This is a genomic window from Aeromonas sp. S5(2024) (genome assembly GCF_041403025.1).
GTDB lineage: Bacteria > Pseudomonadota > Gammaproteobacteria > Enterobacterales > Aeromonadaceae > Aeromonas > Aeromonas hydrophila.
In genome coordinates, this window is the sequence record NZ_JBGLRI010000005.1 from 107589 (window position 1) to 221173 (window position 113585).

The window sequence follows — 113585 nt, forward strand, 5'->3', positions numbered from 1 at the left end:
CAGACCAGATGGCCGCCAGTTATCCCAACCTGGTCAACCCCAAGCGCGGCGGATATGCCGGCGGCTCGGCGGAGTGGGAACGCCTGCAACTTGCCATCAGCCTGCACCGGGATGCCGCCATCGAGTCGGCCAGCTGGGGCATGTTCCAGATCATGGGCTACCACTGGCAGGCGCTGGGCTTTACCTCTGCCGGCGACTGGCAGACCGCCATGCAGCGCAGCGAAGTCGACCACCTCACCGCCCTGTGCCGCTTCATCCAGCAAGACCAAGCCATGTACAAGGCGCTGCAGGGCCGTAAATGGGCCGACTTCGCCCGCCGCTACAACGGGCCGGCCTACAAGGACAACGACTACGACACCAAGCTGGCAAAGGCATACGACCACTTTGCCAAGGTCTATCCGGTGAAGGAGGTGGCGGATGTGGCTTAACCTGCTGCGCTCCCCCCTCACCTGGTTGCTGCTGGCGCTGGCCATCGCCTTGGCCGGCTGGGGCTGGTCTGCCACCTCGGCAGCGGCCGCCAGGGGCAAGGTCGATACCCTGCAAAGCGACCTCAAGGCCGCCAACGACAAGGCCAAAGAGGCCGAGCAGCGGGAAAAGCTCAAAGACGGGGCAATCGACCACCTCACCGGTGAACTGACCGCCCAGGCCGCCGCCGCCGCCACGCTGCAGCGCCAGCTTGGCGATCTGACCATCACGGCCGCCACCCGGGCCGACACCATCAAGAGGCTCAAACGTGAAAATGCAGAACTCAAGGAGTGGGCTGATCGCCCTCTGCCTGATCCTGTTGTCAGGCTGCTCAAGCGCCCCACCATCACCGGCGCCGCAGATTATCAGGCTCACCTGTCAGGGGCTGACACCCTGCCAGCTGCCGCCGGCCAGCCCGGCCAATAACGGCGATCTGCTCGACCAGCTGACCCAGACCGAGGCCGCCTGGGCCACCTGCGCCGCCCAGGTCGACAGCCTCATCGCCTGCCAGCAACGGCACCTGAATGGGAGGGAAAATGGAAAAGCCAAAACAGATCCGTGAGGTACTGACCAGCTGCGTGCCGCACCTCAAGACCAACCCGGACAAGCTGCACATCTTCATCGCCCCGGGCAACGTCGAAAGCACCGGCGCCCGCTCGCTCTCGTTCGAGTGGCAATACCCGCTCACCATTGGTATCGAGGACTTTGCTGGCCACCCGGACCAGATCATGGTGCCGCTGCTGGCCTGGCTGCGCCAACACCAGCCCGAACTCATGACCAACGACGAGCAGCGAAAGGAAGGCATCACCTTCGAGGCGGAATACCTCGCCAACGACCTGATGGACCTCATCATCACCGTCAAGCTGACCGAGCGGGTCAAGGTGTGGCAAAACGAACAGGGGATTGGCTGGGAGCATCTGCCAGAACCGCCAGAAGACCCCTATGACGGCATTACCTGGGAACTCTTTATCAACGGGGCGCATCAGCCATGGCCGCCGACGACCTGAGCCGCCTGACCAATTGGGCCAATGGCCTGCTGGCAAGCATGGAGCCAGCCGCCCGCCGTCAGTTGGCCGGCGAGATGGCCCGCACCTTGCGCGCCAGCCAGGCCAAGCGGATCCGCGCCAACATCCAGCCAGATGGCAACCCCATGGCCCCGCGCAAGCCACAACCCAAGCTGAAGAAAAACCGGGGACGCCTTCGCCGCAAGATGTTCTTCAAGATCAGCAACACCACCTGGCTCAAAGCCCGCGCCAGTGAACAGCAGGCCGTGGTGGAGTTTGTCGGCACCGCCAATCGACTCGCCACCATTCACCAATATGGCCTCAAAGACCGCATCAAGGGCCGCGAGATCAGCTATCCAGCGCGGGAGCTGCTGGGCATCACTACCGAAGAGGTAGAAAGGTTGGAAGAACTACTGCTGGCCCAACTCACTAAAGGGCTATAACAGCCGCCATTGTGTAAGCGCGCTACACAATGGCCGTTCCTCGCCTTACCGGCCATTGCCCAAAACAATGGCCCCATGCAACTGACCCTGATCGAACTCCAACGCCAGCTCGACAACCTGATCCGCATCGGCACCGTCACCGCCGTGCGCTCAGGGGAATGTCGCGTCAAAACCGGCGACATCATCACCAACTGGCGGCCCTACATCACCGAACGGGCCGGGAATAACCGCACCCGTCATCGCCTCTCCATCGGCGAACAGGTCATGTTGTTGTCAGTCAGTGGCGATCTGCGCAATGCGTACATCGTGGGCTCCCTCAACGCCGCCGCCGCAGACGAGCCACTGGCTGACGATGACAATCCAGACCTCGACCGCACCGAATACAGCGACGGCGCAATCATCGAATACAACCCGCAAACCGGCGAGCTCAATGCCACCGGCATCATGGCGGCAAAAATCAAAGCCAGCGTCAGCGTGACGTTCGACGCCCCCAAGGTCATCTGCACCAACCTGCTACAGGCCAAGCGCGTGATCAGTGAAACCGCCAAGGTCGGCACCGTCGAAGTCGGTACCCACGGCCACAAAGAGGTGCAGCGCGGCAGCGACACATCAGGGGGCCCGGTATGAACTGGCTCGGCATGAATGCAGCCACCGGCCGCACCATCAGCGCCACCGACCACATCATCCAGTCGGTGCGCGACATCCTCATCACCCCGGTGGGCTCGCGGGTCATGCGCCGCGACTACGGCAGCGAGCTGTTTTACCTCATCGACCAGCCCCTGCACCAAGTCACCCGCCTGCGCCTGATGGCCGCCACCGTGCAGGCCCTCATCAACTGGGAACCGCGCATCACCATCACCCGGGTTGACGTGCTGATTGGCGCCACTGCCGGCGCCTTGACCATCGAGCTCACCTGGCAACGCAAAGATGGTGGAGCCCAGGAGTCTGCCAGCATCACCATCCAAACCGGAGCCGCCCAGTGAGCACCATCACCCTCTCCCAACTGCCGCAGCCCGATGTGATCGAACTGCTGGACTTCGAGACCATCCTGGCCGAGCGCAAAGCCTACTTCGTCAGCCTCTACCCGGCAGACCAACAGCCCAGCGTCGAAGCTACCCTGGCACTCGAATCAGAGCCCATCACCAAGCTGCTGCAAGAGAATGCCTATCGAGAGCTGATCTTGCGCCAACGCATCAACGATTCCGCCGTCGCCAACATGCTGGCGTGGGCCAAAGGGAGCGACCTCGACAACCTGGTGGCCAACTGGAATGTGCAGCGGCTCATCATCCAGCCGGGTGACCCCACCGCCACCCCGCCGGTGCCAGAAATCGAGGAAGATGACGAAGCCCTGATCCTGCGCGCCCTGATGGCGTGGGATGGCCTCAGCGTCGCCGGCCCGACCGGGGCCTATGAGTATTTCGCTCTCTCTGCTGATGGCAAGGTGGCAGACGCCAAAGGCTCCAGCCCATCGGGCGCCGTGGCCATCGTCACCATCCTCAGCACCGAAGGGGACGGCACCGCCGACGCGGCGCTGATTGCCAAGGTCGACAAAGCCCTGAGTCACGAAGACAAGCGCCCGGTGGCCGACCGGCTCACCGTGCAGAGCGCAGGCATCCTCCACTACAGCATCACCGCCAAGCTGCATATCAGCAGCCAGGGGGCAGAGGGCGACGTGATCCTGCAAGCCGCCCGCGACAAGCTGGCCGCCTTCATCAACCCGCGCCGGCGCATCGGCATCGAGGTGCCGCGCTCTGCCATTGATGCAGCCTTGCACGTGCAAGGGGTCAGCAAGGTCGACCTGATCGGCTGGGCTGACATCACCCCCAGCCCCACCCAGGCGGCCTACTGCACCGGCTTCACCGTGGAGCGGGCATCATGACCACCCTGCTGCCACCCAGCACCAGACGTACCGAACGCAACCTGGCCACCGCCGGGGAGCAGGCCATGCAGTTGCCGCTCCCGTTTCGTTCACTCTGGTCACCCTGGACCTGCCCAACCCGCCTGCTGCCCTATCTGGCCGCCAGCTGGAGCGTTGATCGCTGGGATGACAAATGGCCAGAGGCCACCAAACGCCAGGTCATCGCCAACAGCTACTTTGTGCACAGCCACAAAGGCACCATCGGCGCCATCCGCCGGGTGGTAGAGCCGCTGGGCTACCTGATCAGGGTACTGGAATGGTGGCAAGAAACCCCGAACGCAGACCCGGGCACCTTCAAGCTCGACATCGGCGTGCTCGACACCGGCATCACCGAAACCATGTACCAGGAGCTGGAACGGCTGATCGCCGACGCCAAGCCAATGACCCGCCATCTGACCGGCCTTGCCATCAGCATGGAAACCCGCGGCCAGGTTTACATGGGGGCTGCCTGTCACCTGGGGGAAGAGCTCACCGTGTACCCATATCAGCCGGGCCCCATCGTCGTGACAGGGATGGATGTGTTCGGTGCTGCGGTGCACACCATCGACATCACCAGCATCAGCACAGAGGCCGGCGAATACCACTTCAACAAATGGGCAGTTGCCGTTGAATCGGCATGTGCCCTCGGATTCTCGGAGGTAACCAATGGCGTCCACTAACCAGGGCGATGACGCCGTCGCACGGCTTGATGCAGCCGTCACAGCGTTTGAAGACATCCTGACCGGACCGGAAGGGCAAACCGTGCCGGTACCGGGTAAAAACCCGCAACCAACCCTGGCCGAGCGCGTCAAACAGAACCTAAAGCCCAGCACAGATGCGGCCGCCGGTTACGCAAGCCAAGCGATGGCTGGCGCCAAGGCAGCAGACGAATCAGCCAAACTGGCCTCGCAGATAACCGGACTTGGCACAGTAGAGGACGCGATCGCGCTGGCCGGCATGCCTTTGCCGGATGTCTGGTCTCCCTTGGTCGACAATCTGCGGCTCATCACCGGCAAGGGGCGGGATGTGCTGGTTGGTGCTGATGTCGTTGCCCGTTATTGGCAATTCGAGAGACTCAGTGCTGCGACAGAGCGCCAGAAGGATGGAAAGCTGCGCCTCGTTCCAGCCGGCGAACCACGTTACGAGGGTGGTTTTCTGGTCAAAGAGCGAGGCTCCACCAACATGAATTTCCCTCATGACGCCAGTTCCGGCTGCGTAGGAACAAGAGGGACCGTTGAGGTGACAGCAGGATCCGGCCTTCTTGGGGAGGCTCAAACCACCAAGTTCAGGGAGGATACCTCTGACGGGCCTCATTACATGTGGCTGAAAAACACCGCCGGATTCACTGTCGGCGATGTCGTCTCAATCACAGCTGAAGTTGTGCCACTGAAAGCAGGCATCGACAAGATACAGATTGGCGGCGACAACTTCGGTGCACCGACCAAGGTGACCTACGATGTTCCACCGTCACAACTTGGCAAGCCCATGGTCATCACCTACACAGGGACGGCAACCGCCACCACCCTGCGTGGATACATATGGGCAATGGTCAGCGGGCAAACCCAATGGCTTGGTGATGGCAGCGTCAACTTTGAAGTGTTGTCTGTTCAGGTAGAAAAGGGACCACCGACCTCTCTCATCCCAACCACAACTGCCGCCGCAACAAGAGCTGCTGAGCTTGTTTGGCTGCCTGGGCCAGCAAATAACCCGGGTTATGGAAGGAGCAGGACTTACGCGGTGGAGTTTGAAGTCATCAGCGCCAGCACAACAGGCTATATCCCACTTTTCTGTGATGGTGTTCATCCAACTCGTCATTTTCTTGGGGTATGGGTAGATGGCGCTCTCATCGCAACAAATGACTACACGCCAGCAAGATTACTCGCCCCACCACTACAGAAGCGAAATGTTATGGCTGCGTCATTTAACTACGACGGAGGCTATGCCGCATTAAGCCTGAATGGTGGACCAGTCGTGAAATCACCCACGCCTTGCACCATCAAACCGGGTCAATCAGAAGCTGCCTATGAACGCTTGGAGATAGGGTCTCTTGGTGGTTGGGGTCATGTATCAAGTATCCGATTGCGCAACTTCCGCCAATGGAATCGCCCTGCATCTGACACGCAGTTGAGGGGGATTAAGTAATGCACATGACAGACCTATACCTGCGAGCCACTGACGAATCCACCATGGCCAGCGCACTTCTGGAAGCGGGTTTTAGCCATGACGCCGAAACGGGTGTGTTCTACGAAGCATCGTCGGCCATCGATGTGATTGGGGACATTTACCGCCCAACCGGTGAAGTAACCCTGATTGATGGGGAGTCGGTACCGGTGTTTGAAAAGATTCCTGGTTACCACGTCAACGTACGCACCACATCTGACGCGGTGGCAGCACAACTCGCACATTTGAAAACTGACCCTGCCACCCCGCTCAGGGTCTGGGCATAAGGAGCCACCATGGCAAACTTTTTCGCAATCCTGACCAACGCCGGCGCGGCAAAATTGGCAAACGCTACTGCGCTGGGCATCCCGCTGAAATTGACATCGATGGCAATTGGTGACGGCAACGGGCAGCCGGTAACACCGGATCCGGCAGCAACCAAGCTCGTCAACGCCAAACGCACGGCGCCACTCAATGCCCTGTTTGCAGACCCGCTCAACGCCAGTCAGTTGGTAGCAGAACAGATTATTCCTGAAACCGTTGGCGGGTGGTGGATCCGTGAACTAGGCCTGTTCGATGACGCCGGCACCCTCATCGCCGTGGCCAACTGCCCTGACACCTACAAGCCGCTGCTGTCTGAAGGGTCTGGCCGTACTCAGGTTATTCGCATGATGCTGATTGTCAGCAGCACCAGTGCAGTGGAACTCAAAATTGACCCGGCCGTGGTGCTGGCAACTAGAAAATACGTCGATGATGCACTGGCCGCCCACAAGCAGAGCCGTGACCACCCGGATGCCAGCGAGACTGAAAAAGGTTTTACCCGCTATGCTGCCCAGGCCGAAGTCAATGAGACTGTCACCGCCAATCAGAAGGCTGATGCCGTTGTCACAGTGAAAACCCTATGGGGCTGGGTCAAGCAGGCCAGTGAAACCGTACTCGGCATGATGAAGGTGGCGACCCAGGCGCAAACCGATGCGGGTACCTCTGACGCAGTGACCATCACCCCGAAAAAACTCAGGTCAGGCATTTCTTTCATGCTCGGTTCGGTCGGGTATATCTGCCTGCCATCCTGGATGGGAGGGGTCATCATCCAGTGGGGAACTGGCATCGGTGCATCAACCTATGACTTCGGGATATCCTTCCCTATTGCATTCCCAACTGCGTGTTGGGCCGCGACTGTTTCATGTGATTACACACCCGAGACAGGAAGGGTTGGATACGTTGCCTGTAAAAAGGAAAGAACAAGGCTTGTTTGCCGTTCTAGTGACACACTGTCAACAAACTGGATTGCAATTGGAATTTAGAGAGGGGCAATATGATACTATTTTCAGCATCAACCATGGGGTTTTATGATACTGATATACACACAGTAGATGGCATCCCAAAAGACGCTAAAGAGATAAGCAGGGAGTTGCGGGATGAAATGGTTAAAGGACAAGGTCAGGCTAAGTTAATTGCCGACGAAAATGGGTACCCATCATTGCAGGAACAATAAAGTAGCAAAAAGCCAAGATACCAAGCAAGTGCATGGAATCTTGGCTTTTTCCATTAACAGTTATCAGAAACAAGTGTATAATCGCCCAGTTATTTTATTGGGGATTAATGAATGAATAGGGATGTAGGCGTAGATATATTGAGGATACTGGCCGCATTTATGGTCGTTGGTATACACACCATACCATTGTATACCGGCGAAGGTGGTATAGCAGATAATATAAACATGTGGCTGCAAGCAGCGGTTAGGTCTGGTCTGCCGGTGTTCTTTATTATATCTGGGGCATATTTACTAACATCAAACATAAGAGATGTTCCCAAGTGGTATATAACTAGATTTTCTTCAATCCTGATTCCATTTATTACGTACGCATATATACACTTTGCATTCACAATGAACATTAACATATTTGATGCATTAACATTAAAGTTGTTTGCAAAATCGTTGTTGACGAGTCAGACATCAATATCGGCTCATTTCTGGTTTGTATACGTAATGGTGGGCCTGTATTTATTGGCGCCTGCACTGAGTGCAATGATGCAAGGGATGACCGCAGAGGGAGCAAAGAGAGCGCTTGTTATAATTTTAGTTTTGCATGGAATTAGCTCTAACTATCCAGTGATTCAGCATGTAACTAACGTTCCGAATATTTTCCTGATACCGGATATGTATATTTGGATGTTGTATTTCATTTGTGGTGGGTTGCTATATAAATGCAAGGATATGTTTTCATTCAAAGAATCTTGGCTAATGGTTTTATTTGGCTTCTTGATGACTGCTTCATTGACTTGGATTACACCTAACAAATATGGAATTACATTCCAGCAGTATGATGTGAATGTAACCATGGTGGTTTTTACATCCGGTTTGTTTTTGCTTTTCTCAAAAAAATCAGACTTACTTTGCTGCATAAGTGAAAAAGCGATAAATTGTATTTCTTATGTGGGAAGAAAAACATATGGAATATATCTTATTCACATACTTGTTTTAGGGGTGATAATTAGGCATGCACCAAATGTAAACATAGTCTTAAACTCGTATAACGCGAATATAATTCTTACTGTTATGTGTTTTGGTATATCTCTGTTCATGGCTGCATTTATTGATATACCACTAGAATATATAGTAAAAAAAATAAGAAAACTAAGCAGCTAATCGCTTAGTAAGTCCAATCAGCACCCCGCCCAGCGCGGGGTGTTTCGTAACTGCCGCCAAACGCCACCTTGTCACCGCCTGACCATTGTGTAGCGCCGCCACACAATGGCAGCAGCTCGCCTGCCATCCCCAGCCCCTGCATCCTGACCATGCTCGCATTTCCTTGCAAAAGCTCCGTCCGGACAACAGGAGAACCTATGGCACTGGACCAATTTCACCACGGCGTACGCGTCGTGGAAGTCAACGAGGGCACCCGCACCATCCGCACCGTCGCCACGGCGGTGATCGGCATGGCCTGCCACGGCGAAGATGCGGATGCTACCTACTTCCCGCTCGGTAAACCGGTGCTGATCGCCAACCTGCCGGCAGCCATCGCCAAGGCAGGCACCCAAGGCAACCTAAAGCGCTCGCTGCAAACCATCTATGACACCGTCAACACCATTGCCATTGTCGTGCGCTACGCCAAAGGTAATGACGAGGCCGAGCTGACCAGCAACATCATCGGCACCATCAAGCCGGATGGCAGCTACACCGGACTCAAGGCACTGGAACGGGCTGCCCCGATGACCGGCGTCAAGCCGCGCATCCTCTGTGTGCCGGATCACTGCACCCTGCCGGTGGCCAGCGCGCTGGGTGGCGTGGCCAAAAAGCTGCGCGCCTTTGCCTACGTGCCGACCATCGCCGAGACCGTCGAGGCTGCACTGGCCTACCGCGAAAACTTCTCCAGCCGCGAACTGATGCCGATCCACGGCGACTGGACTGCGTGGGATGTGGTAGCCAATGCCAGCGTCAAACTGGATGCCTGCCTCAAGGCTGCCGCCATGCGGGCGCTCATCGACAAAGAGATCGGCTGGCACAAGACCCTGTCGAACGTCGGCGTGACCGGGGTCGACGGCATGACCAAGTCCCTGTTCTGGGATCTGCAAGACCCAGATACCGAGGTCGGCCTGCTCAACGCCAACGAGATCACCGCCCTCATCCGGGCCGATGGCTTCCGGTACTGGGGCAACCGCACCTGTTCCGATGATCCGCTGTTCGCCTTCGAGAACTACACCCGCACCGCCCAGATCCTGGCAGACACCATGGCCGAGGCCCACATGTGGGCCAACGACAAGCCGCTCACCCCAACCCTGGTGAAAGACATCGTCGAGGGCATCAAGGCCAAGGGCCGCGAACTGGTGGCGGGCGGTTACCTGCTCGGCTTTGACTGCTGGTACAACGAAGAGCTCAACGACAAAGACACCCTCAAGGCCGGCAAGCTGCGCATCGATTACAACTACACCCCGGTGCCGCCGCTCGAAGACCTCGGCTTTATCCAGCGCATCACCGACCACTACCTCATCGACTTCGGCGCCCGCGTCGCGGCCGCAGCATAAGGAGCCACCATGGCACTGCCACGCAAACTCAAGCACCTCAACATGTTTCTCGATGGCGGCAACTGGATCGGCGTCGCCGAAGACTTCACCCCGGCCAAGCTGAGCCAGAAGTTCGAAGCCTACCGGGGCGGCGGCATGATGGGCGCCGCCAATATCCACATGGGGCTGGAAGATGGCGCCCTCGACACGTCCTTCACCTTCGGCGGCCTTGAAGCCGATCTGGTCAAGCGCATGGGCACACCGAAGATTGACGGCGTCTCCCTCCGCTTTGCCGGCTCAGTTCAGCGCGACGACACCAGTGAAGTGGTCGCTGTCGAAATCGTCCAGCGCGGCCGCTTCAAAGAGCTCGACCGGGGCACCCTCAAGAGTGGCGACAACTCCCAGAGCAAAGTCAGCATGGTCAACACCTACTACAAAGAGACCATGAACGGCGTCGACCTGGTCGAAATCGACCTGATCAACATGATCTGGATTGTCGACGGCGTCGACCTGATGGCCGAACACCGCAAAGCCATCGGCCTCTAACCTACCCAACAACCCAACGGGCGGCCCACAGCCGCCCTCACCACATCAACAACAGGAACAAGCACCATGGAAAACAAACCCGTGACCCTCGACCAAGCCATCCAACGCGGCGACACCACTATTACCGACGTGCAACTGCGCAAGCCACAAGCAGGCGAGCTGCGCGGCCTCAACCTGGCCGACGTTCTGCAGATGGATGTCAACGCCCTCATCAAACTGCTGCCCCGCATCACCACTCCGAGCCTCACCGAAGCCGAGGTAGGAAACATGGACTCGGCTGACCTGCTGCAGCTGGGCAGCAAGGTGGCCGGTTTTTTGATGCCGAAGAAAATGGGTTACCTGGCTGCGTAGATGACCTGATGGCCGAGATCGCCATCATCGCCCACTGGCCGCCGTCCGAGATGGCGGCCATGGAAATCAGCGAGCTGATGGGCTGGCACCAACGCCTCGTTGAGATTCACAACCACATCAACGGGGCAACAGAACAATGAACCCTCTCAAACTTCAAATCCTGCTCGGGGCGGTCGACAAGCTCACCGCCCCCCTCAAAGCCGTCAGCGGCCAGAGCCGCCTGACAGCTCAAGACCTGCTCGCCACCAAAAAGCGCATCAAAGAGCTGGAAACCCAAAGCGGCCAGATTGAAGGTTACCGCACCCTTGGCCGCCAGATTGGCGCCACCCGCGCCCAGCTCACCCAGGCACAACGCGATGCCCAGCAGATGGCCCAACAGCTCGCTCAGGTAGAACAGCCCACCAAAGCCATGACCCGTGCCATGGAGCAAGCCAAGCAGAAGGTGCGCGATCTCTCCCAGCAAGAGCGTGAAATGGTCGCCCGCCACGGAAGCCTGAAACGCGCCATGAACGAAGTCGGCATCAATACGAGGCAGCTCGGCGAGCACCAGCGCCGCCTCAAGACTGATCTGGCCGCCGCCAACGGACAACTCGACCAGCAACGCGCCAAGCTGGGCCAGCTGGCTGACCAGCAAAAGCGCCTCAACCAGGTCAAGGCCAGCTACCGGCAGACCCAGGAGCTGCGCGGCCAGATTGCCGGCCACGGCGCCACCGCTATCGCAGCCGGTACCGCCATCGGCATGCCGGTTTACAGCGCCATCAAGGAATACTCCAGCTTTGAAGACGCCATGAAGGGGGTGGCAAAACAGGTCGATGGCGCCAGGGATGACTCTGGCAAGCTGACCCAGGTCTACTTCGACATGGCCAAACAGATTCAAGCCATTTCAGAAGAGATCCCCCAACTCAACGGCGCGATCGACATCGCAGCACTGGTTGAAGGCGCCGCCCGCATGGGGGTGCAAGGTCAAGAGAACCTGCTCAAGTTCGCCAGAACCTCCGCCAAGGCTGCCACCGCCTTTGAGTTGCCGGCCGGCCAGCTCGCCGAAGACATGGGCAAAATCGCCAACCTCTACAAAATCCCCATCGGCAACATCGAAGAGCTTGGCGACGCCATCAACTACCTCGACGACAACGCCCAATCCAAGGGCGCCGACATCATCGACGTGCTGCAACGCCTGGGCGGGGTAGCCGACAAACTCGACTTCCGCAAAGCCGCCGCGCTGGGTTCTACCTTCCTCAGCCTGGGGGCTGCGCCGGAAATAGCCGCCAGCGCCTCCAACGCCATGGTGCGCGAGCTTTCCATCGCGACCATGCAAAGCAAGCGCTTCCAGGCTGGGATGAAAGCGATCGGCATGCAGTCAACCGCAGTAGAAAAGGCCATGGCCACCGACGCCATGGGCACCATCACCAAGGTGCTGGAGAAGATTAAGAAGCTGAACGTCGAAGACCAGCTCAGGGTCACCACCCAGATATTCGGCAAGGAATACGGCAAAGACGCGGCCAAGCTCTCCAACAACCTGGACGAGCTCTATCGCCAGCTGAAACTGGTGAACGCCGAGAAGTCTAGGGGGTCGATGCAGCGAGAGTCAGACATCGACAAAGACTCGCTCTCATCGCAGTGGCTGATCCTGCAGGCCGGGATAAAGAACGTGAAGGCAGACCTCGGCGAGAAGCTGCGCGGCTCATTGATGGACATCATCAAGTACATCAAGCAGATCGTGGTGGGCGTTCGCCACTGGGTTGAAGAAAACCCGGAGCTGGCCAACACCTTGGTGCGTGTCGCAGCTGTGACCTCGGTCATCGCCATCGCCATGGGCGGGCTATCGCTGGCAGTCGCTACCCTGCTGGGGCCTCTGGCCATCATGAAACTCATCTTCGGGGTGCTGGGGGTCACCTTTGGCGGCATGCTGAGTGCGATAGGGGCACTCCTTGCCCCATTGGCTGCCCTTGCTGCGCTGGGGATTGCCATCATCAAGTTTTGGCAGCCCATCAGCGCATTTTTCAGCGGCCTCTGGCAGGGAATCATGACCGGGCTTGCCCCAGTCTTTGAAGCCTTCAAGCCGTTCGCCCCGTTAATTGATGGCATCGGCTCCGGGGTTAAAGCGCTATCTGGCTGGTTTGGTGACCTGCTAGAACCACTCAAGTTCTCCAAGGAAACGCTGGAAGGGTTCGGCAGCGCCGGCCAGTTCGTCGGCAGAATCCTGGGCGAGGCCTTCAATCTGGCTCTCACCCCGCTCAAGGCCTTCCTGAAAGGGATCGAATGGCTGCTCGAATCGCTTGGCATTCTGGAAGCCAAGAAGTTGCCGAGCTTCCAGATGACTGCGCCGACCGCATCCACACCGGGTTACCTGAATGGCAACTTCGGCTCACCAGCACTTTCCAGCGGGTACAGCTACGGCCCCCGCATTGTACCTACACCGGTGCCAAAACCCGTCGCGGCCAGAGGTGGAAACACCACTACCACCCACAAATGGACCATCGTGCAGCAACCGGGGGAAACACCTGATGATCTCGTTCGCAAGATTGACCAACGGATAGAACAACGCGAACGGCAAGCCGCCGCCCGTGGCCGCGCCACGCTGGGTGATCGCAACTAAGGAGCAACCACCATGATGATGACCCTAGGCTGGTTCGTGTTTATGCGCTCGACCGTTGCCCCACAATCACAGCAAGACGAATGGGCATGGCGCCACCCGGGCAATAACCGGGTCGGTGCCCGCCCGGCTTACCAATTCCTCGGCCCTGACGATGAAACCAGCACCCTGAGCGGGGTGCTCTACCCAGAGTTGACCGGCGGGCCGGTGTCGCTCGACATGCTGCGCCAGATGGGCGACAGCGGTGAAGCCTTCCCCCTGATCCAGGGCGATGGCGTGATGCGCGGCTCGTTCGTCATAGAGGGCATCAGCACCACCCGCACCGAGTTTTTAAGCGATGGCGCCGCCCGCAAGATAGAGTTCAGCATCAAGCTCAAGCGGGTCGACGACAACGACAGCACGCTGGGCAACACCCTGCTTGGGCGCACCGCAGGTAACCTGCTCGGCCGCTTGGGGGTGGGCAAACTCATGGGTAGCATTGGCGGCAAGCTGGGGGGGATCCTCTGATGGGGGCGCTAGACCAGTTCGGCAGCCGCCTGGCCGAGAATCTTGGCATCACCAGCTCGCTCGATGCCCTGCGCCAAGGCCATCCGGTGCCGGCCTACCAGGTGCTGGTCGATGGCAAAGACATTTCGGCCGCCATCCGCCCACGCCTGATGTTGATGACCATCACCGACAACCGGGGTTTCACTGCCGACACCATCGAGATCACCCTCGATGACAGCGACGGTCAGCTCGACATGCCGCGCCGGGGGGCCACCCTGCGCTGCCTCATAGGGTGGCAAGGCAGCGCCCTGGTCGACAAGGGCACCTTCAATATTGACGAAGTGGAGCACACCGGCGCCCCGGATATGCTCACCATTCGGGGCAAATCGGCTGACCTGCGCGGCAGCATGAACAAGCTGCGCGAGCGCAGCTGGCACCAATCCACCGTCGGCAGCATCGTCGAACAGGTGGCCGCCACCTACCAGCTCACCCCCTGCGTGGGTGACTCGCTCAAGGGGCAGCTGGTCGACCACATCGACCAAGCTAACGAAAGCGATCTGGCCTTCCTCACCCGCTTGGCCGGCCAGTGCGATGCCATCTCTACCGTCAAATCTGGCCGCCTGATGTTCATCAAGGCAGGCCAGGGCACCACCGCAAAGGGCCAGCCGCTGCCAGCCATCACCATCACCCGCCAAGATGGCGATCAGCACCGCTTCTCAGTGGCAGACCGCGACGCCTACACCGGCGTGACGGCCTACTGGCAAGACAACAAAGCCGCAGAGAAAAAGAAAGTCGAGGTGAAGCGCAAGAGAAAGACCAAACCGAAGCCAGAGCGGCCATTGCCGCCGGGCGTCGTGGTCAACAAGAAAGAGAATGAGCTGCTGGTCGGCAGCAGCGAGAACGTCAAGGAGTTGCGCCACGTCTACGCCAACCAGGCCAACGCCATGCGGGCGGCCAGGGCAGAGTGGGAGCGGATCCAGCGCGGGGTGGCAGAGTTCGACATCACCCTGGCCAGGGGCCGGCCCGAGCTTTACCCGGAACAACCCACCACCGTCAGGGGGTTCAAGCCACAGATAGACGAGGCCGACTGGCTGCTCACCCAGGTGGTGCACGACCTCACCAATCAGGGCTACACCAACCGCCTGCAGCTCGAGGTGAAACTCGACGAGCTACCGGAATAAAAATGGCGGCAGAAGATAAGCTGCCGCCATTTCATCGCCATGACATAAAATAAAACCAACAACCATTTGATTATTAACGATATTTAAAATCACATATAGTCGAGATGGTTGTAGTTAAGGTGTGACATCCGATGGGGTTCCCGCGCTGCGCGGACTCCGGTAGCAACTGAGTTCAGCCGCCAGAATGTCATACATGTCGCTGATCGAGTCAACCTTGTTCGCGTCGAACTGTGCCTGCAGATGGGCCTTGAGGCGGGCCGGATCCGGCATCCGCTCCCCGCAGTAACGCTTGTTGGACTGTTTGACCCGTTCGCCGGCCCGGCTGCTCAGCGCCCGCTCGGCGAAGGTCTCGCCAAACTGGGCCTTGGCCTGCTTGTCCCCCAGCATCAGGGCGCTGTCGACCACCCCGTTGAGGTAGGCCGAGCAGCCGGCCGAGGCCGCATCTTGCTGGCAATCCTGCAGACTGCCGGCCCAGGCCGTCTGGCTCAGCACCAGCAAGGCCAGCCATCCTAGTCTTTTCATAACCCCTCCGTGCTTTGGTCGGCCTCCCGGTTCGGGAGCGCCATGCGCAGGGCGAGATAACCGACGATCGCCGCCAGGGTCGATCCCACCAGGATCCCGAGGCGCGAATAGCTGCCGTAATCTAATCCGCCGTGCTCGAAGGCCAGCGAGGCGATGAACATCGACATGGTAAAGCCGATGCCACACAGGATGCTGACCGCGAAGATCTGTTTGAAATTGACCCCGTTGGGCAATTGGGCAATGCCGAGCTTCACCGCCAGCCAGCTGATGGTGAACACCCCGAGCGGCTTGCCGATGAACAGCCCCAGCATGATGCCGAGCGGCACCGGGCTCAGCAGGGCGGAGAGACCGATCCCCTCCAGCGACACCCCGGCATTGGCAAAGGCGAACAGCGGCAGGATCAGGTAGGCACTCCAAGGGTGCAGGGCATGCTCCAGCTGCTTGAGCGGCGAGGCATAGCGTTTGCCGTTGAGCGGGATCATGAAGCCCACGATGACCCCGGCCAGGGTCGCATGGACGCCTGACTTCAGCACCGCAACCCAGAGCACCAGCCCCACCAGCATGTAGAGGCTGATCCGATCCTCGCCGCGGCGGTTCATCCACAGCAGGGTCAGGGTCGCCAGGATGCCGATCGCCAGCGCCGTCAGCGACAGCTGCTGGGTGTAGAACAGCGCGATGATGATGATGACGCCCAGGTCATCCATGATGGCCAACGCCAGCAGGAAAACCTTGAGGCTGACCGGCACCCGCTTGCCCAGCAGCGCCATCACCCCGAGGGCGAAGGCAATGTCGGTGGCGGCGGGAATGGCCCAGCCGGCGCGCGCCACTTCATCCGAGTAGTTGAAGAAGGCATAGATGAGCGCGGGCGCCAGCATGCCGCCCACCGCGGCGATGGCCGGGAAGGTAGCCTGCACCCGGGAAGAGAGGGCCCCTTCCAGCATCTCGCGCTTCACCTCGAGGCCGACCAGCAGGAAGAAGACGGCCATGAAGCCATCGTTGATCCAGAGCAGCAGCGGCTTGTTGATGTCGAGGGCGGCGATGCGCACCTGCACCTGGGTATCGAGGAAGGCCTGATAGCTGCCGGCCAGGCCGCTGTTGGCCAGGATCATCGCCAGCATGGCCGCCATGATCAGAATTATTCCGGAGGCGGCCTCCAGCTTGAGGAACTTTTTGATTACGTCGCTCATGGTTAAATTATCCACAGTATTACTTTGTTTTGAGTCTATATCCCATAACAATTAATGGAAAATCGTTTCTTACTGCGAAATACAACGAGAAAACCGAAGGCAAAATCAAACATGCCTGCTATAAGCAGGTTTTCTCTCACACGGATTTCACTCGGAGCCCAGTCATCAGAGTGAATATTCCGTGGCTTTTATGCATAAAAAAGGCGCCTCATGGGCGCCTTTCACATCAGATGGCGACGGGCGCCTTGATGCCGGGATGGGGGTCGTAACCCTCTATCTCGAAATCCTCGAACCTGTACTCGAAGATGGAGTCCGGCTTGCGCTTGATCACCAGGGTCGGCAGCGGGCGCGGCTCGCGGGTGAGCTGCAGTGCGGTCTGCTCCATGTGGTTGGAGTAGAGGTGCACGTCACCACCGGTCCAGACGAAGTCGCCCACTTCCAGGTCACACTGCTGGGCCATCATGTGGGTCAGCAGGGCGTAGCTGGCGATGTTGAACGGCAGGCCGAGGAACACGTCACAGCTGCGCTGGTAGAGCTGGCAGGAGAGCTTGCCGTCGGCCACGTAGAACTGGAAAAAGGCGTGGCAGGGAGCCAGCGCCATCTTGTCCAGTTCACCCACGTTCCAGGCGGAGACGATGATGCGGCGCGAATCCGGATTGTGCTTGATGTCGTCCACCGCCTTCTGGATCTGATCGATGACAGACCCGTCAGCCGCCGGCCAGGAGCGCCACTGGGCGCCATACACCGGCCCCAGATCGCCGTTCTCGTCGGCCCACTCGTCCCAGATGCTGACCCCGTGTTCTTTCAGGTAGGCGGTGTTGGTATCGCCATTGAGGAACCACAGCAGCTCGTGAATGATGGAGCGCAGGTGGCACTTCTTGGTGGTGACCAGCGGAAAGCCTTCCGCCAGATTGAAGCGCATCTGATGGCCGAACAGGGAGATGGTGCCGGTACCGGTACGGTCGGATTTGACGGTCCCTTCATCGAGGATCTTCTGCATCAGGTCGAGATAGGCTCGCATTACTTTGCCTCCTTGACGCTGTTACCGAACAGCTGCGGCCGCTTGTAGGCAACCCAGATCATCAGGGCACCGATGATGATCATCGGGGTGGAGAGGATCTGGCCCATGCTGATCTCCTGGAAGTAGAGACCGAGCTGGCTGTCCGGCTGGCGCACGAACTCCACCAGGAAGCGGAACAGGCCGTAGAACAGCAGGAACATGCCGGAGATGGCGCCACGGGGCGGGTTCTTGCGCCAGAACAGGTTGAGGATGATGAACAGTACCACCCCTTCCAGCGCGAACTGATAGAGCTGGGACGGATGGCGCGGCTCCGGGCCCGCCTCCGGGAAGATGATGGCCCAGGGCACATCGGTGACCCGGCCCCACAGCTCGCCGTTGAGGAAGTTGCCGATGCGGCCGACGCCGAGGCCGAACGGAATGAGCGGTGCCACGAAGTCAGCCACGGTGAAGAAGTGGCGATTGGTCTTGTGGGCAAACCAGACCATGGCGGTGATGACCCCGATCAGGCCGCCGTGGAACGACATGCCACCGGTCCAGATCTTGAACAGGTAGAGGGGATCGGCCAGGAACATGTCGAAGTTGTAGAACAGCACGTAACCGACCCGGCCACCCAGGATCACCCCGAGGAAGCCGTAAAACAGCAGGTCGGAGACCTCGTTGCGGGTCCAGCCACTGTTCGGCGCATCCGCGCGGCGTCCCGCCAGCCACATGGCAAAGGCGAAACCAAACAGGTACATGAGACCATACCAGCGTACCGATAGTGGTCCCAAACTGAATGCTACGGGATCAATCTGCGAGAAAACCCAATATCCATCGTGCTGCATATGCGGCCCCAGTCATAAGAAAAGCCGCATTTTCCGATCATTCGTCAGCAGGGACAAGGCATGATTATCAATCAGTCTGTTTCGTTTTGTGACCGGCGCGCAGCAAACCGCCCAGGCCGTGCTCTTCCAGATAGCGGGCAAACAGGCCGCGCAGCACGTGCGGGTTGTCGTGCTTGAGGCCATCCGTCAGCAGCACCGTCAGTTCGCTCAGGGTCGACTGACGCAGCACGTACCTGATGCGGGCGATGTTGTGGGTGTTCATGCTGAAGCGGCGATAGCCCATGGCCAGCAGCAGCAGCACCCCGACCGGATCACCGGCCAGCTCGCCACACACCGACACCGGCTTCTGGTAACGATGGGAGGCATCGACCAGCAGTTGCAGGGCGCGGATCACCGCCGGATGGAAGGCATCGTAGATGTTGGCGACCCTGGCGTTGTTGCGATCTACCGCCAGCAGGTACTGGGTCAGATCGTTGCTGCCCACCGACCAGAAATCGATGAGCGGTGCCATTTCGGGCAGGATGTAGAGGGCGGAAGGCACCTCGATCATCACCCCCAGGCTCGGGTAGCGGATCACCGCCTCACGGCTGGCCGCCTCTTCCGACACTTCGCGCCAGGCCTGATCCAGCAGGCGGCGGGAAGCCTTGATTTCACTGACGCTGCTGATCATCGGCAGCATGATGGCCAGATTGTCCAGCCCTTCGCTGGCCCGCAGCATCGCCTTGAGCTGCACCAGAAACAGTTCGGGGTGATCCAGGGTGAGCCGGATCCCCCGCCAGCCAAGGAAGGGATTTTCCTCGACGATGGGGAAATAGGGCAGCTGCTTGTCACCGCCCACATCCAGGGTGCGCATGCAGACCGGCCGGTTGCGGTAGGTCTCCAGAATGCCGCGATAACGGGCGGTCTGCTCCCACTCGGAGGGGAAGCTGTCCTGCAGCATGAAGGGAATTTCAGTGCGATAGAGGCCGACCCCGTCTGCCAGCTGATTGAGGGATATTTCGGTGTCGGCACTGAGCCCGGCGTTGAGCAGCAGGGAGACAGGCACGCCGTCGGCCGTCTCGGAGGGCTGGTTGTCGACGCTGCGCACCAGGGTATCGAGCGCCCGCTCTTCGCTCAGCAGCTGGCGGTACTCGGTCAGGATCACCTGATTGGGCTCGATGAAGAGATCGCCGCTGTAACCATCGACCACCAGCATGCGACCGCCGATGTCGCCGAGCGGCAGATCCACCCCCATGATGGCCGCCACTCCCATGGCGCGAGCCAGAATGGCGGCGTGGGAGTTGGTGCCCCCCTTGAGCGACACCACCCCGGTCAGAAACTCGCGGGGAACTTCGGCCAGGATGGTGGCGGTCACCTCGTCTGCCACCAGCACCACCGGCTCGCCGATGGCGATATGCTCGGGCTCGTTTTGCACCAGCCGGCTGATGAGCCGCTGGGCAATGTCCTTCACATCGGTGGAGCGCTCCTGCAGGTAGGGGTCCTTCATCCCCTTGAACTGATCGATCAGCCGGTCACTGATGAGCTTGACCGCCGAGACGGCCGTCCAGTGCTCCTTGCTCACCTTGTTGCGAATGGGCTTGATGTAGCCCGGATCGTTCAGCAGATGCAGGTAGATGTCGAAGATGGCGACCGAGTCCTGGCTGTAGCTCTCGCGAAACCGCAGTGCCAGGCTCTCCAGATCATGGCGCACCTCCTCCACCGCCACATTCAGCCGCTCCAGCTGTCTGGCGTGATCCTCATCCTTGCGCGGGGTGATGGAGTTGAGCTCCTTGCGGGGCCGCCACACCCAGGCCTTGGCCATGGCGATGCCGCTGGCACCGGCAATGCCGCGCAGCGGCTTGCTCCAGTCGGTCTTCTGCAGCCAGCCCTTGGCCTGGGCCTGGGCAATCCGGGCCGCCAGCTGGGCCGCCAGGGTCACCATGAAGGACTCTTCCCCCTCATCGAAGAGGCGGCTCTCCTTCTGCTGCACCACCAGAATGCCCACCACCTGACGCTGATGCATGATGGGAGCGCCGAGGAAGGAGCGAAACGCCTCTTCGGCCACATCGGGCAGAAACTTGAAGCTGGGATGGGAGGGGGCATCGGCCAGGTTGATCAGCTCTTCCCGCTGACCCACCAGACCGACGATGCCCTGCTCGAACGGCAGGGTGGCCTTGCCCACCGCCGACTCGGCCAGACCATCGGTCGCGGCCAGCCGGTAGCGGCGCATCTCGGGTTCTGAGACATAAACGGAACAGCAGTCCACCATCATGGCCAGCCGGGTCTGGCTGACCAGTGCCTGCAAGGCCAGCTCGAGGGTATTGGCCTCGGCCATGCTTTCGACGATGCGTCTGAGTTCCGTTAACAACTAATCTGTGCTCCTTAACGGGGGCGATTGCGCCGCCCATCCTTCTTGTTGACCTGAATAGCCGGCACCGGCATCGCCAGCGGGGCAAACTCCTTCATTACCCGTCGATAGACTTCCCGTTTGAAGGAAACGACCTGACGGACCGGATACCAGAAGCTGACCCAACGCCAGTCATCAAACTCGGGATGACCATGACAGCCGAACTGGATCCTGGACTCCCTGCCCGGATCCAGCTGCAGCAAGAACCATTTTTGTTTTTGGCCAATACAGACCGGTGAACTGTCCCAACGAACGAGGCGTTTGGGCAAGCGGTACTTCAGCCAGTTGCGACTGGTGGCCATGATGGTCACATCTTCGGGCTTGAGGCCTATCTCCTCATACAGCTCACGATACATGGCCTGCTCCGGCGTCTCACCATCATCAACCCCTCCCTGCGGAAACTGCCAGGAGTGCTGCCCATAGCGCTTAGCCCACAATACTTGTCCGTCACGGTTACAGATCACGATTCCGACATTGGGACGAAACCCGTCGCCATCTATCACGTGATCACCTTATAAAGGCTGAATCTATAAGGGGATTGTTCCACATTCACCTCGTGGCAGCAAACAGGGACTGCGATCCCCCACTCATGAATAACTTTCAATTTCAAGCCGACTTATAAACAAATCCAAGGATCAACTGAGCCAAGTTGCCCACCCAGACTGTGCATAAGCCTGTGAGCAAGCAGGTATATACAGTAGTTTCATTTATCTGATCCAAACCAGGCGACAGCATACCCCATGTTGATAAAAACAGAATATGTATTTAAATACATGGTGTTAAACAATCAACGCTGGATCAAGATCCATGTCTTTCACGGCCGGCGATCCGGGATCTCGATTGTGAACAAGTTCGACTGTTCAAAGATCCACCACGGCTATTTTATCCACAGGAGTGGCACACTATCTGCTCTGGAATCGCCGTTGAAATCGGTGCTGTTTCACATTTTTTTGTAACAATGAGCCAACTATTAGCACTTGCCGGCAGTTATCCAAGATTTCTGTGGATAACTGTGTGCAATAGCGCGAGCAAACCCTTGGACAACTATTTTGAGCCTGGATCCTGCCGGTCAATGACCGACGACATAGAGACAAATTCGTTTAAAATCATTATGATAAGCACTTACTCACAAAACAGCCCCCCCTGTGCATACCCCTGCCAGGATCGGTTATAAAAACAGCGATCCTCAGCGAGGATCAGAGTTGCTAGAATAATCCCCCTTTGCAGGAGTGACCCATGCCCACCAACCCCCAGTCAGAGCAGGAATTGCTGGCCCGCGCCTATGCCATGGCGGGCTTCACGCTGGCCCAGCTGGCCGCCACGGCCGGCATCGCCGTGCCGGCGGATCTGCGTCGTGACAAGGGCTGGGTTGGTCAGCTGATCGAGTGGCAGCTAGGGGCCAGCGCCGGCAGCAAGCCTGAACAGGACTTCCCGGATCTCGGCATCGAACTCAAGACGATCCCCATCGATCCTCAGGGCAAACCACTGGAGACGACCTTCGTCTGCGTGGCACCGCTGATCGGTGTCAGCGGCCAGCAGTGGGAACAATCCAATGTGCGCAACAAGCTCTCTCGCGTGCTCTGGATCCCGGTGGAGGGCAGCCGCGAGATCCCCATCGGTGAGCGCCGGATCGGTATGCCGCTGTTGTGGAGTCCGAATGAAGAGGAGGAGCGGCTGCTGCGCCAGGACTGGGAAGAGCTGATGGACATGATAGTGCTGGGAGAGGTGGAGCAGATCAGCGCCCGCCACGGCCAGGTGTTGCAACTGCGTCCCAAGGCGGCCAACAACAAGGCTCTGACCCGGGCCATCGGCCGCAATGGCCAGCCGATCATGACCCTGCCGCGCGGCTTTTACCTCAAGATAGGCTTTACCCACGGGCTGCTGCAGCGCCACTTTGCCCTGCCCGCTTGATCTCGGTTATCAACATCCTTGTCATAAAGTGATATAAAAATAGCCAGCAGCTATTTCTTCGCAATCAGGACAAGGAGGCGTCATGCCGATCAACAAGCAATTTCTCAAGTCCCGCCCCGAGGTCAAGGTGACCTTTGCCGTGGAAAAAGAGGCAGCAGGAGAGGCCGAACAGGTGCTGTTGCTGGGGGAGTTCAGCCAGTGGCAACCCATCGAGCTCAAGCGGATGAAGAGCGGTGAGTTCAAGACCACCCTCAATCTGCCGACCGACGGTCCCGCTCATTTCGAGTATTGCTACCAGCTGGTGCAACCCAATGGGGAGACCCACTACGACAATGACTGGGCGGCGGATGACTACGTGCCCGGTCCCTTCGGACGGGACAACTCGGTGGTGCGGGTCAGCCAGCCAGGTTGAGCCGGCACACCCGAAAGCGGATACAAAAAAGGCTCGCCATTGGCGAGCCTTTTCACTACCTGTCGAGCTTTTCGCCGACATACCGACACCAATTCGAATCGAATTAGTTGAGCTTCTCTTTGATACGAGCAGCTTTGCCGGACAGGTTGCGCAGGTAGTACAGTTTGGCGCGGCGAACATCACCACGACGCTTCAGTTCTACACTGTGGATCAGCGGAGAGTGAGTCTGGAATACACGCTCAACACCTTCGCCGTTGGAGATCTTGCGAACGGTGAAAGCAGAGTGCAGACCGCGGTTACGCTTGGCAATAACGATGCCTTCGAAAGCCTGCAGACGCTCTTTACCACCTTCTTTAACACGAACTTGAACACGTACGGTGTCGCCCTGGGCAAAAGCCGGGATGTCGGTACGCAGTTGCTCTTGTTCAAGCTGCTGAATAATCTTGCTCATTGTCTTTCCTTACCTAGGATAAACTGAAAACTCTACTTAACGCTGTCACGCACTTCGCGGACATACTCGGCAAGAAGTGATTCTTGCTCGTCAGTCAGAGCTAGGTTGTTAATAAGTTCCGGCCTTCTCTGCCAGGTTCGTCCGAGCGATTGCTTGAGCCGCCAGCGCCGAATCACTTCGTGATTGCCGCTTGTCAGCGCCTCTGGCACCGCCAATCCATCCAACAACTCCGGCCGAGTGTAGTGGGGATGATCCAGCAGGCCATCCGTGAAGGAGTCCTGCTCGGCACTGGCCTGATCGCCCAAAACCCCAGGGACCAGACGCGAAACCGCATCGATCAGGGTCATGGCAGGCAACTCGCCACCACTTAACACGTAATCTCCGATAGACCACTCTTCGTCGACTTCGGTTTGTATCACGCGTTCATCGATACCTTCGTATCGACCGGCGACCAGAATCAGTTTCTGATTCGTCGCCAACTCGGTCACGCCCGCTTGAGTCAGCTTGCGTCCCTGAGGAGAGAGATAGATGACTTTCGCCCCGTCTCCCGCCGCTTGCTTGGCTGCATGAATCGCGTCACGCAGCGGCTGAACCATCATTAACATGCCGGGCCCACCACCATAAGGACGATCATCGACCGTACGGTGTTTGTCGTGGGTAAAGTCCCGGGGGTTCCAGCACTCAATCTGCAGCAGGCCACTCTTGACGGCCCGACCCGTTACCCCGTGCTCGGTAATGGCTCGGAACATTTCAGGGAAGAGGCTAATCACCCCAATCCACATAAGAAACCTCCGGCACCCGTGTTAGCGCGGGAAACTAGAAACCAGGATCCCAATCAACTTCGATTGTTCGAGCAGTCAGATCAATGTTCTTGATCACCTGCTCTTCCAGGAACGGAATCAACCGCTCCTTCGCACCAAAGGCATCTTTTACATTGGCCTCAACCACCAACACATCGTTGGAGCCGGTTTCCATCAATTCGGTCACCTTGCCCAGGTCGTATCCCTTGGTGGTCACTACCGAGCAACCAATCAGGTCACGCCAGTAGAACTCGCCCTCAGGCAACGCAGGCAACAGATCGGCGGCTACGCCAATCTCGACATTGGTCAATGCCAGGGCATCCTCGCGCACGTCGATACCATCGAGTTTGCAGATCAGACCCTTGTTGTGACGTTTCCAGGATGAAACCTGAATTTCACGCCACACCCCGTTCTGATTGATCAGCCAGGGGTTGTAATCGAAAATCGCTTCGGCAACATCGGTGAAGGAGTTCACTTTAAGCCAGCCCTTGATGCCGTAAACGGTACCCAGGGTGCCCAGAACTACAGGTTTTTCCACCTTAACTCCTTACCGTTTGGCTGATTAAGCAGCTTTGGCAGCGTCTTTGATCAGCTTGGCAACGCGGTCAGAAACAGCGGCACCAGTACCAACCCAATGCTCGATGCGAGCCAGGTCCAGGTTCAGCTTTTCAGCGTTACCAGAAGCAACCGGGTTGAAGAAACCAACACGCTCGATGAAACGACCGTCACGGGCGTTACGGCTGTCAGCAACTACTACCTGGTAGAACGGACGCTTTTTCGCGCCACCACGTTGTAAACGAATGGTTACCATATCGTCCTCATTAACATCTAATGAACAAGGCCCGCAAACACGCGGACCCTAGCTTAAAATAAGCCGCGTAATTCTACTTGGATTCGTAATAATTGCAACCAAGCCAGCCATTTTTTGCACAAGCGGCCCCATGAAAAGGGCCCACCCATGGTGAGCCCCTGACGTGTGCATGACGACCCGGTAATCAGAAGGGGCCGCGGCCACCACCGAATCCCGGCGGCAGCATGTTCTTCATCTGCCCCATCATCTTGCGCATGCCGCCCTTGCCGGACATCTTCTTCATCATCCGCTGCATCTCGGTGAACTGCTTGAGCAGCTTGTTCACGTCCTGCACCTGCATACCCGAGCCCGCGGCGATGCGACGCTTGCGGGAACCCTTGATGAGGTCGGGATGGGCACGCTCCTTGGGCGTCATGGAGCTGATGATGGCCTCCATCCGCACGGTGAGCTTGTCATCCATCTGATCCTTGATGTTGTCTGGCAGGCCGGACATGCCCGGCAGCTTGTCGAGCATGCCCATCATGCCGCCCATGTTGCGCATCTGGGCCAGCTGCTCGCGGAAATCTTCCAGATCGAAGCCCTTGCCGCTCTTGACCTTGCTGGCCAGCTTGGCCGCCTTCTCTTTATCGACGTTGCGCTCCACCTCTTCGATGAGAGAGAGCACGTCGCCCATGCCGAGGATGCGGGAGGCCAGACGATCCGGGTGGAACGGCTCCAGCGCATCGGTCTTCTCGCCCATACCGATGAACTTGACCGGTTTGCCGGTGATGTGGCGCACCGACAGAGCGGCACCACCGCGGGCATCGCCGTCCGCCTTGGTGAGGATCACGCCGGTGAGCGGCAGCGCCTCGTTGAAGGCCTTGGCGGTATTGGCGGCATCCTGACCGGTCATGGCATCCACCACGAACAGGGTCTCGACCGGCTTGATGGTGGCGTGGAGATGCTTGATCTCGTCCATCATGTCGCTGTCGACGTGCAGGCGACCGGCGGTATCGACGATCACCACGTCATAGAACTTCTTGCGTGCCTGATCGATGGCCGCATTGGCGATGTCGACCGGCTTCTGGCTGGCATCGCTCGGGAAGAAGTCCACACCGATGTCGCCCGCCAGGGTTTCCAGCTGTTTGATCGCCGCCGGACGATAGACGTCGGCACTGACTACCAGCACCTTTTTCTTGCTGCGCTCTTTGAGCAGCTTGGCCAGCTTGCCGACCGTGGTGGTTTTACCGGCACCCTGCAGACCCGCCATCAGGATGATGGCCGGTGGCTGGGCTGCCAGGTTGAGCTGCTCGTTGGCCTCCCCCATTACGGAGACCAGTTCGCCATGCACAATCTTGATGAAGGCCTGGCCCGGGCTCAGGGACTTGGCCACTTCCTGGCCAACCGCCCGCTCCTTGACGCGAGCCACGAAGTCACGCACCACCGGCAGGGCGACGTCCGCCTCGAGCAGCGCCATGCGAACTTCGCGCAGGGTCTCTTTGATGTTCTCTTCGGTCAGACGACCACGGCCGCTGACATTGCGCAGGGTGCGCGAGAGTCGTTCAGTCAAATTCTCAAACATGACGCATTCCGGTTCTTGGCGTAACAAATGGGGGCATTATACCTCAGCCGGCGCAATGAGGACGATTATTCGCCGCACACGACGGTGGCCTGCCCTCAAAAAGGGCTGGCGGCTGGTATTTCGGTCGGTGCCGGCGCACCTTCTGGTGCGCGCCGCTGCGGCAGACTGCTGCCTATATATGGGCGGATCGGCGGCAGCACAACTGGCGAGCACATCTTGTGCAAGGTATACTGCCCTTCCTATTCCCAATCGCTTGCTCGACAACGACCCGGTTATGATCGTGATCTCTGTTCTGGCCCTGGCGTTCTATCTGCTGGCCATCATCGCCTCTCTGCACCTGCTGCTCAGTGCCAAACCAGTGGGACAAGCCCCCCTGTTTGCCTGCATCGGACTGGCCCTGATCGCCCATGGCACCGCCGTGGCCGGCGAAGTGCTGGTGACTCACTCCGGTCAGAATCTGAGCATGCTCAACGTCGCCTCGCTGGTCAGTCTCATCATCAGCTGCTTCATGACCTGCGTCACCCGCCGCTTCAACGGCTGGATCCTGCTGCCGGTGGTCTACAGCTTCTCGGCCCTGCTGCTGGCCGCTAGCGCCCTCATTCCCGGTCGCTACATCACCCATCTGGAGGCCCATCCCCAGCTGCTGCTGCACATTGGTCTCGCGCTGATGGCCTACTCGGTATTGATGATCGCCTGCCTGTTCGCGCTGCAGCTCGCCTGTCTGGACCGGCAGCTGAAGTCGCGCAAGATCAGCCAGCTGCCCGCCATGCCGCCCCTGATGACGGTGGAGAAGCGGCTGTTCCAGCTCATCTCGGCGGGTCTGTTCCTGCTGACTCTCTCCATTGCCTCCGGCCTGTTCTTCCTCGAAGACATGTTCGCCCAGGGCAAATCCCACAAGGCCATCCTCTCGATCCTGGCCTGGTGCGTCTACGTGCTGCTGCTGTGGGGCCACCATACCCGTGGCTGGCGCGGTCGCAAGGTGATCACCCTGAGCCTGATCGGCAGCTTCATCCTGACTCTGGCCTATTTTGGCAGCCGCTTCGTCAAAGAAGTCTTGTTGAGCTGACCGCCACCCTTTTTATCACCCACTCCCACAGGAGCCCTTCTTGGACAGTATCTCAACGAGTACATTGCTGATTGTTCTCGTTATCTTGATCCTCTTGTCTGCTTTTTTCTCCAGTTCCGAAACCGGTATGATGTCCCTCAACCGCTACAAGTTGCGGCATCTCGCCCAGACCAAACACAAGGCCGCCCGCCGGGTAGAAAAGCTGCTCTCTCGCCCGGATCGCCTGCTGGGGCTGATCCTGATCGGCAACAACCTGGTCAACATCCTCGCCTCGGCCATCGCCACCATCGTCTGTATCCGCGTCTTCGGCGATCTGGGGGTGGCCATCGCCACCTTCGGCCTGACCCTAATCGTGCTGGTGTTTGGTGAAGTGACCCCCAAGACCCTGGCGGCCATGTTCCCGGAGAAGATTGCCTACCCGGCCTCCTGGGTGCTCAAGGGGCTGATGGTGCCACTCTCACCCCTGGTCTGGCTGATCAACGGCATCACCAGCGGCCTGCTCAAGCTGCTGCGGCTCAACCCCAGCAAGGATGACGCCCTCAATACCGAGGAGCTGCGCACCATCGTCAACGAGGCTGGCAGCCTCATCCCCCAGCGCCATCAGGAGATGCTGCTCAGCATTCTGGATCTGGACAAGATGACGGTGGAGCACATCATGGTGCCGCGCAGCGAGATCTACGCCATCGACATCAACGATGACTGGAAAACCATACTGCGCCAGCTGGCCCACTGCGCCCACACCAAGATCCTGCTCTATCGCGACAACATCGACGACGTGGTGGGCTTTCTGCACGCCCGCGACGCACTGAGGCTGATGGCCAGGGATCAGTTCAACAAGTCGAGCCTGCTGCGAGAAGTGGACGAGATCTACTTCATCCCGGAGGGAACGCCGCTCAACGTGCAGCTGGCCAAGTTCCAGCGCAACAAGGAGCGGATCGGCCTCATCGTTGACGAGTACGGCGACATTCAGGGGTTGATCACCCTGGACGACATTCTGGAAGAGATAGTGGGCGACTTCACCACCTCCATGACCCCCGCTCCCAGCGACGAGATCCACCCCCAGCCGGACGGCTCCTTCCTGGTGGAGGGCTCCGCCAGCATCCGCGAGCTGAACAAGGAGATGAGCTGGCAACTGCCCATCGACGGGCCCAGAACGCTCAATGGCGCCATCCTGGAATACCTGGAGGAGATCCCCCAGCCCAACATCAGCCTGCGGCTGGCCGGTTACCCCATCGAGATCCTGGAAGTGGAGAACAACATGGTGAAGATGGCGCGGATCATGCCTGATTTATACCGTAACGAGTCTGGCTTTGAAGATTGAAAAAAGGCTGCCACTGGCAGCCTTTTTGCTTGCTCACTCGCTCTCTTCATCCGGCTCCAGCACCAGAGTCGGAATCAATTCGCCAAATACCTTCTGCAGCTCGTCGCGATTGGCCAGCAGATCTTGCAGGGTATAGCTGTCCATCACCGCCAGAAAGGCGTTCATCGCCTCCTTCAGGGCATTCTTCAGCAGACAGACCGAGACGATGTGGCAGGCCGGCGAGCCGCAATCTATCCCGTCCAGATTCCCTTCCAGCGCCCGGATCACCTGACCGATGTTGACGGTCTCCGGCGCACAAGCCATGCGGATCCCGCCATTCTTGCCACGCTGGGACTGCAGATAGCCCAGTTTCACCAGCTGGTTCACCACCTTCACCATGTGATTGCGGGAGACGTCATACAAGGCGGAGACCTTGGCCACGCTCGACAATTCGCCCTCCGGCAGGGTCGCCAGATAGAGCAGGGCTCTCAATCCAAAATCGGTATAGCTAGTTAGTCTCATAGTGCCTGTGGCGCATCGCGCGGAAATTGATTATTGATTCAGATCAAATAAACATCTAGGATGCAGCTTATTAAGTGACATTTTAGATGTTCAATTAGCAAGGACCCCCTATGTTAGACCAAGCCACCATCGCCGTCATCAAAAGCACCATCCCTTTGCTCGAATCGGCGGGCCCCGCGCTCACCCAGCACTTCTACCAGCGCATGTTCAGCCATAACCCGGAACTGAAGGACATTTTCAACCTGGCGCACCAGCGCAGCGGCGGTCAGCCGCTGGCGCTGTTCAATGCGGTGGCGGCCTATGCCAAGAACATCGACAACCTGGGGGCACTGGCCGGGGCTGTGGAGCGTATCGCCCACAAGCACACGGGTTTCCTGATCCAGCCAGAACAATATCACATTGTAGGTAGTCATCTCTTGGCCACGCTCAAAGAATTGGGTGGAAGTGCGGTCACCGACGAGGTGCTGGATGCCTGGGGCAAGGCATATGGCGTGCTCGCCAGCATCTTCATCGGCCGCGAGAGCGAGATTTATCAGGAGAAGGCGAGCCAGGCAGGTGGCTGGCAGGGTTCCCGCCCCTTCCTGATCAAGGAGAAGCGGGTCGAGAGCGAACTCATCGCCTCCTTCCTGCTGGCGCCGGTGGATGGCAAGCCGGTACTGAACTTCAAGCCGGGCCAGTACCTCAGCATCAAGCTGGTCCACCCCGAGCTGGAATATCAGGAGATCCGCCAGTACTCCCTCTCCGATGCGCCCAATGGCCAGCACTACCGCATCAGCGTCAAGCGCGAGCCGCAGGGCCAGGTTTCCAACCTGCTGCACGATCATCTGCAAGCGGGTGACAAGATTGAGGTGATGCCCCCCACCGGCGATTTCTACCTGAAAGCCGATGGCCATACCCCGGTGGTGCTGCTCTCGGCCGGTGTGGGTGTCACGCCGATGATGAGCATGCTCAACCAGCTGCTGGCGAACGGCCATCAGGCCGACATCACCTGGCTGCACGCCTGTGAACAGGGTGCCGTGCATGCCTTCAGGGAGGATATTCAGCAAAAATCCCACCAGAACGCCAACCTGCTGAGCCGGGTCTGGTATCGGGAGCCCCAGGCCAGTGACGTCCAGGGCAAAGAGTACGACTTTGCCGGTACCATGGAGCTGAGTGCAGTGAAGGAGCGCATCACGCCGCAGGCCCACTACTACTTCTGTGGTCCCGTCGGTTTCATGCAGGCAGTCAAGCAGCAGCTGATCGCGGCGGGCATTCCGGCCGGCCAGCTTCATTACGAAGTTTTTGGTCCCCACCAAGATCTGTAAGGCGGGCTAATCACTATAACCAGCTGAGGGGCCAGCCTGTCACGGCACGGCGGCCGGCTCCTCCCGGCCCACGGATGCAGATCCGTGGGTCATTTTTTGGCTCAGTGCATCGCCTTGGCACGAGCGATGGCGTTGGCCGGCATCCGGTTGCCGAGCCGGCTCAGCAGGCTGGTCGCCTTCTGGTGCAGCGCCTTGTCGCCGATCACCGTACTGTGCAACCAGTGGTAGGCCTCTTCATAGTCGAGCGGGCTGCCCATCCCCTGCAGCAGCATCTCCACCCACTCTATCTGTGCCCGCTGGAAGCCCAGGCTGGCCGCCTCTCGCATCAGGGTCTCGGCCTTGAGCAGATCCTTTTGCACCAGCGTGCCTTTCCAGTAGTAACGGCCCAGTTGTTCCAGCGCCGGCGCCAACCCCTGATTGGCCGCCTCCCACATGAATTTGACCCCCAGCTCCGCGTTGGGCTTGATGCAGACCCCCCAGGCCAGCATATCCCCCCACAAAAACTGATAGGCAGGCACCTTCATCACCTCGGCCCGCACCTCGATATCCTGGGTAAGCTGGCACCTGTCCTGCTTTACCTGCTGCAGGTGACGCCCCTGCTCAATCCAGTTGAGCAGCTCGTCCTGACGATAGAGCGGCACCGCCTGCAACGTGCCGCTGTCCACATTCAGCCCGCTGCTGCTGCTCGGGGTGCTGGTCATGGGGCGGCTATTGGGCGAGCGCCCGCTATCCGTAGCGACAGGTGCGGGAATGGGGGCAGCTGCCGGCGCATCGGCCGTCGCCGGGCTGGCCGATGGCGCAGCCGTGGTATCCGCAGCCGCCGGTACAGCGGTCGCAGCAGATGGGACCGCCGCCTCCGGTTGCACCGGCGTGCTGGCCGGTGCGGAAGCGGCCGCGGCCCCGCTCGTCGCCGCGGCGGCAGAGGCGGAAGGCTCGGCCCCCTGCGCTTGGCTCGTCAGCAATGGGGGCGTCAGCAAACAGAGAAGGCCGACAAGGGTAATGGGTTTCATCATAAGGATCTCCTGCAGCACCCTGTTATCGGCAGCCGGTGGCATCCCCTTAGGCCGGCGCCGCCTGCATCCGTCACCATAACAACAAAGGGGAGCCGAAGCTCCCCTTGCTGTCCATCCGGACGCCTTACTTAACGAACTCGACACCCAGCTGGATATCGGCTTTCAGAGTGGCCAGCATGCCATCCATCGCCTCTTGTTCAAAGGCGCTCAGCTTGCCGTAGTCCAGCACGGTTTCGACACCGTTCTTGCCAAGCAGGATGGGCTGCGCGAAGAAGGTGGCGTGTTTGCCGTCGCCTTCCACGTAGGCGCACTCGATGACGTTGGCTTCACCCTGCAGGCCCTTGATGAGCGACAGGCCGAAACGGCAGGCAGCCTGGCCCATGGAAAGGGTAGCGGAACCGCCACCGGCCTTGGCTTCCACCACTTCGGTACCGGCGTTCTGGATACGCTTGGTCATGGCGGCCACTTCGTCGGCGGTGAAGCTGGCACCTTCGATCTGGGAGAGCAGCGGCAGAATGGTCACGCCACTGTGGCCACCGATCACGTTGACACGCACCTTGTCGACGTTCAGACCCTTGGCCTCGGCCACGAAGGTCTCGGCACGGATCACGTCCAGGGTGGTGACGCCGAACAGGCGACGCTTGTCATAGACACCCGCTTTCTTCAGCACTTCGGCGGCGATGGCGACCGTGGTGTTGACCGGGTTGGTGATGATGCCGATCAGCGCTTTCGGGCAGGAGGCGGCGCACTTTTCCACCAGATTCTTGACGATGCCGGCGTTGATGTTGAACAGGTCGGAACGATCCATGCCGGGCTTGCGAGCCACGCCGGCGGAGATCAGCACGACATCGGCGCCGACCAGAGCCGGGCTCGGATCTTCACCGCAGAAACCTTTTACTTTCACGTCAGTCGGGATATGGCTCAGATCGACCGCCACGCCCGGGGTCACCGGAGCGATGTCATACAGGCTCAATTCGGAACCAGCAGGCAGACGGTTTTTCAACAGCAGAGCGAGGGCTTGGCCGATGCCACCGGCGGCACCCAGAACGGCAACTTTCATGATCAACTCCATGTTTAAGCGTAGGTTTAAGGTTGTTTCTTGTTGTGCGCCCAACCTTAAAGGATCCCCCCCTAAAAAACAATCTGATAACAGTTGTAATCACAGGTTCTGTGAGCCAATAAACAGGCGGCGAATAAAAATGGGGGGAAATGCAAAAAATTGGAGGAGAAGCACAGATTTCCTGCACTTCCCCTCACCATTAATAGGTAGATTTACCGACTTCAGCCCTGGAAGGCCAACGCCCGGCGTTCACACCAACGAAAACCAATTGTTAACAATCCGTTCATGGTCAGGTAGAGGGCACCGGCCACGGTGAACACCGCCAGGGTGTCATAGGTCTGGGCATTGAGGCGCTGGGCCAGCCCCATCACATCCATGATGGTGATGGTACTGGCGAGCGAACTCCCCTTGAGCACCAGGATCACCTCGTTGGAGTAGGCGGGCACCAGTCGCCGGGCGGCGTGACGCACCTTCATCCACAAGGTCTGGCCGGCGGAGAAGCCGAGCGCGCGGCAGGCCTCTACCTCACCGGCCGGGATGGCATCGAGCGCCCCCTTGAACAGCCGGGTGGAGTAGGCGGCGGTATTGAAGCCGAGCGCCAGCACGGCGCAGAACCAGGGCTGCTTGAGCAGCGGCCAGAGCGGCCCTTCTTTGAGCCAGGCAAACTGGCCCGGCCCGTAGTAGATGAGGAAGATCTGGATCAGCAGCGGCGTGCCGGTGAAGATCAGCACCCACAGCTGCACCAGCTGGGTCGCCACCGGAATGCGACGCTCCAGCACCCAGGTCATGGCAGCCGCCATCAGCACGCCGAGCAGCAGGCTGAATGCCGTGAGTTGCAGGGTAATCGCCAGGCCACCCAGCAGGGTCATCAGGTAATCCTGCATGATCAGCCTCCGTAACGGCGGGTGTAACGGGACGCCTGCTTCAAGCCAAACTCACTCACCAGGCTGATGGCCAGGTAGATGAGGGCCGCCGCGGCATACCAGGTGAAGGGTTGATAGGTACTGGCCGAGGCCATCTGGGCCTGGCGCATCATCTCGTTCACCCCGATGAGGGAGACCAGTGCGGTGTCCTTGAGCAGCACCAGCCACTGGTTGCCGAGCCCCGGCAGGGCGTGCCGCCACGCCTGCGGCAGCACGATGCGAAAGAAGATGTGACGCTTGCCAAGGCCGAGCGCCAGCGCCGCCAGCCGCTGCCCGGCGGGCACCGCATTGAGGGCGGCCCGCAGGGTCTGGGTGGCGTAGCTGGCGAACAGCAGGGAGAGCGCCAGCACGCCGCAGGCGAACGGGCTGAACTCCACGTACTCGCCGGTGATGAGGAACAGCACCTGGGTCGAGCCGAAGTAGATGAACAGCACCACCAGCAGCTCGGGCAACCCGCGGATCAGCGTGGTCAGGGTGGCCACCGGCCACACCAGCGCGCGCTGCTTGCTCAGTTCGGCGGCGCTGAACGCCAGCGCCAGCACCATGCCCCCGACCAGGGATGCCAGGGCCAGCCCGAGGGTCATCCAGGCTGCATCCAACAACAGGCTCAACATGGCTTAGTGCGCGAAATATTTGTCGTAGATCTTCTGATAGGTGCCGTTGGCCTTGATGTCGGCCAGCCCCTTGTTCAGCTGAGTCAGCAGCTCCTGATTGCCCTTGGCCACCGCGATGCCAAAGCCGGTACCGAAGTACTTGGCGTCAGTCACCGGCGTGCCGATCACGGCATACTCCTTGTGCTGCTTGAGCCAGTCGGCGGCGACCGCGGTATCGGCAAACACACCGTCGGTGCGACCGTTCATCATGTCGAGGAAGGCGCTCTGATAGCTGGCGTAAGGCACGGTCAGCAGACCCTTGCTCACCCAGTTGTCCACCAGATAGGACTGGTGGGAAGTGCCGTTCTGCACGCCGACGGTCTTGTCCACCAGCTCTTCCGGCCCCTTGAAGGCGCCCTTCTTGGTCACGAACACCGCGGAGTTCTGGTAATAGATGTCGGAGAAATCGACCTGGGCGGCACGCTCCGGGGTCACGTCCATGGCGGCGATGGCGGCGTCATAGCGACGGAATTTCAGGCTGGGGATCAGGCTGTCGAAAGCCTGGTTGTGGAAGCTGCACTCCAGCTTGGCCTGTTCACAGATGGCGCGGGCCAGATCGATGTCAAAACCCTGGAACTCGTTCTTGTCGTCCAGGTATTCGAACGGCGCATAGGTGGCCTCGGTGGCGAACTTGATCTCCTTGGCCAGCACCGAGGTGCTCAGCAGGCCCATGGCGGCGACCAGCAACAGACTCTTTTTCATGACAGCTTCCTTATCGATTTGAATATCAATGCATCAAGAATTCGGCAAACCGGCTGGTTTGCGGGGCTTGGAAAATGGCGGCGGAACCGGCTTCGATGATCCGCCCCTTCTCCAGATAGATCACCTGGCTGGCCACCTTGCGGGCGAACTCCACCTCGTGGGTCACCACCACCTGGGTGATACCGGTCTGGCCCAGGTTGCGGATGATCTCCGCCACTTCCTTGGTGATCTCGGGGTCGAGGGCCGCCGTCGGCTCGTCAAACAGCAGCACCTGGGGGTCCATCATCAGGGTACGGGCGATGGCCACCCGCTGCTGCTGACCGCCGGACAGCCGCGCCGGCCAGGCGTCGCGCTTGTCGGCCAGTTGCAGCTGGGCCAGCAGATAGCCCCCCTTCTCCATGGCTGCTGCCTTGCTCATGCCGAGCAGTTTGACCGGCGCCTCGATGAGGTTCTCCATCACGGTGAGATGGGGCCACAGATTGTACTGCTGGAACACCATGCCCACCTTGCGCCGCAGCGCCTGGGTCTGGCGGTTGAACTCGGCGGTGGAGAGGCTGGACGGGAAAGAAAATTCACTTTCACCGATGCGCAGAACACCGGCATCCGGGGTGTCCAGCAGGTTCATCATGCGCAGCAGAGAACTCTTGCCGGCACCGCTCGGGCCCAGCAGCACCAAGGTCTCACCGGGAGCGGTCCGAAAGCTGACCTGTTGCAGTACCGGCACCTTGTGCCAAGATTTTTCGATACCGATTAATTCAATACCCATACAGCCCAATTGAATAAGTTTTCAAAATTTCGTCCTGATTCTAACGCTGGCATGGGTGGATGCAAGCTATATTTGAATCAATATGCAGAACAAGCGCCGCTTCCTTGCAAAAATAGGCATATGAATGCAAAATGGGCACGCTGTTCATATCTGCCGCCTGAGCGTGACAGGCAGCCAAACCTCCTCATTCGTGAGTCCAAGATGAAGCATAACGACAAGCAAGAAAAACTGGCCAAGGCCTTTAAAGCCTTGCTGAAAGAAGAACGATTTGGCTCCCAGGCAGAGATAGTGACTGCCCTGCAAGAGATGGGCTTCGAAAACATCAACCAGTCCAAGGTATCGCGCATGCTGAGCCGCTTCGGCGCCGTTCGCACCCGCAATGCCAAGATGGAGATGGTCTACTGCCTGCCGGTGGAACTGGGCGTGCCCACCACCTCCAGCCCGCTCAAGAATCTGGTGCTGGATGTCGACCACAACGGTGCTCTGGTGGTGATCCATACCAGCCCGGGTGCGGCCCAGCTGATCGCCCGCCTGCTCGACTCCCTCGGCAAGGCCGAAGGGATCCTCGGCACCATCGCCGGTGACGACACCATCTTCATCACCCCGACCAGCGACACCGACATCGAAGAGCTCTACCTCTCCGCCCTCGAGCTGTTCGAACAGACGCCGTAATGGTTGCCGCCGCGTCATCGCGGTCCCGCCAACACGCAAAATCCCGGCCAAGGCCGGGATTTTTGTTATCTACGGGTGGGCGAGCCTTATTTGCCCTGCGCCACCAGAAAATCTTCTGAAGGGGCGAAGAAGGCTGCGCCGGTCACCGCTTTGGTGAAGCGCAGCAGGTGATCGAAGTGACTGCCCTCCCCCTTGTACATGCTGGCCAGCATGGCGTTGAAGTGCTGCGGGGTGCGGCAGCAGGAGATGAAGTAGAGCCCCTGCTCGGTCATGGTGCCCCAGGGCATGCTCTGGCGCAGTATCTCCATGGACTCGCCCTTCGGCGTCTTGAGGTTGACCCGCTTGATGTGGGCGGTCAGCGGCTTGTCAGCCGACTCGTACTCGATGTTGTCGACCTTGGTGCGACCGATAATGTCTTCCTGCTCTTTTTGCGCCAGCTTCTCCCAGTCGCTCATGGCGTGGACCCAGCGCTGCACGTGGATGTAGGAGCCGCCGGCAAACTCGCCGCCGTCCAGCAGCGCCACTTCGGCGCGGTGCTCATCCTGCGGGTTCTCGGTGCCATCGACAAAACCGGTCAGATCGCGGCAATCCAGATTGCGGAAGCCGCGCACCTCTTCGGCCAGCTCTACCACTCCGGCCAGCAGAGCCATGACGCGCTGACCGGCGTGATGCAGCACATCCACCCGATCGGCACGCAGTTGCACGAACAGATCAAACGGGGTGTTGGGGGCCTCCTGGCCGTTGGCGGATTGCGCCATGAAGCCGCGGAACTGGGGCGGACGGGCGGCAGGATAGAGGCCATCCCAGGCATCGGCACCGACGGCGACCAGACCGCTGAAGCCGGCAGCGGGGAAATCGGCGGCCACCGCCTCCCACAGGGCCGGCAACCTGGCTAGACGGGCCACCAGTTCGGCGGCGTCACCGGTGCGGTTGAACATCAGATAGAGGGCGTGCAGATTGGGCTCGGCACAGATCCCGGCTTGGGCTTTCATATATCTCTCCCCTGAACAGACATTGGCGATATGGGCGGTTAGCGTTGCGCGATTATAAACCAGCGCGGTTCCAGTTCATTGATTTCACGACGATATCACGCGTTCAGGGTAAAGGGTCAAACAACACCAGTGCGTGAGGGGTCACCCTGACCCGCGCCCGCGCGCCCTCCAGCGGCTCGCCGATGCTCGCCTCCAGCCGCAGCTCGCCACTCTCGAACAGCACCCGGCAGTGGTGACCGAGGAACTGCTGCTCCACCACCTTGAGCTCGCCATCCGCGACGCTCTCCAGCAGCAGCTGCTGGGGCCTGAGCATCAGTTGCAGCAGCTCACCCGCGGCCCGGCCATGGGGCTCGCTGCCGCAGATGACCCCGAGCGCCGTGCGCACACAGTGGCTGTCCACCACCTCGGCCGCCAGGTAGTTGACCCCGCCGAGAAATTCCGCCACGAAGCGGTTCTGGGGGCGGCGATAGAGCTGCTCCGGCTGGCCCACCTGCTCGATGTGACCCGCGCGAAACAGCGCCAGCCGATCGGCGAAGGCAAACGCCTCTTCCTTGCTGTGGCTGACGAAGATGGCGCCGATCCCCTGCTGCTTGAGCAGGGCGCGGATCTCGAGGATTAACTTCATCCTTACCTGGGTGTCGATGTTGGAGAAGGGTTCGTCCAGCAGCATCAGCCGCGGCTTGCATACCAGCGCCCGGGCAATCGCCACCCGCTGCTGCTGGCCACCGGAGAGCTGATGGGGATAGCGATCCCCCAGCCCCTGCAGATTGACAAGCGCCAGCGCCTCGTCCACCTGCTGCTGGCGGGCACGGCGATCGAGTTTGGTCAGGCCAAAGCCGACGTTGTCGGCCACCGTCAGGTGGGGAAAAAGGGCGTAATCCTGAAAGATCATGCCGATGTTGCGCGCCTCGGGCGGCACGCTGACATCCGGCCCGTCGAGCAGGGTATCGCCGAGGCGGATCGTGCCCTCCGCCAGCGGCAACAGGCCGGCGATGGCCTTGAGCAGCGTGGTCTTGCCGCAGCCGCTCGCCCCCAGCAGGCAGACAATCTCGTTGTCGGCCACCGTCAGGGAGAGCTGCTCCAGCACATTGCGGCCGTTGTAACGGCAACTGACATTTTCAACCTGCAAACAGGACAAGGCTGACTTCCTCTCATTTCTGGCGGTGTGCGGCCTTTCGGCTCAGCACACTGCATGCAATTTCATTGGCCTACGTGGCGACTCAGTGCCCCGCCCCATCCAGGTTGCGGTTGACCCAGATCAGCGGCAACAGCCCCACCAGCACGATGACGATGGCACCGAGCGCGCCGCGCTCCAGCATCTCGTCCGACACGAACTGGTAGACGTGGGTCGCCAGGGTGTCGAAGTTGAACGGCCGCAACAGCAGGGCGGCGGGCAGCTCCTTCATGGATTCGATGAACACCAGCATGGCACCGGCAAACAGGCCGCGCCGCACCAGCGGCAGGTGCACCCGCCGCAGCATGGCGCCATCTCCCAGCCCCAGGGAGCGAGCCGCCATGTCGAGGCTGGAGGAGATCTTGCCCATGCTGCTCTCCACCGAGCCGATGGCGATGGCCACGAAGCGCACCAGATAGCCGAACACGATGGCGGTGATGGTGCCGGTCAGCAGCAGCCCCGGCCCCTGACGCCCCAGCCACTCGGCCAGATCGTTGATGGCAAAGTCGAGGGCGGTGAGCGGCACCAGCACCCCGATGGCCAGCACGGTACCCGGCATGGCATAACCCATGGCGGCGATGCGCAGCGGCAGCAGGCTCTTGATCCCGCCATCGAGACGACGACAGAAGCCGAGCAGCAGGGCGATACCCATGGCCAGCAGGGCGGTCAGCGCCGAGATAGCCAAGCTGTTGCCGGCAAAGCGGACAAACTCCGGCGTCCACGACAATTCGAAGTAGCGCACCCCGTAGTCCAGCAGGATGACGAACGGCAGGCCGAAACCGGCCAGTACCAACCCCCAGCACCAGAGACCGGCCAGCCAACGACTCATCCCCTTGAGCGGGTAGCGCAGCGGCTGCTCATGACCCATCGACTTCTGGAACACCTGCTGCCGGCTGCGCGAGCGGCGCTCCAGCGCGATCAGCAGCACCACCGCCAGCAGCATCAGGCAGGAGAGCTTGGCGGCGGTGGCCAGGCTGCCATAACCGAGCCAGGTGTCGTAGACCGCCGTGGTCAGGGTGTTGATGGCAAAGAAGTGGACGGTGGCAAAGTCGGCCAACGTCTCCATCGCCACCAGCGATACCGCCACCATGATGGCAGGGCGCGCCAGCGGCAGACTGAGGCGGCGAAAGCTCTGCCAGGGGGAGCAACCGAGCAGGCGGCTGGAGTGAATGAGGCTGACCGACTGCTCTAGAAAAGAGGCGCGGGTCAGCAGATAGACGTAGGGAAACAGCACCAGCGCCAGCACCCAGGCGGCGCCGCCGAGGGAGCGGATGGCCGGGAACCAGTAGTCGGCCGGCCCGCTCCAGTCAAACAGCTGCCGCAGCCCCGCCTGCAGCGGGCCCGAGTAGTCGAGCAGGTCGGTGTAGACATAAGCGACGATATAGGAGGGCATGGCCATCGGCAGCATCAGCGCCCACTGCAGGGCACGGCGCCCCGGCACCTGGCACATGGCCACCAGCCAGGCGGTCGGCACACCGAACAGCAGGCTGAGCAGCACCACGCCGACCACCAGCCCCAGGGTATTGGCCAGATAGTCGAACAGCACGGTATCGGCGAGGTGGCCAAACAGATCTCCGTCGGCCGACAAGGCGGAGAAGACCAGAGCAAGCACCGGCAAAGCCAGCAGCAGGGCGCTGGCCCAGCTGCCGGTAATCCATCCAAAATTTTTCATGAGACCACAGAGGTTGATGGGGCCCTTGGCCCCATCTGAATTACAAGTCGAATTTCACTTCATCCAGCAGCTGCAAGGCGTCCTTGCGGTGCTTGGCGTAATCGCTGACCGGTAGCGCATCAGACTTGAAGCTGCCCCAGGACTTGACCATGGCGGAAGGCTCCACCCCGGCCTTGACCGGATACTCGGCGTTCACGTCCGCATACATGTGCTGGGCGGTGTCGCCGGCCAGGAACTCCATCAGCTTCTGGGCCTCAACCTTGTTCTTGGCGTACTTGGTCATGGCCACACCGCTCACGTTGACGTGGGCGCCGCGGTCAGCCTGGTTAGGGAAGTTGATGTAGACGGCATCGGCCCAGGCTTTCTGCGCCGGATCCTTCAACATGGCGCCCAGGTAGTAGCTGTTGCCGAGCGACAGATCACAGATACCATCCTTGATCGCCTTGACCTGATCCCGGTCATTGCCCTGCGGCTTGCGCGCCAGGTTGGCCTTGACCCCTTCCAGCCAGCTCTTGGTCTCGGCCATGCCGTGATGAGCGATCATGGAGGAGACCAGCGCCACATTGTACTCATGCTTGCCGCTGCGGGTGCAGATTTTTCCTTTGAATTCAGGCTTGGCCAGATCTTCGTAGCTGATGGTATCGAGCTTGCCGAGACGATCCTTGCTGGAATAGATGGCGCGCACCCGAGTGGTCAGCGCGAACCAGCGGTTGTCCGGATCGCGATAGATGGCGGGGATGTTCTCCTGCAGGATCTTGCTGTCCACCGGCTGCACCAGCCCCTTGTCCACCAGATCGGTCAGCCGGCTGATGTCGACGGTCAGCATCAGATCCGCCGGGGAGAGCTTGCCTTCCCGCTCCAGACGCTCGTTCAGCCCCTCTTTGGCGAACACCACGTTCACCTTGATGCCCGATTCCTTCTCGAACTGCTGGATGATGGGCTTGATCAGCTCATCCTGCCGGTTGGAGTAGACATTCACCTCCCCTGCCGCCAATGCCGACTGAGCCGCCAACGCAGAGAAAGCCAGTGCCAACATCTTCATTTTCATCATCCATTCCTTGAGTTGCTATATCGAGTGAGAACCATTGCTGTTTGCATTTTGCATTGAGCTCGACAGCCGGATCAAGAAATCCTGATGTGGCGGGATCACATATTTAAACCCTGTTCAAACAAAGGGGCCGGATAGAATCCTATCCGGCCCCACCATGGAGTCAATCAGCGACAACGTACCGATCATTAGCCCCATCCAGCGCGATCAGAGCGCCTCGTCGTCGCTCTCACCGGTCCGAATGCGCACGGCCTGCAGCAGGTCATAGACGAAGATCTTGCCGTCACCGATCTTGCCGGTATAGGCGGCCTTGCAGATCGCCTCGATCACCCCTTCGACGTTGTCGTCGGCCGTCGCTATCTCCAGCTTTACCTTGGGCAGGAAGTCGACCTGATACTCGGCTCCCCGGTATAATTCGGTGTGCCCCTTCTGGCGGCCAAACCCTTTGACCTCGGACACGGTCAGACCCTCGACCCCCAGGTTGGCGATGGCCTCGCGCACGTCGTCCAACTTGAAGGGTTTGATAATCGCAGTAATCAGCTTCATCTGGTTGCTCCCAATCCATGGTATGTCATGAATGGGGAATCAATTCTTGTGCCAAGTCTTTTTATTGTTTAATTTCAAAAAGATAGCATTTACGTCTGGAGCAGGACTCTCCCGGCATCACCAAGGGAGCGCATCTCGCCCCATTATGAGGCACCAAGCTGAGCCAGCCACAGCCGATGCACCAAACAAGAGCACCGCAGTATGTTAGTCATCTCCAACAGCGTTACCCTGCCCTGGCATGAACTGCAATTCCAGACCATGCGGGCACAGGGCAACGGTGGCCAGCACGTCAACAAGACCGACTCCGCCGTCTGGCTGCGCTTCGATTACCGCAACTCCCCCAACCTCACCCCGCTCTACAAGGAGGGGCTCGACAAGCTGAGCGACAGTCGGGTTCACGACGGCTTCATCATGATCCGGGTCGAGACCCACCGCAGCCAGGATATGAACCGCAAGGAGGCGATGAACCGTCTGGTGGAGCTGCTGAAGAAAGCGGCCTGGCGCCCCAAGGCCCGCCACGCCACCAAGCCGACCCGCAGCTCCCAGCGCAAGCGGGTCGATGCCAAGAAGCGCAAGGGGGAGATAAAATCGACCCGCGGCAAGCCGGTAGTGGACTAGCCGGGCCCTTGCCCAACGCCCGAGGATGACAGAATGAAATTCAGTTTTTGCGACAGCGCCCACGGCCCCCTGCTCATCGCCATCGACCGGGACGGGCTGCGCTATGTGGAGTTCGTGCTAGGCGAGCAGCCGGTCACCCCGACCGACGAATGGCAACGCGACGATCAGGCGCTGGCCCCCTTCATCGAACAGTTCGCGGCCTACTTCGCCGGTCGCCTGCGCCGCTTCGATCTGCCGCTGGCCGCCCGGGGCACCCCTTTTCAGCAATCGGTGTGGCGCGCCCTGGGCGATATTCCCTACGGCGAGACCGTCAGCTACCTCGAGATAGCCCAGGCCATCGGCAATCCCAAGGCAGTTCGCGCAGTGGGTGCCGCCAACGGGCGCAATCCGCTCAGCATCATAGTGCCCTGCCACCGGGTGATCGGCCGCAGCGGCGAGCTGACCGGTTATGCCGGCGGCATTCCCATCAAACGTTGGTTGCTGGCGCTGGAGCAACAGACCGCAGACGACTTCGTGCTGACCCCCTGACCAGCCAGTGGAATCCCGCTCACAGCGCTGGCTGCCGGCGCTGGAACAGCAGACCGCAGACAACTTCGCGCTGACCCCCTGAGCCTCTGACCAGCCAGCCCGCATTGCGTTTAGCAAAATGAACATAGTATGAAGAATCGCCTCAGAAGGGCTTCAGACAGCATCAGGCATCATGGCTTCACACTTGGATGGCATGGCTCATCCCTCATTCAAGTGGCACCCATGTGACGCTTCCAATCTGTCTTTTTCCCCGCGCCTCCCTGAGGCGCTTTTTTTTTGCCGGCAAACGGCCACAAAAAAGCCCGCCGAAGCGGGCTCTGACCGGAAGGTGCTAGCTTCAGGGTCAATCAGAGGGCGAGGAACAAACCTGCCAGCGAGGCACTCATCAGGTTCGCCAGCACACCCGCCAGGATGGCACGCATGCCGTAACGGGCGATGAAGGACTTGCGCTCCGGCACCATGGCGCCCAGGCCGCCGATCAGGATCGCCATGGAGGAGATGTTGGCGAAACCACACAGGGCGAAGGTGACGATAGCCTTGCTCGACTCGCTCAGGGTCTGGTCCTGCACCAGGGCGATGAAGGCGACGAACTCGTTCACCACTATCTTGGTCCCGATCAGGGCGCCGGCAGCCTGAGCCTGCTCCCAGGGGATACCGATCAGCCAGGAGACGGGTGCAAACAGCCAACCCAGAATGATCTGGAAGCTCAGCCCCAGCCCCACCAGGTCGCCGGCCCAGCCCAGCAGGCCGTTGAGCATGGCGATCACCCCGACGAACGCCAGCAGGGTGGCACCCACGGCAACCGCGATGTTAAGGCCGGACATGGCGCCATCGGCGGCCGCTTCAATCACGTTGGTGGCGCGCGGGATCACCACGTCCTGATGATGGTCCTGCTCTTCGGCGGCAGGCGGCACCAGGATCTTGGCCATGGCCAGACCGGCCGGTGCCGACATGAAGGCTGCCGCGATCAGGTATTTCAGCTCGACCCCGATGCTGGCGTAACCCACCAGGGTACCGCCGGCCACGGAGGCGAGGCCGCAGCTCATCACCGCGAAGAACTGGGAGTCGGACATCTTGGAGAGATAGGGTTTGACCACCAGCGGCGCCTCCACCATGCCGACGAAGATGTTGGCGGTGGCGGAGAGGCTCTCGGCGCGGCCGGTGCCCAGCAGTTTCTGCAGGCCGCCACCAAGCAGGGCGATCACTTTCGGCATCAGGCCGATGTGGTAGAGGATGGCGATCACCGCGGAGAAGAAGATGATCACCGGCAGCACGTTGAAGGCAAAGATGAAGCCCAGCTTGAACTTGGCCAGATCGCCGAACAGGAAGGCGATCCCCTCCTGACCGTAACCGATCACGCTGCTGACGCTTTCGCTCACCCCGTTCAGCACGTGCTGACCGGCGGGCAGCCAGAGCACCAGGCCGGCGAAGAGGATCTGCAGGCAGAGGGCCAGGCCCACTGTTCGCAACGGGATACGACGACGATTATCAGAGCAGAGCGTGGCCACGGCCAGAATGCTCAGGATGCCGAGCAGGGCAATCATAGGGACTCCATCAGGTGGGGCGGAAGATGGGCGCGGATTCTGCGCTCCCGGCCTCGCCACTGCAAGTCCACTTGGTTACAGCCCTGTTAGCAAAAACGTTTGCACGATACCGGTTGCGGCAACTGGCTGATTTGACTCGATTTTGGTTTCAAGCGAAAGCCAGTGTTCTTATATGGAAACGATTATTCCTCGGTGCCGGACAATTTGCCACCGAGCCAGGGGGCCAGCCGCTGCTCCCAGTAGGGGTTCGGACCAAAGCTCTCCTTGAGGAAGTCGATGAACAGCCGGATCTTGGGATCCAGGTGCTCGCGCCTGGCATAGACGGCGTGCACCGCCATCTTCTGGTTCGGCCGCCACTGGGGCAGCAGCGGGATCAGCTGGCCGGACTGCAGCTCCTTGTCCAGCAGGTAGTTGGCCACGTAGGCGATGCCGAGCCCGGCCAGGGCGGCGTCGCGCACCGCCTCCGCCAGATCCACCCGGTAGTTGCCGGCCACCTGCACCGTCTGACGCTCCTTGCCCTGGCGAAACGACCACTCGTGGTAGCGCCGCTCCCGGCTCTGATAGGTGATGCAGTTGTGCTGGGCCAGGTCTCTGGGGTGCAGCGGGGTGCCGTGGCTCAGCAGATAGTCCGGCGAGGCCACCAGCACGAAGTGAATGTCCGCCAGCCGCTGCCCCACCAGGGCCTCGGGTTTGTCCTCATAAGTCGTGATCCAGAGATCCAGCCCCTCATCCACCAGGTTGGTGCGGTGATCAAACAGCGAGACCTCCAGCTCCAGCTCGGGGTAGCGATCCTGAAACGCCTTGAGGCGCGGGATCACGTGCAGCCGGCCGAAAGACTGACCGACCCCCAGATGCAGGATGCCGCTCACCTTGCCGCGCCGCTCCGCCACCATGGAGTCCGCTTCCAGTGCCACCGCCACCAGGGCGCGGCAGTGGCGGGCATACTCCTGGCCGAGCTCGGTGAGGGAGAAGCGGCGGGTAGTGCGCTGCACCAGCTGGGCACCGAGTTCGGTCTCCAGCTGGGCCAGCTGCTTGCTGATGTGGGATTTGGAGACCCCGAGCCGCCGGGCGGCCGCCGAGATGCCCTGTTCACGGACCAGGGCATCGAAGATCACCATTTGGGGCAGACGTTGCAGCACGGGATTACCAGAGAGAAGAGCGGACCCCCATTATTCCAGAGCCGCCCGCCGCGGGGTAGCGCTAAAGGCCGAGCGCCCGTTTGACCTCTTTTTGCAGGGGATCGTCCGCCGGATTCTGGTTCGCCCCATAACTCGCGACCAGCTTGCCGTCACGGCCGACCAGGTATTTGTGAAAGTTCCAGCCCGGCGCTTCGCCCGCCGCCGCGGCCAACCCCCGGTAAAGCGGGCTGGCATCGGCCCCGCGCACGGCGATCCGGTTGAACATGGGGAAGGTCACCCCGTAATCGCGTCGGCAGACCGAGGCGGTCTTGCCCTCCTCCCCCGCCTCCTGCCAGAAGTCGTTGGAGGGGAAGCCGAGCACTACCAACCCCTTCTCCTTGTAGGTCTGGTAGAGCGTCTCCAGATCCCGGAACTGGCCGCGATAGCCGCAGTAGGAGGCGGTATTGACCACCAGTACCACCTTGCCCTCGGTCAGCTGGCAGAGGTTGTGGCGCTGGGTGCTGTTGAGCTCCCGCATCTCCACGTTGAAGTAATCCGGGCAGGCGGCGACGGCGGCCCCGGCCCCGAGTGTCAGCAACAACATGATCCATTTCATCGAGCGACTCCTGTCAGGCAGATGAGTGACATACGCGCGGGCACGCCGGCCGGTTCACCCGCTCAATAGAGGGGGATGCCGGTGAGCATGCCGTGCCCCCAGAAGATCAGCAGGGCGGTAAGCGCCAGCCCGGCCCCCACGCTGAGCCCGGTGCCGTACCAGTTGGCCGCCGGACGGGGATGGCGCTGCCAGTCCCGCACCGAAATCCAGACGATGCTCACCAGCGCCCACAGGCCGATGCCGCCAAACAGCACCAGGGAGCGGGCCTCGCTGTTGACCGCCAGGTGGGCGCCGGCCCAGAGCAGGGTGCCGAGCAGCTGGGGATGCACCAGCCAGCGCCGCAGGTGGTTGGGCCCCTGGCCGGAGCAGAACAGGATCAGGGCGATGGGCATGACTGCCATCATCAGGGTCGGTCCCCAGGCGGGCAGAAAATAGAGCGGCAGAGGGCTGGCGGTGCGCCAGCCGGCGATGATGCAGGCGATGGCGATGAACACCAGCAACGAGAAGAGTCCCTTGTAGCGATTCTCCCCCAGCCGCTCGCGCAAGCGGGCCCGATGGGCATCTGCGAAGCAGGGATAGAGGTGGATCAGGGTAAACAGCAGTACCCCCAGGGTCAGCAAGATCATGGGTTGCTCCTTGTACTATGGGGGATCACTATGCCGCAAAGTCGGCGGCCAGAATACAGAAACCGCAGAAAAGCACAGGCTATACAGCAGGATAATGAAAAAAGCCGATCATCTGATCGGCAAGGTGTTTCGGGCAGACCGGCAGCGGGGCAGGTCGTCACCGCGACACGGGGCTAGGTTGGCCGGCGCCAGGCACCGGCCAGAAGAGAGTCAGGGTCGCAGCAGATAGAGCGCCGCCACGTTGCGGGCCGTGAGCTGCAGGTTGGTGGTGGCGGTGGCCAGCGCCTCCGGCAGCGACATGGCGCGGTTGACCACGGCGAACACCGCATCCAGCCCGTGCTCGTGCTCGTGCACCACGCCGTAATCGTCGGTCAGGCAGCCCGCAATGCCGATCACCGGCTTGCCAAACTGCTTGGCGCAGCGTGCGACACCGATTGGCGTCTTGCCGTGGATGGTCTGGCTGTCGATGCGCCCCTCGCCGGTGATGACCAGATCCGCATCGGCCACCGCCTCGGCCAGTTTCAGCGCCTCGATGACGATCTGGATGCCGGGCTTGAGCTCGGCGCCGAGCAGGCCCACCAGGGCCGCGCCCATGCCACCGGCGGCGCCCGCCCCCGCAATCTCCTTCACCTGCTTGCCAAGCGCCTGCTCGATGCAGTCCGCGTAGTGAGCCAGGTTGGCATCCAGCTGCGCCACCATCGCGGGGGTCGCCCCCTTCTGCGGACCAAACACGGCGGAGGCCCCTTTCGGCCCGCACAGCGGGTTGTCCACGTCGCAGGCCACTTCGATGGTGATCTTGGCGAGGCGCGAATCGAGCCCGCTCAGATCGATGGTGGCCAGCTCGGCCAGACCGGCGCCGCCCGGCGCGATGGGAGTGCCGTCGCGCTTGAGCAGCTTGCCGCCAAGCGCCTGGATCATGCCGGCACCGCCGTCATTGGTGGCGCTGCCGCCGATGCCGAGGATCAGATGCTTCACCCCCATGTCGAGGGCCGCCAGGATCAGCTCGCCGGTGCCGCTGCTCGAGGTGTGCAGCGGATTGCGCAGCTCAGGCGCCACCAGATGCAGGCCGGAGGCCGCCGCCATCTCGATGACCGCGCGTTCGCCATCCCCCAGCAGACCGACGAAGCCCTGTACCTTGTTGCCAAGGGGAGCGGTCACGTAGAAGGGCAGAATGCGGCCACCGGTGGCGTCCACCAGGGACTGCACCGTTCCCTCGCCGCCATCGGCCATCGGCAATTTGACGTAGGTGGCATCCGGCAACACCTGCTTGAAGCCGGCCTCGATGGCATCGGCCACCGCCATGGCGCTGAGGCTCTCCTTGAATGAATCGGGGGCGATAACAATTTTCATATCAATTCCTTAGGCGAGGCCAAACACGCCGAACATCAGGGTGGAGACGGCGGCAATGGTCAGGCCGACCGCGGTTTCGTAGGGGATGAGCTTGAGCCGCTCACCCACGCCCATGTGGACGCTGCCGCCGGTGGCATGGAAGAAGGAGCCGTGGGGCATGTGGTCGAACACGGTGGCACCGGCGTGGATCATGGCGGCCCCCGCCAGGCTGCTGATGCCAAGCTCGAGCAGGGTGGAGCTGAACACGTTGGAGGCCACCACGGTACCGGCGGTGGTCGAGGCGGTCGCCAGCGACATCAAAGCACCCGAGATGGGGGCCAGCAGGTAGGAGGGCAGGCCGGAGGCGGTCAGGCCGCTGATCAGCACATCCTTGAGACCGGAGTTGGCGATGATGCCCGCCAGGGTACCGGTACCCAGCAGCATGATGGCCACCGGCGCCATGCGGGCGAGACCGGAGACGGCAAACTGGTTCACCTTGCTGAACTTGCCCATCATCAGGGCGCCGACCAGGCCACCGAGAGGCAGTGCAATGAGCGGGTCCACGACTATGCCGGCGATGGGGCGCAGGGCCAGCAGCAGGATGGCCACCAGCGGCGCACTGATGGCGGCGGCAAAGCCCGGCAGCTTGCTGCCATTGAAGCTCACCACCTCGTCGGCGGCGACCTTGCTGCCCTTGTTGTTGAGGCGCTTGGCCAGCCAGTAGGCCATCACCAGCCCGAACAGGCCCGGGATGATGCCGGCCGCCATCACCGAGGTGAGTGGCAGGTGGAAGGCATCGGCTGCAGCGATGGCGTTGGGGTTGGGAGACATGACGTTGCCCGCCTTGCCGCCGCCGATCATCGCCAGCAAGATGGCCGCCTTGGAGAGGTCGGCACGGCGGGCGATGGCCAGCGCTATAGGGGCGACCGTGATGACGGCCACGTCCACGAACACGCCGACCGCGGTCAGGATCAGGGTGGCCAGGGCCAGTGCCAGCAGGGCGCGGGTCTCGCCCAGCTTCTTGACGATGGTCTCGGCGATGGTGGTGGCGGCGCCCGATTCGATCAGCACGCCGGCCAGCACGCCCGCCGCCAGGATCCGCATCACCGCCGTGGTGATCCCCTGGGCACCGCCGATCATCAGGGCGACGGTCTGGGTCAGATCGGCGCCGCCGATCAGGCCACCGGCCAGGGCGCCGACGATCATGCCGTAAGCGGGCGGCACCTTCTTCAGGATCAGGAAGATGGCGATGGAGAGCGCGGCGAGAGCGCCGAGCGCGGATACAGGGATCATGACGGGCACCTTTCAAATGAGTGAGTGGTGGCCATTATGGTGATCCGGGATCGGAATGCTTTGGTAAAAAAACCAAATATCAGCGTTGTATAACGCAACTTTTTGTATTAATGAACAAATCAGCTGTCGAGGTTGAGCCCGAGATAGAGCAGAAACTTGTCATCTAACTTGTTGAAATTCAACCCGGTTATCTGCTCAATCCGGGTCAGCCGATAGCGCAGGGTATTGGGGTGGATGAACAGGGCTTCGGCGCAGGGATGCAGATCACAATCCTGCAAGAAATATTGGCGCAGCGTCTTCTGCAGCGTTCCCTTTGTGTCCTCCTGCGCCAGCTTGTGCAGCGGTGCCCGCAGCTGATCCGCCTGCCAGGAGTCCGCCAGACTGCCGAGCAGCACCGGCAGCCGATAATCCTCGAAGAAATAGACCTGTTTGCGCGGCGCCTGCCGCATGCCACGGCGCAAGGTGTCCCGCGCCGTCTGGTAGGAACGCGCCAGCCCGCCGGTGCCGGCGAAGTAATCACCCACCCCGATGCGCACCCGAAAGTGGGGGATGCGCGCCAGCAGCTGCTTGATGCGACTGCGTTCCTGCGCCGACTGCCAGATGCCGTCGCTGAGCTGGGCCGGCTTGAGCACCACTATCTCGTCCAGACCGTTGATGGCCACCAGGTTGTCCCGCTCCGGGTTTTCCAGCAGATGCACCAGCTCTCGCAGCCGGGCCGGGTCGGCCTCCTCCAGCGCCAGCACGGCCACCACCCGCGGCTGGGCCAGATCCAGCCCGAGGAAACGGGCCGCCTGCTGCAACTGATCGTCCCGCCCTTCACCACGGATCAGCTGCAACACCAGCTCCTCCTTGTGGCGCTTGTCCCACTGCAGCTGCTCGGTGAGCGCCGCCTGCTCCAGAATGAGCTCGGCGGTCATGCGCACCAGCTCGGCGTAAGCACGAACTTCGTCCGGATCGCCCGAGATGCCGATGACCCCCAGCAGCTCCCCCTGATAGGCGATGGGCAGGTTGATGCCGGGACGCACTCCCTTGAGCTCGCGGGCGGTGGCGTCGCTGATCTCCACCACCCGGTTTTCGGTCAGCGCCAGCACCGCCCCTTCGTGACGCTGATGGAGCCGCTCCGGGTTGCCGGATGCGATGATGAGGCCGTGCTCGTCCATCACGTTGACCGAAAAAGAGAGGATCTTCATCGCCCGGCTGACAATCTGGCGTGCGAGGGTGTCATTGAGCTGCATAGGTACTCCGCTGAACGAAACGGGAATAGCCTGAAGCGATGATGAGTCGCAGTGCTTCATCCATCAAATTGACCGAGCACGACAGGATCTTCATCGCCAGGCTGACTCTCTGTCGTGCGAGGATATCGTTTAGCTGCATCACATCTCCAAAGCGGGGGCCGGACCGGCCACAAAGCGCCGGTAGCGGGGCAAAGATGCCACATCTTCAAGACAAGCGAGGGGGGGCTCGCTAGAATAGGCCACTTTACGCTATATGCGCTCCGCCATGGAGCAGGATTTGCCCTGCCCATGACGACTCACCCTTCCGCTATGGACTGAACTATGGATTATGAATTTCGCCGCGATCCGTTCGGCGGTTATCGCGCCCGGTTCTCCATGGGCCATGAGGCCATCGGCCAGTGGCTGATCGACGAAGTGGGCAAGGACGAGGAGAAACTCGACGAGCTGTTCGCCATCATCGATCAGCTCTCCAGCCGGACTCGCGTCGAATACCGGCTGCTGGGCGGCGACTACTCCCTGCTGCTGACCCACGAGGAAGCCGAGGTGAAAGCCAACGTCCTCAATATCGAGCAGGATGAGGATCTCGACGATCTCGCCTACTACGATGATGAACAGCTGGCCATGTGCGGGCTGGAAGATTTTGCCCAGGTGCTCGGCTCCTGGCGCGCCTTTATCCGCAACGAGGATATGGGCTGATCGACCCCTCTGAAAAACGACATCGGGCAACCATGTCCCATTGCCTAACCAACAGGATTGACTATGTCTATTTACGATTTTGATGACGAGCTGCCGGAAGACGAGCAGGAACAACCGAAAAAAGCCGCCCCTGCCAAGAAGAAAGGCAAGCAGGTGCTTAACACCCAGGTCAACCTGAGCCCGCGCGATGCCAGCCGTCTGAACGGTATGCACGTCGAAGCCATCGCCACCCTGGACGACGTCAGCCTGCCGAAGAACGTGATCTTCAAGGCTGGCCTCATCGCCCTGGGTGAGCTGGAAGCCAGCAAGCGTGCCGACATCATTGCCCGGGTGATCGCCGAATCCGGCCGCTGAGACGCCTTGTCACCCTTGCCAAAACCGGAGCCCAGCTCCGGTTTTTTTATGGCCGCGCGCCCTGGCAACCAGCCGAACACGGGATCCGACCAGCTTATTAAGCCTTGTCTCATGGGATGTCCCATTGTTAAGGTGCGGGACTTTCATCGGCCTTGGAGACTCAATGTTACCTCTACCTGATTCACTCATCTGGGGAGCACTGGCGCTGGCCGTCTTGCTCTGTCTGGCCCGGCAACGGCTGCCCGGCTTCATCATGCTGGCCGTTGCCCTGCTGGCGGCCCTCGGCCTCGGCCACCTGAGTCCAGTCGCCCTGCTGGCCAGCGCGGCGGGCCTGCTGCTAGCCTGGCACACCCCCTCCCTGCCCCAGCCCTGGCGCGCCGTCGCCCTGGGCGCCGTGCTGCTGTGGGCGGTGGCGCTGATGCTGCACCTCATCCCCGGCTTCACCAACCTGAAGGTGCTGGATCAGGTGCAGGCCGGCCCCGCCAGCGTGCCGTTCAACATGTACCTCAACCTGGACAAGCCGCTGGTCTTCTTCGGCCTGCTGCTGGCCTGGCCCGCCCTGCTGGGCCCGGGCGGCGCCGTTCAGTGGCGCAGACTGGCATTGCTGCTGCTGCCGCTGGCGGCCCTGCTAGTCGCCGCCTGGCAGCTGGGGGCCCTCAAGCCCGAGGTGGGCCTGCCCAACTGGTGGTGGCTGTTTGCCCTCAACAACCTGCTGTTCACCTGCGTGGCGGAAGAGGCGCTGTTTCGCGGCTTCCTGCAGCAGGGGATCGCCGCACACAGCCGGCGCTGGCTTGGGGTGCTGGTGGCGAGCCTGCTGTTCGGCGCCGCCCATCTGGCCGGCGGCCCGCTGCTGGTGCTGTTCGCCGCGCTGGCGGGGGCCTGCTATGGCCTGGCGTTCCTGCTGAGCGGGCGCCTTAGCGTCGCCATCGCGATCCACTTCCTGTTCAACTTCGCCCACCTTGCCCTCTTTACCTACCCGCTGGCCAGCCGCTGATCCCGGGCGCCCCCTGCGGGGCGCCTGCAACCTCTGCCCCCCTTGGAGCATGCCGCCCACTCCTTTGCCATCCGCCTGCGCAGATGCACCTTTCATTTGCACTATTTAGCTAAGCGAGAGTGGCGATTAATTGACCCAAGCCAAGATAGCGCGCTTGCCGCCCCCTAGAATGGGCCGGTAACAATCACAAAAAATAAAAACAAATCTATCAGTTACTTGGCTCAATCAGGATGCACTCATGACCACAACCCAACGGGAGGGGGAGATACGTTTCCCCGACCACCTGTCACTGATCTCGACGACCGACCCCGCCAGCCACATTACCTACGCCAACCAGCACTTCTGTGACGTGGCCGGTTATCACCCCGCCGAAATGGAGGGGGTGCCCCACAATCTGGTACGCCACCCCGACATGCCCAAGGCCGCCTTTGCCGACATGTGGCAGCGACTGCGCCAGGGCAAAAGCTGGATGGGGCTGGTGAAGAACCGCGCCAAGAGCGGCAAGTTCTACTGGGTCAACGCCTATGTCACCCCCATCCTCAACGAACAGCGACAGATCATCGAGTACCAGTCGGTACGCACCCGCCCGAGCGAGCACGACATCGCCTGGGCGGAGCAGCTCTACGCCCGCATCCGGGCCGGCAAGGCGCTACCCTGGCTGAGCCGGCTCGCCCTCGAACCCGGTCTGCTCACCTTGCTGCTGTCGGGCGGCGCCCTGCTCACCCTGTTGGCAGCCATCATCAGCGGCAATCCGCTGTGGGGAGCGCCAGGCGCACTGGCCCTGCTGGCCCAGATGCTGCACGGCTGGCGCCTGCAGCAGCGGCTCAACCGGCTGGCCCATACCGCCGGCGAGGAGATGGGCACCCCGCTTTGCCAGGTGCTCTACACCAGGCGGCGGGACACCCTGGCGGCCCTGGAGCTGGCGCTGCGCATGAAGCGGGCCGAGCTCAAGGCGGTGGTGGGGCGCAGCGCCGATACCAACCAGCAGATCCTGCAGGCCGCCGAGGATGACAGAGGCAATATCCAGACCATCGACATCCACCTGCAGCAGCAGCGGGCCCAGAGCGAGCAGCTGGCCGCCGCCATCACCGAGCTCAGCCACTCCATTCGCGACGTGGCGAGCAATGCCCATCAGGCCAGCGAACTGGTGGGAGAGGTGCAGCAGGTCTCCGCCGAGGGGTTGCGGGCGCTCGCCACCACCCAGTCCTCGGTCGATCAGCTCCATCACGAGCTCGACGCCAACCACGCCGTGCTGGCCCGGCTGACCGGCGACAGCCAGAAGATCAGCGGGATCCTGGAGGTGATCAGCCAGATCGCCGATCAGACCAACCTGCTCTCCCTCAACGCCGCCATCGAGGCGGCGCGGGCCGGCGAGCAGGGGCGCGGTTTTGCGGTGGTGGCCGACGAGATCCGGGCGCTGGCCCAGAAGACCCGCAGCTCCACCGGCGAGATCAACGAGATGATCCAGGCGCTGCAGCAGACGACCCGTCAGCTGGCCGACGGCATGAGCCAGGGCGCCCAGACCTCGGACCGCTGCCAGCAGCACGTGGGGACCACCGCCGAGGTACTCAACCAGATCAACCGCATGCTGGCCCGGGTCACCCATACCAGCGACGAGATTGCCCAGGCCGTCAGCCAGCAGGCAGATGTCACCAGCACCCTGGACAAGGGCATCCACCAGATCCACCAGCTGGCCAGCCACACCGCCGACAATAGCCGCCAGGCCCTCGACGGCATCACCCTGCTGGTGGAGCGGCTGCATGCCCTCTCCCGCCTGATCAACCAGTTCCAGCACTGACCGCCTTGCAGGGGCGTGCCGCCCGGCACGCCCGCTTCACCTCGTTCTACCCCCTCCCGCCCCTGTCGGCCACTCCAACCCCATGGGTTAATACCTCCCCATATGGGGCCCTTCATTTATTTGTAACAAAAATGTAAATGAAATGACCTCTGTGCCCGCCATAACAGTCACTTTCCAGCGTGCCTCGACCAAAAGGACTTCATGATGCACAAACCCCTCAGTTATGCCGCCCTGCTGCTGGCCTGCCAGTTTCCGCTGCAGGCGCTGGCCGACACCGATGTCTACCTCACCAACAACAGCCCGGATCCGGTTCAGCTGGAGATCCGCCAGAGCGGCTCCGGCCAGCTGCAGGCCGGCAGCCAGTGGCTTCAGCACAGAACCGAGCTGGGCCCCTGGGAGAGCGCCATGGTGCTCAGCTTCAATCGCTACGAGGGGGTGAAGGCGGGTAAGAGCTATCTGTTCGAAACCCGGGTCACCACTCCCGGCGGTGACACCTATCGCCTCAACCAGAAGATGGAGGGCACCTGGTGGAACAGCACCCTGCAACACGGCGGCGAGACGCCGGCAGACAACTCAGGCTGGCAGAGCGATCGCACCATCCACCGCCTGAGCGGGCCGCAGGAGCTGGCCTTTGCCGCCAAGTTCACCGGCCGCTACGACGATCTGCACTATATGCTGACTCCGCCACAAAAGCGGGAGCAGCCCGAAGCTGACGAAGCCAGGTTGAAGGTGGCCAGCTACAACGTCTGGGCGCTGCCGGTGATCGCCTCCAGCATCGGCGAGCGACTGGCGCTGCTGCCCGAGTACCTCAAGGGTTATGACGCCCTGCTGTTGCAGGAGGTGTTCGATGGCCGCCGCGAGGGCTTCCTGCAGGCACTGGCCAAGGAGTACCCGTACCAGACCAGGGTGCTCGACAAGCCGGGGGTCAACATCCACGACGGCGGCGTGGTGATCGTCAGCCGCTACCCAATCGTGCGCGAGGCCCAGCTGGTCTATCCCCAGTGCACCGGCACCGACTGCTTCGCCGACAAGGGGGTGATGTATGCGGAGGTGATCAAGGGGGGCAAGGCCTGGCACCTGTTCGCCACCCACACCGCCAGCTTCGACACCGACGAGGCGAGACGGCTGCGCCAGATCCAGTTCGGCCAGATCCGCACCCTGGCCGCCAGCCTGAAGATCCCCGCCAGCGACACCGTCATCTACGGCGGCGACTTCAACGTCAACAAGCGCAAGTTTGCCGACGACTACGCCGGCATGCTGGCCAACCTCAACGCCGACGAGCCGGGTTATGGCGGCTACACCGAGGCCACCTTCGATCCCAGGATCAACCCCTATGCCGGCGGTCCGCTCTCCGGCGGTGCCAACGTGGAGTACCTCGACTATCTGGTGGTGAGCCGGGAATACGGCGCCGTGCGCCACAACCTCAACAGCGTCTGGATCCCGCGCAGCAGCGATGGCAGCCTCTGGCCCGCCAGCAACCTCTCCGATCACTTCCCGGTCAAGGGAGAGATCAGCCGATGAAGCGCCGCTACGGCTTGCTGGCACTGGCGATGCTGGCCTTGTTGCTGCTCAACCTAAGCTGGCAGGAGGCGCCAACGCGGCCAGCACACACCGGCCAGAGCGCTCAGCCAGCCGCCGCAGAGGCGCCACAGACACAGCCGCCACTGGCCCCAGCTACCGGCCCGGTTGCCGCCACCACCGTGCCAGCTGGCCCAGCACCTTCGCCTGCCAGCTGGCGCGACTTGCCGGACGAGATGAACCGGCAGCTCGCCAGCGAGGTAAGCGACAGCGAGCAGCCGCTGGCCGAGCGGCTGGCCAATCTGGAGGCGATAGAGGCCCAATGGCTGAGCGAGGGGGAGAGCCTGTTTCGACTGCAGGGGCGCTACGCCCTGGCACTCGAGCAGCTGGCGCAGGAGCACGAGCAGCTGCCGCTGGCCGAGCGACTGGCCGCCCTCACCCGCTTGCAGGATGAGTGGGCGGCGGATCATCCGGATCTGGCGGCGGAGCTGTTCAACCCGGCTGCCCGCTTGCAGCAGGCGCGACAGCTGTGGGGGGACGAGGAGCTGGCGACCCTGGCTCGCCACTTCCTGCCAACCGGGCAGGCCGAAGCGACCGTGCAGTTTGCCGCCAGCCGACAACAGCAGCTGGCGCAGCGCAGCCACTACCAGCAGCAACTGACCGAGCTGGAACAGCAGCTGGCGGCCAGCCGGGGCAACATGGACGAGGCAAGCTGGCAGCAGCACAGGGAAGCGGCACTCGGCCAGTTTCGGCGCGATTTCTTTGCCCAGACGCCGGAGCAGCCCTGAACAGACTACGGCTCGGGGGATCTGACCCCGACAAGAAAAAGGGCCCGTCAGGGCCCTTCGCATTTTCCCGCCATCAGGCAAGCGGGTAACTGGCCGCCAGTCCGTTCTCGCAGTGCCAGTTGGCCCACAGCTTGTTGTCGGTGCCCATCAGCAGGGTGGCGAAGTTGCGGGTACGCAGGTAGACGGGAGCGCCGAACGGCTTGATAAGCTCGGCGCGGATCAGCCGGTTCTCGTCGAGGTATTCGGCATCGTCGTTGGTCATGGCGAGGATCCCCATCCACTGGAACTGGGTGGGACAGGGGTGGACGATACCGGAGGAGACCAGCTGGTGCACGTTGAGCACCCCGTCCCGCTTGTCCTGGATCACCCCGAGGCAGCCCACGTGCACGTCGCCGGAGAGGATCAGGGTCTTGCCGCCGGCATCCTGCTGGCGCCGGATCCTGGCGTTGTCCAGCAGCCGCATGATGAGCCGGGCCCGCTCCCCCTGATGATCCTTGGCCCGCCAATGATCCTTGAGATCGTCGGTCAGCTCTTCCTCCCAGGGGGTGGCATCCAGCGCCGCCTCGGTGAAGGAGAAGTCGCGATAGACCACGGGCACCCCCGCCAGCACCAGCAGATGGCCCGCGTCGCAGGCGGCCAGCGCGTCGTTGATCTGATCCCACTGGGACGGGCTCATCACCTGGGCGCGGGTCCGATTGGCCCGGTTGTCCAGCGCCAGGATCTGGTAGCCCCGAAAACTGAGCCGCCAGGAGTGGTGGCCCAGCTTGACCGGATCCAGCAGGGAGACGTTGGCAACGGAGCGCAGCTGGAACAGCCGGAAATAGCGGGACGCGGCGGCATAGATGACCCGGTAGACGTCGCAGCCCTGCAGATTGGCTGGCGACTCGGGATAGCTGCCCCAGCCATCGAAGATGTCGTGGTCATCCCACATCATGGCGCTCGGGATCCGGGCCAGCAGGCGCGCCACCTCGGGCCGCCCCCACTGCTTGCAGTAGAGCTCACAGTAGAAGCGATCGAGCTGCTCCTCCATGGTGCGAGTGGCTTTGCGTTTGACCTTCTCCGCCATGTCCAGCTCGTTCCAGGCCTTGAGGCTGGGCACCGTGGTCCAGAGGGAGTCGGCATAGACCTGATCGCCCCCCATCAGCAGCAGCGAGAAGGGGTGCGTGGTGTGCTCGGCGGCCAGCTTGTCCCACATCACATAGGGCTGCGGGGTGGAGGTGAGCAGCTTGAAGTCGGAAAAACCGTTGCAGGAGGCGTACCCGATGCGCACCCGCTCCGCCGACCCTGGCAGATGAAACTGCCAGCGATCCTCACCGGCCAAGTCCCGGGCGGGCTCCCCGTCCAGCAGGATCTGGTACTCCACGCTCGACCCCGCCTCGGCCGGAGTTGCCGTCCAGCTGACCCGCCAGAAGCCGCCCCTGGGGGTATCCGCCTGCTTGCCGGCGGTCAGCAGACTGCCGTTGATCCTGACCCCGGCGCCCTTGCAGTCAGGCCCCGCCAAAAAACAGATGCTGTATTGCGTCTCCGCTTCGAGCCCCAGCAGGGGCCCCATCACCAGACTCGCCATTGCCTATCCCTCCGTGGTTGAACCCATGGAGCATAGTGAAACGGGCGTCCTTTGGTACTGCCCAAGCGGGCAGTCCATCTTGGGTCAGGCTTGCTCTAGCCCTTGCTCTTGAACTGTTTAACGCTCCGTTTGGCCTGGGTACGGCGTTGTGATCACCTTGTTTGTCGCGAAACGGAGCAAGGCGGCAGCAATGACCTCAGCCCTTGCTCTTGAACTGTTTGACGCTACGCTTGGCCTGGGTACGACGATTGGCCTGTTTGTCGCGGGGGGCGCGCTTGCCCTCCCCGCTGGCTGGCTGATCGGTGACCGGGAAGCCGGCGAGCGAAGCCAGCGGCAGCTCGCGGCCGGTGAGGGTGCGGATCGCCGCCAGGGTGTCGGCCTCGCCATGGCAGGTGAGCGAGATGGCGAGCCCGCTGCGTCCGGCCCGGGCGGTGCGGCCGATGCGGTGCACGTAGACGGGGGCGCTGGCGGGCAGATCCAGGTTGATCACCAGCGGCAGCGCCTCCACGTGAATGCCGCGCGCCATCAGATCGGTGGCCACCAGCACCCGCACCTTGCCCGCCTTGAAGTCACCGAGCGCCTGCTCGCGCACCGCCTGTTCCTTCTCGCCGTGCAGGGCCGCCACCGCAATGCCCGCCTTGGCCAGCTTGCGGGCCACCCCGTCGGCGTCGTCCCGCGCGCTGATGAAGACCAGCACCTGCGGCCACTCGTGGGCCTTGAGCAGGCTGATGAGCGCCGGCACCTTGCTGCTCTTGTTGACCAGATAGAGGCGCTCCTCGATGTCGTCGGCCACGCTGTTGCGGGGATCCGCCTCCACCCGCACCGGCTCGGTCAGCAGACCGGTCGCCAGCGCCTCCAGCTCGGCCGGCAGGGTGGCCGAGAACAGCAGGGTCTGACGCTCGACCGGCATGGCATTCAGCAGCCACTGGATGTCGGGCCAGAAGCCCATCTCCAGCAGCCGATCCGCCTCGTCCAGCACCAGATGGCGCAGCTGGCTCAGACCCAGCAGTTGCTGGGCCAGCAGATCCCGCAGTCGCCCCGGGGTCGCCACCAGCAGTTGCGGCCCCAACGCCAGTTCGGCCTGTTGCAGCGCCTGCGCCACCCCGCCGCACAGGGTCACCAGTCGCAGACCCAGCCCGGCGGCCGGCCCCTGCAACGCCTCGCTCACCTGCACCGCCAACTCGCGGGTCGGCACCAGCACCAGCCCCTGCACCCGATCGCAGGCCGGATCGAGGCGCTGCAGCAGCGGCAGTCCGAACGCCAGGGTCTTGCCGCTGCCAGTGCGGGCCAGCGCCAGCAGATCCCGACCCGCCAGCGCGGCGGGAATGGCCAGTTGCTGCACCCGGGTCGGGCACTTGAGGTCGGCAGGCAGGGTCGCCAGCAGGGCGGGGGCGAGGGCAAGTTCATCAAAAGTCATGGGGCTACGCAGCTATCGACAGAAGAGGGAGGTGGGGGCGAAGTCTAGTGAGCGGCAGACCATAAGTAAAATCCCATCCAGCGCGGCCAGCGGCCCGCACCCGGCCCGCCATGCGCAAAGCGGGCCTGACTACACTTCAGGGAACCTCCCCCTGGGACGTGACCAGACCATGACCAGACATCCCTCTCTGCTGCTGTTGCTGCTGCTTTGCCTGACGGGGCTGACCAGCCTCAGCCTCTCCCGCGCCGACACGGCGCCCGCCCCCGCCGCCAAACCGGTACGCATCCTCAACGCCCACCTCGGCGAGCTGCCGGGGCTCATCAACGCCGACAAGACCGGCCCCTTCGTCGAGCTGGTGCGCGCCATCGATGATCTCTACCCCGAGGTGAGCATCCGGATCACCATCTATCCCCTCGCCCGGGCCATGGCCGGGGTGATCGCCGGCACCGCCGACTTCAGCCTGCCCGCCATCCGCAATCTGCAGGATGCCGACCTACTACCCTATCGTTTCAGCACCCGCAGCTTCGGCAAGGTCACCCACGTGCTCTACAGCAATACCGACCACCTCATCACTCCCGACATGGCCTACGGCATAGTGCCCACCAAGCGGGATCTGCTGATCGAAGCGACCCCCGGCTTTCTGCCCATTCCGCTGCAACGGTCGATGAGCATAGAGCAGTCCCTGCGCAAGCTCTCGCGCGGGCGCATCGACGCCTTCATCTGGGCCCAGGAGGAGGCCGACCTGATGCTGCGCCAGCTCAAGCTGACCAACATTCACCGGGAACACCTGGGGGATTTCGAGGATGTCTTCATCATCGCCAAGGGGCCTGCCGGGGATGAAACGGATCGTTTCCTCGGCGAGGCGATCGACCGGCTCGCCGCCTCCGGCAAGCTGGCACAGATCTACTCAAGGCTGCACCGCCCCTATGTCGAGTGGCAACCCCACTCCGAACCCCTGCCGGCCGCTGATGGCAACAAGACCCCCTGAAGGCGACCGCCCATAAAAAAATCCCGCCGGGGCCATGCCCCGGCGGGATTGTTGTCAGTCTGCCTGTTTACAGTACGGCCAGGGCGGCAGCGTAGTTCGGCTCATCGGCGACTTCGGCCACCAGCTCGCTGTGCAGCACCTTGTTCTCTTCATCCAGCACCACGATGGCGCGGGCAGCCAGACCCACCAGCGGGCCGGAGGAGAAGGCCACGCCGTAGTCCTGCAGGAAGGCGGCGCCACGCAGGGTGGAGAGGGTTACTACCTTGTCCACCCCTTCGGCTCCGCAGAAGCGGGACTGGGCGAACGGCAGGTCGGCGGAGATGCACAGCACCACGGCGTTGTTCAGCGCGCTGGCCTGCTCGTTGAACTTGCGCACGGAAGTGGCGCAGGTCGGGGTATCGACGCTCGGGAAGATGTTCAGGATCTTGCGCTGACCGGCGAAGCTCGCCAGGGTCAGATCGGAGAGATCCTTGGCCACCAGGGAGAACGGCTTGGCCTGCTCGCCGGCAACCGGGAAGTGACCGGCGACGGAGACGGGATTGCCTTGCAGGGTAACGGAATTGCTCATGTTATGTCCTTGATTATCGAGGGAGGATCAGGCCCTCCAGTATAGGCCTGCCGGGCGGGGACAAACACCCGCCAACCACAGGGATATCGCCTCTGCCGGCAGCCTGTTGCCAGGAGCGGGAGAAAGGGGCTTGACCTTGGACTTAACACCAAGGTTTACACTCGGCTCAGTTATCAAAGATCTCGCACCGGCGGGATCCATCCAAGAGGGACTCATCATGAGCAAATCCTGCTGCAGCCATCAACACGCCGCCGCCCCCATCAAGGCCGTCAGCAAGACCGCTGCGCCCCAGGCCGAGCACCAGCACGACAGCCACTGCTGCGACCAGGCCGCACCGGTCAGCTGCTGCGCGAGTCAGGCCCCCCATGATCATCAGGATCATGCCGCCAGCGACGCTCCCGAGGGGGAAGAGCCCCCCAGAGGGGGTTGTTGCGCCATTCCGCCGCCCGCCCATAATCATGCCCATGACGGGGAGCACGACCACCATGAGCATGCCGTCGTGGCAGACCCCCCGCTGGACGCCCCCGAGCAGAACAGCCGCCGCCACAGCTGGCAGGTGCTGGGGATGGACTGCCCCAGCTGCGCCCGCAAGATAGAGACAGCCGTCAGCCGGGTGAGCGGCGTGCAACAGGCCCGCGTGCTGTTTGCCACCGAGAAGCTGGTGGTGGATCTGGCCCCCGGCCTCTCCCCCGATCCCGTCACCGCCGCCGTGCTGGCCGCCGGCTTCCAGCTCAAGGGCGAGCGCAGCGGCAAGCAGGAGCCCGGCCGCGAGCGCGGCCCGCTGCAGACCCTGCTCGCCAAGTATTGGCAGCCGCTGTCGCTGGCCGGTCTGATGCTGGTGGCGGCCCTGCTGCCGAGCCAGATCGGTCAGCCGCTGTTTACCCTGGCCACCCTCTGGGGCCTGTGGCCCATCTCCCGCAAGGCGTGGGCACTGACCAAGAGCGGCTCCCCCTTCGCCATCGAGACCCTGATGACGGTCGCCGCCGTGGGGGCCCTGTTCCTCGGCGAAACCGCCGAAGCGGCCATGGTGCTGCTGCTGTTCATGCTGGGCGAACATCTGGAGGCCTACGCCGCCGGCCGCGCCCGCGCCGGGGTCACCGCCCTGATGGCACTGGTGCCCGACAAGGCGCTGCGCATCCGTACCACTGCCGAGGGCGAGGTGCGGGAAGAAGTCGCTGCCGACCAGCTGCGCCCCGGTGACATCATCGAAATCGCCCCGGGCGCCCGCCTGGCCGCCGATGCCCGACTGCTCGACGCCCTCGGCGCCTTTGACGAGAGCGCCCTGACCGGCGAATCCATCCCGGTGGAGCGCCGTCAGGGTGACAAGGTCCCCGCCGGCAGCCTGGCGGCGGATCGGGTGCTGCGCCTCGAGGTGGTGTCCGAACCTGGCAACAACGCCATCGACCGCATCCTGCATCTCATCGAGGAGGCCGAGACCCAGCGTGCCCCCATCGAGCGCTTCATCGACCGCTTCAGCCGCTGGTATACCCCGGCCATGATGCTGGTTGCCCTGCTGGTGGTGCTGGTACCGCCGCTCGCCTTCGGCCAGAGCTGGGACGAGTGGGTCTATCGCGGGCTGGCGCTGCTGCTGATCGGTTGCCCCTGCGCCCTGGTCATCTCCACCCCGGCGGCGGTCACCTCGGCGCTGGCGGCAGCCACCCGGCAGGGGGCCCTCATCAAGGGAGGCGCCGCGCTGGAGCGGCTGGCCCACATCGATACCGTGGCCTTCGACAAGACCGGCACCCTGACCCTGGGCAAGCCGCAGCTGACCGAACTGGTGAGCCTCAATGGCCAGCCGGAGGCCGAACTGCTGGCACTGGCGGCAGCCATCGAGCAGGGCTCCCACCACCCGCTTGCTCGCGCCGTGGTGACGGCGGCCAGCGAACGGGGCCTCAGCCTCGCCGCGGCCCAGGAGCTGCGCGCCCTGCCCGGCATGGGCGTGGAAGGTCGCATCGACGGCGCCCTCTGGCAACTGCTGGCACCGAGCCGGGTCGCCACCCTGGATGCCGCGATGCAGGCCCGGGTCGCCACCCTGGAGCAGCAAGGCAAGACAGTCGTGGTGCTCGGTCAGCCTGACGCAGTCCCGGCCGCCCTGCTGGCCCTGCGCGACCAGATCCGGCCGGAAGCGGCTGCGGCGCTGCAAGAGCTCAACCAGCTCGGCCTGCAGAGCATCATGCTGACCGGCGACAACCCCCGCGCCGCCGAGGCCATCGCCGGCGAGCTCGGCATGGGCTGGCGCGCCGGCCTGCTGCCGGAGGGCAAGGTCGATGAAATCGCCAAGCTCGGTCTGACGCAAAAGGTCGCGATGATCGGCGACGGCATCAACGACGCGCCGGCCATGAAGCGGGCCAGCATCGGCATCGCCATGGGAGGCGGCACCGACGTGGCGCTGGAGACCGCCGATGCGGCGCTGACCCACAACCAGCTCGGCGGGGTCGCCGCCATGATCCGGCTCTCCCGTGCGGCACTGGCCAACATCCACCAGAACATAGCGCTGGCACTGGGGCTCAAGGCCATCTTCCTGATCACCAGCCTGCTCGGCATCACCGGCCTGTGGATTGCGGTGCTGGCCGACACCGGCGCCACCGCACTGGTCACCGCCAACGCCCTGCGCCTGCTGCGCAAGCGCTAAGCCGGCCGTAAATGGCACAACTTACAGCCGCCCCGTTGGGGCGGCTTTTTTATTGCCTTACCCACAGCAAAGAAAAAGCGCGGCTGCCGGTCGGCAGTCGCGCTTTGCTTACTCTCTCGGAGTTATCCCACCCTTGGCGAGGTGGAATTCAACCCTGGGGTGCCGAGCCAGCCCCGGGCTCGATGGGAATGACTACTTGGCGCTGCACTCCTGGATCACCGCTGTACCGGCCTTGGTGCCGGCCGGGTCAACCTTCACCAGCACGCTCCACAGCCCCTGCGGCAAGGTGATGCTGTTGTTGGCGCTACCCGGCTGGGAGAAGCCGATGGCATAACCCGTCTCCGCCGTCACCGCGCCGCCGCCGTTGAGCAGGTACTCCTTGCTCCAGTCCTCGTTGGCCACCTTGAACTCGGTGCTGCCGGTGTAGTTGAAGGCCGCCTGATAGATGGCCAGATCGCCGTCCATCCCCTTGTAGCTCAACTGGTACTGGGGCTGAGCGGCCCAGCCGGAGAGCTCACCCTTGACGAACAGGTTGTAGCCGAGCGGATTGCCCGCCACAGTGTCCAGCACCTTGCAGCTCTGCACCGGCTCGGTGAAGCTGACGCTCAGGGTGGGCTTGTCCTTGTTCATGGCGGTAAACACGAACTTGTAGCTGCCCGCCTTGGCCAGATCGAGCCCGATGTTGCCGGTATCGCCACCCTTGCAAAGGGTCAGCGGGGTGCCGACCACCAGCTTGTCACCCGCATTGCAGCTGCCGTAGTTGAGGGGACCCCAGCTGGCATCCGCGATCTTGACGTTGGTGGTGCCCAGCTTGTCGCTGCTCACCTCGGTGGTGAACTCGTACATGAAGTTGCTGCTGAAGGTCATCTGGTTGGTGTTGCCCCATTCATTGAGGAACCCCTTCAGATAGACGGCGGTGTCACCGAACGGCGGTACCGTGCTCAGATCAGTCTTCTTGCCAACCGGCAGGCCGCTGCCCTGGGCACCGCTCTGCGGCTTGACGAACACCGCCGCCGACCAGGCACCCAGGGTCAGGGTACCGCCATTGACGGCCGCATCGCGGGCGATGCTCTCGCCGCCGTGGTGGGCCGGGCTCAGCTGCAGGTTGGTCAGGTCGATGGGCTGATCGTTGCCGTCACGGAAGTCGCTGATGCTCTGGGGAGCATTGGTGGCGTTGATCATCACCACCAGACCGTCGATGGCCGGATCCAGATCCGCACCCGCATTGATGCCGTCATCCACCGTCATCACGATGAGGCCGGGCTCCTGATCCGGGCCGGTATTGCGGAAGTCGACCCGCTTGATCACCTCGGCGCCGCTGCCCAGACGCAGCAGACGGGAGGATTGACGCAGCTCGGCCAGCTCCTGATAGAAGCCCACCATGATCGCCATGTCGGCACCGCTCGGCTTGACGTGCTTGCCGAGTACTTTCTCGATCAGCGGATAGTTGTCGCCATCCTTGTCCTTGCGTGGCAGCCCCTTGTCGAAATTGTTGTCGGCCAGGGTGTAGTCGACCCGGTTGTACCAGTCACCCGAGTCGTAGCTGTCCCGCTCCATGGATTTGGAGCGCAGCAGCTCGACACCGGCGTGGGTAAACGGAATGCCCTGCCCCAGCATGGCGGTGGCGAGCGATACCCCCTGCATCCGCACCAGATCGGCCCCTTGCGGCGCCTTGTAGATCAGGTTGTCGAACAGGGTCTGGTTGTCGTGCTTGTCGACGTAGTTCTGGATTTCGGTCGGATCCTGGGCGTAGCCCGCCGGTTGACCGTTGTAGTCGATGTCGGAGCCCTTCTTCGGCATGCCGTCCTTGTCGGTCAGGATGAAGTCCTTGAGGTTGCCGGCCATGCCGAGGCGCACCAGATCGGCCTGATGCAGGGCGGTAGCGCGATCGACGCCGTCCATCTCGTTGGCATCCACCAGAGCGCCGTTGCCAAAGCCCTGGGTCTTGCGAATGGTGTCGCCGCCGTCGAACGGACTGCCGCCGCGCACCGCATCCCGCAGCCGGTCGGAGAAGGAGCCGATGCCGGTGCCGGCCAGGTGTTTCTGGGTCGCCTGCACGAAGCGCTTGTCATCCTGCACCTCGCCGAAGTTCCAGCCCTCGCCGTAGAAGTACATCTCGGGGTTGACCTGCTTCACCGCGGCCAGCGCCTGCACCATCTGATCTTTCGGGTGGTGGCCCATCAGGTCGAAGCGGAAGGCGTCGATCTTGTAGTCGCGCGCCCAGGTGACCAGGGAGTCATCCATCAGCTTGGCGAACATGGCGTGTTCCGGCGCCGTGTTGGAGCAGCAGGTGGAGTTCTCCACCGAGCCGGTCTCCGGATTGAGGCGCTGATAGTACCAGGGCACTATCTTGTCGAGCACCGACTTGGGCCCCAGGCCCGCCTCGTTGGTGTGGTTGTAGACCACGTCCATCACCACGTTCATGCCGATGTTCTGCTTGATGGCCTTGACCATTTCGCGGAACTCCAGGATGCGCTGGCTGCCCTCGGCGTTGGTGGCGTAGGAGCCTTCCGGGGTGGTGTAGTGGTAGGGGTCATAACCCCAGTTGAAGGAGTCGACGCCACGCAGATAGCCGTAGAGCTCCTGCACCTGCGGGTTCTCCTTGCTGTCGCCTCCTTGCAGATCGCCGAGCACGGCCTCGATGGTCTGGCCGCTGCTGCAGTAGCCGGCGAACTTGGAGTTCTGCACCTCGGGGTTGACCTGGCACAGCTTGCCGAAGTCGTCGCTGATGTTGGCGACCTTGGCCGGATCCTCGTTGACGGTGGCGATGTCGAACACCGGCAGCAGGTGCAGGTGGCTGACGCCGCTCTTGGCCAGCGCCTGCAGGTGCTTGACCGGCGCCGTGTCGGTATCGGTCAGGCCGAGGAACTTGCCGCGGTGCTCGGCCGGGGTGGAGTCGTCGTTGCCGGTCAGATCGCGGACATGGGCCTCATAGATGGTGATGTCGGCCGGGTTCTGCTGGCTGTGGGGCGCCTTGAGGCTGTCCCACCCTTCCGGCTTGAGGGCCGGATCGTTGAGATCCACCACCTGGCTGAACTCGGAGTTCATCGCCAGGCTCAGGGAGTAGGGGTCGGTCACCTGATAGGATTCCAGCTTGCGGCTGACTGGGTGATAGACCTGGATGTCGTAGCGGTAGAACTTGCCCACCAGCTCGCTGCCACCCTGCACGCTCCAGCTGCCGCTGGCCTCGTCCAGGGTCATGGTGCGCTCGCCGAGCGGCTTGTGCTGGCCGTCGAACAGCGCCAGCTTGACCGACCTGGCGGTCGGCGCCCACAGCCGGAAGGTGACATTGCCCCCCTCGACCACGGCGCCATAAGTCAGCTTGGTGGCCGCTTCGCTGTAGAGGGCATCGAGGGCACCGGCGCTCTGCACCAGGGTCGCCCCCTGCAGAATGCCGTCGGCATCGGTGCCGATGGCCACCAGCTCACCCTTGAGCAGCGGTTTGAGATCCTTGCCAGCCGGCAGGGCGAAGGCGGCAGCATCTTTCAGATGCGGATACTTGGCCTGCTGCTCGGCGGTCAGGCTGGTCGGAGCAAGGGTGATGTAGGGGAAGTCGAACACCCCTTCGGCGTTGGCCTTGATGGTGCCGGACTCGGTGTAATAGAGGCGCACATGGGGCTTGTCCTTGCCCCCTTGCCAGATCAGGGTGTTGCCGTCGATCAGGTGGGCACTGGCGCCCGCCACGCCGAAGGCGGCAGTGAAGGCCTCGGCGCGGCTGCCGAAGATCTCGTTCTTGCCGGCGACGATGGCCACGGTGCGGTCCGGGTGATCGCTGAAGACCACCTTCATGTCGCTGCCGGTCAGGTTGGCCAGATCGCCGTTGCGGGCGATAAAGTTGATGCAGCCTTCCAGCTTGCTAAGGGGCACCACCCAGCTCGGGCCGAAGCCGTCAGCCGCGGCCGGGGTGTTGACCTTGTCGTCCCAGCCTGCGTTGAGGCCGCTCTCGGCGGTGGCGCTGCAGGCGTCGTTGTTCCACAGGTGCAGGCTGTAGTTGGCGAAGGGGCCAGTGACCCCGCGAGCCGCACTGGTCTGGGTATCCACCAGGGCGATCACTGCCTGATCGGGCCCGGCCACCAGTTGCTCGGCAGGGGGTTGCACATTGGGCAGACGGGCGACGGGGCCGTCCGTGGGGTCAGGGGTGGAGGGGGAGGAGCTGTTGTCATTGCAGCCGGACAAAAGCGCGAGCAGTGAGGCTGTTACCAGCGCCACTTTGGTCTTTTTCATATCCATTTTTTTATAATTCCCGCTGTAGTTAGTCTCGATATCCGAGTACCCGGTCATTGCCGAGCGGTGCCATATTAATCAGCAGAAATCGTTTCAAATGTGAGCAGGGGGGCAAAAAAGTTAACCGCTTTCAACAAGATAACGTTTTCATAACGAAAATCGGATCGGGCTCACAGACCTGCCGCCCGATTCGGCACATACCTGCGGGCAGAGCCATGATGTCTGGAAAAATTGATTTCCGATCAAATGGATAAGTGGATACGGCAAGAGAGAGGGAGCCACGACAGATGAAGCGGATTGAGGAGCAGGCCAGGCGGCTGGACCAGGAGTATCAAGAGATTGCCCAGCTGTTTGACCAATTTTGTCAGCAGGCGGGGACGCTCGCCGAGCAGTACCACTTCTTCAACTGGCCGGATTATGAGGATACCCCGCCCCTCGCCCGGGCCTTCACCCTGCTGGGGGAGCCACGGGAGCTGCGGCTGCGCTGCCAGCCGGGGGAGCGCGGCAGTTTGAGCGGGCTGATCCAGGTGTGCGGCGAGGAGGGCACCATCCACGCCAGCCTCGGCTTTCGGGCCGACGGCCACCTGCTGCTGGAGTCGGGCCGGCTGCTGGACAATCCGCCCGAGCTGCTGCTCAAGCTGCTGCTCGGCGCCATCTGGCAGCACAAACCGGAGGATGTGCAGGGCCAGCCGCACTGAGCCAGAGAAACAGGAAGGGGCCTTGGCCCCTTCCTGTTGTTGCGTGCGGCCAACCGGCCAGGATCAGGCGGCGCTCACCTCTATGGTGACGTGCACCAGCTCCTCGTGGATGGCAAGCCGCGCGCGGATCTCGCTGGCGGAAACCGGCGCCGCCATCAACAGGGAAAGCACACAGGCATACTGCTGCTGCCCTACCCGCCAGACGTGCAGATCGCGCACTTCGGCGTCCGGCAGCTCGGCGATCACCTCGCGGATCTCCGCCACCAGCGGCGCATCCATCTCGGCATCCAGCAGCACCCGGCCGGAGTCGCGCAGCAGGCCCCAGGCCCACACCGCCACCAGCCCGGCCCCCACTATGCCCATCAGGGGATCCAGCCAGTCAGCTCCCCACAGCATGCCCCCCACCAGCGCCAGAATCGCCAGCACCGAGGTGGCCGCATCCGCCAGCACGTGGATGTAGGCGGCGCGCAGGTTGAGATCCTGATGACCGTGATGCTGGCCATGATCGTGCGGGTGAGCGTGGTCGTGATGATCATGATGGTGGTCGTGACCGTGGCCATGGTGGTGACCGTGGTCATCCTTGAGCAGCCAGGCGCAGGCCAGGTTCACCAGCAGGCCGACGATGGCGATGACGATGGCCTGCTGGTAGTGGATCGGGCTGGGATCCAGCAGCCGGAACACCGACTCGAACAGCATCATGCCGGCCACCCCCACCAGCAAGAGGGCGCTGGTAAAGCCCCCCAGCACCTCGATCTTCCAGGTGCCGAAGCTGAATCTGTGGTCACGGGCGAAGTGGCGGGCGGCGCGGTAGGCCAGCACCGACAGGCCGAGCGCCAGCGCGTGGGAGCTCATGTGCCAGCCGTCGGCCAGCAGCGCCATGGAGTTGTAAAACCAGCCGCCGCCGATCTCCGCCACCATCATGATGACGGTCAGCAGCACGGCCCAGCGGGTCTTCTGTTCGGCCAGCGGATTCCCTTCGTGGACGACGGGTTGGTGGCAATGGGATGAGGCGAGGGATGACATGGATTTCTCCTGAGGACGACAATGCAATATACTATACCCCAGTATAGTTTTATTGATCGAGAGGATCCTGCATGTCACACACCATTCACGGCAAGAAGAAGCTGCTGGCGCGGGTGCGCCGCATCAAGGGGCAGGCAGGGGCACTGGAGAGCGCGCTGGAGCAGGAGAGCGACTGCGCCGCCATCTTGCAGCAGATTGCGGCCATTCGCGGCGCCGTCAACGGCCTGATGCTGGAGGTGCTGGAGGGCCACATGCGCGAGCATCTCGGCGCCGAAGAGGCGACCCCGGCCGAGCGGCTGGAGGATCTGGATCAGGTGGTGCGGGTATTGCGATCCTATCTGAAGTAGGGCCGGTGGATGGGGCCATGCGTAGCCCCGCCTCATCCCGTTGACGGCTGGTTGGCGTCGGCCCGCCAGCCCCCGCCCCTTTCAGACTTGAGCCCTCGCCGGCTTTACGCCATGATGACCGCCGATCATTGATCGCCATACCCTGGATTCCATTTCGCAAGGACCCCCCATGTTTGAACACGTCGATGCCTATGCTGGCGACCCCATCCTGACCCTGGTCGAGACCTTCCACAAAGACACCCGCGAGCAGAAGGTGAACCTGGGGATCGGCCTCTATTACGACGAGCAGGGCCGCATTCCGCTGCTGGCCTCGGTACAGCAGGCCGAAGCCCAGCGCGCCGCCGCCCCGGCCCCCCGCCCCTACCAGCCGATGGAAGGCGCCGCCAACTACCGTACCGCGGTGCAGCACCTGCTGTTCGGTGCCGACCACGAAGCGGTCAAGGCGGGTCGCATCGCCACCATCCAGACCATCGGCGGCTCGGGCGCGCTGAAGATCGGCGCCGATCTGCTCAAGCGCTACTTCCCGACCTCCGAGGTGTGGGTCAGCAATCCCACCTGGGACAACCACAAGGCGATGTTCGAGGGCGCCGGCATCAAGGTGCACGACTACCCCTACTACGATGCGGCCACCGGCGGCGTGCAGTTTGACGCCATGATAGACTGCCTGAGCAGCCTGCCGGCCAAGAGCATCGTGCTGCTGCACCCCTGCTGCCACAACCCGACCGGGGTGGATCTCTCTCGCGCCCAGTGGGACCAGGTGATCGCGCTGGTAGTCGAGAAGAACCTGATCCCCTTTATGGACATCGCCTATCAGGGCTTCGGCGACGGGCTGGAAGAGGATGCCTACGCCATTCGCGCCATGGTGGCCGCCGGCGTAAGCTTCTTTGTCAGCAACTCCTTCTCCAAGAACCTCTCCTTCTACGGCGAGCGGTGTGGCGGCCTGTCGGTCATCTGCCAGGATGCCGAAGAGGCGAGCCGCGTGCTGGGCCAGATGAAGGCCACCGTGCGCCGCAACTACTCCAGCCCCCCCACCCACGGCGGCCAGATCACCGCGGCCGTGATGAACGATGCCAGCCTGCACGCCATGTGGGTCGGTGAGGTGACCGAGATGCGCACCCGCATCAAGGCGATGCGCGAGAAGCTGTTCGAGGTGCTGAGCGCCAAGGTGCCGGGCCGCGACTTCAGCTACTTCATCAACCAGCGCGGCATGTTCAGCTACACCGGCTTCACGCCGGAGCAGGTGGATCGCCTGCGCGAGGAGTTCGCCGTCTACCTGGTACGCTCCGGCCGCATGTGCGTGGCGGGCCTCAACAGCCGCAACGTCGACTACGTGGCCGACGCCATGGCCGCCGTGCTCAAGGGCTGATCCCCGCAAGCCCCGCTCAGGCGGGGCTTTTTGTTTGTCCCGTTTGCTTGTGGAACCGTTATGGATCTCATTGCCCTCTCCCGCCTCGGCGGTCGCCATCTGGTTACCCTGCACCTGCTGCTCGACAGCCAGAGCGTCACCCGCACCGCCGAGCGGCTCTGCACCACCCCCTCCACCGTCAGCAAGACCCTCAACCAGCTGCGGGATCTGCTCGGCGATCAGCTGCTCTACCGCCAGGGCAACCAGCTGCTGCTGACCCCGTTCGCCGAGCGGCTCGGCCCCACCCTGCACCGGCTGCTGAGCGAGCTCAACGGCCTCACCGGCCAGGGCGGGTTCGATCCCGCCAGCTGGCAGGGGCAGCTGAAATTCGCCCTGCGTGAAAGCGGCATGGTCTGGCCCATGGGGCCCATCCTGGCGCAGCTGATGCGCGAGGTGCCGGGCCTGGTGCCCGACATTCGCAACAAGGATGAGCAGGGGCTGGCGGCGCTGGCGGCGGGCAAGCTGGACTTCGTGATCCTGCCCCACGATCAGAGCCAGCCCCTGCCCCGCCAGCAAGGGCTGGTGTGGGAGACCCTGCGCGAGGACAAGCTGGTCTGCCTGCTGCGCGCGGATCACCCGGCGCTGGCGCGATCCTGGGATCTCGATGCCTACCTGAGCTGGCGCCATATCGCCATTCGCGATCAGGAGCTGGCCAACCCCTTCTTCGAACAGAGCCTGGCCCAGTTGCAGGTGCGCCGGCAGATCGCCGCCATCCTGCCGGATTTTGGCAGTGCGGCAGCCCTGCTGCGCCAGAGCGATCTGATCCTCACCGCCATCGGTGGCTGGGCCGAGCAGGCGGCCCCCCACGCGCTGGTGAGCAGGCCGGTTCCCTTCGACTACGGCGCCGTCACCCACAGCTTGGTGTGGTACGGCCCCGCCGGAGAAGAACCGGCCCGGCGCTGGTTTCGCCAGCGTATCCTGCAACTGGCCCGCGAGCTGGGATGAGGGCGACCATGCCCGGCACATGCTGGCCGGGCATGATGGGTGTCAGGGTTTCTTGGTGTAGATGGGGCTGGGGAAGGGAGAGACGTTGTTGCCCAGTTCGGTGATGCGGGCGGCCCCCTGCTTGCGCACCTGATCGACCCGCAGCACGTGGTGCATGGGGATCATGGTGCGATTGACGTCGGCAAATTCACTCTTCAACTTCTCGTGGCTGGGGTCGACGATGAGCGCCGTGTGGTTGTCCCACACGAAGTTGGCGATCTCGATGAAGCCGAACAGCTGACCCTGGCTCACTTCCCTGACATAGACTTCGTAACGCTCGTTGTGACAAATGAACTGCACTCGATATAAGGCGTTGGATTCACTCATGTTCGTCTGTTGATGGTGGGCGATTGACCCATTCTAGCCGCCACCTCGCAGAGCTCAAATAGACAGCAATCACAGTTACGTCATCTCAAGACTCAGGCAGCAAAAAAGCCACGCCGAGCCGCTCGGTTCGCCGTCCAATCTTGCCTTGTAGTAGTAAATCCCTTTGCGATCAGTTGATTAGAATCCGACTACTCAGAGCAGTGGCGGCAGGCTGACCGGGCCGAGCCCGGCCACCGCCAGCGCAGCGGCCAACTGCTCCAGCTCCTCTCGCGCCGCCTCTGGCCAACCCTGCGCCTCCCCGCGCACGCCGTGATGGCGAAAGCCATTGAGGCGGATGGGCACGGGCCCGAGGGCGTGCAAGAAGGCGGCAAGCCCTGCCTCCAGCGTGCCATCGGCGGCGAGATAATCGCTCTGCCCCGGTACCTGCAGCAGGCGCACCTCCGCCAGCTTGCCCGCCTGCGCCAGCAATTGCAGCGACGCCAGCACCCGCTCGCGGCCATAGCCGGTCAGCGTGTGATGTACAGCGTCGCCCCACCCCTTGAGATCGATCATGGCGCCGTCCAGCACCGGCAGCAGCCGCTGCCAGCCAGCCTCGGCGAGTGAACCGTTGCTGTCGAGCAGGCAGCCGAGATGGGCCAGATCCGGCGCCCCCTTGATGGCCGTGAACAGCGCGATCACGAACGGCAACTGGGTGGTGGCCTCACCGCCGGAGACGGTAATGCCGGTCAGCAGCGGGCCGTAGCGGCGCAGCAGGGCCAGCACCTCGGCCACCGTCATGGTGGCGGTCTTGGGGCTGGCGCTGCGGGGGCAGAGATCGAGACAGGCATCGCAGTCGGTGCAGCTTGCCGCCTGCCAGCTCACCTGCCCCTCGTGCAGGGTCAGCGCCCCGCCCGGGCAGCCGGGCACACAGTCACCGCAGTGATCGCAGAGGCCGATGGTGTGCGGGTTATGACAGCCGGGGCAGGCGAAGTTGCAGCCCTGCAGAAACAGCACCAGCCGGTTGCCGGGGCCGTCCACGCAGGAGAAGGGCAGCCAGCGGCTCACCGTCGCGGTGCGCGCCGCCCCTGCCCGCCTGCCGCACTCAGTAGTCACACAGGGTCGCCTCGCGCCCCACCACCCGCGGCGCCCGCTGGCGGATCCCGGTCAGCTCGCTCGCCTCGGCGCCGAGGCAGGTGGTCTGCAGCCGCGAGCCCTCGGTCGTGAAGCGGGCCACGTCGCTCTTGCGGATCATGTAGCCGGTCACCCGCACCAGATCGCTGTCCGCCACGTTGGCGGTGAACTCGCGCATGCCGATGGCGAGCGCCCCCTTGCAGAGCTGCAGCAGCGCCTGCGGGTTCTGGCGGATGGTGGGATCCAGGGTGAGGATCTCGCTGATCCCGGAGTGATAGAAACCGTGGTGGGGGGCCAGCGCCAGCACGTGGCTGGCGGGATCCGGCTCCTCGCCATAGGGGATGCGCACCCCGGGGGTCACCCCGCGATCCACGCTGAGCCCACCCTGGGAGTGGAGCAGGGCGCGGCCGCCCCAGGCGTGACGCTGCGGCGTTTCACTCACGTGGCGGGCGAGCTGGGCCGAGATGCGATAACCCAACTGGTTCGCCTCTTCGTCACGGCCGTAGCGCTCCGGCAGATTCTCCTTGTCCATCAGCAAATTGACCGCCTCGGCCATGCCGTAGATGCCGAACATGGGCACGAAGCGATCCTCTTCCAGCAGCCCCTCCTGCACCAGGAAGCTGTCGAAGAAGCCGGACTCCTGGTGCAGGAAGGCGGCACGCGCCTCGATCAGGCGGGAGGCGAGGCGGCAGTAGTGGGGCAACAGGCAGCCCAGGAAGTCGTCGATGCCGTGGGCCTGCTCGGCCACCCGCTTGAGGGAGACCCTGACCAGGGTGTTGGCGCCGCCCGCCTGAGGCAGGGCGTTGTAGCAGCTGACGATGCCGAAACCGCGCTCATCGAAGGTGTTGCGATGCAGCGGGTAGTTGGCGATGTGGGGCTTGCTGCAGGCCGCGATGTTCTTCACCCCCTGCAGCAGCAGGCTGTCCGGGGTCTGCGCCGGATCGTGGAACAGGGTGAGGTTGGGGGCCACCTGTTTGAGCTCGCCGTCGATGCTCAGGATCAGGCGGCAGAGACGGTTGTCATCCGGGCCTATGTTGACGTGCATGAAGGCATCCGGCAGCACCCGGTCCAGGTAGATCCAGAACCCCTTCAGCTTGCGATAGAGGGCCTCGTCATCCAGCTCACCGACGAAGGGCAGCAGCAGGTGATCGAGCCGGCCCAGCCAGACCGGCATGCCGGTGACGGAGGGCACATGGTGGTAGAGGATGCGCAAGGCATCGAGCGCCTCGTCGAAATCCTGCGGCGGTGCCAGCTCCAGCCAGGCCGAGCCCTGGCGCAGAAACTTCTCGTAATCCGGCAGCACATAGCGCGGCTTGTAGGGGGCGTGCCCCTCGAACATGTCGCAGACAAAGCCCTTGGCCATCGCCTCGCTCACCTCGGCGGGCAGCTCGGGATAGGGCAGCGCATTTTCGGCGGCCAGCGCCAGGGCATGGCTCTTCTGGGCCGGTGACAGCAGGGGATCGCGCACGATGCGCTGGCAGGTTTCGGTGAAGGACATGGCTCGCTCCTCGACGGATGGGAGCTAAATCCTCACACTTGGGAGGTGTTTTTTGAAGTGACATTCACAACATGGCGGATATCCAATGAAGACATCCGCCATGCAAGATCACGGGCCTAGCCCAACCAGGGCAGCAACTGGGCCACGCCCCCCTGCCAGCGCAGCAGGAAGAAGCCCCCCATGCCGACCACCACCACCAGCAGGGTCGGCAGCCGCAGCAAGGTCAGTACCGTCACCAGCAGGGTGGCGACCAGGTAGTCCGGATCCCAGCTCAGCCCAATGCCAGGCTGGTAGCTGAAGACGATGGGCAGCCAGATGGCGGTCAGCACCGACTGGGCCGAGAAGCTGAGGAAGGCCCCCATCTCGGCACCCGGCTGATAGCGGGTCAGCCGCGAGAAGAAGGCGAAGCGGTTGAAGAAGGTGATCAGGGCCAGCAGGCCTATCATCAGCCAGCTCATGATTACCTCCTCATCCGGTGCAGCACATAACCCACCAGCATGCCGGAGAGCGCCGAGATGATGATGTAGACCTCCGCCAGCAGCGGCTTGGTGAGCAGCGCCATGGCGCCGCTCACCAGGGTGGCCGCCACCATGGGCAGGTTCTTCATGGCGGGAATGGTCATGGCGATGAAGGTGGCGGCGATGGCAAAATCCAGCCCCATCTGATCCAGTCCGTCGATGTACTGGCCGGCGGCGATGCCAAGCAGGGTCGCCGCATTCCAGAACAGATAGAAGACGAAGCCGGCAATGAGCGCGTAGGCCGGATCGAAACGGCCGCTGCGCTCCCGGTCTTTGAGCGCCACCGCGAACATCTCGTCGGTCAGGAAGAAGGCCAGACTGGCACGCCAGCGCAGGGAGAGCGGCAGCACGTCGCGGCGAAAGGTGAAGCCGTAGAGCAGGTGCTGGGAGGTGATGACGAAGGTGGAGCCCATGATGGGCAGCAGCGGCGTCCCCGCCCCGAACAGGGTGGTGGCCGAGAGCTGGGCGGCGCCGGCATAGACCAGCAGCGACATCAGCTGGGCCTGCAACGGGCTCAGCCCCACCTGCAGCGCCAGGGCGCCGCACAGGATCCCCCAGGGGATCACCGAGACGGAGAGCGGCAAAATATCGATGGAGGCGCGCCACCAGAGCGCGCGGGTACTCTCGGCCCCGACGGGCCGGGAGCAGGTTGCTGATGGCATGGGATCATCCTTGTTGCGTCCACGGCGAGCCGGAAAAGCTAGCACAGCACGGGGACGGATACCAAGAGGCTGCGGGTAAAGAGAGGATGAAGCAGAACAGAGGGCCCAAAAAACAGAACGCCACCCGGAGGTGGCGCACTGCTGAGAGTCAGGGCTGAATGACGATGGGGGTGCCGGGTTCAATGGCGTTCCACACTTCGTCCAGATCCTTGTTGAGCATGGCGATGCAGCCATTGGTCCAGTTGGACGGCTGCAGGCGGGTGTTGCCTATGCTGTTGCGCTGACCGTGGATCATGATCATGCCGCCCGGTCGCACACCCATCTCGTTGGCCGCCTTGATGTCGTCCAGATTCGGGTAGTTGATGTGGATGGCCTTGTAATAGTTGGAGTTGGTCTTCTTGTAGTCGAGGATGTAACGGCCTTCCGGCGTGCGCTGATCCCCTTCCCGCTGCTTGTGCCCCTTGGGAGCCGGACCCAGAGCGATCCAGTAGCGTTTGACCTCCTTGCCATCCTTCATCAGGGTCAGGCTATAACTCGATTTCTTCACCACCACCATATCGGCGGACAGGGTGGCAAAACTCAATGCGGGCCACAGCCCCAGCAAACACAGTAATACGGCTCTCATTCCATCCCTCGGCAAGCCTCTGGTAAGGGCTTTTCTGTTACCAAATCATCTGAACTGCACCGCCTCGTGTGGCGGGCGAGCGCCATCATATTGGATCGCCATCAATACTCAATATATCCAGAGAAACATATCCCGCGCCATCTTTTATAGATTGTTACAATTAACTGCCAAAACAACGGGATAACCCCCCTATCTCGGGATAGTCCCAGGCGGGACATTGGGGGAAGATAAGGCGCTTTTCACCTCTCAGGAACCTCACGATGCGATACCGACTCTCCCTGCTGCTCCTGCTGCTCTGCTCCTCCCTGCAGGCGGCCGAGCCGCTCTGGCTGCGCGAGCCAGCCCTCTCCCCCGACGGCAAGCAGCTTGCCTTCACCTGGCAGGGCCGCGTCTACCTGAGCGCGGGGGATGGCGGCCCCGCCATGCCCCTCACCGATAGCAACTACCTGAGCCAGCGCCCGCTCTGGTCGCCGGATGGCAAGCTCATAGCCTTTGCCGCCAACCTCTACGGCAACGAAGATGTGTTCGTGGTGCCGAGCCACGGCGGCGAGATGGTGCGGCTGACCCGGGATTCGCGCCCCGACCTGCCCCAGGCCTTCAGCGCCGACGGCAAGCAGCTGCTGCTGAGCAGCCAGCGCCTCACCGACCCCGACGCCGATCACTTCGTGGCAGAAGGCTATCAGGCCGGCAACCTCTACTGGACGCCGGTTGCCGGCGGCCCGCTGACCCCGGCCCAGCCCCTGCCCGCCACCCTGGCCCGCCCCCACGGCAACCAGCTGGCCTACCAGATGCCGGGCATGGATCAGCCGTTTCGCAAGCACCAGCACTCGTTCGCGGTCTCCCGTCTGTGGTTGTTCGACGGCAAACAGCATCGCCAGCTGACCGAAGACAGGGTGGCCGCCAGCGATCCGGTCTGGGATGAGCAGGGCAAGCAGCTCTACTACCTGAGCGAGCGCAGCGGCGATTTCAACGTCTGGCAACGGGATCTGGCCAGCGGCCAGGATCGCCAGCTCACCCACTTCAAGGGCCATCCGGTGCGCGGCCTCTCTGCCTCCCGCCAAGGGGATCTGGTCTGGTCCTGGCAGGGGGAGCTCTACCGCCTCGATGCCGGCAGCGACACCCCGCGCAAGCTCGTCATCCAGCCACTGTTCGCCAAGGTACCGGCCGAGCAGAGCTGGCAGCCCGGCCCCGTCGACGAGGCCATCGCCCGCCAGGACGGGGAAGAGGTGATCCTGGTCAGCCAGGGGGATCTCTACGCGGTCGACACCCGGCGCGAGCGGGTACGCCAGCTCACCCGCCACCCCAGCGAGCAGTCGGCGCCGCGCTATCTGGATAAAGAGCAGGAGCTCATCTACCTCTCCGAACAGGAGGGGCCGGCGGCGCTGTATCGCCTCAAGAAGGGGCAGCCGGACAAGCTGTTCAGCGACCCCGGCACCCTGACCGAGGAGAAACTGCTGGCCATTCCGGGCGCCGCCATCAGCGTGCCGACCCTCTCCCCCGACGGCAAACAGCTCGCCTTCGTGGTGGACGGCCAGGCCGTCCACCTGCTGGATCTGGCCAGCGGCAAGCAGCGCCAGCTGGTCGCCGCCGAGTTCAACCCCTCCCGTCACGCGGTGGAGCTGGCCTTTGCCCCCGATTCACGCCACCTGGCGCTGACCATCCAGCCCGACTCCGCCCAGCAGGAGATCGCCGTCATCGATACCCGGGATGCCAAGGCCAAACCGGTCAATGTCAGTCTCAACGGCTATCGGGATGGCGATCCTGCCTGGAGTCAGGACGGCGGCATCCTCTACTGGCAATCCACCAAGTACGGTGTGCTGGGCGCCGATGGCGAGCCCCTCGGCGGCAGCCTGCTCGGCCTCTACAGCAGCCGCGCCGCCAAGAGCGACTTCATCGCCGAGCAGGCGCCGCCCAAGGCCGGTTACGGCTTCGAGACTGACCGGCTGGCGCACCGGGAGGCGCTCCAGCTGCAGCCTGAGGGCCCCATCCTCGCCAGTCGCATCGTCGACGATCATCTGATCTATCTGGTGGAGGTGATGGACGCCAACGGCGAGAGCGAGATCAAGGGCTACGCCCAGGATCTGCGCAAGGGGGAAACCAAGCTGCTGTTTGCCGAGCAGCCGGGGCCGGCGCTGGCCAGCCTCAACCAGGATGCCAGCCTCGCCACCCTGGTGCGGGAGGGGGAAATCGCCCTCATCGATACCCGTTCCGGCGAGGCCAGCAGCCACCCCTTCAATCTGCTGATCACCGCCAGCTGGCAGGATCGGATGAGCGCCGCCTTCGACCAGATCACTCGCCTCACCCGGGACGAGTTCTACCGGGCCGACATGAACGGGGTGAACTGGGATAGCTATGTGGCCGCCTATCGCCGCCTGCTACCCGGCATCAGCAACGATCGTGACTTCGGCAACCTGCTGGCGGAGCTGGCCGGCGAGCTCAATGTCTCCCACACCTGGGGCAGCGGCCCGGCCCCCTCCCTGCGCATGCCGGACGAGACCGCCAGCCTCGGTGGTTACTGGCGCGAGCGACAGGGGGCGGTCGAGCTCGACGCCCTGCTGGTCGGCGGCCCGCTGGAGCAGGAGACGGACCTGGCACTGGGCGCCCGGCTGCTGGCCGTCAACGGCACCGAGCTGCACAGCCTCAACGAGCTGGATGCCCTGCTCAACCACCAGGCCGGCCAGCGGCTGGCGCTCACTGTGCTGCCCAAGGGAGCCAAGGAGCCCAGCCAGCTGGAGGTCACCGCCATCGACCTGCAGCAGGAGTATCAGTTGCAGCTCGACGGCTGGATCGCCAAGCGCCGCAGCCAGGTGGGGCAGTTGAGTCAGGGGCGGGTCGGCTATGTCTACCTGCCGGAGATGAGCAGCGCCGTCTATGAGGAGGTGGTGGCCGACGCCCTCGGTCGCCAGCGCAACCGCGAGGCGCTGATCGTCGACGTGCGCTTCAACAAGGGGGGCTATCTGGCCAACACCCTGGTGGAGTTCCTGACCGGCAGCGGCAGCGCCCAGGGCATGGCCCGCAGCTGGCCACGCCTTGGCAAGGGGGAGACGGACGCCGCCACCCGCCAGTGGACCAAGCCCTCGGTGGTGCTGGTCAATGCGGGCAGCTACTCGGAAGGCTCGGCCTTTCCCCAGTACTACCGCACCCTCAAGGTGGGCCCCATCGTCGGCGAGCCGGTGCCGGGCACCGGCACCATGGTGTATGCCCACACCTCCAGGCTGATCCCGGGCCTTGCCTACGGCATCCCGACCCTGGGGCTGCGCAACCCCGATGGCACCCTGTACGAGAATCGGGAGCTGATCCCGGACGTGCAGGTGGCGCTGACTCCGGCCGACATGCTGGCGGGACGCGATCCCCAGCTGGAAGCCGCAGTGCAGGCCGCCCTCGCCCAGCTGTCGACGAATGCGAAACCCGCAGCCAAACGGGCTGACTGACGCCCACCAGCAAAAGAGGAGCCGGCCGGGCTTGCCCGGTCGGCTCCTCTGACAGACAGACATCAAGGGCGCCCCGCCTGTTGCGGGGCGCCCTTGTTGCATCAGGCCGGCTGCGTCTCGGCCGGCTGGCGGGCCAACGCCAGCTGATACCTGTGCTCGGCCAGCTCCAGCTCGCGGCGCGCCTCGTCCACCTTGCCGTCGGCGCTCTTCACTGCCGCCACCAGCTGGTTGTAGCGATCCCAGCTGCCGTTGTACTCGTTCACCTCGGCCTGGTAGCGTTGGCTGATCTCGTTGGATTGGCGAATGATGGCGTTGTTCTCATCTTGCAGCTGATCGATGCGGGCACTCAGGCTCGCCTGGATGGCGCGGATCCGGCGATACTCTTCCGGGCTGTAACTGCCGTTGTAGCTGTTGTGCTCGCGCACCAGCCGGTTGATCTCCTGCACCGTCTGGCGGTTGCGCTGGTTCAGCTGGTTCAGCTCCCGCTGGTAGCGATCAAAGTTGCCCTTGAGCTTCTGCTGGCGATCCTGCAGGGCGGTTCTGGCCGCCACCTGCTGGCTGTAGTGCTCCTGGGCCGCCGCCAAGTCCTGGCGCCGGGTCTCGAGGGAGCGCTCCAGCTCGCCCAGATCCGGCAGCGCTTCCGTCACCATGGTGGGGTAGAAGGCGGCGATCTGCGGCGTCGTCACCTTCAGCGCCCGCACCGCATCGGCACCGTTGGCCTGATCCCGGTAATCCACACCGCACGGCTGCCCCTTGCAGACCAGGTCCGGGCTGGAGAACTTGTACTCGTGGCTGTAGACCCCGAAGCTGGAGGGATAAGCCATCACGGTGGCGAAGGAACCCCGCACCCCGTGCCCCAACGCATAGTGATAAGTGCCCCCCGTGCCATCCTGCAGGCGGGAGTGGTTGAGCCCCATGTTGTGGCCCAGCTCGTGCGCCAGCACCACGTCGCCACAGCCGGTGGCCGTGACATGGCTGAACATGCTGCCCGCATCCTGGGATACATCCCCGTCGGCATACGCCTTGCGGCCATCGGTATAGGTCGCGGAACCACCAACCCAAGCCAGCCCGCAGCTGCCGTGGTCACCGGTCTGGGGGCGCATCAGCACCACCATGTCGGCGCCATAGCGGGTGCGCAGGGTCGGTACCTGCTTGAAAGCCGGATCCTGCTGGTAGGTCACCGCGTTGAGCGCGGATTTGTCGGTGCCGCCATCCGGGTAATTGACCTGCTGGTCGTGCACGGCCCGCACCGTCAGATCCAGGCCGCTGGCGGCATAGATCTGGTTGGTGATGTTGATCATGTGCTGGATCCGGGTCTGCGCATCCCCCTGATAGCGGGCCGCCAGCCCCGGGCTGTGCAGCACCATCAGGTCGATGGTTTCCGCCAGCACGGGGGTCGCCCCGAGCAATCCCGCAATCATGATCCCCAAGGTGGTTTTCTGCATGTGATCTTCCTTTTCTGTTGTTATTGGTGAGTCGGGATCAGGGCGTCATCGCCGCCATGACCCAGATCCAGCGGCGGGTTCTTGTAAACCCAGCCCTTGCCTCCCAGGGTCTCGACGGAGTAACTGCCTTGCGGCGTGCCGATGAACCCGAAAGTCGCTTGCTTGCCGACGGTGAAATTGACCGGATAGCTGTCACCGTCGACCCGAATTTCCCCCTGCCAGTTGCGCTCCCCGCCCCGCTGCAGTTCAACCTTGGTCACCCTGGCCTGCAGGGTGCTGCCGTCCGGCAGCGGCAGGGCCACACTGTCACCCACCTGGGCCCGCTCCAGATCGCTGCCCTGCAGGGCGATCGGCTGGGGCTGCTCGACCGCATCGCCGGGCTCCGCCAGCGGAAAGTCGGCATCCACCTCGGCCGCCTGCCAGGGGGTCTCCAGCTGCTGGCTGCCATCTTCCCGCAGCCGATCCGGCTTGGCGGGGGCTGCGACCGGCGCTGGCTTGAGCACGGGGGCAGGCATGGCGGCGAGTGGCGTCAGCTCCGCCAGCGGGCCGCTATCCGCCGCGCGCTCCTCATCCCCTGCCGCCTGACCGGGCGCCACCGGTTGCGGCCACAGGTACCAGCCGATCACCCCGGCCAAGAGGGCGCACAACCCCAGCCAAGGCTTCCATTTCGCTCTCTTCATACTGATACTCCAGTCAAAAACAATCCTTATAAAACAATGAATTGCGTTCAAAGTGAGCAGGCATGCTAGAAACCGTCGAGCAGGCTGGCACCCCCCTATATGGGGCGTCGAAAAAATGGACGCGGGAGGTTCACCCCCGCTGGGCGAGTCGCACAAGCCAGTGCTGGCGGGGGCTGAGAGAGGGTTCGAATGATGCTTTTTTGCCGCATGAAAATGGCCCCGAAAAGGGCTGGAATGAGGCCATTCACCCCATATGGGTTAAGCAGATTTGGCTGTACCGGGGGGCGGGCGTCGGCGTACCCTGATGGCATCAATCAGGTCAAGGATGTTGCATGAACGGTTTGCCGATACGGGCGCCAGCACTGGGCTGGCTGTTGATTTCACTGCTGGCGGCGCCGCTGGCCGCCGCCCCCCTGACCCTGCAGGGCGAGACCCAGCGTTATCGCATCGATCCCGATACCCTGGCCATCTCGGTCAACCAGATCCCGGTCAGTGCGGGCCAGCCTGCCCGCCAGGTCGATCAGTTGCAACAAGGGGAGCAGCAGGCCAGCTGGCACTGGCCCGCCCAGGACGCCAAGGTGGAGGTCAAGCTGGATGGCGACGACCTCTTGCTGACGCTGGTCAGCGACAGTCCCCGTCAGCTGGCCTGGTTCAGCCTGCCGAAAAACCAGACCCACCTCTCCCTGGCCTTCGGCGAGGGCAGCCGCTTCTCGGTGCGCGACAGCGACTGGCTCGGCTATGTCGGCGACGAGCTGGCCGAGCTCAACACCCACTACGACCTCAAGCTGCCGCTCTGGAGCCAGGATGCCGGCAAGCAGACCTACAGCTGGATCCTGCAGACCCCCTACGACAACCGACTTCGCTTCAGCCGCCAGGGAGGCCGGCTGCAACTGAGCGCCAGCCATGAATTCAGCAGCTTCAACCAGCAGGCGCCTATGGTGGTGCGGCTGAGCGTGGGGGATGACTGGCTGGCCGGCGCCCGCCGCTACCGGGCGTGGCTGCAGAGCGAGGGGGCCTGGCAGTCTCTGACCGACAAGGTCGCCCGCATTCCCGCCGGGCGGCGGCTGATCGGCGCCAGCCATGTCTACCTGTGGGGCGATGCCCTGCTCGATCGGCAAGATGTGAAGGCGTGGCCCGCGCTGCAGGCCAAGCTCCGGCAAAAACCGGAGTGGCTGCAAGGCTTCAACAGCGAGGAGCGGGAGGCGCTGGCCGCCAAGGCGCCAGAACCCTGGCAACAGGCGTTGATCATGGCGGGTCTCAACCGACTGATTGCCGACCAGCTGCCGCTGCCTGCCCAGCAGGGCCCGCAGGCCCAGAGCAAGGTGCTGGCCCTGCGCCAGCAGTGGGTCAAGAGCCAGTTCGGTGAACAACTGGTGGCACAGGAGCGCTGGGGCCAGGGGCTGTCGCTGCCGGTGATCGAGGCGCTGCAGCAGGCAGGACTGCGCAAGCTGTGGCTCGGCACCCCGCAGTGGACGGCGGCCCTGCAGCAGGGCTATGCCCTCACCGCCGCCCAGCGCCAGGGCTATCTGGTGGGCAGCTATGACTCCTACGATACCGCCATCGCGCCCGGCACCAACGACAGCTGGCTCACCGCCCAGCTGCCGCCGGAGATCGGCAAGCGCTGCGCCATCGTCGAGGCCAACGGCAAGCCCAAGCCGGGCTTTGGTGGCGAGGGAGTCTATCTCAATCCGGGCTGCACCCTGCCGTTTGCCAAGAGCCGCATGAGCGAGCTGGCCAAGGCCAGCGGCATCAACAGCCTGTTCCTCGACGTGGACGGCACCGCCATGGCCTCCAACGATTACAACCCGGCCCACCAGCAGGGTAGCCAGGCGATGATCGCCGACCGCAACGCCCGCATGAGCTGGGTGGGAGAGCGGCTCGGGCTGGTGCTGGGCTCGGAGGATGGCAACGCCCTCACCAGCAAGCCGCTGCTGTTTGCCCACGGCATCCAGAGCTGGGGCTTTGGCTGGACCGATGCCGCCATGCGCAAGCAGGCCAAGTCCCCCTACTACCTCGGCAAGTGGTGGCCGGACGAGGCACCACAGGTCTTCTTCCAGCCCGCCCGCCTCAAGCCTCGCTACCTGAAGACGGTGTTCAACCCGGCGGATCGGCTGCCTCTCTATCAGGCGGTGTTCCACGACTCCGTGCTCAACAGCCACCACTGGCTGCTGGACAACCTGAAATTCCCGGGCATCAAGGAGGAGCGCGCCCTGCTCGGCCTGCTCTACAACACGCCGCCGCTGGTCAACCTGAGTCGCAGCACGCTGGCGAGCCGCCTGCCGGAGCTGGTGAGGCTAGACAGCCAGTTCGGCCCGCTGCACGAGGCGCTGTGGGACAAGGCACTGGTGGGCTTTCGCTGGCGTGACGGGGTGGGCCGGGTGCAGGAGACTCGTTTCTCCGATGGCAGCCGGCTGGTGGCCAACTTCGGCCACAGCTCCATCATGATCGACGGCCACAAGCTGCCGGGCCGCCAGCTGCTGGTGGCGCTCAAGGACAAGCCGGTCAGCGTGCTGAAGATCCAGGACTGAGCCCGAGCCGCCATCAGGAGGGGGTCGCCCCGCTGGCCGGGGCGGGCGGCACTGCATGGAGGTTGAGCCAGCGCCGGCGCAGCGCCTCCAGCGAGCCATCCTGGTGCATCTGGTCGAGGGCCCGCTGCAGGGCCTGCACCTTGGCCGGCTCCGTCGCCAGGTTGAGGGCGAAGTAGTACTGCTCGCCATCGTCATAGACGAACAGCGGGGTGAGCGCCGCCAAGCCGTGCCCCAGCTGGTGCATATGAAAGGCGGCCCCCAGATCCAGCGCCGTCACCAGCTCCACCCGGCCGCGCAGCAGCATGCGAAACTTGTCCTCCTCGCTGTTGACGCTGACCGGCGCCAGCCCCTGGCGGATCAACTGCTGGGCCGAGGCCGAATTGCGCACCACCGCGATCCGGTAGTGGCTCGCCTCCTGCAGGCTGCGGGGCTGGATGTCGGTGCGCGAGCTCAGCCGCCACACCCTGATGGTGCGCGGCCCGACCGGCCCCACCCACTGGAACTGCTGCTCCCGCTCCGGGGTACGCGCCACCGAGAAGAGGATGCTGCCCGTCTGATAGCGGGCATTCTGATAGGCCCGCGCCCAGGGCTGCAGCTGGATGTCACCGCGCAGCGCCAGCAGGGCATGCAGCAGATCCACCGAGAAACCGCTCACCGGCTGACCGGCCAGCTGATAGTTGTAAGGGGGCATCTGCTCGGTCAGCGCCTGCAGTGCCCGGGCCGGCTGCGCCAGCCCTCCCGTCAGCAGCAGCGTGGCCAGAAGCCACCGCCACCGCGCTCTTGTTCCCACCCTCGACTCCTTCCCATGAAAACAGACCCCTGCCGCGGCAGGGGTCTGACATAACGCATGTTCACCGGCTTGCGCCTCAGTGGCTGGTCACCGTCTCCTGGTAGTGGTCGCGGATCCAGCGCTCGAAGTCGGCCAGCATGGCCGCTTCGGAACCGCTATTGTCGGCGATAAGCTGGTCGCCGTGAACCACCCGGATGCGGGCATTGAGCGGCTCACCCTCGCCGACCGGCGGACGTTGGCGGGCTGCCGCCATACAGGCTTCTGCCTGCTGCCACGCCTCGGCCACGCTCTGGTTGCAGGCCCGGGCCAGTGGGCCGGCACTGAAGCCCTTGCCGGTCAGGCTCTGCAGCGTCTCGTCATGGGTCATGCCGTTGCCCGGCCCCCAGTAGTGGGCGGCCAGATCCGGCCCGATGCGCGGGTTGTCGGTGAGGTAGCCGTCGCGTTTGAGGAAGTAGACGCGGGTCTGCTCCACCGCCATCAGCGCCAGCAGATAGCCGTGATAGGCGCAGGCCGACTCCTGGTTGAGCAGGTGCGGGATGGCCAGCAGCGGGCGCGGGCTCTCCACCCCCAGGATCTGGCGCTCCCAGCGGCGGGCCAGAGCCAGCACGGCGGCCGGGGTGCGCTCGGCCTCGTCCATGGCGTAGAGATCCCGCTCGAAGTAGGCCACCAGCGCGATCTGGCGCTCATTGAAGGCGCGAAACGGCTGGCGCGCCTCGATCATCGCCTTGATCAGCGCATCGGGGATCGCCTCCCCCGCTGCGTTTCTGGCGTAGCGCTTGAGCCAGTCCGCATCGTCCAGCAGGCTGTCGCAGAACATCGACTGGGTCTCGGCGTAGGCCATGGAGGTGGGCGGAAACTCCTGGGAGAAGCAGGGGGCGTTGCCGGTGACATTGGCAAAGTGCGCCGCATGGCCACCCTCGTGGAACAGGGTGTTGAGCCCGCTCCAGCCGCTGCCCACCTGGGCCGGGTTGGCCAGGCTGGTGAAGTTGACCACCGCCGGCACCCACTCTCCCTCCTGCCAGAAGCTCGGCACCGGGCCGTGGCAGAAGCCGTTCTCGTATTTCCCCTCCCGGGTCAGCAGATCCAGGGTGAGGGTGGCGCCGCGGTACTGGATGCCGAGCCGGCGAAAGCTCTCGACCCAGTCCTGCAGCGCCCGCGAGAAGGGCACGTAAGGGTCGAGCTGACGGGTCACGTCGCCACTCACGCTGTAGCGCAGGTTGTGGGGCAGCAGGGCCGCCTCCCCCTTGGCCACTTTCAGCTCGGCCAGGCTCTGGTGCAGCCGCTGCTCGGTGCCGGCGATGAAGTCGTCGAGAATGGCGAACAGCTGCGCCGGGCTCATCTGCTCGTTCTTGTGCACCTTGTAGTCGAAGTAGTCGCGATAACCCATGGCGCGGGCGAAGCGGTTGCGCAGCGCGACGATGGCCAGATAGCCGTTGTCCACCACCCACTGCTCCAGGGTGTGGAACATGGCGAGCGCGCTTTGGCGCACCGCCTCGTCGCTACTGGCGGCCAGCGCCGTGCTGGCGGCGGGCAGGCTGCCGGCCACCTGCCGGCCCTGCTCATCCAGCAAGGTCAGCTTCAGCTCCCGGCGGTGGGCAAACAGCGCCGCCTCGGCAGCCACCAGCTCGTCCATCAGGGCGGCGGCCTGAGGATCCTCGATGACGTTGCACTCGAAGAAGGCGATCCAGCCCCCCAGACCGCGCTTGAGCTCGGTCTCCTCGGCCTGGGCCTGCATCTGCCGCAGTATCGGCAGGCGCGCCGGATCGGCGCAGAACGCCTTGTAGGCCTGCTCGGCGGCGGTGAAGCCGGCCTGATCGTCGCTGGTGCCCATATAGGTGGACCAGAACAGATCCTCCTTGCGCCTGTGTACCTGCAGGTAGTAGGCGTTGAGCTGGTTGAGATAATTCCTGGCAATGGAACTCATAACTTCCCTCTTGTTATGGGGCGGCCGCGAGGGCGCCCACTCCTTTTTGGTGAAATGCCAACTCATTCACATTTTCTGCAAATTGAGCAGACAAATAGTGCGCCGGGATGCGCGCCATCACGCTATCAAAAGCGAGGGTTTCTGTCTGCTGGCTATACTGATTGTCAAATTGCTCAATTGGCCTTTTATGGCCCCAAGCCATTGAAAGTTAATTAAATGTTAATAACAAAATAATCAGGGCCAGCCAACGGACTGGCCACCACCAGACCCGCACGGGAAAGTTAAGGAAGAGACTATGTTCAAGCTCGGTGATATTGCCGTGAGCCGCAAATTGATGCTGTTGCTCTCACTGGCGCTGATCGGTTTCATCGCACTGCTGCTCATCTCGGCCAGTGCTCTGCATCGCAACCTGATGAGTGAACGGGAAGCCAGGCTGCAGGCCGTACTGGATCTGGCCATGAGCCGGATCCAGACGCTGGCGGCCACCCTGCCCGCCCCCCAGGCCCAGGCCGAAGCCAAGGCCATGCTCAACAGCATGCGCTTTGACGGCGACAACTACCTGTTCGTGCTGGACGAGAACCGCCGGATGCTGGTGCACCCCGTCAGGCCCGAGCTGGTCGGCCAGCAGATGGGCGAGAGCGGCACCGCTACCGCCGGCGTCCACTGGCAGCAGATGGTGGATCTCGGCAAGGGGGGCCACAGCGGCCGGCTGGAATACAAGTGGATCTCCCCCTCCGGCGAGGCAGCACAGAAGATGTCGCTGGTGGCCGGTTATCAGCCCTGGGGCTGGATCCTCGGCTCCGGCGTGCTGCTGCAAGACATCCAGACCACCATCTGGTCCCAGTATCAGTTGATGGGGGGCGCTACCTTGCTGGTGACCCTGCTGATGGGGCTGCTGGGCTTTGCCATCAGCCGCTCCATCGTCAATCCGCTGGCGGAGATCAACCGGGCCATGCAGCAGGTGGCCGCCGGCGATCTGGTGGTGAGCATCCCGGTGCACGGCAAGGATGAGCTGGGCGCCGTCGCCAGCTGCACCAACCAGGGGCTCGACGCCATTCGCCGCGCCCTGCTGGAGGCGAGCCAGGGGGCCTGCAACGTGGCGGATGCCGCCCTGCGCATCGCCGCCTCCGCCGAGCAGACCAACCAGGCGGTCAACAGCCAGCGGGATCAGCTGGCCCAGCTCGCCACCGCCATGAACGAGATGAGCGCCACCATCTCCGACGTGGCGGGCCACGCCGAGAACACCGCCCGCGACACCCAGGACGCCACCAGCGAAGCCGGCCTCGGCAATCGTGACGTGCACGCCAGCGTGCACGGCATCCAGGCGCTGGCCACCGAGGTGGAGCAGGCCACCCTGCAGGTCAACCAGCTCAAGGAGGGGGTGATGCAGATAAGCGAAGTGACGGCGGTCATCAGCGCCATCTCGGAGCAGACCAACCTGCTGGCCCTCAACGCCGCCATCGAGGCGGCCCGCGCCGGCGAGCAGGGCCGCGGGTTTGCCGTGGTGGCCGACGAGGTGCGCCAGCTGGCCAGCCGCACCCGCCAGTCCACCGAGGAGATCCAGAGCACCATAGCCCAACTGCAACAGCGGGCGGTGACCGCTGCCAGCGCCATGGACGCCAGCCGCAAGCTGGCGGAGAGCAGCGTCAGCCAGTCGGAGAAGGCGGGCCAGGATCTCTCCCTCATCGTCAACCATATCCAGCACGTCAGCGACATGGCGACCCAGATAGCGACCGCGGCGGAGCAGCAGAGCATGGTGGCGGAGGACATGAACCGCAACGTCAGCGGCATCAACGACTCGGCGCTGGAGATGTCCCAGTCCGCCTCCCAGCTGGCTCAGGAGAGCGAGCTGCTGGCCGGACTGTCCCGCAGCCTGGACGAGCGGCTGGCGGTATTCAAACTCGGCAGCGCCATCGACCAGCAGCTGGAGCAGCGCCTCGCCCCTCTGCACCGGCAGGTACACCCGGCCGAACGCCCCCGCGCTCGCCACTGATCCGTCCTGCCCTGTCGCAGCGCACGCCCCCGTCAGCCCGGCTGACGGGGGCGTGCTTCATTGATGAAAAATGTGGATTTTTTGCATCTTGTCGACCTGTTCGACGACATTGATGCGGCGGCGTTCAGTTAACCACCATTTAAAAACAAACAGTTAAGTGTTTGCTCTACTCCGATGAGGTCAAGCTGTAAAGATTTACACTTAATTATTTAATCAAAAATAGCCATGATGGGTTGTCGCCAAACGCGACACCACGACCCTTTATGTAGTCATTTGGCAAACTGGTTGAAAGGCCAGGACGCAAAGCCTCCGGTCTAAAGACATGTCGTCCAGGATAGCGGGGTTGCCACATCGTGCTTCGGGGAACTCCCCCTGCCAACTTGACTGCCCACATCTGTCGAACAGAGGAATGTATGGCAGCAAAAATCCAACTCAATCACGTCGCTGCGACGCTGGCCCTGCTGGTCAGTGGCAGCGTGCTCGCCCACGGCTACATCAGCCAGCCGGAATCGCGCAACTACCTGTGCAAGACCGGCGGCAACAGCCAGTGCGGCGCGGTGCAATGGGAGCCCCAGAGCGTGGAAGGCCCCTCCGGCTTCCCGCAGGCCGGTCCGCCCGATGGCCAGATCGCCTCGGCCGGCAGTGCCAGCTGGCGCGAGCTGAACGCCCAGACCAGCGACCGCTGGACCCGCCGCGAGGTACAGGCCGGCCCCTTCGCCATCAGCTGGACCTTCACCGCCAACCACGTCACCCGCAACTGGCGCTACTACCTCACCAAGCAGGACTGGAACCCGAACCAGCCGCTGACCCGCGCCGCCTTCGAGCTCACCCCCTTCTGCGTGGTGGACGGCAACATGACCCAGCCGCCCAAGCAGGTCACCCACCAGTGCAACCTGCCCCAGCGCACCGGCTATCAGGTGATCCTGGGGGTGTGGGAAGTGGGGGACACCAGCAACAGCTTCTATAACGTGATCGACGCCAACTTCAAGGGCGGCACCCAGCCGCCGCTGGCCTGGAGCCAGGGCGGCACCATCTATCCTTCCACCGAGCTGGCGGTCGGTGACAAGGCCAGAACCCTGGTGTTCGACGCCAACGGCGTGCGCCCCGATCTGCAGACCGAGCTGACCATCGCCAGCCCGGAGCAGGGCCAGAAGAACAACTGGACCCACGCCCTGGCGACCAAGATCAATGCAGAGCAGAGCCAGATCCGCGCCGGCCAGCAGAGCGGCGAAGGCCAGTTCAACCCCGTCTACGGCCAGAACCCGGTCTACTTCAAGGCGGGCAGCGCGCTGGAGCGGGTCGAGATCCAGCTTGAGCAACAGCAGCCGCCGGTGAGCAACGGCGTCAGCGTGAGCGGCCTGGAGAGCGACTATTTGCTCGACGAGGGCAAACTCACCCTCAACTTTACCGTGGCCGCCGAGGGCGATCTGACCGTCACCAACACCCTGTATGATCACGGTGGGGCCGCCAAGGGGCAGACCAGCGCCGACATCAAGGACAGCACCCACAGCTTCACCATGCCGCTGACCGGGCTCAGCGCCGGTCACCACCAGCTGGTGATCGAGGGCAAACCCAAGGCCGGTGGCGATGCGGTGCAGCAGACCCTGGATCTGATGCTCAAGGATCCGGCCGCCGGCGGTGACTACCAGTTCACCTTCCCGGACGGGCTCAAGTCCTACACCGACGGCACCAAGGTGCTGCAGCCCAAGAACGGCAAAGTCTACCAGTGCAAGCCCTTCCCCTATCGCGGCTGGTGCAGCCAGTGGTCGGCCAGTGCCACCCAGTATGAACCCGGGGTCGGCACCAATTGGCAGGATGCCTGGATCCAGGTGAACTGAGCCGCAGGCACAGCATGACACCCTCAACAAAACGGGGAGCCACTGGCTCCCCGTTTTCTCTGATGCGCCACCTCAGATCTGGAAATCGATGGCCGCCTCGCTGCCCATGGCGCGGGCCTGGATGTCCGCCAGCGCCAGCTCCGGGTTGCAGAGCTGGATAAACTGCCAGGCGAAGTTGTGCTGGAACTGCCCCTGCTTGAGACCGATCCAGGCGGTGTGGGGCGCAAACAACCGACTGCCATCCAGCTGCACCAGCCCCTTGTCGCGCTGGGTGTCGAACGCCATGTCCGCCAGTATGCCCACCCCCATCTCCAGCTCGACATAGGTCTTGATGACGTCGGAGTCCTGCGCGGTCAGCAGGATCTGCGGAGCGATGCCGGCTTCGGCAAACGCCTCGTCCACCCGCGCCCGCCCGGTCAGGCCGGCCTGATAGGTGATGATGGGCCAGTGGGCCAGCGCCGCCAGGGTCAGCTCCCGCTCGGCGGTGAGCGGATGCTGCTCCGGCACCACTATGTTGTGGTGCCAGCGGTAGTAGGGAAACGCCACCACCCCTTCGCTCTTGTCAAGCTGCTCGCTGCTGATGCCGATGTCCACCTCGCCGGTCTGCACCAGCCGCACTATCTCCTCCGGGCTGCCCTGGCGCAGCTCCAGCTGCACCAGCGGGAACTGCTCGCGAAACGCCTTCACTACCCGCGGCAGGGCATAGCGGGCCTGGGTATGGGTAGTCGCCACCAGCAGCCGGCCCGACTCGCGGTTGGCGAAGGTGCTGGCCAGCTTGCGGATGTTGTTAGCGTCGTTGAGGATGCGCTCGGCGATCACCAGCAGCTCCTTGCCCGGCTCGGTCATGCCGAGCAGCCGCTTGCCGTAGCGGATGAACAACTCGATCCCCAGCTCCTCTTCCAGCTCGCGGATATGGCGGCTGACCCCGGACTGGGAGGTAAACAGGGCATTGGCCACCTCGGTCAGGTTGTAATCCCGCCGTGCCGCCTCCCGGATAATTCGCAACTGCTGAAAATTCACGTCATCGCCTCCTGCGCTGACCGGCCGGTCGGAGCCTGCCCCGCCGCCTTGTTGTTATCTTGTCTGGCCGCCCGAGCCTGAACTCTGAGCGCCATACTGACCCTGTTGTATCCCAGGCGGGCAGACCCCGCCATGGTCACGCTGCTTGCCTGCGCGGCCCGCCAGGGGCCTGCCCCTCAAATCTGGTAATCCGGGTAGAGCTGGGCCTGTTTGGCCACCAGCCGCACCCCCTGGCCCGGGCTGAAGGCGCGGGCCGCCTCCTTGCTCAGCTCGGCTTCGAAGTGTGCACCGTTTGTATCCCCATTGCCACGCAGTTCCACCCGGATGCGCGGCCCCATGGGCAGCAGGCGGGTGATGGTGGCACTGATGCCGCCCGGCGCATCCGCCGGCAGTATCTCCAGCTCGTGGGGACGCACATAGGCGACGGCCGCGCTGCCCTCCGCCAGCTGGGAACTGATGGGCCCGCCCAGCAGCTGCTCGCCGATACCGAGCCCCTGCCCGGCCACCCGGCCGCGAAACAGGTTCACGCTGCCGAGGAAACTGTGCACGAAGGAGCTGGCGGGCTGGTCGTAGACCTCGGCCGGGGTGCCGATCTGCTCGACCTTGCCGGCGTTCATCAGCACCACCCGATCCGCCACCTCCAGCGCCTCCTCCTGATCGTGGGTGACGAACAGGCTGGTGACGTGCAGCTCGTCGTGCAGCTCGCGCAACCAGCGGCGCAGCTCCTTGCGCACCTGGGCGTCGAGGGCGCCGAAGGGCTCGTCCAGCAGCAGCACCTTGGGCTGCACCGCCAGCGCACGGGCCAGCGCGACCCGCTGGCGCTGGCCGCCGGAGAGCTGGGTCGGGTAGCGCGCGGCCACATGACTGAGCTGCACCAGATCCAGCAGCTCCTTGACCCTGGCGCGGATCGCCACCTCGGCCGGTCGCTCGCTGCGCGGTTTGACCCTAAGGCCAAACGCCACGTTCTCGAATACCGTCATGTGGCGAAACAGGGCGTAGTGCTGGAACACGAAGCCGACGTTGCGCTCGCGCACATGGAGATCCGAGGCGTCCTCACCGCGGATGATGACGCTGCCGCTGTCGGCCTGCTCCAGCCCGGCAATGATCCGCAGCAAGGTGGTCTTGCCGCAGCCGGAGGGGCCGAGCAGCGCCACCAGCTCACCGTCGTGAAAGCCGAGGTTGATGTCGGCCAGCGCCGCGTACTGGTTGAAATGCTTGTTGAGTCCTTGTACCTGAATGCTCATGGCAGCCTCTTGAATTCGGTGATCAGTGAGAGTGAGTGGGCTGGGCACGCAGCCGGGCCAGCAGGGTTTCCCCCAGCAGGGTGAAGATCCCGAACAGGGCCAACAGGCTGGCTACCGCGAAGGCGGCGCCGGTCTGGTACTCGTTGTAGAGGATCTCGATGTGCAGCGGCAGGGTGTTGGTCTGGCCGCGAATGTGGCCGGAGACCACCGACACGGCGCCGAACTCCCCCACCGCCCGGGCGGTACAGAGCAGCAGGCCGTACATCAGGCTCCAGCGAATACCGGGCAAGGTGACCCGCCAGAACATCTGCAGGCCGCTCGCCCCCAGCATGATGGCCGCCTCTTCCTCTTCCGGGCCGCGCGCCTCCATCTGGGGCAGCAGCTCGCGCACCACGAAGGGCACAGTGATGAAGGTGGTGGCCAGGATGATGCCGGGGGTGGCGAAGATCACCTTGATGTCGTGCTCGCTCAGCCATTCGCCGAACCAGCCGCGACTGCCGAACATCAGCACGAACATCAGCCCCGCGATCACCGGCGACACGGAGAACGGCAAATCGATGATGGTGATGAGCAGCTGCCGGCCCGGGAAGCGGAAGCGGGCGATGGCCCAGGCCGCAGCGACCCCGAACAGCAGGTTGAGGGGCACCGAGCAGAGGGTCACCAGGGCGGTGAGGCCGAGGGCACTGAGGGCGTCCGGCTCGCTGATGGCGTGCCAGAAGAAGCTCAGTCCGGGGGACAAGGCCTGGATAAAGACGGTAGCCAGCGGCAGCAGCAGCAGGGCGGCAAACCAGCCGAGGCCGACCGTGATCAGCAGCCACTTGACCCAGACCGGCTCGCGGATGACGGGTGGCTGGCGCACCGAGGTGGTCGGCGCCGCCTCGCCCGTTGCCAGCGCCAGGCTTGCGTTGGATGCGTTCATATCCGGCTCCCTCCGATACGGGCCCAGCTCCAGGCCTGCAACTTGTTGATAAGCAGTAACAAAATGAAAGAGATCAGCAGCATGACCACGGCGATGGCGGAGGCGCCGGCGTAGTCGTACTCCTCCAGATGGCTCATGATCATCAGCGGCGCAATCTCCGACACCATCGGCAGGTTGCCGGCGATGAAGATGACGGAGCCGTACTCCCCCACCGCCCGCGCGAAGGCCAGGGCAAAGCCGGTCAACAGGGCCGGCACCAGGGTCGGCCACAGCACCCGGATGAAGGTCTGCCAACGATCGGCGCCCAGGCTGGCGGCAGCCTCCTCCTGCTCGGTCTCGGCTTCCCGCAGCACCGGCTGCAGGGTGCGCACCACAAACGGCAGCCCGATGAAGGTGAGCGCGATCACCACACCGATGGGGTTGTAGGCGAGCTCGATGCCAAACGGGGCGACCCACTGCCCGATCCAGCCGTTGGGGGCGAAGATGGCGCACAGGGCGATGCCGGAGACGGCGGTGGGCATGGCGAACGGCAGGTCGATCAGGGCATCCACCAGTCGACGGCCGGGGAAGGTGTAACGCACCAGCACCCAGGCCAGGATCAGGCCGAACAGGGCGTTGAGCAGCGCCGCCACCAGGGCGGCCCCGAAGCTCAGACGAAAGGAGGCGAGCACCCGCGGCGAACCTATCACCTGCCAGAACTCGGCCAGGGTCAGATTGTTCACCGCAAACAGCACCAGCGCCGAGAGCGGCAGCAGCACCAGCACACCCAGATAGAGCAGGCTGAAGCCGAGGGTCGGGCCGAAGCCCGGCAGTACGGAGTAAGAACCAAATCGCATAACGCATCCGTTTGTTATGAAAAACATTAGATACAGCGATTCTGCGCATTCCTGTTTGGGGCAACAAACACCAATAACGCCTTTGCTAAGCACTTTTTTGTCTAACAGCGGCGGACAAGGCTTTTAGAGCTATAAAATGAAAAAAAGGTCTTTTATATAAATAAAAGACCTAAAAATGGAGCGTCGTGCAATGTACCAAGCTATCCAAATCAGACTGTCGTGGTGTCGGGTGCCTGCCCTCCTTCTCTATTCCAAACCTCTGTGATCAACGCTCGCCGCTCAGCGAAAACTCAAGGCTGCCCGCCGCTCCCACACCGCCGGCGTCGGCTCCACCACCATCTCGGCCCGCCGATAGAGGGTGCCGAGCAGATTGAGCCCCTGGTTCCACTCGCCGTGGCCGGACTGGGCATTGATGTGGCCCACCTCGCCCGCATCGAACAGCGGCACCTGCCACTGGCGGCTCCAGTACTCGGCCCGCTCAAAACTCATCCAGGGATCGTTGCGGCTGGCCACCAGCTGGGCCGACACCTTGAGCGAGCCTGCCAGCAGATCGTCTGGCAAGCCGAAGCGGGCCGGATCCGCCGGGGCCACGATGAACAGCGAGGCCACCTTGTCGGGCTGCTGGCGCGCCGCCGTGATGGCCGCCAGCGCGCCGAAGGAGTGAGCCACCAGGTGAGCACGGCCGCGCCGGCTGCGCAGCTTGCTCGCCAGCTTGGCGCTCCAGACCGTGAGGTCAGGCCGATCCCACGGCAACCCCACCATCCGCTGCCAGTGGGGGAAGTATTGGTGCCAGTGGCTCTGCCAGTGATCCGGCCCACTGTTGTGCAGACCGGGAACCAGGAGGATCTTGTTCATCTTGGTGCTCCTATCAGCTGGCACAGGGGCCAGTTAAGTGGGCGATGGCCGGCCGCTTAGCGACCCGGCTGGTAGATCTGGTCAAACAGGGCGCCCTGGGCGAAGTGCTTCTTCTGCGCCTTGTCCCAATCCCCTTCCAGATCCTTGACGGTGAACAGCGCCAGTTGCGGGAACTGGGCCGCGGTCTCCTTCAGGATCGCCGGGTTGCTGGGGCGATAGTGATATTTGGCGATGATGCGCTGCCCCTCGTCGGAGTAGAGGTAATCGAGGTAAGCCTTGGCCACCGCCTCGGTGCCGTGCTTCTTGGCTACCTTGTCCACCACCGCCACCGGCGGCTCGGCCAGGATGGAGACAGACGGCACCACCAGCTCGAACTTGTCGCTGTTGCCGGGCTGACCCAGCACCAGCAGGGCTTCGTTCTCCCAGGCCAGCAGCACATCGCCGAGGCCGCGCTCGATGAAGCTGGTGGTGGCGCCACGGGCACCGGAGTCCAGCACCTTCACGTTCTTGTAGAGATCGCCGACGAACTGCTTGGCCCCCTCCTCGCTGCCGCTCTTCTTCAGGGCATAGCCCCAGGCAGCCAGGTAGTTCCAGCGCGCCCCGCCGGAGGTCTTGGGGTTGGGGGTGACGATGGCCACGTCCTTGCGCACCAGATCATCCCAGTCCTTGATCTGCTTGGGATTGTCCTTGCGCACCAGGAACACGATGGTGGAGGTGTAGGGTGCCGCATTGTTGGCCAGCCGGCTCTGCCAGTCAGCGGCAATCAGCCCCTGCTTGGCCACGGCATCGACGTCATAGGCCAGCGCCAGCGACACCACGTCCGCCTCCAGCCCGTCCACCACGGCGCGCGCCTGCTTGCCGGAGCCGCCATGGGACTGGCTGACCACCACATCGTCGCCGGTCTTCGCCTTCCACTCCTTGGCGAAGGCGCCGTTGTACTCCTGGAACAGTTCGCGGGTCGGATCGTAGGAGACGTTGAGCAGGCGGATCTCGGCGGCATTGGCCTGACCGAGGGCCAGCAGGGAGAGCAGGGTCAGGGCGGTCATTCGCAGTTTCATGGGGATACTCCATATCTCGTTGGGTTGAATGCAGCATGCCGTGGGCTTGTTATGCCGAGAACCAAGAAATAACGCTTTGCTTATCTCATTTGCTCATATCAGGAGGCCCCGGGCGCCATTCGCGCACTCTGTGAGCCAGGCCGCGCTGGCCCGGTGCCGGCTGTGCCATCATGGAAACAAGGCAGGCAGATGACGAAAAGGAAGTCGTTATGTGGATCAATGCAGAACCCGTCAATGGCGCCCTGGTGTCGCTGGCCATCGGCCTCATCATCGGTCTGGAGCGGGGCTGGCAGGTGCGCCAGCTGGGGGACAACCAACGCATCGCCGGGATGCGCACCTACGGCCTCATCGGTCTGCTCGGCGGGGTCTGCGCCCTGCTGCTGCCCACCCTGGGCCCCTGGCTGCCGCTGCTCGGTCTGCTGGCGGTGGTGACGGGTTGCGGCCTCTCGGTCTGGCTGGCCCAGCGCTGGCAGGGGGAGTTCGGCCTCACCAGCTCGGTGGCCATGCTGCTCACCTATCTGCTGGGGCTGATGTCGGTGCTGCTGAGCCCGAGCGAGGCGGTGGCCTGCGCCGTGCTGGCGGCCCTGCTGATGGGGCTCAAGGGCAAGATCCAGCAGGGAATGCTGTTTCTGAGCGAGACCGAATTTCACGCCACCCTGCGCTTTCTGCTCATCTCGCTGGTGCTGCTGCCGGTGCTGCCCAACGAGGAGATGGGGCCGCTCGATGCCTTCAACCCCTTCAAGATCTGGCTGATGGTGGTGGTGATCGCCGGCATCTCGTTTTGCGGCCACTTCGCGGTACGCCTGCTCGGCACCCGCGCCGGGCTGGTGCTCACCAGCATACTGGCGGGGCTCGCCTCTTCCACCGCCCTCACCCTGCAGTTCGCCCGCCTCAACAAGGAGCAGGGCGGGCTGGAGCGGCTGCTGGCCACCGGCATCCTGCTGGCGGGGGCCACCATGTGGCTGCGGCTGCTGGTGCTGGTGCTGCTCATTCACAGCGAACTGGCGATGCGTCTGGCGGCGCCCCTGCTGCTGCTGGCGGCCACCGTCTACGGCTTCGCCTTCTGGTTCTGGCGCCAGCGCGAAGAGCTGACCGACGGCCCGGTGCAGCCCCAGACCAGCAACCCGCTCGATCTGGCCACCGCCATCAAGTTCGGCCTGCTGCTGGCGCTGATCGGCTTCATGGCCACCCTGCTGCAGAGCAAGGTGGGCAACTCCGGGGTCTACCTGCTGTCGCTGGTCTCCGGCATCACCGACGTGGACGCCATCACCTTGTCACTCTCCCAGCTCTCCCATAAGGAGCTGGCGCTGGAGGTGGCGGCCCGCGGCATCCTGCTGGCCGGGCTGGTCAACTCGCTGGTGAAGGGGCTGCTGGCCCTGGGGATCGGCGGCCGCCGGCTGGGGCTGCGGGTGCTGCTGCCCTACTTCGTCTCGGCCCTGCTGATCCTGCCGCTGATCTGGCCCGGCGCCTGAGCTTGCAGCAAGTGACAGCCTGACGCCACCAGAGTGCTCGCGTATACTGGCTCCTCTTGGCACATGAGAGGAGCTGTAGCATGGCAAGCGATTGGGACAAGGTACTGGCGGGCGGCGCCCTGGACAGCCAGAGCGAGGAGATAGCGAACGACCGGATCCGCGGTCAGGCGCTGCTGGCACAACTCAACGCCTCCCCGGCCGGTGACGAAGCCCTGCGCCAGCGCCTGTGCGGCGAGCTGTTCGGCCACTGCCCCGACTCCTGCTGGATCAGCACTCCCTTCACCTGCGAATTCGGCCGCAACATCCACATCGGCGAGAAGACCTTCTTCAACTTCAACATCACCATTCTCGACGTGGGTGAAGTGCACATCGGCAGCCATGTGCTGCTGGCCCCCAACGTGCAGATCTACACCGCCACCCACACCATGGACTATCTGGAGCGACGCAACTGGACCGCCTACAACAAGCCGGTGCGGATCGGCGATGACTGCTGGATTGGCGGCGGCGCCATCATCTGCCCCGGCGTCACCATAGGGCCGCGCTCCATCATAGGTGCCGGCGCCGTGGTCACCCGCGACATCCCGGCCGACTCGGTGGCGGTGGGCAACCCGGCGCGCGTGATCCGCAGCCTGAGCCCGGACGCCCCCCGTGGCTGGGAGCTGGCCCTGTGATCTGGCTCGCCCTGCTTCCCCTGCTGTGGACCGCCTGGCTCGGCCTGGCCGACGCCAACTGGTGGCCGCTCGCCATCGTCACCACCATGAGCCTGCTGACGGTGCTGGCCTACGCCCACGACAAGCGCCAGGCCATTCGCGGCGGCTGGCGCATCCCCGAATCCCGGCTCCACCTGCTGGAGCTGTTCGGTGGCTGGCCAGGGGCCCTGGTGGCCCGCCACTGGTTGCGCCACAAGACCCAGAAGGGGAGCTATCGCAGGGTGTTCTGGTTTATCGTGCTGCTGCACCTGACCCTGTGGGGGCTCTGGCTCGGCCGTCCGCTCTGGCAGACGATCTGACGCGGGTCGCAGTGCCCGGTTGCCGGCCATTGCAGCCGGCAATCGGGTATGAGACAACAGAAGGCCATCAGGCTGTTTTCTCGTTTGTTCATCGGCAAGGAGTCACTCATGACAATGTGGACCGGTATCGTGCTGATCGTCTTCATCAGCGCACTGTTCGGTTTTCTCAGCAAGCGGGCCCGCTACCAGCTGGGGGATATTCGCATCACCGACCGCCTCGGCAAACAGGACGTGCTCATCAACCAGCTGCAAGAGCGCATCGCCAATCTGGAGGCCATCGTCATCGAGGAGGAGAAGCGCCGCCCGTTCAAGGAGCTCTGATCCGGCAAGCCGGGCGGCAAACCGGCCAGCCCCCGGGCTGCAAGGGTTTGCCGCCGCACCCTCCCACGCTCACCCGCCTCCTGCCAGGCAAAAACTAAATTCACAGCAGGATCAGTCCCCTGCCATTTTCAGGCTGAATTTTCGCCAAGCTGGCCCATTCCCTGCTCCGTCATGACATCAGTCGTACGGAGAGTGACATCATGATCGCCATCAGCACCCTGCTTCCCCTCGCCTCCCTTGCCCTCAAGCTCGGCAGCAAGCTGCTCGGCGATGGTACGCCGCAAGCCAAGGCCGAGTCCCCCGTGCAGGAAGAACGGCTCGCCCCCACGGTGCAGAGCCTGTTCCAGCGGCTGGGGGTCAAGGATGCCAACAGCGAGCAGAACCGTCCCGCCATCAACCACTTCATGGGGGCGCTGATGCAGACTCTGGGTCAGGAGTACTCGGGCCAGTCGCTGCCCCAGGCCATCGACGCCGCCCGCACCCAGCTGGCCGATGGCACCCAGAGCACTCGCCTCGACGCGCTGCAGAGCGAGCTCGACACCCTCAAGGGCTCCCTTGGCAACAGCGACCTCAACCTCGATCAGCTGCTCTACGCCTTCAAGCAGACCCTGCCCAACGGCAAGGGGGAAGGCATCGGCAAGCTGCTCAATGCCAGCGCGTGAACGGGAGTGGAACCATGAACAACGGCAACCTAGTGGTTGCCGTTTTTGTCGGGCCGGATCTCATGATGTCACGCTAGGGTAGTGAAGGAGGTGGACTCAGCATTGCCTCAGCCAGCGCGGTCTGCCCGCGATCCTGCAAGGTATTGGCCGCTCCCAGGCGATCCGCCGCCTCCTTGTTCTGACCCAGTTTGAACTTGCCGACCAGCCCGGTTATCTCGATTTCGATGCCGACGACCGCCTGCACCATGGTCTCGAGATAGTCTCGCGGCGCATCCGCCATCTTCCATGGAGTCGGCTCTCCAGCCTCATGGTGACGAGTCAGATTTGCCAGCAGCCGGCGCACGAAACGGGCATCGTCGCGGATCTGGATGCGACCGTGAGCATGCACCACGCTGTAGTTCCAGGTCGGCACCTGCTGGTGATGCTCATGCTTGCTCGGATACCAGCTGGGGGAGATGTAGCCGTCGGCGGCCCTGAAGATCACCAGCACGTCGTCGCCGTCTTTCACCTCCTGCCAGAGCGGGTTGTTGCGAGCAACGTGGGCACGCAGGACGCCATGGACCCCTTCCCCAGCATCCAGCTCGAATGGCAGATGATTGGCATCCAGTCCCCCTTCACCATGGGTGATCAGGGCCCCCAGCGGATAGGCCCGGATCAGCTGGTGCTGGGTCTCGGAGTCGGTAACGGCGAAATGGGGTGGTTGATACATAAGGGCTCCTTGAGCGAGGCATTGGCTTCCATGCAGAAGCCCATTCTTGCGCAATCGGGAGTGGCAGGCGATGGCATAGACATAAAAAAGAGGGCCCTGGGCCCTCTTCGTTTCATTCGTCTTGGCAATCAGCCGCGCTTGGCCAGCCAGGCTTCGGCGGCGACCAGTGCGCCTTCGATCTGCTCGCGGGCGACACCGCCTTTGGCGACCCGCTTGGCCAGGGTCGCTTCCAGTTCCAGATTGGGGTAGACGTCGAACTCGATCACCGGGCTGAAGCGCTGGAACTCGCCGATGGAGAGCTCCTCCAGCGGGCGGCCCACGCTGATGGCGAAGACCACGGTTTCACCGACGATATGGTGCGCCTCACGGAACGGAATCCCCTTGGCCACCAGATAGTCCGCCAGCTCGGTGGCGTTGGCGTAGCCGCCCTGCGCCGCCGCCATGGTGCGCTCACCATTGACCTTCAGATCGATCAGCACCAGCGCCGCCATATCGAGGCAGTCGTGCCAGGTATCGAGGGCATCGAACAGCCCCTCCTTGTCTTCCTGCATGTCCTTGTTGTAGGCCAGCGGCAGCGCCTTGAGGCTCATCAGCATGCCCATCTGGGCGCCCACCACCCGGCCGGTCTTGCCGCGGATCAGCTCCAGCGCATCGGGGTTTTTCTTCTGCGGCATCAGGGAGGAGCCGGAAGTGACCGCATCGGAGAGCTCGACAAAGCCCGCCTCGCCGGTGTTGTAGAAGATGAGATCTTCGGCAAAGCGCGACAGGTGGGTCATGGAGAGGGATGCCACGTGCATCAGCTCCACCACGTGATCCCGATCGGAGACCGAATCCAGACTGTTGCGGGTGGCGCCGGCAAAGCCCATGTCGAGCGCCAAGGCTTCGCGGTCGATGGCATAGGCAGTGCCCGCCAGCGCGCCGCAGCCGAGCGGGCTGGTGTCGAGGCGCTTGAGGGCATCCTGCAGGCGGGAGTAATCCCGCTCCAGCATCTCCACATAGGCCAGTGCCCAGTGGGCGTAGGTGACCGGCTGGGCCCGCTGCAGGTGGGTGTAACCGGGCAACACGGCCGCCTGATTGGCACGCGCCGAATCGACCAGCCCCTGTTGCAGGGCGGTGATGGAGCCGAGCAGCAGCTCGCCCTGCGCCTTGCACCAGAGTTTCAGGTCGGTGGCAACCTGATCGTTGCGCGAGCGGCCGGTGTGCAGCTTCTTGCCGAGATCGCCGACGGCGGCGATAAGCGCACTCTCAACCCAGGAGTGAATGTCTTCCGCATCCGAGATCAGGATCTGCTGAGGATCCTGCTGCACCGAGGCGAGCAGCACTTCCATCGCCTGCTGCAACTTGCCCTGTTCACCCTCGGTCAACACGCCCACCTTGACCAACGCTTTGGCCCAAGCCATGGAGCCCTGAATATCCTGCTCTGCCAGCCGGTAATCGAACCGCAGCGAATCGTTGAACTGCTTGAACCGGCTATCGGCTCCCTGACTGAAGCGTCCACCCCAAAGTGCCATACTGCTCTCCTTGAATGCGTTGTCGGCGGCGCCTTGCGCCGTCGAGCTTGAAATCGTGCCCTGTTTTTCTGCGAGCCTGTTATCTCACAGAAGCGACCGGGGCGCTGCCGCTCTTGTCACACCCGCCGATGATGGCTCAGGGGCCATGCCCTCTGCCTGTAGAAGAGGGGGCCATGCCCCCTCAACGGAATCAACGGGTTATCGCGCTTGCTTAGCCGTGGGTATGATCGCCACCGATGGCCTGATGCTGCTCCTTCATGGCGCGGATCCGGCTGGCCAGGGTGTAGAGACGGATGAAGCCTTCGGCATGGCTCTGGTCGTACACTTCGTCGGCGCCGAAGGTGGCGAAGTCTTCGGAGTAGAGGCTGTTCGGCGACTTCTTCTGCACCGCGGTGACCTGACCCTTGTACATCTTCAGCACCACTTCACCGTCGAGATCCTCGGCGATGGCGTTGGCAGAGGCGACGATGGCCTTGCACAGCGGGGTGAACCAGCGACCGTCATAGACCAGGTGGGAGAACTCGGCACCCAGCTTTTCCCGCCAGGCGCGGGTCGGGCGATCCAAGACCAGCTCTTCCACGGCGCGCAGCGCGGCGACCATCACGGTACCGCCCGGGGTCTCGTAGCAGCCGCGGGACTTCATGCCCACCATCCGGTTTTCGGTGATGTCGATGCGGCCCACGCCGTGCTTGCCGGCACGCTCGTTCAGGGTCATCAGGATCTGGTGCGGGCTGAGCGGCTGGTCGTCAACGGCCACCACTTCACCCTGGGCCACGGTCAGCTTGACGTACTCCGGCTGATCCGGTGCCTGCTCGGCGGGCACGGTCCACTGCCAGACCGCTTCGGACGGCTCGTTCCAGGTGCTCTCCAGCTCACCACCCTCGGTGGAGATGTGCCAGGCGTTGGCATCGCGGCTGTAGATCTTCTTCAGGGTCGCCTTGCAGGGGATGTTGCGGGTCTCCAGGTAGGCCAGCAGATCTTCCCGGGAGCGCATGTCCCACAGACGCCAGGGGGCGATCACTTTCAGCTGGGGCGCCAGCGCGGCGACCGCACCTTCGAAACGCACCTGGTCGTTGCCCTTGCCGGTGCAGCCGTGGGAGATGGCATCGGCCCCTTCCGCCAGCGCGGCCTCGACCATCGCCTTGGCGATCACCGGACGGGCCATGGAGGTACCCAGCAGGTAGGTGCCCTCATAGACGGCGCCGGTCTTCAGGGTCGGGTAGACGTACTCTTTGACGAACTCTTCCCGCAGATCCTTGACGATGCACTTGGTGGCGCCGGAGGCGATGGCTTTTTGCTCGATCCCTTCCAGATCGTCACGCTCCTGACCGACGTCGGCGACGAAAGCGATGATCTCCGCATCATAGTTTTCCTTCAGCCAGGGAATGATGGCCGAGGTATCCAGTCCGCCCGAGTAAGCCAGTACGATCTTGTTGATTCCGCTCATTTACTTCTCTCCATGATGATTCGATAAAAGGGTGTTATTTGGGGTCGGTTGCCGTTATTTGTGCCCAAGCAGGGTCAGCAGCACGGCGTTCTGGATATGCATCCGGTTTTCTGCCTCGTCCATGATGAGGGAGCCAGGCCCGTCCATGACCTGAGAGGTGATCTCCAGCTCCCGGTGCGCCGGCTGGCAGTGCAGCACGTGCTGGATGCCGGTACGGTCGAGCAGGGCCTGGTTGATCTGATAAGGCATAAAGATATCTTTTACCTGCTCCATTGGCGTGTTGTCACCCATGGAGACCCAGGTATCCGTGTAGGCCACGTCAAACCCTTCGATGGCCGCCACGTCGTCGCTGATGTGGATGGTCGCACCGGACCGGGCTGCCAGCGCCTGGGCCTGCAGGAAGATCTGGGTATCCGGGCCGTGGCCTTTCGGGCAGACCAGGGTCACGTCTGTGCCGAGGGTCGCCCCCAGCAGCAGCAGGGAGTGGCTGACGTTGTTGCCATCGCCCAAATAGGCCAGCTTCACCTTCGACAGATCGCCGTAGTGTTCGCTGATGGTCATGAAATCCGCCAGCCCCTGGCAGGGGTGGTAGAGGTTGCACAGGCTGTTCACCACCGGCACTGTGCCGTGCTCAGCCAGCTCGACCAGGGTCTGGTGATCGAACACCCGGGCGACGATGGCATCACACCAGCGCGACAGGTTGGCGGCGAAATCCTTCACCGACTCGCGCTTGCCGAGCGCGCCGTTCTGCTGATCCAGATAGACGCTGTGGCCACCCAGCTTGGCGATGCCGATGTCGAAGGTGACCCGGGTACGCAGGGAGGGTTTCTCGAACAGGGTGACCACGCTCTTGCCGGCCAGTGCCTGGCCGTACTTTTTCGGATTGGCCTTGACCGCTTTGCCCAGGGCGATCAGCGCCTCGATCTGGGTCTTGCTCAAATCACTGTCTTTCAGAAGATGTTGCATCGGATGTTCCTTTTTCCGGCCAGGGTTAGAGGGTGACCTGGGTGCCAACCGCACCGCCAGCCAGCAGCTTGAGCAACTGATCCGGGTAGCGCCAGCTGGCGACACAGACCGGTTTGCCCAGGGTCTCGGCGGCATGCAGGGCGGCTTTCACCTTGACCGCCATGCCGTCGCTGATCACCCCCTTCTCCATCAGATCCAGCGCGGTCACCTTGTCGAGCTGTGGCACCAGCTTGCCCTTGCCATCCAGGATGCCGCTCACGTCGGAGAGCATCACCAGGTCGGCGCCCAGCGCCTCGGCGATGGCGGTGGCCGCCTGATCCGCGTTGACGTTCATCAACTGCCCCTGGGCCGTGATGCCGATGGAGCTCACCACCGGCAGGAAGCCCTGAGCGAGGATCCCTGCCACCAGTGCCGGGTTGCCTGGCTGGCAGTCACCCACGGCGCCGAGTGCCGGGTCGAGCTGGGTCACCTGGCACAGACCGCCGTCCGCCAGACAGAGTCCCACCGCCGGAATGTCGGTGGCGATGGCCTTGGCCATCATCATCTTGTTGGCGGTACCGGCCAGCGCGCCGGCGATGAAGGGGATCTGCTCGAACGGGGTCACCCGCAGACCGTTCTTCTTGGTGGAGGTGAGACCCAGCCCCTTGAGCAGGTCATCCACCAGGCAGCCGCCGCCGTGCACCAGCACCAGGGGACGGTGCTGATCGTCGAGAAAGGTTTTGAGGGTGGCGAACAGGGCCGTCAGCGCCTCGTCGTTTTCGATCAGTGCACCGCCCAACTTGATTACCAGAGTCTGCTTGTCCATCGTTGCGATCCTTCCTTGAGTCCTTAAATCAGGCCGGTGGCCGGTTCAAATCCAAACTTGATATTTATGCACTGCATGGCCTGGGAGGCGGCGCCCTTGAGCAGGTTGTCGATGGCGGATACCACCACCAGCATGTTGCCCTGCTGTTGCCAGGCGAGGTCGCAGTACGGGGTGCCCGCGACACCACGGATGGAGGGCATCTGGCCGGTCAGACGCACCAGCGGCTTGCCCTCGTAGGCCTTGAGGTAGGCCTGATCCACCTGGGTCGGCGTCACGCCGTCTGCCAGCTGCACATAGATGGTGGCCAGGATGCCGCGCACATAGTTGCCAAGGTGGGGCTGGAACAGCACCTCCTTGCCCAGGTGGTGGCTGATCTCCGGCTGGTGTCTGTGATTGAAGGTGCCGTAGGGGTTGAGGCTCACCTCGCAGAAGCTGGTGTTGATGGCCGCCTTGCGACCGGCACCGGAGACCCCGGAGACGGCATTGATGATGGGCTGCCACCCCTTGGCGATGAGGCCAGCCTGCTGCAGCGGCTTGAGGGCGCACAGGGAGGCGGTCGGGTAGCAACCGGGCACGGCAATCAGCTGGGCCGCCTTGACCGCTTCGGCATTCCACTCGGCCAGGCCGTAGGCGGCCTGATCCAGCCACTGCTCGCGCTCGTGGGTGAAGCCGTAGTAGGAGGCGTAGAACTGCTGATCCCTGACCCGGAAGGCACCGGAGAGATCGAACACCGGCAGCCCCTTGGCGAGAAACTTGGGTGCAAGCTCGGCACTCACCTCGTGGGCGGTGGCCAGCAGCACCAAGTCGGCCTGGGTCAGGATCCGGGTCATGCCATCCTCATCCAGCGGCAGCAGCGGCTGATCCAGCGCGCCTACCCACTGGGGATGCAGAGAAGAGAAACGCTTGTGGGCGTCCTGGCTGCCGGCGGAAACATAGAGGCCGAACAGCTTGAGTTGTGGATGGTTCTGGACCAGGGCGGCCAGCTCGGCTCCCGCGTAGCCACTGGCACCGACGATAACGGTGTTAAGCATGTTGAGTATTCCAAGTCAGAGTTCGAGATTCACAGCATGGTGCTGCGGTGCACAAGGGGGTTCGATGCCCCATGCACAAGTGCGGAGGGGCAATTCAGGCGGGTGTGTGTCGTCGGTTATAGATCAGGTGACAGAACATTAACTTTCCCTTACAACTAGAAGCCTTGTCGATGAGCCACGTATTCAGGCAAACTTACAGAATATTCATGCACTCACTTTGCATTTGTATTTTCTAACAGAAACATTCCGGGGAAGCAAGGAGGAGCAGGTGGCCAATCTGGATTTTTTTTCACTCTACAAGAATATTATTGCGATTCCGTCCATCAGCAGCACGGATCCCCGCTGGGATCAGAGCAATGAGGCGGTGATCCGGCTGTTGGCCGACTGGTTCGGTCAGCTCGGCTTTCAGTGCGAGGTGACAGCCCTGCCCGATCTGCCGGGCAAGTTCAATCTGGTGGCGACGATAGGTCAGGGCGAAGGGGGGCTGCTGCTGGCAGGCCACACCGATACGGTACCGTTTGATGAAGGCGCCTGGCGCAAGGATCCCTTCAAGGTGACCGAAGAGGGCAACCGCCTCTTTGGCCTCGGTACCATCGACATGAAGGGCTTCTTCGCCTTTATCGTCGAGGCGCTCAAGGAGATCGATCTCAAGACGCTCAACAAGCCGCTACGCATCCTGGCCACCGCCGATGAAGAGACCACCATGGCGGGGGCCCGCGCCATCGCTGCCGCGGCCGAACTCAAACCCGACTACGCGGTGATTGGCGAGCCAACCGGGCTGGTGCCGGTGGTGGCCCACAAGGGGCACATGTCAGAAGCCATCCGCATTACCGGCAAGAGCGGTCACAGCTCGGATCCCGCCAACGGTGTCAACGCGCTGGAGATCATGCACCAGGCCATGGGCCAGGTGCTCAAGCTGCAGCACAGCCTGAAGGAGAAGTACGCCGACCACAGATTCGCCGTGCCGCAGCCGACCCTGAACCTCGGCTACATCCAGGGAGGCGACAGCCCGAACCGCATCTGCGGCTGCTGCGAACTGCACATCGACATGCGCCCCACCCCGCAGGTGGGCCCCGATGAGCTGATGGGTATGCTCAAAGAGGCGCTCTCCCCCATCGAAATTCACCAGCCGGGTTGCCTGCACCTGCAGCACCTGCACGAGCCGATCCCCGCCTATGCCTGCCAAGGTGACTCCGAGCTGGTGCGCGAGGCCGAGCGGGCAAGCGGCCGGGCCGCCGAATCCGTGAACTATTGCACCGAGGCCCCCTTCATCCAGCAGCTCGGTTGTGAAACCATAGTGCTGGGCCCCGGCCACATCGCCCAGGCCCACCAGCCGGACGAATATCTGGATCTGTCGTTCGTCAAACCGACCACCCGCGTATTGCAGCACCTGATCCGCCGTTTCTGTCTCTGAATTGACGGGAATGTAAGTAAGTTACATGACATCGCACCTCGGGACAGGTGATGGAAATACATGTTCTGAATCGGCCTGTTATTTGACCTTGCGCAGACAATCTGGGTAGATTGTCACCCTAAGATGACGGAGCATATGTTGTAATCGCACAACAATAAGTGAGGTCGTCTCTCACCCCGGATGGGTGTCAGGCACCAACAAGATAAGGATGTGGAATGAACGAAAAGTACGCCGCACTACGCGCCAACGTAGGCATGCTGGGTCAACTGCTGGGCAAGTCCATCAAGGATCATCAGGGACAGGCCTTCCTCGACAAGATCGAAACCATTCGCCAGCTGGCCAAATCCTCCCGCAAAGGCAATGAGACAGACCGGGAACGTCTGCTCGATACCCTGCGCAACCTGAGCGATGACGAGCTGCTGCCGGTGGCCCGCGCCTTCAGCCAGTTTCTCAATCTGGCCAACGTGGCCGAACAGTTCCACACCATCTCCCGTCGCTGCGAAGAGCAGGTCTGCACCCCGGATCCGCTGGAGCAGATGTTCGACAAGCTGAAAGCCTCCAATCTGTCGCAGGAAGCCATCATCCAGGCCGTGCGCGAGCTGGACATCGATCTGGTGCTGACCGCTCACCCCACCGAGGTGACCCGTCGCACCCTGATCCACAAGCACGTGCAGCTCAACGACTGCCTCGAGGCGCTGGAACTCTCCGATCTGCTGCCCCGCGAGCGGGATAAGATCCTCAATCGCATCGAACAGCTGGTCAATCAGGCCTGGCACACCAACGAGATCCGCGAACAGCGTCCGACCCCGGTGGACGAAGCCAAGTGGGGCTTCGCCGTGGTGGAAAACAGCCTGTGGCCGGCCATCCCCGAATTCATGCGCAATCTGGACGAACGGCTGCAACACCACCTGGGTGTGCGGCTGCCGCTGGATGCCGCGCCGGTCAAGTTCACCTCCTGGATGGGCGGTGACCGCGACGGCAACCCCTTCGTCACCGCCAAGGTGACCGCCGAGGTGCTGGAGCTGGGCCGCTGGATGGCGGTGAGCCTGTTCTACAAGGACATCAAGGAGCTCACCTCCGAGCTCTCCATGTCCGACTGCACCGACGCCGTGCGCGAGCGGGTCGGTGATCACCCCGAGCCTTACCGCGCCCTGGTACGCGAGCTGCGCGAACAGCTGCGCGAGACCCAGGAGTTCCTCACCGCCAAGGTGCAGGGCCAGGCGAGCGAGAGCCGGGATCTGGTCAAGACCACCGCCCAGCTGCGCGAGCCGCTGGAGCTCTGCTACCACTCCCTGCACGCCTGCGGCATGGGCAACATCGCCGACGGCATGCTGCTGGACGTGCTGCGCAAGCTGGCCTGTTTCGGCATCCACCTGGTCAAGCTGGACATCCGCCAGGATGGCGAGCGCCACGGCCAGGTCTTCTCCGAGCTGACTCGCTACCTCGGCATGGGTGACTACGCCGAGTGGAGCGAGGACGACAAGCAAGCCTTCTTGCTGAACGAACTCAACTCCCGCCGCCCGCTCATCCCGACCGACTGGGAGCCGAGCGACGAGACCCGCGAGACCCTGGATACCTGCAAGGTCATCGCCCAGCACGATCCCGATGCGTTCGGCATCTACATCATCTCCATGGCTGGCGCACCGTCCGACGTGCTGGCGGTGCAGCTGCTGCTGAAAGAGGCCGGCTGCAAGTTCCGCATGCCGGTCGCCCCGCTGTTCGAGACCCAGGAAGACCTGATGGCGGGCACCGCCGTGATGGAGCGCCTGCTGTCGGTGGACTGGTATCGCGGTTACATCCAGGGCCGTCAGTACGTGATGATCGGCTACTCCGACTCCGCCAAGGACGCGGGCATGATGGCCGCCGGCTGGGCCCAGTACGCCGCCATGGAATCCCTGGTGGCGCTGGCCGAGGCGAACAATCTGCGCCTCACCCTGTTCCATGGCCGTGGCGGTACCGTCGGCCGTGGTGGCGCGCCTGCCCATCAGGCCATCCTGTCGCAACCGCCAGGATCCCTGCGCGGTGGCCTGCGGGTGACCGAACAGGGCGAGATGATCCGCTTCAAGTTCGGCCTGCCCAAGGTGGCCATCCAGAGCCTCAACCTCTACACCAGCGCCGTGCTGGAGGGGAACCTGCTGCCACCGCCCAAGCCCAAGGAGTGCTGGCGCGCCGTGATGGAGCAGCTGGCGTCTGTCTCCTGCGATCACTACCGCAGTATCGTGCGCGGTCATCCGGACTTCGTGCCCTACTTCCGCGCCGCCACCCCCGAGATGGAGCTCGGCAAGCTGCCGCTCGGCTCGCGCCCCTCCAAACGCAAGCCCAACGGCGGGGTCGAGAGCCTGCGCGCCATCCCCTGGATCTTCGCCTGGACCCAGAACCGGCTGATGCTGCCGGCCTGGCTCGGTGCCCACAAGGGGCTGCAGCAAGCCATCGCCGACGGTCAGAAAGGCGTGCTGGAAGAGATGAGCCGTCAGTGGCCCTTCTTCCGCACCCGCCTCGAGATGCTGGAGATGGTGTTCCTCAAGGCTGACGTCTGGCTGGCCGAGTACTACGACACCCGGCTGGTGCCCAAGGAGCTGTGGGGCCTGGGCAAACAGCTGCGTCAGGAGCTTGCCGACTCCATCCAGGTGGTGCTGGAGCTGCGCCCGCAGGGCGACTTGCTCGACGACCAGCCCTGGATCAAGGAGTCCATCAAGCTGCGCAACCCCTACACAGACCCGCTCAACGTGCTGCAGGTCGAGCTGCTGGGCCGCTCGCGCAACCATGCCGAGACCCTGCATCCCGAGCTGGATCAGGCGCTGATGGTCACCATCGCCGGTATTGCCGCAGGCATGCGCAACACCGGTTGATAGTCGGGGCTATCAAGCTCCCCTCAATGACAAAGGGCGCCTCGGCGCCCTTTGTCATATCTACAGGGCCCACTAGAACCGCGTTGCTGGAGAATCCTTGGTTGTTAGGCGTTGCCATGGAATCGCAGGGTCGATTAACTATCAGGCGCAATCGCTCGCTTTACAGCTTTATAGGATGGTGGATGCAAGCCTGCAGGTCTCGAAGGGGTTTCGCCCGCCCTTCGGGCTGGGGCGAGTGACTTTGGAAAGACCCAAAGTCACCAAAGGTCTTCTCCCCCGCTTCTTCGCCCGACTACGTCGGGTACCTTCGGCTCACCCGCATGTCCGACGGCACGCGCCGACGGGCCATCCATGGCCCGGCGCCACTCGCTCGACATCCTGTCTCGCGACCTGGACAAGCGTACTCGCCTCAGCGAATAAGAGGGGGAACCAATACCGTGCCCGCTCTTGACCAGTCTGTGCGGGAGCAATGCCCGTTCATGCTACATGTGCAAGTCCGGTTATTACCTGACTCTTGCCAGCAACCTGTTGAAGAAGCTAAAAAACGGGCCGCTTACGGGATAGGCACATCAGCCGGCAGACCTAAAAACCTGGCGCTAAACAATAAAAAGAGGCGCCACTGGCGCCTCTTTGACTGAACGGCTTGTCCGCTGTTACAGGCTGGCACAGATCTGCCAGAGGTCGTACTGGATGGCGGCGGCCGTCACTTCCCGACCGGCGCCCGGCCCCTGGATCACCAGCGGGTTGGTG

At 62.9% G+C, this 113585-nt stretch carries 110 protein-coding genes and 1 riboswitch (2 of these 111 cut by a window edge); of the genes, 52 read left to right on the top strand and 58 right to left on the bottom strand.

The window, feature by feature from the left end; all coding sequences use genetic code 11:
* From ACB032_RS12340 to ACB032_RS12440, 21 genes are all read left to right on the top strand, one after another.
* On the top strand, positions 1-428 hold the 3' portion of the coding sequence (locus ACB032_RS12340; protein ID WP_017765311.1) for an N-acetylmuramidase family protein. The gene continues 394 nt to the left of window position 1, outside the view; 428 of the gene's 822 nt are visible here — the last part of the coding sequence; its start codon lies beyond the left edge, outside the window; its stop codon occupies positions 426-428.
* On the top strand, positions 418-891 hold the full coding sequence (gene lysB / locus ACB032_RS12345) for an Rz-like lysis system protein LysB (RefSeq protein WP_005308732.1): 474 nt from the start codon (positions 418-420) through the stop codon (positions 889-891). The genes ACB032_RS12340 and lysB overlap by 11 nt, the downstream gene beginning before the upstream one ends.
* On the top strand, positions 785-1027 hold the full coding sequence (gene lysC, locus ACB032_RS12350; protein ID WP_231586248.1) for an Rz1-like lysis system protein LysC: 243 nt from the start codon (positions 785-787) through the stop codon (positions 1025-1027). Before lysB ends, lysC begins: the two co-directional genes overlap by 107 nt.
* Complete coding sequence (locus tag ACB032_RS12355; RefSeq protein WP_139397953.1) at positions 1002-1472, top strand: phage tail protein; 471 nt, start codon at positions 1002-1004, stop codon at positions 1470-1472. Before lysC ends, ACB032_RS12355 begins: the two co-directional genes overlap by 26 nt.
* The gene (locus ACB032_RS12360) at positions 1454-1912 is read left to right on the top strand and encodes a phage virion morphogenesis protein (RefSeq protein ID WP_005308730.1); all 459 of its coding nucleotides are present in this window, start codon (positions 1454-1456) and stop codon (positions 1910-1912) included. The genes ACB032_RS12355 and ACB032_RS12360 overlap by 19 nt, the downstream gene beginning before the upstream one ends.
* A 75-nt stretch (positions 1913-1987) precedes the next feature.
* On the top strand, positions 1988-2539 hold the full coding sequence (locus tag ACB032_RS12365) for a phage baseplate assembly protein V (protein WP_017765309.1): 552 nt from the start codon (positions 1988-1990) through the stop codon (positions 2537-2539).
* Entirely contained in the window at positions 2536-2895 is a 360-nt protein-coding gene (locus ACB032_RS12370; protein WP_017765308.1) for a GPW/gp25 family protein, read from the top strand. Before ACB032_RS12365 ends, ACB032_RS12370 begins: the two co-directional genes overlap by 4 nt.
* On the top strand, positions 2892-3791 hold the full coding sequence (locus ACB032_RS12375) for a baseplate J/gp47 family protein (protein WP_017765307.1): 900 nt from the start codon (positions 2892-2894) through the stop codon (positions 3789-3791). The genes ACB032_RS12370 and ACB032_RS12375 overlap by 4 nt, the downstream gene beginning before the upstream one ends.
* Positions 3788-4489, top strand: a complete 702-nt coding sequence (locus ACB032_RS12380; RefSeq protein WP_017765306.1) for a phage tail protein I — start codon at positions 3788-3790, stop codon at positions 4487-4489. Before ACB032_RS12375 ends, ACB032_RS12380 begins: the two co-directional genes overlap by 4 nt.
* The gene (locus ACB032_RS12385; RefSeq protein ID WP_026139157.1) at positions 4476-5951 is read left to right on the top strand and encodes a hypothetical protein; all 1476 of its coding nucleotides are present in this window, start codon (positions 4476-4478) and stop codon (positions 5949-5951) included. The genes ACB032_RS12380 and ACB032_RS12385 overlap by 14 nt, the downstream gene beginning before the upstream one ends.
* A gap of 44 nt (positions 5952-5995) precedes the next feature.
* Positions 5996-6256, top strand: a complete 261-nt coding sequence (locus ACB032_RS12390) for a hypothetical protein (RefSeq protein ID WP_231586247.1) — start codon at positions 5996-5998, stop codon at positions 6254-6256.
* A 9-nt stretch (positions 6257-6265) separates the two neighbouring features.
* Positions 6266-7273, top strand: a complete 1008-nt coding sequence (locus ACB032_RS12395; RefSeq protein WP_195877967.1) for a phage tail protein — start codon at positions 6266-6268, stop codon at positions 7271-7273.
* An 11-nt stretch (positions 7274-7284) separates the two neighbouring features.
* On the top strand, positions 7285-7464 hold the full coding sequence (locus tag ACB032_RS12400) for a hypothetical protein (protein WP_156174733.1): 180 nt from the start codon (positions 7285-7287) through the stop codon (positions 7462-7464).
* A 111-nt stretch (positions 7465-7575) separates the two neighbouring features.
* The gene (locus ACB032_RS12405) at positions 7576-8619 is read left to right on the top strand and encodes an acyltransferase (RefSeq protein WP_080629044.1); all 1044 of its coding nucleotides are present in this window, start codon (positions 7576-7578) and stop codon (positions 8617-8619) included.
* 203 nt (positions 8620-8822) lie between these two features.
* Complete coding sequence (locus ACB032_RS12410; RefSeq protein WP_197080562.1) at positions 8823-9995, top strand: phage tail sheath protein; 1173 nt, start codon at positions 8823-8825, stop codon at positions 9993-9995.
* Between the two features lie 9 nt (positions 9996-10004).
* Positions 10005-10520 carry a phage major tail tube protein gene (locus tag ACB032_RS12415; RefSeq protein ID WP_017411161.1) on the top strand — a complete coding sequence of 172 codons (516 nt, stop codon included), beginning with the start codon at positions 10005-10007 and terminating at the stop codon, positions 10518-10520.
* A 66-nt stretch (positions 10521-10586) separates the two neighbouring features.
* Positions 10587-10871 carry a phage tail assembly protein gene (locus ACB032_RS12420; RefSeq protein ID WP_017765300.1) on the top strand — a complete coding sequence of 95 codons (285 nt, stop codon included), beginning with the start codon at positions 10587-10589 and terminating at the stop codon, positions 10869-10871.
* A gap of 8 nt (positions 10872-10879) precedes the next feature.
* Positions 10880-11011, top strand: coding sequence for a GpE family phage tail protein (locus ACB032_RS12425; protein WP_017765299.1), 132 nt, complete (start codon positions 10880-10882; stop codon positions 11009-11011).
* The gene (locus tag ACB032_RS12430; RefSeq protein ID WP_017765298.1) at positions 11008-13467 is read left to right on the top strand and encodes a phage tail tape measure protein; all 2460 of its coding nucleotides are present in this window, start codon (positions 11008-11010) and stop codon (positions 13465-13467) included. Before ACB032_RS12425 ends, ACB032_RS12430 begins: the two co-directional genes overlap by 4 nt.
* Before the next feature lie 12 nt (positions 13468-13479).
* Positions 13480-13971, top strand: a complete 492-nt coding sequence (locus ACB032_RS12435) for a phage tail protein (RefSeq protein WP_017765297.1) — start codon at positions 13480-13482, stop codon at positions 13969-13971.
* Positions 13971-15131: a phage late control D family protein gene (locus tag ACB032_RS12440; RefSeq protein WP_017765296.1), complete on the top strand. Its 1161-nt coding sequence runs from the start codon at positions 13971-13973 to the stop codon at positions 15129-15131. The genes ACB032_RS12435 and ACB032_RS12440 overlap by 1 nt, the downstream gene beginning before the upstream one ends.
* 114 nt (positions 15132-15245) lie before the next feature.
* Here the strand turns inward: ACB032_RS12440 and ACB032_RS12445 are convergent, their stop codons facing one another.
* The 6 genes from ACB032_RS12445 to rppH all read right to left on the bottom strand — a co-directional run bounded on the left by ACB032_RS12445 (position 15246) and on the right by rppH (position 21574).
* The gene (locus ACB032_RS12445; RefSeq protein WP_219255201.1) at positions 15246-15653 is read right to left on the bottom strand and encodes a hypothetical protein; all 408 of its coding nucleotides are present in this window, start codon (positions 15651-15653) and stop codon (positions 15246-15248) included.
* Positions 15650-16840 carry a Na+/H+ antiporter NhaA gene (nhaA, locus tag ACB032_RS12450; RefSeq protein ID WP_024944573.1) on the bottom strand — a complete coding sequence of 397 codons (1191 nt, stop codon included), beginning with the start codon at positions 16838-16840 and terminating at the stop codon, positions 15650-15652. Before nhaA ends, ACB032_RS12445 begins: the two co-directional genes overlap by 4 nt.
* A 226-nt stretch (positions 16841-17066) precedes the next feature.
* Positions 17067-17861: a thymidylate synthase gene (gene thyA / locus ACB032_RS12455; protein WP_324017219.1), complete on the bottom strand. Its 795-nt coding sequence runs from the start codon at positions 17859-17861 to the stop codon at positions 17067-17069.
* Positions 17861-18685 carry a prolipoprotein diacylglyceryl transferase gene (gene lgt / locus ACB032_RS12460; protein ID WP_011704636.1) on the bottom strand — a complete coding sequence of 275 codons (825 nt, stop codon included), beginning with the start codon at positions 18683-18685 and terminating at the stop codon, positions 17861-17863. Before lgt ends, thyA begins: the two co-directional genes overlap by 1 nt.
* Before the next feature lie 67 nt (positions 18686-18752).
* Positions 18753-21032 carry a phosphoenolpyruvate--protein phosphotransferase gene (ptsP, locus tag ACB032_RS12465; RefSeq protein WP_324017218.1) on the bottom strand — a complete coding sequence of 760 codons (2280 nt, stop codon included), beginning with the start codon at positions 21030-21032 and terminating at the stop codon, positions 18753-18755.
* 14 nt (positions 21033-21046) lie between these two features.
* Entirely contained in the window at positions 21047-21574 is a 528-nt protein-coding gene (gene rppH, locus ACB032_RS12470) for an RNA pyrophosphohydrolase (protein WP_024944577.1), read from the bottom strand.
* A 733-nt stretch (positions 21575-22307) separates the two neighbouring features.
* On the opposite strand from rppH, the gene mutH reads away from it, so the two are divergent.
* Together mutH and ACB032_RS12480 are read left to right on the top strand one after the other, a co-directional pair.
* On the top strand, positions 22308-22982 hold the full coding sequence (gene mutH / locus ACB032_RS12475; protein WP_016349416.1) for a DNA mismatch repair endonuclease MutH: 675 nt from the start codon (positions 22308-22310) through the stop codon (positions 22980-22982).
* An 82-nt stretch (positions 22983-23064) separates the two neighbouring features.
* A complete protein-coding gene (locus tag ACB032_RS12480; protein WP_011704632.1) occupies positions 23065-23394 on the top strand; it encodes an isoamylase early set domain-containing protein in 330 nt (109 codons plus the stop codon).
* Positions 23395-23497: 103 nt separating this feature from the next.
* On the opposite strand, the gene rplS is transcribed toward ACB032_RS12480, so the two are convergent.
* The 5 genes from rplS to ffh form a co-directional block, all read right to left on the bottom strand.
* Positions 23498-23845 (bottom strand): 50S ribosomal protein L19, encoded by a 348-nt coding sequence (gene rplS / locus ACB032_RS12485; protein ID WP_005313505.1) that lies wholly within the window; start codon positions 23843-23845, stop codon positions 23498-23500.
* A gap of 32 nt (positions 23846-23877) precedes the next feature.
* Positions 23878-24627 (bottom strand): tRNA (guanosine(37)-N1)-methyltransferase TrmD, encoded by a 750-nt coding sequence (gene trmD, locus ACB032_RS12490; protein WP_011704631.1) that lies wholly within the window; start codon positions 24625-24627, stop codon positions 23878-23880.
* A 34-nt stretch (positions 24628-24661) separates the two neighbouring features.
* Positions 24662-25183, bottom strand: a complete 522-nt coding sequence (gene rimM, locus ACB032_RS12495; protein ID WP_011704630.1) for a ribosome maturation factor RimM — start codon at positions 25181-25183, stop codon at positions 24662-24664.
* A 24-nt stretch (positions 25184-25207) separates the two neighbouring features.
* Positions 25208-25456: a 30S ribosomal protein S16 gene (gene rpsP, locus ACB032_RS12500; RefSeq protein WP_005341383.1), complete on the bottom strand. Its 249-nt coding sequence runs from the start codon at positions 25454-25456 to the stop codon at positions 25208-25210.
* A 184-nt stretch (positions 25457-25640) separates the two neighbouring features.
* Entirely contained in the window at positions 25641-27017 is a 1377-nt protein-coding gene (gene ffh / locus ACB032_RS12505; protein ID WP_024944579.1) for a signal recognition particle protein, read from the bottom strand.
* Between the two features lie 274 nt (positions 27018-27291).
* Between ffh and ACB032_RS12510 the strand changes: the two genes are divergently transcribed.
* Both ACB032_RS12510 and ACB032_RS12515 read left to right on the top strand, forming a co-directional pair.
* Complete coding sequence (locus tag ACB032_RS12510; protein WP_011704628.1) at positions 27292-28083, top strand: inner membrane protein YpjD; 792 nt, start codon at positions 27292-27294, stop codon at positions 28081-28083.
* A 40-nt stretch (positions 28084-28123) separates the two neighbouring features.
* Positions 28124-29404 carry an HlyC/CorC family transporter gene (locus ACB032_RS12515; protein ID WP_011704627.1) on the top strand — a complete coding sequence of 427 codons (1281 nt, stop codon included), beginning with the start codon at positions 28124-28126 and terminating at the stop codon, positions 29402-29404.
* Positions 29405-29437: 33 nt separating this feature from the next.
* On the opposite strand, the gene ACB032_RS12520 is transcribed toward ACB032_RS12515, so the two are convergent.
* Positions 29438-29905 carry an Rrf2 family transcriptional regulator gene (locus tag ACB032_RS12520; protein ID WP_011704626.1) on the bottom strand — a complete coding sequence of 156 codons (468 nt, stop codon included), beginning with the start codon at positions 29903-29905 and terminating at the stop codon, positions 29438-29440.
* A gap of 110 nt (positions 29906-30015) precedes the next feature.
* Between ACB032_RS12520 and hmpA the strand changes: the two genes are divergently transcribed.
* On the top strand, positions 30016-31209 hold the full coding sequence (hmpA, locus tag ACB032_RS12525; RefSeq protein ID WP_371138024.1) for an NO-inducible flavohemoprotein: 1194 nt from the start codon (positions 30016-30018) through the stop codon (positions 31207-31209).
* 101 nt (positions 31210-31310) lie between these two features.
* Here hmpA and ACB032_RS12530 read toward each other — a convergent pair whose 3' ends face one another.
* The 6 genes from ACB032_RS12530 to ACB032_RS12555 all read right to left on the bottom strand — a co-directional run bounded on the left by ACB032_RS12530 (position 31311) and on the right by ACB032_RS12555 (position 36326).
* Positions 31311-31910 (bottom strand): tetratricopeptide repeat protein, encoded by a 600-nt coding sequence (locus tag ACB032_RS12530; RefSeq protein WP_016349413.1) that lies wholly within the window; start codon positions 31908-31910, stop codon positions 31311-31313.
* Between the two features lie 436 nt (positions 31911-32346).
* Positions 32347-33282, bottom strand: coding sequence for a malate dehydrogenase (mdh, locus tag ACB032_RS12535; RefSeq protein WP_011704623.1), 936 nt, complete (start codon positions 33280-33282; stop codon positions 32347-32349).
* 221 nt (positions 33283-33503) lie between these two features.
* A complete protein-coding gene (artM, locus tag ACB032_RS12540) occupies positions 33504-34166 on the bottom strand; it encodes an arginine ABC transporter permease ArtM (protein WP_016349411.1) in 663 nt (220 codons plus the stop codon).
* A 2-nt stretch (positions 34167-34168) separates the two neighbouring features.
* Positions 34169-34819 carry an arginine ABC transporter permease ArtQ gene (gene artQ, locus ACB032_RS12545; RefSeq protein WP_011704621.1) on the bottom strand — a complete coding sequence of 217 codons (651 nt, stop codon included), beginning with the start codon at positions 34817-34819 and terminating at the stop codon, positions 34169-34171.
* A 3-nt stretch (positions 34820-34822) separates the two neighbouring features.
* Positions 34823-35560, bottom strand: coding sequence for a transporter substrate-binding domain-containing protein (locus ACB032_RS12550; RefSeq protein WP_011704620.1), 738 nt, complete (start codon positions 35558-35560; stop codon positions 34823-34825).
* A gap of 25 nt (positions 35561-35585) precedes the next feature.
* Entirely contained in the window at positions 35586-36326 is a 741-nt protein-coding gene (locus ACB032_RS12555; protein ID WP_005308671.1) for an ATP-binding cassette domain-containing protein, read from the bottom strand.
* A gap of 201 nt (positions 36327-36527) precedes the next feature.
* On the opposite strand from ACB032_RS12555, the gene argR reads away from it, so the two are divergent.
* Positions 36528-36998 carry a transcriptional regulator ArgR gene (gene argR, locus ACB032_RS12560; protein WP_005308670.1) on the top strand — a complete coding sequence of 157 codons (471 nt, stop codon included), beginning with the start codon at positions 36528-36530 and terminating at the stop codon, positions 36996-36998.
* A gap of 86 nt (positions 36999-37084) precedes the next feature.
* Here argR and ACB032_RS12565 read toward each other — a convergent pair whose 3' ends face one another.
* The 5 genes from ACB032_RS12565 to glnK all read right to left on the bottom strand — a co-directional run bounded on the left by ACB032_RS12565 (position 37085) and on the right by glnK (position 42430).
* The gene (locus ACB032_RS12565; protein ID WP_371138025.1) at positions 37085-37990 is read right to left on the bottom strand and encodes a Dyp-type peroxidase; all 906 of its coding nucleotides are present in this window, start codon (positions 37988-37990) and stop codon (positions 37085-37087) included.
* A gap of 103 nt (positions 37991-38093) precedes the next feature.
* The gene (locus tag ACB032_RS12570; protein ID WP_371138026.1) at positions 38094-39128 is read right to left on the bottom strand and encodes an ABC transporter ATP-binding protein; all 1035 of its coding nucleotides are present in this window, start codon (positions 39126-39128) and stop codon (positions 38094-38096) included.
* Positions 39129-39210: 82 nt separating this feature from the next.
* On the bottom strand, positions 39211-40836 hold the full coding sequence (locus tag ACB032_RS12575; RefSeq protein ID WP_371138027.1) for an ABC transporter permease: 1626 nt from the start codon (positions 40834-40836) through the stop codon (positions 39211-39213).
* Between the two features lie 40 nt (positions 40837-40876).
* A complete protein-coding gene (locus ACB032_RS12580) occupies positions 40877-41884 on the bottom strand; it encodes a Fe(3+) ABC transporter substrate-binding protein (RefSeq protein WP_080768911.1) in 1008 nt (335 codons plus the stop codon).
* Positions 41885-42091: 207 nt separating this feature from the next.
* The gene (gene glnK, locus ACB032_RS12585) at positions 42092-42430 is read right to left on the bottom strand and encodes a P-II family nitrogen regulator (RefSeq protein WP_011704615.1); all 339 of its coding nucleotides are present in this window, start codon (positions 42428-42430) and stop codon (positions 42092-42094) included.
* 201 nt (positions 42431-42631) lie between these two features.
* On the opposite strand from glnK, the gene arfB reads away from it, so the two are divergent.
* Complete coding sequence (arfB, locus tag ACB032_RS12590) at positions 42632-43048, top strand: alternative ribosome rescue aminoacyl-tRNA hydrolase ArfB (RefSeq protein WP_171282103.1); 417 nt, start codon at positions 42632-42634, stop codon at positions 43046-43048.
* Positions 43049-43081: 33 nt separating this feature from the next.
* Positions 43082-43576, top strand: a complete 495-nt coding sequence (locus tag ACB032_RS12595) for a methylated-DNA--[protein]-cysteine S-methyltransferase (RefSeq protein WP_044799132.1) — start codon at positions 43082-43084, stop codon at positions 43574-43576.
* Between the two features lie 347 nt (positions 43577-43923).
* On the opposite strand, the gene ACB032_RS12600 is transcribed toward ACB032_RS12595, so the two are convergent.
* The 7 genes from ACB032_RS12600 to ACB032_RS12630 all read right to left on the bottom strand — a co-directional run bounded on the left by ACB032_RS12600 (position 43924) and on the right by ACB032_RS12630 (position 51337).
* Positions 43924-45120 (bottom strand): NupC/NupG family nucleoside CNT transporter, encoded by a 1197-nt coding sequence (locus tag ACB032_RS12600; RefSeq protein ID WP_371138028.1) that lies wholly within the window; start codon positions 45118-45120, stop codon positions 43924-43926.
* Positions 45121-45302: 182 nt separating this feature from the next.
* Positions 45303-46238: a LysR family transcriptional regulator gene (locus tag ACB032_RS12605; RefSeq protein ID WP_016349403.1), complete on the bottom strand. Its 936-nt coding sequence runs from the start codon at positions 46236-46238 to the stop codon at positions 45303-45305.
* Positions 46239-46320: 82 nt separating this feature from the next.
* Positions 46321-46854 carry a glutathione peroxidase gene (locus ACB032_RS12610; RefSeq protein ID WP_041218137.1) on the bottom strand — a complete coding sequence of 178 codons (534 nt, stop codon included), beginning with the start codon at positions 46852-46854 and terminating at the stop codon, positions 46321-46323.
* A 62-nt stretch (positions 46855-46916) separates the two neighbouring features.
* Positions 46917-47480: an NnrU family protein gene (locus ACB032_RS12615; protein ID WP_323965689.1), complete on the bottom strand. Its 564-nt coding sequence runs from the start codon at positions 47478-47480 to the stop codon at positions 46917-46919.
* Positions 47481-47690: 210 nt separating this feature from the next.
* Positions 47691-48830, bottom strand: a complete 1140-nt coding sequence (locus ACB032_RS12620; protein ID WP_371138029.1) for a glycerate kinase — start codon at positions 48828-48830, stop codon at positions 47691-47693.
* Between the two features lie 9 nt (positions 48831-48839).
* Complete coding sequence (locus tag ACB032_RS12625; protein WP_017409005.1) at positions 48840-50102, bottom strand: GntP family permease; 1263 nt, start codon at positions 50100-50102, stop codon at positions 48840-48842.
* 119 nt (positions 50103-50221) lie between these two features.
* Complete coding sequence (locus tag ACB032_RS12630; protein ID WP_011704606.1) at positions 50222-51337, bottom strand: sugar diacid recognition domain-containing protein; 1116 nt, start codon at positions 51335-51337, stop codon at positions 50222-50224.
* A gap of 321 nt (positions 51338-51658) precedes the next feature.
* Between ACB032_RS12630 and ACB032_RS12635 the strand changes: the two genes are divergently transcribed.
* The 6 genes from ACB032_RS12635 to ACB032_RS12660 all read left to right on the top strand — a co-directional run bounded on the left by ACB032_RS12635 (position 51659) and on the right by ACB032_RS12660 (position 57485).
* Positions 51659-52033, top strand: coding sequence for a YacL family protein (locus ACB032_RS12635; RefSeq protein WP_011704605.1), 375 nt, complete (start codon positions 51659-51661; stop codon positions 52031-52033).
* 63 nt (positions 52034-52096) lie between these two features.
* The gene (locus tag ACB032_RS12640) at positions 52097-52387 is read left to right on the top strand and encodes a hypothetical protein (protein WP_011704604.1); all 291 of its coding nucleotides are present in this window, start codon (positions 52097-52099) and stop codon (positions 52385-52387) included.
* 163 nt (positions 52388-52550) lie between these two features.
* Positions 52551-53381 (top strand): lysostaphin resistance A-like protein, encoded by an 831-nt coding sequence (locus ACB032_RS12645; protein ID WP_371138030.1) that lies wholly within the window; start codon positions 52551-52553, stop codon positions 53379-53381.
* Between the two features lie 238 nt (positions 53382-53619).
* Positions 53620-55179, top strand: coding sequence for a PAS domain-containing methyl-accepting chemotaxis protein (locus ACB032_RS12650; RefSeq protein WP_041218181.1), 1560 nt, complete (start codon positions 53620-53622; stop codon positions 55177-55179).
* A 204-nt stretch (positions 55180-55383) separates the two neighbouring features.
* Positions 55384-56700, top strand: coding sequence for a sphingomyelin phosphodiesterase (locus ACB032_RS12655; protein WP_371138031.1), 1317 nt, complete (start codon positions 55384-55386; stop codon positions 56698-56700).
* On the top strand, positions 56697-57485 hold the full coding sequence (locus tag ACB032_RS12660; RefSeq protein WP_371138032.1) for a hypothetical protein: 789 nt from the start codon (positions 56697-56699) through the stop codon (positions 57483-57485). Before ACB032_RS12655 ends, ACB032_RS12660 begins: the two co-directional genes overlap by 4 nt.
* 73 nt (positions 57486-57558) lie before the next feature.
* Here ACB032_RS12660 and ACB032_RS12665 read toward each other — a convergent pair whose 3' ends face one another.
* Positions 57559-59052 (bottom strand): alkaline phosphatase D family protein, encoded by a 1494-nt coding sequence (locus ACB032_RS12665; protein ID WP_371138033.1) that lies wholly within the window; start codon positions 59050-59052, stop codon positions 57559-57561.
* A gap of 196 nt (positions 59053-59248) precedes the next feature.
* Complete coding sequence (locus ACB032_RS12670) at positions 59249-60469, bottom strand: DEAD/DEAH box helicase (protein WP_371138034.1); 1221 nt, start codon at positions 60467-60469, stop codon at positions 59249-59251.
* 169 nt (positions 60470-60638) lie between these two features.
* Between ACB032_RS12670 and ACB032_RS12675 the strand changes: the two genes are divergently transcribed.
* Positions 60639-61457, top strand: coding sequence for a transporter substrate-binding domain-containing protein (locus tag ACB032_RS12675; RefSeq protein ID WP_166464126.1), 819 nt, complete (start codon positions 60639-60641; stop codon positions 61455-61457).
* Positions 61458-61524: 67 nt separating this feature from the next.
* Here the strand turns inward: ACB032_RS12675 and tpx are convergent, their stop codons facing one another.
* Positions 61525-62025: a thiol peroxidase gene (gene tpx, locus ACB032_RS12680; protein ID WP_371138035.1), complete on the bottom strand. Its 501-nt coding sequence runs from the start codon at positions 62023-62025 to the stop codon at positions 61525-61527.
* Positions 62026-62242: 217 nt separating this feature from the next.
* Here tpx and ACB032_RS12685 point away from each other — a divergent pair, with 217 nt between their 5' ends.
* Complete coding sequence (locus ACB032_RS12685; RefSeq protein ID WP_371138036.1) at positions 62243-64657, top strand: zinc/cadmium/mercury/lead-transporting ATPase; 2415 nt, start codon at positions 62243-62245, stop codon at positions 64655-64657.
* Between the two features lie 192 nt (positions 64658-64849).
* Here the strand turns inward: ACB032_RS12685 and pulA are convergent, their stop codons facing one another.
* Positions 64850-68887 (bottom strand): pullulanase-type alpha-1,6-glucosidase, encoded by a 4038-nt coding sequence (gene pulA / locus ACB032_RS12690; protein WP_371138037.1) that lies wholly within the window; start codon positions 68885-68887, stop codon positions 64850-64852.
* A gap of 281 nt (positions 68888-69168) precedes the next feature.
* Here pulA and ACB032_RS12695 point away from each other — a divergent pair, with 281 nt between their 5' ends.
* The gene (locus tag ACB032_RS12695; protein WP_011704593.1) at positions 69169-69579 is read left to right on the top strand and encodes a hypothetical protein; all 411 of its coding nucleotides are present in this window, start codon (positions 69169-69171) and stop codon (positions 69577-69579) included.
* 63 nt (positions 69580-69642) lie between these two features.
* On the opposite strand, the gene dmeF is transcribed toward ACB032_RS12695, so the two are convergent.
* Positions 69643-70602, bottom strand: coding sequence for a CDF family Co(II)/Ni(II) efflux transporter DmeF (gene dmeF, locus ACB032_RS12700; protein WP_130633089.1), 960 nt, complete (start codon positions 70600-70602; stop codon positions 69643-69645).
* Positions 70603-70673: 71 nt separating this feature from the next.
* Between dmeF and ACB032_RS12705 the strand changes: the two genes are divergently transcribed.
* From ACB032_RS12705 to ACB032_RS12715, 3 genes are all read left to right on the top strand, one after another.
* On the top strand, positions 70674-70949 hold the full coding sequence (locus ACB032_RS12705) for a metal/formaldehyde-sensitive transcriptional repressor (RefSeq protein WP_005308614.1): 276 nt from the start codon (positions 70674-70676) through the stop codon (positions 70947-70949).
* A gap of 169 nt (positions 70950-71118) precedes the next feature.
* On the top strand, positions 71119-72315 hold the full coding sequence (locus ACB032_RS12710) for an amino acid aminotransferase (protein WP_011704591.1): 1197 nt from the start codon (positions 71119-71121) through the stop codon (positions 72313-72315).
* Between the two features lie 60 nt (positions 72316-72375).
* On the top strand, positions 72376-73299 hold the full coding sequence (locus ACB032_RS12715) for a LysR family transcriptional regulator (RefSeq protein ID WP_017408990.1): 924 nt from the start codon (positions 72376-72378) through the stop codon (positions 73297-73299).
* Positions 73300-73341: 42 nt separating this feature from the next.
* Here the strand turns inward: ACB032_RS12715 and ACB032_RS12720 are convergent, their stop codons facing one another.
* The 6 genes from ACB032_RS12720 to ACB032_RS12745 form a co-directional block, all read right to left on the bottom strand.
* Positions 73342-73665, bottom strand: coding sequence for a DUF1820 family protein (locus tag ACB032_RS12720; protein WP_011704589.1), 324 nt, complete (start codon positions 73663-73665; stop codon positions 73342-73344).
* A gap of 192 nt (positions 73666-73857) precedes the next feature.
* Entirely contained in the window at positions 73858-74709 is an 852-nt protein-coding gene (locus tag ACB032_RS12725) for a YjjW family glycine radical enzyme activase (RefSeq protein WP_371138070.1), read from the bottom strand.
* Between the two features lie 37 nt (positions 74710-74746).
* Complete coding sequence (locus ACB032_RS12730; RefSeq protein ID WP_371138038.1) at positions 74747-76273, bottom strand: YjjI family glycine radical enzyme; 1527 nt, start codon at positions 76271-76273, stop codon at positions 74747-74749.
* Positions 76274-76389: 116 nt separating this feature from the next.
* Complete coding sequence (locus ACB032_RS12735; protein WP_024944606.1) at positions 76390-76731, bottom strand: AzlD domain-containing protein; 342 nt, start codon at positions 76729-76731, stop codon at positions 76390-76392.
* A 2-nt stretch (positions 76732-76733) separates the two neighbouring features.
* Complete coding sequence (locus ACB032_RS12740; protein ID WP_011704586.1) at positions 76734-77453, bottom strand: AzlC family ABC transporter permease; 720 nt, start codon at positions 77451-77453, stop codon at positions 76734-76736.
* Between the two features lie 148 nt (positions 77454-77601).
* Positions 77602-78078 (bottom strand): murein L,D-transpeptidase family protein, encoded by a 477-nt coding sequence (locus ACB032_RS12745; protein ID WP_024944607.1) that lies wholly within the window; start codon positions 78076-78078, stop codon positions 77602-77604.
* Between the two features lie 260 nt (positions 78079-78338).
* On the opposite strand from ACB032_RS12745, the gene ACB032_RS12750 reads away from it, so the two are divergent.
* Entirely contained in the window at positions 78339-81509 is a 3171-nt protein-coding gene (locus ACB032_RS12750; RefSeq protein WP_371138039.1) for a S41 family peptidase, read from the top strand.
* Positions 81510-81610: 101 nt separating this feature from the next.
* Here ACB032_RS12750 and ACB032_RS12755 read toward each other — a convergent pair whose 3' ends face one another.
* Both ACB032_RS12755 and ACB032_RS12760 read right to left on the bottom strand, forming a co-directional pair.
* Complete coding sequence (locus ACB032_RS12755) at positions 81611-82954, bottom strand: M12 family metallo-peptidase (protein ID WP_371138040.1); 1344 nt, start codon at positions 82952-82954, stop codon at positions 81611-81613.
* 20 nt (positions 82955-82974) lie between these two features.
* A complete protein-coding gene (locus ACB032_RS12760; RefSeq protein ID WP_371138041.1) occupies positions 82975-83634 on the bottom strand; it encodes a hypothetical protein in 660 nt (219 codons plus the stop codon).
* Between the two features lie 332 nt (positions 83635-83966).
* Here ACB032_RS12760 and ACB032_RS12765 point away from each other — a divergent pair, with 332 nt between their 5' ends.
* A complete protein-coding gene (locus ACB032_RS12765) occupies positions 83967-86162 on the top strand; it encodes a glycoside hydrolase (RefSeq protein WP_371138042.1) in 2196 nt (731 codons plus the stop codon).
* A gap of 13 nt (positions 86163-86175) precedes the next feature.
* Here the strand turns inward: ACB032_RS12765 and ACB032_RS12770 are convergent, their stop codons facing one another.
* The gene (locus ACB032_RS12770; protein WP_371138043.1) at positions 86176-86952 is read right to left on the bottom strand and encodes a substrate-binding periplasmic protein; all 777 of its coding nucleotides are present in this window, start codon (positions 86950-86952) and stop codon (positions 86176-86178) included.
* 76 nt (positions 86953-87028) lie between these two features.
* Positions 87029-88876, bottom strand: coding sequence for a M3 family metallopeptidase (locus tag ACB032_RS12775; protein ID WP_371138044.1), 1848 nt, complete (start codon positions 88874-88876; stop codon positions 87029-87031).
* A gap of 295 nt (positions 88877-89171) precedes the next feature.
* On the opposite strand from ACB032_RS12775, the gene ACB032_RS12780 reads away from it, so the two are divergent.
* Together ACB032_RS12780 and gbpA are read left to right on the top strand one after the other, a co-directional pair.
* The gene (locus tag ACB032_RS12780) at positions 89172-90869 is read left to right on the top strand and encodes a methyl-accepting chemotaxis protein (RefSeq protein ID WP_371138045.1); all 1698 of its coding nucleotides are present in this window, start codon (positions 89172-89174) and stop codon (positions 90867-90869) included.
* A 265-nt stretch (positions 90870-91134) separates the two neighbouring features.
* Positions 91135-91220, top strand: a riboswitch (cyclic di-GMP riboswitch).
* Between the two features lie 62 nt (positions 91221-91282).
* A complete protein-coding gene (gene gbpA, locus ACB032_RS12785) occupies positions 91283-92707 on the top strand; it encodes an N-acetylglucosamine-binding protein GbpA (protein ID WP_171280050.1) in 1425 nt (474 codons plus the stop codon).
* 72 nt (positions 92708-92779) lie between these two features.
* Here the strand turns inward: gbpA and cbl are convergent, their stop codons facing one another.
* From cbl to ACB032_RS12815, 6 genes are all read right to left on the bottom strand, one after another.
* Entirely contained in the window at positions 92780-93727 is a 948-nt protein-coding gene (cbl, locus tag ACB032_RS12790) for an HTH-type transcriptional regulator Cbl (protein ID WP_011704576.1), read from the bottom strand.
* Between the two features lie 176 nt (positions 93728-93903).
* Positions 93904-94971 carry a sulfate/molybdate ABC transporter ATP-binding protein gene (locus tag ACB032_RS12795; protein ID WP_371138046.1) on the bottom strand — a complete coding sequence of 356 codons (1068 nt, stop codon included), beginning with the start codon at positions 94969-94971 and terminating at the stop codon, positions 93904-93906.
* 22 nt (positions 94972-94993) lie between these two features.
* Entirely contained in the window at positions 94994-95890 is an 897-nt protein-coding gene (gene cysW / locus ACB032_RS12800; RefSeq protein ID WP_171280049.1) for a sulfate ABC transporter permease subunit CysW, read from the bottom strand.
* Positions 95887-96726 carry a sulfate ABC transporter permease subunit CysT gene (cysT, locus tag ACB032_RS12805; RefSeq protein ID WP_005308571.1) on the bottom strand — a complete coding sequence of 280 codons (840 nt, stop codon included), beginning with the start codon at positions 96724-96726 and terminating at the stop codon, positions 95887-95889. The genes cysW and cysT overlap by 4 nt, the downstream gene beginning before the upstream one ends.
* Before the next feature lie 279 nt (positions 96727-97005).
* Positions 97006-97581 carry an RBBP9/YdeN family alpha/beta hydrolase gene (locus ACB032_RS12810; RefSeq protein ID WP_371138047.1) on the bottom strand — a complete coding sequence of 192 codons (576 nt, stop codon included), beginning with the start codon at positions 97579-97581 and terminating at the stop codon, positions 97006-97008.
* Between the two features lie 56 nt (positions 97582-97637).
* Complete coding sequence (locus tag ACB032_RS12815; protein WP_029304545.1) at positions 97638-98639, bottom strand: sulfate ABC transporter substrate-binding protein; 1002 nt, start codon at positions 98637-98639, stop codon at positions 97638-97640.
* Positions 98640-98848: 209 nt separating this feature from the next.
* Here ACB032_RS12815 and ACB032_RS12820 point away from each other — a divergent pair, with 209 nt between their 5' ends.
* From ACB032_RS12820 to ACB032_RS12840, 5 genes are all read left to right on the top strand, one after another.
* Complete coding sequence (locus ACB032_RS12820) at positions 98849-100111, top strand: MgtC/SapB family protein (RefSeq protein WP_016349368.1); 1263 nt, start codon at positions 98849-98851, stop codon at positions 100109-100111.
* Between the two features lie 80 nt (positions 100112-100191).
* Positions 100192-100782, top strand: a complete 591-nt coding sequence (locus ACB032_RS12825) for a sugar O-acetyltransferase (RefSeq protein WP_016349367.1) — start codon at positions 100192-100194, stop codon at positions 100780-100782.
* Positions 100779-101120 (top strand): DUF1294 domain-containing protein, encoded by a 342-nt coding sequence (locus ACB032_RS12830; RefSeq protein ID WP_011704568.1) that lies wholly within the window; start codon positions 100779-100781, stop codon positions 101118-101120. Before ACB032_RS12825 ends, ACB032_RS12830 begins: the two co-directional genes overlap by 4 nt.
* Positions 101121-101228: 108 nt before the next feature.
* Positions 101229-101441 carry a hypothetical protein gene (locus tag ACB032_RS12835; RefSeq protein WP_016349365.1) on the top strand — a complete coding sequence of 71 codons (213 nt, stop codon included), beginning with the start codon at positions 101229-101231 and terminating at the stop codon, positions 101439-101441.
* A 200-nt stretch (positions 101442-101641) separates the two neighbouring features.
* Positions 101642-102103 carry a hypothetical protein gene (locus ACB032_RS12840; protein WP_371138048.1) on the top strand — a complete coding sequence of 154 codons (462 nt, stop codon included), beginning with the start codon at positions 101642-101644 and terminating at the stop codon, positions 102101-102103.
* Between the two features lie 73 nt (positions 102104-102176).
* Here ACB032_RS12840 and ACB032_RS12845 read toward each other — a convergent pair whose 3' ends face one another.
* The 6 genes from ACB032_RS12845 to argC all read right to left on the bottom strand — a co-directional run bounded on the left by ACB032_RS12845 (position 102177) and on the right by argC (position 108572).
* Positions 102177-102812 (bottom strand): FMN-binding negative transcriptional regulator, encoded by a 636-nt coding sequence (locus ACB032_RS12845; RefSeq protein ID WP_371138049.1) that lies wholly within the window; start codon positions 102810-102812, stop codon positions 102177-102179.
* A 128-nt stretch (positions 102813-102940) separates the two neighbouring features.
* Positions 102941-104323, bottom strand: coding sequence for an argininosuccinate lyase (gene argH / locus ACB032_RS12850; protein WP_371138050.1), 1383 nt, complete (start codon positions 104321-104323; stop codon positions 102941-102943).
* Between the two features lie 211 nt (positions 104324-104534).
* A complete protein-coding gene (locus ACB032_RS12855) occupies positions 104535-105770 on the bottom strand; it encodes an argininosuccinate synthase (protein ID WP_016349361.1) in 1236 nt (411 codons plus the stop codon).
* 54 nt (positions 105771-105824) lie between these two features.
* Positions 105825-106736: an ornithine carbamoyltransferase gene (locus ACB032_RS12860; RefSeq protein ID WP_219312901.1), complete on the bottom strand. Its 912-nt coding sequence runs from the start codon at positions 106734-106736 to the stop codon at positions 105825-105827.
* Between the two features lie 25 nt (positions 106737-106761).
* The gene (gene argB / locus ACB032_RS12865) at positions 106762-107541 is read right to left on the bottom strand and encodes an acetylglutamate kinase (RefSeq protein ID WP_219312903.1); all 780 of its coding nucleotides are present in this window, start codon (positions 107539-107541) and stop codon (positions 106762-106764) included.
* A 23-nt stretch (positions 107542-107564) separates the two neighbouring features.
* Positions 107565-108572 carry an N-acetyl-gamma-glutamyl-phosphate reductase gene (gene argC, locus ACB032_RS12870; RefSeq protein WP_219312905.1) on the bottom strand — a complete coding sequence of 336 codons (1008 nt, stop codon included), beginning with the start codon at positions 108570-108572 and terminating at the stop codon, positions 107565-107567.
* A 268-nt stretch (positions 108573-108840) separates the two neighbouring features.
* On the opposite strand from argC, the gene argE reads away from it, so the two are divergent.
* Both argE and ppc read left to right on the top strand, forming a co-directional pair.
* Positions 108841-109986, top strand: a complete 1146-nt coding sequence (argE, locus tag ACB032_RS12875; protein WP_371138051.1) for an acetylornithine deacetylase — start codon at positions 108841-108843, stop codon at positions 109984-109986.
* 215 nt (positions 109987-110201) lie between these two features.
* A complete protein-coding gene (gene ppc / locus ACB032_RS12880; protein WP_005308531.1) occupies positions 110202-112835 on the top strand; it encodes a phosphoenolpyruvate carboxylase in 2634 nt (877 codons plus the stop codon).
* A gap of 653 nt (positions 112836-113488) precedes the next feature.
* On the opposite strand, the gene ACB032_RS12885 is transcribed toward ppc, so the two are convergent.
* Positions 113489-113585: the final stretch of a bifunctional aspartate kinase/homoserine dehydrogenase II gene (locus tag ACB032_RS12885; RefSeq protein ID WP_371138052.1), read on the bottom strand. It continues 2372 nt past the right edge of the window; the window shows 97 of its 2469 coding nt (coding positions 2373-2469); the start codon falls outside the window, past its right edge — the gene reads right to left on this strand; it ends in the stop codon at positions 113489-113491.

Bases quoted from the DNA above. Each gene is read 5' to 3' on its own strand.
- ACB032_RS12405 (WP_080629044.1), top strand. From the start codon at position 7,576: ATGAATAGGGATGTAGGCGTAGATATATTGAGGATACTGGCCGCATTT.
- ACB032_RS12655 (WP_371138031.1), top strand. From the start codon at position 55,384: ATGCACAAACCCCTCAGTTATGCCGCCCTGCTGCTGGCCTGCCAGTTT.
- argR (WP_005308670.1), top strand. From the start codon at position 36,528: ATGAAGCATAACGACAAGCAAGAAAAACTGGCCAAGGCCTTTAAAGCC.
- artQ (WP_011704621.1), bottom strand. From the start codon at position 34,819: ATGTTGAGCCTGTTGTTGGATGCAGCCTGGATGACCCTCGGGCTGGCC.
- ACB032_RS12665 (WP_371138033.1), bottom strand. From the start codon at position 59,052: ATGGCGAGTCTGGTGATGGGGCCCCTGCTGGGGCTCGAAGCGGAGACG.
- ACB032_RS12610 (WP_041218137.1), bottom strand. From the start codon at position 46,854: ATGAAATGGATCATGTTGTTGCTGACACTCGGGGCCGGGGCCGCCGTC.
- pulA (WP_371138037.1), bottom strand. From the start codon at position 68,887: ATGGATATGAAAAAGACCAAAGTGGCGCTGGTAACAGCCTCACTGCTC.
- ACB032_RS12840 (WP_371138048.1), top strand. From the start codon at position 101,642: ATGATCGCCATCAGCACCCTGCTTCCCCTCGCCTCCCTTGCCCTCAAG.
- ACB032_RS12860 (WP_219312901.1), bottom strand. From the start codon at position 106,736: ATGCAACATCTTCTGAAAGACAGTGATTTGAGCAAGACCCAGATCGAG.
- ACB032_RS12615 (WP_323965689.1), bottom strand. From the start codon at position 47,480: ATGATCTTGCTGACCCTGGGGGTACTGCTGTTTACCCTGATCCACCTC.
- ACB032_RS12745 (WP_024944607.1), bottom strand. From the start codon at position 78,078: ATGAGAGCCGTATTACTGTGTTTGCTGGGGCTGTGGCCCGCATTGAGT.
- gbpA (WP_171280050.1), top strand. From the start codon at position 91,283: ATGGCAGCAAAAATCCAACTCAATCACGTCGCTGCGACGCTGGCCCTG.
- ACB032_RS12820 (WP_016349368.1), top strand. From the start codon at position 98,849: ATGTGGATCAATGCAGAACCCGTCAATGGCGCCCTGGTGTCGCTGGCC.
- lgt (WP_011704636.1), bottom strand. From the start codon at position 18,685: ATGCAGCACGATGGATATTGGGTTTTCTCGCAGATTGATCCCGTAGCA.
- ACB032_RS12445 (WP_219255201.1), bottom strand. From the start codon at position 15,653: ATGAAAAGACTAGGATGGCTGGCCTTGCTGGTGCTGAGCCAGACGGCC.
- ACB032_RS12620 (WP_371138029.1), bottom strand. From the start codon at position 48,830: ATGAAAATTGTTATCGCCCCCGATTCATTCAAGGAGAGCCTCAGCGCC.
- lysB (WP_005308732.1), top strand. From the start codon at position 418: ATGTGGCTTAACCTGCTGCGCTCCCCCCTCACCTGGTTGCTGCTGGCG.
- ACB032_RS12825 (WP_016349367.1), top strand. From the start codon at position 100,192: ATGGCAAGCGATTGGGACAAGGTACTGGCGGGCGGCGCCCTGGACAGC.
- thyA (WP_324017219.1), bottom strand. From the start codon at position 17,861: ATGCGAGCCTATCTCGACCTGATGCAGAAGATCCTCGATGAAGGGACC.
- ACB032_RS12675 (WP_166464126.1), top strand. From the start codon at position 60,639: ATGACCAGACATCCCTCTCTGCTGCTGTTGCTGCTGCTTTGCCTGACG.
- ACB032_RS12670 (WP_371138034.1), bottom strand. From the start codon at position 60,469: ATGACTTTTGATGAACTTGCCCTCGCCCCCGCCCTGCTGGCGACCCTG.
- ACB032_RS12440 (WP_017765296.1), top strand. From the start codon at position 13,971: ATGGGGGCGCTAGACCAGTTCGGCAGCCGCCTGGCCGAGAATCTTGGC.
- argC (WP_219312905.1), bottom strand. From the start codon at position 108,572: ATGCTTAACACCGTTATCGTCGGTGCCAGTGGCTACGCGGGAGCCGAG.
- mdh (WP_011704623.1), bottom strand. From the start codon at position 33,282: ATGAAAGTTGCCGTTCTGGGTGCCGCCGGTGGCATCGGCCAAGCCCTC.
- ACB032_RS12435 (WP_017765297.1), top strand. From the start codon at position 13,480: ATGATGATGACCCTAGGCTGGTTCGTGTTTATGCGCTCGACCGTTGCC.
- ACB032_RS12835 (WP_016349365.1), top strand. From the start codon at position 101,229: ATGACAATGTGGACCGGTATCGTGCTGATCGTCTTCATCAGCGCACTG.
- ACB032_RS12720 (WP_011704589.1), bottom strand. From the start codon at position 73,665: ATGAGTGAATCCAACGCCTTATATCGAGTGCAGTTCATTTGTCACAAC.
- ACB032_RS12845 (WP_371138049.1), bottom strand. From the start codon at position 102,812: ATGTATCAACCACCCCATTTCGCCGTTACCGACTCCGAGACCCAGCAC.
- ACB032_RS12415 (WP_017411161.1), top strand. From the start codon at position 10,005: ATGGCACTGCCACGCAAACTCAAGCACCTCAACATGTTTCTCGATGGC.
- arfB (WP_171282103.1), top strand. From the start codon at position 42,632: ATGTTAGTCATCTCCAACAGCGTTACCCTGCCCTGGCATGAACTGCAA.
- ACB032_RS12595 (WP_044799132.1), top strand. From the start codon at position 43,082: ATGAAATTCAGTTTTTGCGACAGCGCCCACGGCCCCCTGCTCATCGCC.
- ACB032_RS12380 (WP_017765306.1), top strand. From the start codon at position 3,788: ATGACCACCCTGCTGCCACCCAGCACCAGACGTACCGAACGCAACCTG.
- trmD (WP_011704631.1), bottom strand. From the start codon at position 24,627: ATGTGGATTGGGGTGATTAGCCTCTTCCCTGAAATGTTCCGAGCCATT.
- artM (WP_016349411.1), bottom strand. From the start codon at position 34,166: ATGCAGGATTACCTGATGACCCTGCTGGGTGGCCTGGCGATTACCCTG.
- ACB032_RS12605 (WP_016349403.1), bottom strand. From the start codon at position 46,238: ATGGTGATCTTCGATGCCCTGGTCCGTGAACAGGGCATCTCGGCGGCC.
- ACB032_RS12755 (WP_371138040.1), bottom strand. From the start codon at position 82,954: ATGCAGAAAACCACCTTGGGGATCATGATTGCGGGATTGCTCGGGGCG.
- ACB032_RS12395 (WP_195877967.1), top strand. From the start codon at position 6,266: ATGGCAAACTTTTTCGCAATCCTGACCAACGCCGGCGCGGCAAAATTG.
- ACB032_RS12650 (WP_041218181.1), top strand. From the start codon at position 53,620: ATGACCACAACCCAACGGGAGGGGGAGATACGTTTCCCCGACCACCTG.
- ACB032_RS12685 (WP_371138036.1), top strand. From the start codon at position 62,243: ATGAGCAAATCCTGCTGCAGCCATCAACACGCCGCCGCCCCCATCAAG.
- ACB032_RS12715 (WP_017408990.1), top strand. From the start codon at position 72,376: ATGGATCTCATTGCCCTCTCCCGCCTCGGCGGTCGCCATCTGGTTACC.
- ACB032_RS12530 (WP_016349413.1), bottom strand. From the start codon at position 31,910: ATGACCAGCACCCCGAGCAGCAGCAGCGGGCTGAATGTGGACAGCGGC.
- ACB032_RS12580 (WP_080768911.1), bottom strand. From the start codon at position 41,884: ATGAAAATGAAGATGTTGGCACTGGCTTTCTCTGCGTTGGCGGCTCAG.
- rpsP (WP_005341383.1), bottom strand. From the start codon at position 25,456: ATGGTAACCATTCGTTTACAACGTGGTGGCGCGAAAAAGCGTCCGTTC.
- ACB032_RS12480 (WP_011704632.1), top strand. From the start codon at position 23,065: ATGCCGATCAACAAGCAATTTCTCAAGTCCCGCCCCGAGGTCAAGGTG.
- mutH (WP_016349416.1), top strand. From the start codon at position 22,308: ATGCCCACCAACCCCCAGTCAGAGCAGGAATTGCTGGCCCGCGCCTAT.
- ACB032_RS12365 (WP_017765309.1), top strand. From the start codon at position 1,988: ATGCAACTGACCCTGATCGAACTCCAACGCCAGCTCGACAACCTGATC.
- cysW (WP_171280049.1), bottom strand. From the start codon at position 95,890: ATGAACGCATCCAACGCAAGCCTGGCGCTGGCAACGGGCGAGGCGGCG.
- ACB032_RS12550 (WP_011704620.1), bottom strand. From the start codon at position 35,560: ATGAAAAAGAGTCTGTTGCTGGTCGCCGCCATGGGCCTGCTGAGCACC.
- ACB032_RS12810 (WP_371138047.1), bottom strand. From the start codon at position 97,581: ATGAACAAGATCCTCCTGGTTCCCGGTCTGCACAACAGTGGGCCGGAT.
- ACB032_RS12855 (WP_016349361.1), bottom strand. From the start codon at position 105,770: ATGAGCGGAATCAACAAGATCGTACTGGCTTACTCGGGCGGACTGGAT.
- ACB032_RS12520 (WP_011704626.1), bottom strand. From the start codon at position 29,905: ATGAGACTAACTAGCTATACCGATTTTGGATTGAGAGCCCTGCTCTAT.
- glnK (WP_011704615.1), bottom strand. From the start codon at position 42,430: ATGAAGCTGATTACTGCGATTATCAAACCCTTCAAGTTGGACGACGTG.
- ACB032_RS12765 (WP_371138042.1), top strand. From the start codon at position 83,967: ATGAACGGTTTGCCGATACGGGCGCCAGCACTGGGCTGGCTGTTGATT.
- ACB032_RS12730 (WP_371138038.1), bottom strand. From the start codon at position 76,273: ATGTCCTTCACCGAAACCTGCCAGCGCATCGTGCGCGATCCCCTGCTG.
- ACB032_RS12385 (WP_026139157.1), top strand. From the start codon at position 4,476: ATGGCGTCCACTAACCAGGGCGATGACGCCGTCGCACGGCTTGATGCA.
- rplS (WP_005313505.1), bottom strand. From the start codon at position 23,845: ATGAGCAAGATTATTCAGCAGCTTGAACAAGAGCAACTGCGTACCGAC.
- ffh (WP_024944579.1), bottom strand. From the start codon at position 27,017: ATGTTTGAGAATTTGACTGAACGACTCTCGCGCACCCTGCGCAATGTC.
- hmpA (WP_371138024.1), top strand. From the start codon at position 30,016: ATGTTAGACCAAGCCACCATCGCCGTCATCAAAAGCACCATCCCTTTG.
- ACB032_RS12740 (WP_011704586.1), bottom strand. From the start codon at position 77,453: ATGCCATCAGCAACCTGCTCCCGGCCCGTCGGGGCCGAGAGTACCCGC.
- ppc (WP_005308531.1), top strand. From the start codon at position 110,202: ATGAACGAAAAGTACGCCGCACTACGCGCCAACGTAGGCATGCTGGGT.
- ACB032_RS12555 (WP_005308671.1), bottom strand. From the start codon at position 36,326: ATGGGTATTGAATTAATCGGTATCGAAAAATCTTGGCACAAGGTGCCG.
- ACB032_RS12635 (WP_011704605.1), top strand. From the start codon at position 51,659: ATGGATTATGAATTTCGCCGCGATCCGTTCGGCGGTTATCGCGCCCGG.
- ACB032_RS12795 (WP_371138046.1), bottom strand. From the start codon at position 94,971: ATGAGCATTCAGGTACAAGGACTCAACAAGCATTTCAACCAGTACGCG.
- ACB032_RS12600 (WP_371138028.1), bottom strand. From the start codon at position 45,120: ATGATTGCCCTGCTCGGCATCCTGAGCATTCTGGCCGTGGCCACGCTC.
- ACB032_RS12645 (WP_371138030.1), top strand. From the start codon at position 52,551: ATGTTACCTCTACCTGATTCACTCATCTGGGGAGCACTGGCGCTGGCC.
- ACB032_RS12750 (WP_371138039.1), top strand. From the start codon at position 78,339: ATGCGATACCGACTCTCCCTGCTGCTCCTGCTGCTCTGCTCCTCCCTG.
- ACB032_RS12565 (WP_371138025.1), bottom strand. From the start codon at position 37,990: ATGAAAGCCCAAGCCGGGATCTGTGCCGAGCCCAATCTGCACGCCCTC.
- ACB032_RS12430 (WP_017765298.1), top strand. From the start codon at position 11,008: ATGAACCCTCTCAAACTTCAAATCCTGCTCGGGGCGGTCGACAAGCTC.
- ACB032_RS12425 (WP_017765299.1), top strand. From the start codon at position 10,880: ATGGCCGAGATCGCCATCATCGCCCACTGGCCGCCGTCCGAGATGGCG.
- ACB032_RS12400 (WP_156174733.1), top strand. From the start codon at position 7,285: ATGATACTATTTTCAGCATCAACCATGGGGTTTTATGATACTGATATA.
- ACB032_RS12710 (WP_011704591.1), top strand. From the start codon at position 71,119: ATGTTTGAACACGTCGATGCCTATGCTGGCGACCCCATCCTGACCCTG.
- ACB032_RS12355 (WP_139397953.1), top strand. From the start codon at position 1,002: ATGGAAAAGCCAAAACAGATCCGTGAGGTACTGACCAGCTGCGTGCCG.
- ACB032_RS12640 (WP_011704604.1), top strand. From the start codon at position 52,097: ATGTCTATTTACGATTTTGATGACGAGCTGCCGGAAGACGAGCAGGAA.
- ACB032_RS12775 (WP_371138044.1), bottom strand. From the start codon at position 88,876: ATGAGTTCCATTGCCAGGAATTATCTCAACCAGCTCAACGCCTACTAC.
- ACB032_RS12575 (WP_371138027.1), bottom strand. From the start codon at position 40,836: ATGAAAAATTTTGGATGGATTACCGGCAGCTGGGCCAGCGCCCTGCTG.
- ACB032_RS12360 (WP_005308730.1), top strand. From the start codon at position 1,454: ATGGCCGCCGACGACCTGAGCCGCCTGACCAATTGGGCCAATGGCCTG.
- ACB032_RS12660 (WP_371138032.1), top strand. From the start codon at position 56,697: ATGAAGCGCCGCTACGGCTTGCTGGCACTGGCGATGCTGGCCTTGTTG.
- ACB032_RS12705 (WP_005308614.1), top strand. From the start codon at position 70,674: ATGTCACACACCATTCACGGCAAGAAGAAGCTGCTGGCGCGGGTGCGC.
- ACB032_RS12510 (WP_011704628.1), top strand. From the start codon at position 27,292: ATGATCGTGATCTCTGTTCTGGCCCTGGCGTTCTATCTGCTGGCCATC.
- ACB032_RS12630 (WP_011704606.1), bottom strand. From the start codon at position 51,337: ATGCAGCTCAATGACACCCTCGCACGCCAGATTGTCAGCCGGGCGATG.
- cysT (WP_005308571.1), bottom strand. From the start codon at position 96,726: ATGCGATTTGGTTCTTACTCCGTACTGCCGGGCTTCGGCCCGACCCTC.
- nhaA (WP_024944573.1), bottom strand. From the start codon at position 16,840: ATGAGCGACGTAATCAAAAAGTTCCTCAAGCTGGAGGCCGCCTCCGGA.
- ACB032_RS12370 (WP_017765308.1), top strand. From the start codon at position 2,536: ATGAACTGGCTCGGCATGAATGCAGCCACCGGCCGCACCATCAGCGCC.
- ACB032_RS12780 (WP_371138045.1), top strand. From the start codon at position 89,172: ATGTTCAAGCTCGGTGATATTGCCGTGAGCCGCAAATTGATGCTGTTG.
- ACB032_RS12695 (WP_011704593.1), top strand. From the start codon at position 69,169: ATGAAGCGGATTGAGGAGCAGGCCAGGCGGCTGGACCAGGAGTATCAA.
- argB (WP_219312903.1), bottom strand. From the start codon at position 107,541: ATGGACAAGCAGACTCTGGTAATCAAGTTGGGCGGTGCACTGATCGAA.
- ACB032_RS12390 (WP_231586247.1), top strand. From the start codon at position 5,996: ATGGCCAGCGCACTTCTGGAAGCGGGTTTTAGCCATGACGCCGAAACG.
- tpx (WP_371138035.1), bottom strand. From the start codon at position 62,025: ATGAGCAATTCCGTTACCCTGCAAGGCAATCCCGTCTCCGTCGCCGGT.
- ACB032_RS12420 (WP_017765300.1), top strand. From the start codon at position 10,587: ATGGAAAACAAACCCGTGACCCTCGACCAAGCCATCCAACGCGGCGAC.
- ACB032_RS12760 (WP_371138041.1), bottom strand. From the start codon at position 83,634: ATGAAGAGAGCGAAATGGAAGCCTTGGCTGGGGTTGTGCGCCCTCTTG.
- ACB032_RS12625 (WP_017409005.1), bottom strand. From the start codon at position 50,102: ATGATCCCTGTATCCGCGCTCGGCGCTCTCGCCGCGCTCTCCATCGCC.
- ACB032_RS12735 (WP_024944606.1), bottom strand. From the start codon at position 76,731: ATGAGCTGGCTGATGATAGGCCTGCTGGCCCTGATCACCTTCTTCAAC.
- argH (WP_371138050.1), bottom strand. From the start codon at position 104,323: ATGGCACTTTGGGGTGGACGCTTCAGTCAGGGAGCCGATAGCCGGTTC.
- dmeF (WP_130633089.1), bottom strand. From the start codon at position 70,602: ATGTCATCCCTCGCCTCATCCCATTGCCACCAACCCGTCGTCCACGAA.
- ACB032_RS12815 (WP_029304545.1), bottom strand. From the start codon at position 98,639: ATGAAACTGCGAATGACCGCCCTGACCCTGCTCTCCCTGCTGGCCCTC.